General features: G+C 68.4%; 76 protein-coding genes. 49 read left to right on the forward strand and 27 right to left on the reverse strand.

Annotated elements, in window-relative coordinates; genetic code table 11:
• Window positions 1–62: 62 nt before the first annotated feature.
• The 3 genes from NUV38_RS00005 to NUV38_RS00015 all read right to left on the reverse strand — a co-directional run bounded on the left by NUV38_RS00005 (window position 63) and on the right by NUV38_RS00015 (window position 3,515).
• Entirely contained in the window at window positions 63–944 is an 882-nt protein-coding gene (locus NUV38_RS00005; RefSeq protein WP_257727164.1) for a glutamate ABC transporter substrate-binding protein, read from the reverse strand.
• Window positions 945–1,002: 58 nt separating this feature from the next.
• A complete protein-coding gene (locus tag NUV38_RS00010) occupies window positions 1,003–1,731 on the reverse strand; it encodes an amino acid ABC transporter ATP-binding protein (protein WP_257727443.1) in 729 nt (242 codons plus the stop codon).
• A gap of 224 nt (window positions 1,732–1,955) precedes the next feature.
• Window positions 1,956–3,515, reverse strand: a complete 1,560-nt coding sequence (locus NUV38_RS00015) for an LVIVD repeat-containing protein (protein WP_257727165.1) — start codon at window positions 3,513–3,515, stop codon at window positions 1,956–1,958.
• 122 nt (window positions 3,516–3,637) lie between these two features.
• On the opposite strand from NUV38_RS00015, the gene NUV38_RS00020 reads away from it, so the two are divergent.
• The 3 genes from NUV38_RS00020 (at window position 3,638) to miaB (ending at window position 6,410) form a co-directional block, all read left to right on the forward strand.
• Window positions 3,638–4,333 carry a DUF305 domain-containing protein gene (locus tag NUV38_RS00020; protein WP_257727166.1) on the forward strand — a complete coding sequence of 232 codons (696 nt, stop codon included), beginning with the start codon at window positions 3,638–3,640 and terminating at the stop codon, window positions 4,331–4,333.
• 76 nt (window positions 4,334–4,409) lie between these two features.
• Window positions 4,410–4,832, forward strand: a complete 423-nt coding sequence (locus tag NUV38_RS00025; protein WP_257727167.1) for a VOC family protein — start codon at window positions 4,410–4,412, stop codon at window positions 4,830–4,832.
• Window positions 4,833–4,901: 69 nt separating this feature from the next.
• A complete protein-coding gene (gene miaB / locus NUV38_RS00030) occupies window positions 4,902–6,410 on the forward strand; it encodes a tRNA (N6-isopentenyl adenosine(37)-C2)-methylthiotransferase MiaB (protein ID WP_257727168.1) in 1,509 nt (502 codons plus the stop codon).
• A gap of 127 nt (window positions 6,411–6,537) precedes the next feature.
• On the opposite strand, the gene NUV38_RS00035 is transcribed toward miaB, so the two are convergent.
• Together NUV38_RS00035 and NUV38_RS00040 are read right to left on the reverse strand one after the other, a co-directional pair.
• The gene (locus NUV38_RS00035; protein ID WP_257727169.1) at window positions 6,538–8,616 is read right to left on the reverse strand and encodes a YhgE/Pip domain-containing protein; all 2,079 of its coding nucleotides are present in this window, start codon (window positions 8,614–8,616) and stop codon (window positions 6,538–6,540) included.
• A complete protein-coding gene (locus NUV38_RS00040; protein WP_257727170.1) occupies window positions 8,616–11,510 on the reverse strand; it encodes an MMPL family transporter in 2,895 nt (964 codons plus the stop codon). Before NUV38_RS00040 ends, NUV38_RS00035 begins: the two co-directional genes overlap by 1 nt.
• A gap of 51 nt (window positions 11,511–11,561) precedes the next feature.
• On the opposite strand from NUV38_RS00040, the gene NUV38_RS00045 reads away from it, so the two are divergent.
• From NUV38_RS00045 to NUV38_RS00055, 3 genes are read left to right on the forward strand one after another with little or no spacing between them, the layout of a single operon-like run.
• A complete protein-coding gene (locus tag NUV38_RS00045; protein ID WP_257727171.1) occupies window positions 11,562–12,200 on the forward strand; it encodes a TetR/AcrR family transcriptional regulator in 639 nt (212 codons plus the stop codon).
• Window positions 12,201–12,237: 37 nt separating this feature from the next.
• On the forward strand, window positions 12,238–12,690 hold the full coding sequence (locus NUV38_RS00050) for a hypothetical protein (RefSeq protein ID WP_257727172.1): 453 nt from the start codon (window positions 12,238–12,240) through the stop codon (window positions 12,688–12,690).
• Window positions 12,691–12,694: 4 nt separating this feature from the next.
• On the forward strand, window positions 12,695–13,264 hold the full coding sequence (locus NUV38_RS00055; RefSeq protein WP_257727173.1) for an HhH-GPD-type base excision DNA repair protein: 570 nt from the start codon (window positions 12,695–12,697) through the stop codon (window positions 13,262–13,264).
• Window positions 13,265–13,291: 27 nt separating this feature from the next.
• On the opposite strand, the gene NUV38_RS00060 is transcribed toward NUV38_RS00055, so the two are convergent.
• Entirely contained in the window at window positions 13,292–13,861 is a 570-nt protein-coding gene (locus tag NUV38_RS00060; RefSeq protein ID WP_257727174.1) for a hypothetical protein, read from the reverse strand.
• A gap of 64 nt (window positions 13,862–13,925) precedes the next feature.
• Here NUV38_RS00060 and NUV38_RS00065 point away from each other — a divergent pair, with 64 nt between their 5' ends.
• Window positions 13,926–14,624 (forward strand): hypothetical protein, encoded by a 699-nt coding sequence (locus NUV38_RS00065; protein WP_257727175.1) that lies wholly within the window; start codon window positions 13,926–13,928, stop codon window positions 14,622–14,624.
• Window positions 14,625–14,628: 4 nt separating this feature from the next.
• Here the strand turns inward: NUV38_RS00065 and NUV38_RS00070 are convergent, their stop codons facing one another.
• A complete protein-coding gene (locus NUV38_RS00070) occupies window positions 14,629–14,850 on the reverse strand; it encodes an antitoxin (protein ID WP_257727176.1) in 222 nt (73 codons plus the stop codon).
• A 70-nt stretch (window positions 14,851–14,920) separates the two neighbouring features.
• On the opposite strand from NUV38_RS00070, the gene miaA reads away from it, so the two are divergent.
• The 6 genes from miaA (at window position 14,921) to NUV38_RS00100 (ending at window position 24,204) form a co-directional block, all read left to right on the forward strand.
• Window positions 14,921–15,877: a tRNA (adenosine(37)-N6)-dimethylallyltransferase MiaA gene (gene miaA / locus NUV38_RS00075; RefSeq protein WP_257727177.1), complete on the forward strand. Its 957-nt coding sequence runs from the start codon at window positions 14,921–14,923 to the stop codon at window positions 15,875–15,877.
• Between the two features lie 9 nt (window positions 15,878–15,886).
• Window positions 15,887–16,717 carry a diaminopimelate epimerase gene (dapF, locus tag NUV38_RS00080; RefSeq protein ID WP_257727178.1) on the forward strand — a complete coding sequence of 277 codons (831 nt, stop codon included), beginning with the start codon at window positions 15,887–15,889 and terminating at the stop codon, window positions 16,715–16,717.
• Window positions 16,714–18,135: a GTPase HflX gene (gene hflX, locus NUV38_RS00085; RefSeq protein WP_257727179.1), complete on the forward strand. Its 1,422-nt coding sequence runs from the start codon at window positions 16,714–16,716 to the stop codon at window positions 18,133–18,135. The genes dapF and hflX overlap by 4 nt, the downstream gene beginning before the upstream one ends.
• Window positions 18,136–18,299: 164 nt before the next feature.
• On the forward strand, window positions 18,300–20,252 hold the full coding sequence (locus tag NUV38_RS00090; RefSeq protein ID WP_257727180.1) for an ATP-dependent DNA helicase: 1,953 nt from the start codon (window positions 18,300–18,302) through the stop codon (window positions 20,250–20,252).
• Window positions 20,253–20,335: 83 nt separating this feature from the next.
• The gene (locus NUV38_RS00095) at window positions 20,336–22,189 is read left to right on the forward strand and encodes a carboxypeptidase-like regulatory domain-containing protein (RefSeq protein ID WP_257727181.1); all 1,854 of its coding nucleotides are present in this window, start codon (window positions 20,336–20,338) and stop codon (window positions 22,187–22,189) included.
• A gap of 215 nt (window positions 22,190–22,404) precedes the next feature.
• Entirely contained in the window at window positions 22,405–24,204 is a 1,800-nt protein-coding gene (locus NUV38_RS00100) for a carboxypeptidase-like regulatory domain-containing protein (RefSeq protein ID WP_257727182.1), read from the forward strand.
• Between the two features lie 79 nt (window positions 24,205–24,283).
• Here NUV38_RS00100 and lexA read toward each other — a convergent pair whose 3' ends face one another.
• Window positions 24,284–25,060, reverse strand: coding sequence for a transcriptional repressor LexA (lexA, locus tag NUV38_RS00105; RefSeq protein ID WP_257727183.1), 777 nt, complete (start codon window positions 25,058–25,060; stop codon window positions 24,284–24,286).
• A gap of 381 nt (window positions 25,061–25,441) precedes the next feature.
• On the opposite strand from lexA, the gene NUV38_RS00110 reads away from it, so the two are divergent.
• Together NUV38_RS00110 and NUV38_RS00115 are read left to right on the forward strand one after the other, a co-directional pair.
• Complete coding sequence (locus NUV38_RS00110) at window positions 25,442–25,831, forward strand: LysM domain-containing protein (RefSeq protein WP_257727184.1); 390 nt, start codon at window positions 25,442–25,444, stop codon at window positions 25,829–25,831.
• A gap of 25 nt (window positions 25,832–25,856) precedes the next feature.
• Window positions 25,857–26,603 carry a type 1 glutamine amidotransferase gene (locus NUV38_RS00115; protein ID WP_257727185.1) on the forward strand — a complete coding sequence of 249 codons (747 nt, stop codon included), beginning with the start codon at window positions 25,857–25,859 and terminating at the stop codon, window positions 26,601–26,603.
• 16 nt (window positions 26,604–26,619) lie between these two features.
• Here the strand turns inward: NUV38_RS00115 and NUV38_RS00120 are convergent, their stop codons facing one another.
• The gene (locus NUV38_RS00120; RefSeq protein WP_257727186.1) at window positions 26,620–27,033 is read right to left on the reverse strand and encodes a VOC family protein; all 414 of its coding nucleotides are present in this window, start codon (window positions 27,031–27,033) and stop codon (window positions 26,620–26,622) included.
• A 379-nt stretch (window positions 27,034–27,412) separates the two neighbouring features.
• Here NUV38_RS00120 and nrdR point away from each other — a divergent pair, with 379 nt between their 5' ends.
• From nrdR to NUV38_RS00145, 5 genes are all read left to right on the forward strand, one after another.
• A complete protein-coding gene (nrdR, locus tag NUV38_RS00125; RefSeq protein WP_257727187.1) occupies window positions 27,413–27,901 on the forward strand; it encodes a transcriptional regulator NrdR in 489 nt (162 codons plus the stop codon).
• A gap of 106 nt (window positions 27,902–28,007) precedes the next feature.
• Entirely contained in the window at window positions 28,008–30,944 is a 2,937-nt protein-coding gene (locus NUV38_RS00130) for a vitamin B12-dependent ribonucleotide reductase (RefSeq protein WP_257727188.1), read from the forward strand.
• A 361-nt stretch (window positions 30,945–31,305) separates the two neighbouring features.
• Window positions 31,306–31,440: a hypothetical protein gene (locus NUV38_RS00135; RefSeq protein WP_257727189.1), complete on the forward strand. Its 135-nt coding sequence runs from the start codon at window positions 31,306–31,308 to the stop codon at window positions 31,438–31,440.
• Window positions 31,441–31,543: 103 nt separating this feature from the next.
• Window positions 31,544–33,418, forward strand: a complete 1,875-nt coding sequence (locus NUV38_RS00140) for a hypothetical protein (RefSeq protein WP_257727190.1) — start codon at window positions 31,544–31,546, stop codon at window positions 33,416–33,418.
• Between the two features lie 31 nt (window positions 33,419–33,449).
• Window positions 33,450–34,184 (forward strand): hypothetical protein, encoded by a 735-nt coding sequence (locus NUV38_RS00145; RefSeq protein ID WP_257727191.1) that lies wholly within the window; start codon window positions 33,450–33,452, stop codon window positions 34,182–34,184.
• Here the strand turns inward: NUV38_RS00145 and NUV38_RS00150 are convergent.
• From NUV38_RS00150 to NUV38_RS00170, 5 genes are read right to left on the reverse strand one after another with little or no spacing between them, the layout of a single operon-like run.
• Window positions 34,181–34,915 (reverse strand): helix-turn-helix transcriptional regulator, encoded by a 735-nt coding sequence (locus NUV38_RS00150; protein WP_257727192.1) that lies wholly within the window; start codon window positions 34,913–34,915, stop codon window positions 34,181–34,183. The two genes, NUV38_RS00145 and NUV38_RS00150, sit on opposite strands and share 4 nt — an antisense overlap.
• Entirely contained in the window at window positions 34,912–36,198 is a 1,287-nt protein-coding gene (locus tag NUV38_RS00155; RefSeq protein WP_257727193.1) for a hypothetical protein, read from the reverse strand. The genes NUV38_RS00150 and NUV38_RS00155 overlap by 4 nt, the downstream gene beginning before the upstream one ends.
• Window positions 36,195–36,950: an ATP-binding protein gene (locus tag NUV38_RS00160; protein ID WP_257727194.1), complete on the reverse strand. Its 756-nt coding sequence runs from the start codon at window positions 36,948–36,950 to the stop codon at window positions 36,195–36,197. Before NUV38_RS00160 ends, NUV38_RS00155 begins: the two co-directional genes overlap by 4 nt.
• Window positions 36,947–38,437: a Mu transposase C-terminal domain-containing protein gene (locus NUV38_RS00165; protein WP_257727195.1), complete on the reverse strand. Its 1,491-nt coding sequence runs from the start codon at window positions 38,435–38,437 to the stop codon at window positions 36,947–36,949. Before NUV38_RS00165 ends, NUV38_RS00160 begins: the two co-directional genes overlap by 4 nt.
• On the reverse strand, window positions 38,434–38,925 hold the full coding sequence (locus NUV38_RS00170; RefSeq protein WP_257727196.1) for a hypothetical protein: 492 nt from the start codon (window positions 38,923–38,925) through the stop codon (window positions 38,434–38,436). Before NUV38_RS00170 ends, NUV38_RS00165 begins: the two co-directional genes overlap by 4 nt.
• 175 nt (window positions 38,926–39,100) lie before the next feature.
• Between NUV38_RS00170 and NUV38_RS00175 the strand changes: the two genes are divergently transcribed.
• The 10 genes from NUV38_RS00175 to NUV38_RS00215 all read left to right on the forward strand — a co-directional run bounded on the left by NUV38_RS00175 (window position 39,101) and on the right by NUV38_RS00215 (window position 45,190).
• Window positions 39,101–39,406, forward strand: coding sequence for a helix-turn-helix transcriptional regulator (locus NUV38_RS00175; protein ID WP_257727197.1), 306 nt, complete (start codon window positions 39,101–39,103; stop codon window positions 39,404–39,406).
• 208 nt (window positions 39,407–39,614) lie between these two features.
• Window positions 39,615–40,019: a hypothetical protein gene (locus tag NUV38_RS00180; protein ID WP_257727198.1), complete on the forward strand. Its 405-nt coding sequence runs from the start codon at window positions 39,615–39,617 to the stop codon at window positions 40,017–40,019.
• Between the two features lie 129 nt (window positions 40,020–40,148).
• The gene (locus NUV38_RS00185; RefSeq protein WP_257727199.1) at window positions 40,149–40,814 is read left to right on the forward strand and encodes a hypothetical protein; all 666 of its coding nucleotides are present in this window, start codon (window positions 40,149–40,151) and stop codon (window positions 40,812–40,814) included.
• Window positions 40,815–41,002: 188 nt separating this feature from the next.
• Window positions 41,003–41,938 (forward strand): hypothetical protein, encoded by a 936-nt coding sequence (locus NUV38_RS00190; RefSeq protein WP_257727200.1) that lies wholly within the window; start codon window positions 41,003–41,005, stop codon window positions 41,936–41,938.
• A 5-nt stretch (window positions 41,939–41,943) separates the two neighbouring features.
• The gene (locus NUV38_RS00195) at window positions 41,944–42,084 is read left to right on the forward strand and encodes a hypothetical protein (RefSeq protein ID WP_257727201.1); all 141 of its coding nucleotides are present in this window, start codon (window positions 41,944–41,946) and stop codon (window positions 42,082–42,084) included.
• A 19-nt stretch (window positions 42,085–42,103) separates the two neighbouring features.
• Window positions 42,104–42,469 (forward strand): copper resistance protein CopC, encoded by a 366-nt coding sequence (locus NUV38_RS17135; protein WP_374625708.1) that lies wholly within the window; start codon window positions 42,104–42,106, stop codon window positions 42,467–42,469.
• Between the two features lie 41 nt (window positions 42,470–42,510).
• A complete protein-coding gene (locus NUV38_RS00200) occupies window positions 42,511–42,876 on the forward strand; it encodes an ArsR/SmtB family transcription factor (protein ID WP_374625539.1) in 366 nt (121 codons plus the stop codon).
• Window positions 42,869–43,591: a cation diffusion facilitator family transporter gene (locus tag NUV38_RS00205; RefSeq protein WP_257727202.1), complete on the forward strand. Its 723-nt coding sequence runs from the start codon at window positions 42,869–42,871 to the stop codon at window positions 43,589–43,591. The genes NUV38_RS00200 and NUV38_RS00205 overlap by 8 nt, the downstream gene beginning before the upstream one ends.
• On the forward strand, window positions 43,591–44,505 hold the full coding sequence (locus tag NUV38_RS00210; RefSeq protein WP_257727203.1) for a cation diffusion facilitator family transporter: 915 nt from the start codon (window positions 43,591–43,593) through the stop codon (window positions 44,503–44,505). The genes NUV38_RS00205 and NUV38_RS00210 overlap by 1 nt, the downstream gene beginning before the upstream one ends.
• A 34-nt stretch (window positions 44,506–44,539) precedes the next feature.
• Entirely contained in the window at window positions 44,540–45,190 is a 651-nt protein-coding gene (locus tag NUV38_RS00215; protein ID WP_257727445.1) for a DsbA family protein, read from the forward strand.
• Window position 45,191: 1 nt separating this feature from the next.
• Here the strand turns inward: NUV38_RS00215 and NUV38_RS00220 are convergent, their stop codons facing one another.
• The gene (locus NUV38_RS00220) at window positions 45,192–45,536 is read right to left on the reverse strand and encodes a helix-turn-helix domain-containing protein (protein WP_257727204.1); all 345 of its coding nucleotides are present in this window, start codon (window positions 45,534–45,536) and stop codon (window positions 45,192–45,194) included.
• 302 nt (window positions 45,537–45,838) lie between these two features.
• Here NUV38_RS00220 and NUV38_RS00225 point away from each other — a divergent pair, with 302 nt between their 5' ends.
• The 5 genes from NUV38_RS00225 (at window position 45,839) to NUV38_RS00245 (ending at window position 55,041) form a co-directional block, all read left to right on the forward strand.
• Window positions 45,839–46,978, forward strand: coding sequence for a GTPase family protein (locus tag NUV38_RS00225; protein WP_257727205.1), 1,140 nt, complete (start codon window positions 45,839–45,841; stop codon window positions 46,976–46,978).
• 67 nt (window positions 46,979–47,045) lie between these two features.
• Window positions 47,046–49,940: an SNF2-related protein gene (locus NUV38_RS00230; RefSeq protein ID WP_257727206.1), complete on the forward strand. Its 2,895-nt coding sequence runs from the start codon at window positions 47,046–47,048 to the stop codon at window positions 49,938–49,940.
• A gap of 76 nt (window positions 49,941–50,016) precedes the next feature.
• Entirely contained in the window at window positions 50,017–51,888 is a 1,872-nt protein-coding gene (locus NUV38_RS00235) for a site-specific DNA-methyltransferase (protein WP_257727207.1), read from the forward strand.
• Window positions 51,885–54,851, forward strand: a complete 2,967-nt coding sequence (locus NUV38_RS00240) for a DEAD/DEAH box helicase family protein (protein ID WP_257727208.1) — start codon at window positions 51,885–51,887, stop codon at window positions 54,849–54,851. The genes NUV38_RS00235 and NUV38_RS00240 overlap by 4 nt, the downstream gene beginning before the upstream one ends.
• Before the next feature lie 28 nt (window positions 54,852–54,879).
• On the forward strand, window positions 54,880–55,041 hold the full coding sequence (locus NUV38_RS00245; RefSeq protein ID WP_257727209.1) for a hypothetical protein: 162 nt from the start codon (window positions 54,880–54,882) through the stop codon (window positions 55,039–55,041).
• 430 nt (window positions 55,042–55,471) lie between these two features.
• On the opposite strand, the gene NUV38_RS00250 is transcribed toward NUV38_RS00245, so the two are convergent.
• The 8 genes from NUV38_RS00250 to NUV38_RS00285 form a co-directional block, all read right to left on the reverse strand.
• Entirely contained in the window at window positions 55,472–57,262 is a 1,791-nt protein-coding gene (locus NUV38_RS00250) for a DUF262 domain-containing protein (RefSeq protein WP_257727210.1), read from the reverse strand.
• Between the two features lie 51 nt (window positions 57,263–57,313).
• Window positions 57,314–63,220: a DUF4011 domain-containing protein gene (locus NUV38_RS00255; RefSeq protein ID WP_257727211.1), complete on the reverse strand. Its 5,907-nt coding sequence runs from the start codon at window positions 63,218–63,220 to the stop codon at window positions 57,314–57,316.
• A 101-nt stretch (window positions 63,221–63,321) separates the two neighbouring features.
• Window positions 63,322–63,858 carry a hypothetical protein gene (locus NUV38_RS00260; protein ID WP_257727212.1) on the reverse strand — a complete coding sequence of 179 codons (537 nt, stop codon included), beginning with the start codon at window positions 63,856–63,858 and terminating at the stop codon, window positions 63,322–63,324.
• An 11-nt stretch (window positions 63,859–63,869) separates the two neighbouring features.
• Window positions 63,870–67,340: a bifunctional RecB family nuclease/DEAD/DEAH box helicase gene (locus tag NUV38_RS00265; RefSeq protein ID WP_257727213.1), complete on the reverse strand. Its 3,471-nt coding sequence runs from the start codon at window positions 67,338–67,340 to the stop codon at window positions 63,870–63,872.
• 43 nt (window positions 67,341–67,383) lie between these two features.
• Window positions 67,384–67,908, reverse strand: a complete 525-nt coding sequence (locus tag NUV38_RS00270) for a hypothetical protein (RefSeq protein WP_257727214.1) — start codon at window positions 67,906–67,908, stop codon at window positions 67,384–67,386.
• A 1-nt stretch (window position 67,909) separates the two neighbouring features.
• Window positions 67,910–68,872 (reverse strand): RNA polymerase sigma factor RpoD/SigA, encoded by a 963-nt coding sequence (locus NUV38_RS00275; protein ID WP_257727215.1) that lies wholly within the window; start codon window positions 68,870–68,872, stop codon window positions 67,910–67,912.
• A gap of 265 nt (window positions 68,873–69,137) precedes the next feature.
• Window positions 69,138–69,677 carry a hypothetical protein gene (locus NUV38_RS00280; RefSeq protein WP_257727216.1) on the reverse strand — a complete coding sequence of 180 codons (540 nt, stop codon included), beginning with the start codon at window positions 69,675–69,677 and terminating at the stop codon, window positions 69,138–69,140.
• A 41-nt stretch (window positions 69,678–69,718) separates the two neighbouring features.
• Window positions 69,719–71,008: a VWA domain-containing protein gene (locus tag NUV38_RS00285; protein WP_257727217.1), complete on the reverse strand. Its 1,290-nt coding sequence runs from the start codon at window positions 71,006–71,008 to the stop codon at window positions 69,719–69,721.
• 74 nt (window positions 71,009–71,082) lie between these two features.
• Here NUV38_RS00285 and NUV38_RS17095 point away from each other — a divergent pair, with 74 nt between their 5' ends.
• The 8 genes from NUV38_RS17095 (at window position 71,083) to NUV38_RS00325 (ending at window position 77,986) form a co-directional block, all read left to right on the forward strand.
• Complete coding sequence (locus NUV38_RS17095) at window positions 71,083–71,580, forward strand: helix-turn-helix transcriptional regulator (RefSeq protein WP_308219625.1); 498 nt, start codon at window positions 71,083–71,085, stop codon at window positions 71,578–71,580.
• 35 nt (window positions 71,581–71,615) lie between these two features.
• Complete coding sequence (locus tag NUV38_RS00295; protein WP_257727218.1) at window positions 71,616–72,932, forward strand: hypothetical protein; 1,317 nt, start codon at window positions 71,616–71,618, stop codon at window positions 72,930–72,932.
• The gene (locus NUV38_RS00300) at window positions 72,929–73,414 is read left to right on the forward strand and encodes a hypothetical protein (RefSeq protein WP_257727219.1); all 486 of its coding nucleotides are present in this window, start codon (window positions 72,929–72,931) and stop codon (window positions 73,412–73,414) included. The genes NUV38_RS00295 and NUV38_RS00300 overlap by 4 nt, the downstream gene beginning before the upstream one ends.
• A gap of 13 nt (window positions 73,415–73,427) precedes the next feature.
• Window positions 73,428–75,086: a nuclease-related domain-containing DEAD/DEAH box helicase gene (locus NUV38_RS00305; protein ID WP_257727220.1), complete on the forward strand. Its 1,659-nt coding sequence runs from the start codon at window positions 73,428–73,430 to the stop codon at window positions 75,084–75,086.
• Window positions 75,083–75,742 carry a hypothetical protein gene (locus NUV38_RS00310; protein ID WP_257727221.1) on the forward strand — a complete coding sequence of 220 codons (660 nt, stop codon included), beginning with the start codon at window positions 75,083–75,085 and terminating at the stop codon, window positions 75,740–75,742. Before NUV38_RS00305 ends, NUV38_RS00310 begins: the two co-directional genes overlap by 4 nt.
• Window positions 75,743–75,819: 77 nt before the next feature.
• A complete protein-coding gene (locus tag NUV38_RS00315) occupies window positions 75,820–76,410 on the forward strand; it encodes a hypothetical protein (protein WP_257727222.1) in 591 nt (196 codons plus the stop codon).
• A gap of 196 nt (window positions 76,411–76,606) precedes the next feature.
• Complete coding sequence (locus NUV38_RS00320; protein ID WP_257727223.1) at window positions 76,607–77,242, forward strand: DUF4352 domain-containing protein; 636 nt, start codon at window positions 76,607–76,609, stop codon at window positions 77,240–77,242.
• Between the two features lie 96 nt (window positions 77,243–77,338).
• Complete coding sequence (locus tag NUV38_RS00325) at window positions 77,339–77,986, forward strand: dihydrofolate reductase family protein (RefSeq protein WP_257727224.1); 648 nt, start codon at window positions 77,339–77,341, stop codon at window positions 77,984–77,986.
• A gap of 1 nt (window position 77,987) precedes the next feature.
• Here NUV38_RS00325 and NUV38_RS00330 read toward each other — a convergent pair whose 3' ends face one another.
• The gene (locus tag NUV38_RS00330; RefSeq protein WP_257727225.1) at window positions 77,988–78,527 is read right to left on the reverse strand and encodes a hypothetical protein; all 540 of its coding nucleotides are present in this window, start codon (window positions 78,525–78,527) and stop codon (window positions 77,988–77,990) included.
• Between the two features lie 58 nt (window positions 78,528–78,585).
• Complete coding sequence (locus NUV38_RS00335; RefSeq protein WP_257727226.1) at window positions 78,586–78,957, reverse strand: DUF2256 and DUF3253 domain-containing protein; 372 nt, start codon at window positions 78,955–78,957, stop codon at window positions 78,586–78,588.
• Window positions 78,958–79,070: 113 nt separating this feature from the next.
• Between NUV38_RS00335 and NUV38_RS00340 the strand changes: the two genes are divergently transcribed.
• Complete coding sequence (locus NUV38_RS00340) at window positions 79,071–80,021, forward strand: DUF4262 domain-containing protein (RefSeq protein ID WP_257727227.1); 951 nt, start codon at window positions 79,071–79,073, stop codon at window positions 80,019–80,021.
• Between the two features lie 11 nt (window positions 80,022–80,032).
• Here NUV38_RS00340 and NUV38_RS00345 read toward each other — a convergent pair whose 3' ends face one another.
• Together NUV38_RS00345 and NUV38_RS00350 are read right to left on the reverse strand one after the other, a co-directional pair.
• Window positions 80,033–80,785 (reverse strand): hypothetical protein, encoded by a 753-nt coding sequence (locus tag NUV38_RS00345; protein ID WP_257727228.1) that lies wholly within the window; start codon window positions 80,783–80,785, stop codon window positions 80,033–80,035.
• On the reverse strand, window positions 80,782–81,267 hold the full coding sequence (locus NUV38_RS00350; protein WP_257727229.1) for a DUF6318 family protein: 486 nt from the start codon (window positions 81,265–81,267) through the stop codon (window positions 80,782–80,784). The genes NUV38_RS00345 and NUV38_RS00350 overlap by 4 nt, the downstream gene beginning before the upstream one ends.
• Before the next feature lie 289 nt (window positions 81,268–81,556).
• On the opposite strand from NUV38_RS00350, the gene recC reads away from it, so the two are divergent.
• From recC to NUV38_RS00375, 5 genes are all read left to right on the forward strand, one after another.
• On the forward strand, window positions 81,557–84,931 hold the full coding sequence (gene recC, locus NUV38_RS00355; protein ID WP_257727230.1) for an exodeoxyribonuclease V subunit gamma: 3,375 nt from the start codon (window positions 81,557–81,559) through the stop codon (window positions 84,929–84,931).
• The gene (locus NUV38_RS00360; RefSeq protein ID WP_257727231.1) at window positions 84,931–88,290 is read left to right on the forward strand and encodes a UvrD-helicase domain-containing protein; all 3,360 of its coding nucleotides are present in this window, start codon (window positions 84,931–84,933) and stop codon (window positions 88,288–88,290) included. The genes recC and NUV38_RS00360 overlap by 1 nt, the downstream gene beginning before the upstream one ends.
• Entirely contained in the window at window positions 88,287–90,092 is a 1,806-nt protein-coding gene (gene recD, locus NUV38_RS00365; protein ID WP_257727232.1) for an exodeoxyribonuclease V subunit alpha, read from the forward strand. Before NUV38_RS00360 ends, recD begins: the two co-directional genes overlap by 4 nt.
• 75 nt (window positions 90,093–90,167) lie before the next feature.
• Window positions 90,168–90,980, forward strand: coding sequence for a nuclease-related domain-containing protein (locus tag NUV38_RS00370; RefSeq protein WP_257727233.1), 813 nt, complete (start codon window positions 90,168–90,170; stop codon window positions 90,978–90,980).
• A 76-nt stretch (window positions 90,981–91,056) separates the two neighbouring features.
• Window positions 91,057–91,740 carry a hypothetical protein gene (locus tag NUV38_RS00375; RefSeq protein ID WP_257727234.1) on the forward strand — a complete coding sequence of 228 codons (684 nt, stop codon included), beginning with the start codon at window positions 91,057–91,059 and terminating at the stop codon, window positions 91,738–91,740.
• Window positions 91,741–91,816: the final 76 nt, after the last annotated feature.

Here is a 91,816-nt window from a genome sequence, read left to right on the forward strand (position 1 = left end):
CCCCCCCCCCCCCCCCCCCCCCCCCCCCCCCCCCCCCCCCCCCCCCCCCCCCGCGGGTCGGGTCAGGCGTCGCAGGCGTCCAGCTCGGGCGGGGAGGGCACGTCGTTGCCCGACTTGCCCAGCGTCGCGTCGAAGGCCTTCTCGAAGTCACCGTCGCTGAACGCCTTCTCGAGGGAGTCGTCCAGGAACTGGCACATCTCCGGGGCGTCGGGGCTGTAGCCGATGCCGTAGCGCTCCTCGGAGAACGGCTCGCCGACGACCTTGAGCCGGTCGGGGTTCTCGGCGGCGTAGCCGAGCAGGATCGCGCCGTCGGTGGTGACGGCGTCGACCGACCCGTTCAGCAGCTGGTCGACGCACTCGGAGTAGGTGTCGAAGCCGGCAGGCTGGGCGCCGTACTCCTCCTCGACCGTCTTGATCGAGGTCGAGCCCTTCACCGAGCAGACCTTCTTGCCGTCCAGGTCGTCGGGGCCGTTGATCGAGTCGTCGTCCTTGGCGACGAGCAGGCTCTGGCCGGTGACGTAGTACGGGCCGGCCTGGCCGACGATCTGGCGGCGCTCATCGGTGATGGAGTAGGACGCGATGACCAGGTCGACCGTGCCGTTCTGCAGGAACGGCTCGCGGTTGTCGGAGATGGTCTCGACCCACTCGATGTCGTCGGGACTGAGACCGAGCTGGCCGGCGATGATCTTGCCGACCTCCGGGTCGATGCCGGTCGGGTTCTCCTGACCGGCGCCCTTGAAGCCGATGCCGGGCTGGTCGAACTTCACGCCGATCTTGATCGACCCGTCGTCCGCGATCTCGGCCATCCGCGAGCCCTCGGGGAACTCGGGGTTGTCGACGACCTCGTACTCGTTGCCGGACGCCGCCGTGCCGTCGTCCTCGCCTGCGTTGCCGCAGGCCGAGGCGGCCAGGACGACCGCTGCGGCGACTGCCGCGAGCTTCATGCTGCGCACCTTCATGGGAGCTTCCCCTCGATCGGTTGGTTGGGTTCGAACAGGTGGATCAGTGGTTGAGGATCTTGCCCAGGAAGTCCTTCGCGCGGTCCGACGACGGAGCGTTGAAGAACTCGTGGGGGGTGTTCTGCTCGACGATGCGTCCGTCGGCCATGAAGACGACGCGATCGGCGGCGGTGCGAGCGAAGCCCATCTCGTGGGTGACGACGATCATCGTCATGCCGCCCTTGGCGAGGTCGATCATGGTGTCGAGGACCTCCTTGATCATCTCCGGGTCGAGCGCCGACGTCGGCTCGTCGAAGAGCATGACCTTGGGCTCCATCGCGAGCGAGCGTGCGATGGCCACCCGCTGCTGCTGGCCGCCGGAGAGCTGGGCGGGGAGCTTGCTGGCCTGCGACTCGACACCGACCCGCTCGAGCAGCTCCATGGCGCGCTTCTCGGCGTCGGCCTTGGCCTGGCCGCGGACCTTGATCGGGCCGAGCGTCACGTTCTCGAGCACGGTCTTGTGCGCGAAGAGGTTGAACGACTGGAAGACCATGCCGACGTCGGCGCGGAGCTGCGCGAGGGCCTTGCCCTCGGCGGGGAGCGGCCGGCCGTCCACGTGGATCTGGCCCTCGTCGATCGTCTCGAGGCGGTTGATCGTGCGGCACAGCGTCGACTTGCCCGAGCCCGACGGTCCGATCACGACGACGACCTCGCCCCGGGCGACGTCCAGCTCGATGTCCTGCAGCACATGCAAGGAGCCGAAGTGCTTCTGGACCCCGTGCATGGCCACCATGGGTGTGTCAGCCATGCGGGACAACCTATCGGCGTCCTCGGTCGTCCTTGCAAGTCCGCAACCGAATCGTCACCTGCGTCGAGGACGCGGCAACGCCGCGGACACACGCCCGGGACACGCGCAGGGCGACACACGTCGGCCGCCGACGCAGGGAGTTGCATCGACGGCCGACGCCTCGTTACCGCGAGGGTGGGAGTGCCGGCTCGCGGTCGTGCGGTCGAGCCCTACTCGCGGTAGCGCGGCTGGCTCTGCGGGTTCAGCTCGTCGAAGCGGACCCGCTCGGCGCCCTTGATCCGACGGTCGTCGACCTTGAACACGTCGAAGCCGCGCTGGATCTCGTTGGAGTAGACGTAGCCGTTGTAGTAGTACGTCGACCAGGGGCCGCCGACCACGAGTCGCTGGGCGTCGTTGGGGCCGCGGTCGTGCCAGGCGATCTCCTTGGGGTTGGCGGAGTCGGTGAAGTCGAACATCGACCAGCCACCCTGGTACCAGGCCTGGACCATGATGTCCTTGCCCTTCACCGGGACGAGCGAGCCGTTGTGGGCCACGCAGTTCTCGGTGTTCGCCTGGGTGCGGGGGATCTTGTAGTAGCTCTTGAACTCCAGGGCGCCCTTGCGGGTGATGTCGTAGATCCCGTTCGCTCCCTTGGTGTCGCCCACGGTCGGGTTGCAGGTGGGCGCGCCGCCGCCGCCGAGCTCGTCGGTGAAGACGACCTTGGTGCCGTCGTTGTTGAACGTGGCGGAGTGCCAGAACGCGAAGTTCTCGGTGTCGCGCACGTTCTCGGTGACCTTCGGCTTCTCACGGTCACGGATGTCGAGCAGGATGCCGTCGCCCATGCAGGCGCCGGCCATGATGTCCTTGCTCGGGTAGGCCGTGAGGTCGTGGCAGCCGCTGGTCTCGCGCGAGTAGCCGCCGGCCGGGTTGCCCCCGCCGGGGAACAGCACGGGCTGGGCGATCATCGCCGCCGCCGAGGGCTTCTTCAGCGGCACCTTGACGATGCTGATGGAGTCCAGCGGAGGCTGGCAGTCCGGGAACGCGGCGTCGGGCGCGTACGACGAGACGTAGACGTAGAGGTCGTTCTTCGAGCCCTTGCCGGGCTTGCCGCCCTTCCCCTTGCCCGGCTTGCGGTTGCCGGGGGCCAGGGTGTGGGTGTGCGAGCCGCAGGGTGTCTCGACGGCCGACACGTACTTCGGCCTGCGCGGGTCGGAGATGTCGAAGACCTTGACGCCCTCCCACGAGTCCTTGATGGTGGCCGACTGCGCGGTGCTCTGGCACGAGGCGTCGCTGCGCGAGGAGTCGGTGCTGAGGATCAGCACGTCGTCGTACACGGAGATGTCGTTCTGCGAACCCGCGCACACGACCTGCGTGACGACCTTGGGCTTCGCGGGCTTCGAGATGTCGTAGACCATGAAGCCGTTGTAGTTGCCCGCGAAGGCGTACTTGCCCTGGAACGCGAGGTCGCTGTTGAGGGCGTCCTCGGAGGCGAACGCGCCCTGCTTGGCGATGGTGGCGATGCGCTCGACGTTCGTGCTGCTCGCCTCCTCGCCGGGTGCGAGGTCGGCGCCGCTGGCGTTCATCCGAGCGGTGTCGTTGCCCGGAAGGCAGTTGCCGGCCAGGCGGTCCGCCTCGGACAGCACGACCTCGCCGTCGCACTCGTCGGACGTGGTGTCGCGGGCCTGCACCTCGGCCGTGGCGGCCATGGGTGAGAGCAGTGCCGCGGTGAGCGCGCCGGTGGCGGCGGCTCCGAGCAGGGCCGTGGTGGCCCGTCTGCGCGAGATACGCATAGGTGTGTCCTTCCCCCGAAGTGTGGCTATCCTCGCTGAAAGCCGTCATGACGACAAGGGCGACGCGCGGACTCGTCCGTGACGTTCCCGCGACGGCGACACTTCGGGGGAAGGAACCACGTATGCGTCGTCCGAGTCCCACGTTCGGCCGCGGAGCAGCCGCCGTTCTCGTCGCCGTGGCCGTGCTCGCAACCGGGTGCTCCGGGGACGATCCGTCGCGGAAGGTCGACGGCACGATCATCCAGCCCGGCATGCCGGGAGAGGACTCCGAGGAGCTCGACGAGGCACCGGAGATCGAGCGTGCCCGGGCCAACGACGCCGACATCGAGTTCGTGCAGATGATGATCCCGCACCACGCCCAGGCGCTCGAGATGGCGCAGCTCGCCCCGAAGGCCGGCGGCAGCAAGGCGGTGCGCACGATGGCCGACCGCATCGACGGCGCCCAACGTCCCGAGATCGTCTACATGGCGGGCTGGCTGACCGACCAGGGTCTCGACGCTCCCACCAAGGAGCAGATCGAGGGCGGCAACATCCCGATGGGCCGCCACGGCGGCCACGGGTCGCACGGGGGCGACGTGCACGAGATGGCCGGCATGGCCAGCGAGGCCCAGATGGCCGCCCTCGCGAAGGCGGAGGGTGCGCAGTTCGACCGGCAGTTCCTCGAGCTGATGATCATGCACCACCAGGGCGCGATCGAGATGGTCGGCGACGTCGTCCGCCAGGGTGCGGACCTGCAGGTCAACGAGCTGGCCACCAGCATCGCCGCCGACCAGACCGCCGAGATCGACCGGATGCGCCAGATGCTCGCCGACCTCTGAGCAGGTCGACCCGGCCTGCAGGCGAGCCGGGGTCGTGTGAGTGTGGAGGCACACCCACCGCACCCGAGGAGTCCCCGTGCCGATCGCCGCCACCGACTACGCCCACGTCCGTCTGACCGTCCGCGACATCGATGCCTCGCGTCGCTTCTACGACTCCGTCTTCGGCTTCGACGTGGCGTTCGAGCTGCCGGAGAACCCGGACGAGGAGACCCGCGAGCAGCTGGCGTTCCTCTTCGGCGGCGTGATCTACCAGTTCCCCGGCGGCCTCCTCGGCCTGCGCCCTGTGGCTCCCGGCCACGACTCCTTCGACGAGGACCGGACGGGGCTGGACCACCTCTGCTTCGCGGTGGCCGATCGTTCGGCCCTGGACGACGCCGTCGCGGTGCTCGACGACCTCGGCATCGACCACGAGGACGTCAAGGACCTCGGCGGTCAGCTGATCCTGGAGTTCCGCGACCCCGACGGCATCGCCCTGGAGATCACCGCCCCGGCCGTGTGACGACCGGTACCGTGGCGGCCTGTGGCCGTAGCCGGTGGTGGCGGGATCGCCGCGTAGACTCGTGCGGTCATGACTGCAGCGACGTCGCCAGGGGCGAAGACCTACGAGGTGCGCACCTATGGGTGCCAGATGAACGTGCACGACAGCGAGCGGCTGTCGGGCCTGCTGGAGACCGCGGGCTACGAGAAGGCCGGTGACGGTGCGGGCATCCCGGACCTCCTGGTCTTCAACACCTGCGCCGTGCGCGAGAACGCCGACAACAAGCTCTACGGGAACCTCGGGCACGCCGCGAGCCTCAAGGCCAAGAACCCCGGCATGCAGGTGGCGGTCGGAGGCTGCCTGGCGCAGAAGGACCGCACCACCATCACCGACAAGGCGCCGTGGGTCGACGTCGTGTTCGGCACCCACAACATCGGGTCGCTCCCAGTACTGCTCGAGCGCGCCCGCGTGCAGGAGGAGTCGCAGGTCGAGATCCTCGAGTCGCTCGAGGTCTTCCCGTCCACGCTGCCGACCAAGCGCGACTCCGTGTTCGCCGCCTGGGTCTCGATCAGCGTCGGCTGCAACAACACGTGCACGTTCTGCATCGTCCCCGCCCTGCGCGGCAAAGAGAAGGACCGTCGGCCCGGCGACATCCTCGCCGAGGTGCAGGCGCTGGTCGACGACGGCGTGGTCGAGGTGACGCTGCTCGGCCAGAACGTCAACGCCTACGGCGTCGAGTTCGGCGACCGTCAGGCGTTCGCCAAGCTGCTGCGCGCGTGCGGCGAGATCGAGGGTCTCGAGCGCGTGCGGTTCACCAGCCCGCACCCGAAGGACTTCACCGACGACGTCATCGCCGCCATGGCCGAGACGCCGAACGTCATGCCGCAGCTGCACATGCCGTTGCAGTCCGGCTCCGACCGCGTCCTCAAGGCGATGCGTCGCTCCTACCGCCAGGAGAAGTACCTCGGCATCCTCGACCGGGTCCGTGAGGCGATGCCCGAGGCCGCGATCACGACCGACATCATCGTCGGCTTCCCCGGCGAGACGGAGGAGGACTTCCAGCACACGCTCGACGTCGTCCGCAAGGCCCGGTTCTCCAGCGCCTTCACGTTCCAGTACTCCCAGCGCCCCGGCACCCCGGCGGCGACGCTGCCCGACCAGCTGCCGAAGGAGGTCGTGCAGGAGCGGTACATGCGCCTGGCGGCCCTCGTCGAGGAGTCGTCGTGGGTGGAGAACCAGCGGCTCGAGGGTCGGACCGTCGAGCTGCTCGTCTCCGACCACAGCGCCGCCGGCGGCCGCAAGGACCACGAGACCAAGCGCCTGACCGGCCGCGCGCGCGACAACCGCCTCGTGCACTTCGTCCCCGGCGACCACGACGTGCGTCCCGGCGACTTGGTCGAGGTCACGGTCACGCACGCCGCCCCGCACCACCTCGTCAGCGACGCCGAGCCGGTCTCGTACCGGCGCACCCGCGCGGGCGACGCGTGGGAGGCCCGCCAGGGTCGCACCGAGGTGCGCCCCGCCGTCTCCCTCGGCATGCCCGCCGTCGGGGTCCCGGCCCCGCTTCCGGTCGCCGACGCTCCCGCCTGCGCCCGCTGACCCTTCCCGGCGCTCCTGCACCGAGATTCCCAGGTCGACCTGGAAATCTCCCACGACGCACGACGACCTCAGCCGTGCACGGGTAGCAACCCGTGCACGGCTGAGGTCTCCGTGCGTGGCGGCTGGGTCAGACCTGCAGGGTCGGGTGCAGCCGCGTGATCGAGACCCGCTGGCGCCGCTTGGCCGCCAACGCCGTGGCGCCCAGGGCCAGCAGCGCGAAGACGACGAGGACGAACGCGTCGAACGCGACGCCCTCCGTGCCGCCGGCGGTGGCCGCCCGGAACCCGTGGACCGCGTAGGTCATCGGCAGCAGCGAGTGCAGGAACCCGAAGAACGACGGTGACGTCTCGATCGGGTACGTACCGCCGGCGGCCGTCAGCTGCAGGCAGACGAAGACGATCGCGAGGAAGCGTCCAGCCCCGCCGAACCAGGCGATGAACGTCTGGTTGATGGCCGTGAAGACCAGCCCGGTGAGCACGGCGAGACCGAGAAGCAGCCACGGCTGCGAGGCCCCGACGCCGACGACCCCCAGCAGCACGCCCACCAGTAGCACCGCCTGCACGAGTGACAGCGCGGCACCCGGGACGAACCCGGCCAGGGCCGTGCGCACGCTGCCGGCGGCCGAGGCGACGGCGCGCGCCGAGAGCGGCCGCAGGAGCAGGTAGATCGACATCGCACCGACCCACAGCGCCAGGGCCATGAAGTAGGGCGCGAGTCCCTCGCCGTAGGAGGAGACCTTGTTCAGCCGGTCGGCGGCGTCGGTCACCGGCGTGGCCGCCGTCTTGGCCAGCTGGTCGCGCTCGTCCTCGGTGTAGTCCGGAACCTGCTCGCTGCCGTCGCTGAGCCCCGACTGCAGCTCCAGTGCGCCGTCGCGCAACGCGCCCGCGCCGTCGGCCAGCTGGTTCGCCCCGTCGGTGAGCTGGCCGGCTCCGTCGGCCAGGCGGTCGGCACCGGTGGCGGCGTCGTCGGCACCGTCGGCCAGCTGGGAGGTGCCGGAGCGAAGGCGGTCGGCGCCGTCGGCGGCGTCGCCGATCGCCCCGACGAGGGCCGGCACGTTGTCGGCGAGCTCGCGGTTGCCGTCGGCCACCCGTCGGGCGCCCTCGTTGAGTGCGGCCGACTGCTCGCCGATCGTTCCCGCCTGCCCGACGAGCCCGTCGATCTGGGTGCGAGCCGTGGCGGCGGAGTCGGCCGCCGCGTCGAGGTCCGCGCACTGCGCGGCGGGTGCGCCGCTCTCGCGACACGCGGTGGCAGCGTCACGCAGGCTCTGCTCCAGCGTCCCGAGGCGCTCGTCGATCTCGTCGGTGCTGCCGGTGATGGCCCCCACGACCTGCTGCACGATCCGGTCGAAACCGGCGACGCCGGTGGCCACCTGCTCGGCACCGTCAGCGAGCTGCTCGGTCTGCCCGGGCAGGGGAGCCGTGCGGTCCTCGAGCTGTCCGAGACCGCCCGCCAGCTGTCCGACGCCGTCGTCCAGCTGGTTCGCCCCGGTGGCGAGCCGACGCGTGCCGTCGGCGAGCGTCGTGGCCCCGTCGGCCAGCTGCGCCGTGCCGTCGCTGAGCTGGTTCGCGCCGTCGCCCAGCTCTCCGGCACCGTCGGCCAGCTGCCCGGCGCCGTCGGCCGCCTCCTCGAGGGACGCCTTGATGTCGGTGAACCCGAGGTAGAGGTTGCCGAGGTACGTCTCGGTGACCTGGGCGTTGAGCGAGGACTTGGCGGCGTCGAGGATGCGGTCGGCGATCTGGCCGTTGACGAAGTTCACGGCGTCGTTGGTCTTGAGGTCGAGCCGACCCTGCACGGCCGCGGACGGGTCGCCGCTCGTCGACGTGGCCGCCTTCGAGAGGTCCTTGGGGATAGTCAGCACGGCCTTGTAGGTGCCGTCCGCCAGCCCGGCGCGGGCGTCGGCCGCGTCGGTGAGCAGCCAGTCGTAGTTGTTCCTCGAGTCGTCGCCGATGAGGTTCGCGGCCAGCTCGCGGCCGACGGCGACGGGCTGCTTCTCCCCGTCCTGGCCGGCCACCTCGATCATCTCGTCCTCGTTGACCACGGCGGCCTGGACGTTGTCGAGCCGTCCGGTGGGGTCGAGGTTGGCCCAGATGTAGAGGGCGCCGTAGAACAGCGGCACGATCGCCACGGCGAGCACGGCGGCACGAGTGATCCGGCTTCGGCGGAACCGCGCGAGCTCGAACCAGGGCAGGGACGGGGAGGGGAACATCAGATCATCAGCTCATCGAGGGTGCGACGGGTGTCGAGCTCCAGCAGGTGGAGCCGGGGCGAGGGTGTCGACTGGGCCGGGGCGGAGGACGCGGCCTGGACGCCCGCGACGAGCGCGGTCGACCGGTCCTCCAGGAGGTGGGCGAGCGTCGACCACAGCAGGTCGATGTGCTCGGTGGCGCGCAGGTCGTCGGCATCGTCGACGACCAGGACCTGCGGGTCGGACAGCAGGGCCAGTGCGACGCCGAGCGTCTTGCGCTCCAGTCGGGTCAGCTCGGAGACCAAGGTGGTGCCGGCGACCTCGTGGAAGGACAGGCCCGCCTCGTCATGGGCGGCCTCCAGTGCGCGGTTCATCGAGTTCCGCACGGGCGTCACCTTCGACCTCGACACCCACAGCCCGAAGGTGCGGATGGAGAGCCGCTCGGCGATGTGCTGGTCGACGGTCAGGTTGGGGTCGAGGTCGTTCACGTCGCGGAACTCGGCGAGGGCCACCGCCTCGCGGACGGCCGGCGACTCCTGCGGGAGCAGGTGCCCGGCGACGCGCAGCCGGCCCTCGTCGAAGGCCATGCGGCCCGCGATCGTGAGCAGCAGGGCCGTCTTGCCGCTGCCGCTGGGGCCGTGCACGACCAGCCAGTCGCCGGCCGGCACCTCGAGGGTGACGTCGTTGTAGACGAATCCCTCCTGCGTCTGGAGCGTCAGCCCGGCAGCGGAGACGGCCGCGGTGGAGTCGCGACGTGGCCAGGACTCCAGCTCGACCCTGCGGTGCAGCGCCTCGCCCTCGACGTCGACGTGGGGGAGGACCTTCGCGAGCCGCGCGGGCATCCACCATGCCCGGTCGCCGGCGTAGCGCATGACCGCCGGGGCGAAGAGCATGCGCACCAGGAAGGCGTCGGCGAACACGCCGATGGCCAGCGCGAACGCGATCGGCTTGATGTTCACGTCGCCCTCGGGCACGAACGCGGCGAACACGGCCAGCATGATCACCGCCGCGGCGGTGACCACCCGCGAGCTGCCGACGAAGCCGTCGATGATGGCCCGGTCGGCGTCGCCGGTGCGCACGTACTCCTCCTTCATCCGCGACATGAGGAAGACCTCGTAGTCCATGGACAGGCCGAACAGCACCGCCATCAGCAGGATCGGCAGGAAGGAGATGAGCGGACCCGTCTGGTCGAGGTGAACCAGGTCGGCGAACCAGCCCCACTGGAACACCGCGACCACGGCCCCGAACGCGGCACCGGTGGACAGGACGAAGCCCAGGGTCGCCTTGACCGGCACGAGGACCGAGCGGAACACCACCATGAGGAGCAGCACCGACAGGCCCACCACGAGGACGCCGAAGGGCAGCAGCGCACCCTGCAGCCGCTCGGAGACGTCGATGCCGACGGCGGTGAGACCGGTGACGGCGACGTCGACGCCGTGCTCCTTCTCCCAGCCCGGCGCCTCGGCGCGGATGCGGTCCACGAGGTCCGCCGTGGCGGCGTCGGCCGGTCCGGTCGACGGGATCACCTGCACGACGGCGGTGTCGGCGGTCCGGTTGGGCGTGGCCAGGCCGATCTGCTCGACGCCCGGCGTGGCGCGCAGGTCCTTCTCGACGTCGGCCACGACGCCGAGCGGGTCGCGCGAGGTGATGACGTCGAGCGTCACGAGCAGCGGCCCGTTGTACCCGGGCCCGAAGTACTCGTCGACCAGGTCGTAGGAGTCGCGCTGCGGCGTGCCGACCGGCTCGGTGCCGTTGTCGGGCAGAGCCAGCTGCAGGTCCTTCACGGGCAGGGTGGCGATGGCCAGGATGCCGACCACGAGCACCATGGCGACGGCCGGGAACTTCGTGGTGAGCAGGACCCAGCGTCGGGAGAACCCGCCCGGAGGACGCTCGCCCTCCTTCGCCTTGAGCCGGTCACCGGCGCGGCCGAGCAGTGCGGGAAGCAGGGTCAGCGCCACGGCGACCGCGACGGCCACGGCGAGCGCACCTCCGATTCCCATGACGGTGAGGAACGGGATGCGGGCCACGGCCAGGCCCACGAGCGCGATCATGACCGTCACGCCGGCGAAGACCACGGCCGAGCCGGCGGTGGCGACGGACCGGGCGGCGGCCTCCTCGGCCGGGACGCCCTCGCTCATCAGCTCGCGGTGCCGCGACAGGATGAACAGCGCGTAGTCGATGCCGACGGCGAGCCCGATCATGAGCGCCAGCAGGGGAGCGGTCGACGAGACCGACAGGAAGCCCGTGGCCGTCCAGATGAGCTCCATCGACACGACCACGCCCACGAGGGCGGTGATGATCGGCAGGAACGCCGCGCGCCACGACCGGAACATCCGGTACAGCACGAAGAGCGCGACGACGACGCCGATGATCTCGATGATCGAGAGCTTGGGCCCGGTGTTGGAGAAGGCGTCACCGCCGAAGGCCACGGTGTAGCCGGCGTCCTCCAGGCTCGAGCCGGTGTCCTGCAGGTCCGACTTCAGCTTCTCGGTCACGTTCTCGAAGCCGCCCGACAGCTGGACCTGCACCTGGGCCGCGCGGTCGTCCTTCGAGATCGAGGCGTCGCGGGCCATCTCGTCGTACGGCGAGGTCACGTCGGTGACGCCGTCCACGCGCTCGAGGTCGGAGACGGTCCGCTCCACGAGGGCACGTGACTTCTCGGAGTCGATGGAGGTGCCGTCGGGCGCCACCACCACAACGTAGGCGGACAGGCCGGCCAGCTCGGGGAAGGTGCGCCCGAGGTCGGCGAAGGCGTCGTTGGCCTCCGAACCGGGGATGTCGAACTCGTCCCGCGTGCCGTCGCCGAGGGAGAGGGCGGCGCCGGCGCCGATCATCACCACGAGGATCCACGCGAGCAGGACGCGCGTGTGGTGGACGAACGAGCGGCGCCCCAGCTCGTAGAGGTACGTGGACATGAGACTCACGATACGTTTCCGTATCCGATACAGCAATGTATCGTGAGTGTCGTGTCCACCACGTCCGCGTCCTCCCCGGATCACCTCTCCGCGCGCCGCGCCGCCACCCGTGAGCGACTGCTGGACGCCGCCCGCACGCTGCTCGTGCGCGAGGGTCTGCAGGGCGTCTCGGTCGAGCGCCTGTGCGACGAGGCCGGCTACACGCGGGGCGCGTTCTACTCCAACTTCGAGTCCAAGGACGAGCTCGTCGTCGCCCTCATCGAGCGTGAGCACGAACGCGTCCTGGGCACGCTCAAGGAGGCGGCCGACCCCGCGCGTCTCGCAGGATTGTCGGCCGAGGAGGCTGCCGGTGCGATCCTCGAACGCTTCGTGCTGCTCCAGCCACCCGACCACGACGACTTCCTGCTGCACCTCGAGCTCCAGCTGCGGGGGCTGCGCGGCGACGTCGGCGGTGAGGTGTTCGTGGGCTGGTGGAACGACGTGATCGCCGGCATCGCAGAGGTGGTGACCACGGCCCTCGACTCCTTCGGCCTCCGGCTGACCCTCGACGTGCGCGACGTGTGCACCATCCTCATCGGCACGTGGGACGCCATGGTCCTCGGAGCCCTGGTCGACGGCCGGCCGGTCGACATCGACACGCTGCGGGCCACGCTTCCGCGGATGCTGCTCGCCCTCACCGAGCCCGCCTGATCCGGGCCGGTCGGATGCTGACTGGCACGATGGGGGCGTGACCTCGGGCAAGCGACGTCCAGGGACTGCTCGGCTTCGTTCAGCGTTCCTTCTCCACGGCTGGCCCTTCCGCGAGCAACGGCGGGACGACGAGGTACGGCACGCCATGAAGGGCCTACCGAACATCCACGTGAGCGCTTCCGTCATGACCATCGCGGGCTGCCTCTGGGAGTTCGGAGAAGACGCTCTCGCCGATCGTGCGCTGTCGATGTCGCGTGAGGACCACGCCGCGATCCAGCGCATCTCTGCTTCGTGGAGCAGCTCGAGTCATCAGCTTCCGGTCTCCGGCCAGAAGATCTCCCGCGGGCACGTCCTGGCGCTGGCTGCGGTGGGATACTTCGAAGGTTCACTCCGCCCGCTGGCACGAGATCGTCGCCGACCGGGGAAGCAGCGACCGGTTCGGTTCACCCCGCGCCGGCCCGATCTCGGGCCGCTCGGTGGGGGAGAATGAGCGCATGGCCATCCAGATCGCACAGGACCCCGCAGCCGACCGCGTGCTCAGCGACGACCCGTTCGCACTCCTCGTGGGCATGCTGCTCGACCAGCAGTACCCGATGGAGCACGCCTTCCGCGGCCCGGCCAAGATCCTCGAGCGGTTCGGCACCCTCGACCCCGCCGCCATCGCGCAGGCCGATCCCGATGCCTTCGCCGACCTCTGCGCCACTCCTCCCGCCATCCACCGGTACGGCCGCTCCATGGCCGGGCGCGTGCAGGCGCTCGCGACGGTCGTGGTCGACGAGTACGACGGCGACGCCTCGCGCATCTGGTCCGACGTCGGCAGCGCGCCGGTGCTCATGAAGCGGCTCACCGCCCTGCCGGGCTACGGCGAGCAGAAGGCGAAGATCTTCACGGCCCTCCTGGCCAAGCAGCTCGACGTGAAGCCGCGCGGCTGGACGAAGGCGTCCGGCGACTACGCCAAGAAGGGCTACCGCTCGGTCGCCGACGTCGTGGACGCCGACTCCCTGCAGAAGGTGCGTCAGTTCAAGAAGGCCAAGAAGGCCGAGGCGAAGGCCGCGCAGGGGTAGGTTCCGGCACGCTCGAGCGCTGCGGGCTCAGACCTCCTGGTCGCCGGCGGAGAACGGGTCGACCAGCACGTCGGGCACGCGGCAGACGCCGTCGGCGGCGCGGTCCATCCGTTCGACGACCGGTCGGTCGTCGGGTCCGGTGGGCACGCGGAAGGTGGCGTCGAAGCCGGTGCTCACCTGGCGGGCGTAGCGGTCCCGCGCGCGCAGGAGGCTGTCCCAGTCCGCGAGCCAGGCGTCAAGGGGACGGTCGGCCCGACGGGTGGGCGCGTCGATGCGGCGCACCGTGTCGATCATCCGCTCGACCGCGAGGTTCTGGTCGGCCAGCACGGCGGCCTGTCGTCGCGGCGGCCCGCCGACCCGGAGTCCGTCCACGGTCGAGGTCATGATCGCGCAGGCGATGGTGAGGACCCCGGTGACCTCGGGGTCGTCGAGGTGGCCGCGCTCGTCCTGCTCGAGTGAGTGGAGCAGGGAGAACGTGGCGGCCGCGGCCACCGCGAGCGCGACCAGCGGGGCCAGCAGGGCCATCCACCGCCACCCGGAGGAGACCGGCGGCGGGTCGTAGTGCCAGGCGTCCTCGTCGGGCAGGTAGGCGGGCACGAGGTCATGGTGCCACGGGGGCGCTCGTCCGGCGGGTCGAGCGCGCACCGCCTACGCTCGCCCCGTGCCCAGCGTCGCGTTCTGCCCCTGCTCGCCCCTGCTCGCCGCAGGTGCTCTGGTCGGTGACGTCATCGAGATGGAGGTGGTGCAGGCCGAGGCGCTCGCGGCCGTCCGCAGGCTCGTCGACGACGCCCCGGCCAGCGTGGTCGTGCTCGGCTCCGACGCACCGCAGGCCCCGGCGGACGAGCGCGCCGGAGGCTCGCTCGCGCCACACGGGATCGACGTGACCGCTGGCGGCCCCGACGGCGGGCTCGGGCTGGCCCACACCCTTGGTGCGTGGCTGCTCGACCAAGCAGGCTGGACGGGCTCGCGCGCCTACGTGCACGAGGTGCACGCGTCCGACCTCGACGACGCTGCCCTGCTCGTCGTGGCCGACGGCTCTGCCAGGCGATCCGAGCGCGCGCCAGGACACCTCGACGACCGGGCCGAGCCGTTCGACGCCACGATCGCCGCAGCCCTGGCCGACGGTGACGCCGACGCACTGGGCGGCATCGACCTCGAGCTCGCGGACTCCCTGCTGTGCGCAGGCGCACGGACCTTGCGCACGGTGGGCGACGCCGTGTCCGCTCGACTGCACGCCACCGAGGGTGCGTCGGTCGACGGCGCCGGGACGGCCGATCGTGCAGGGGTCGAGGCGCGTCTCGTCCTCGACGAGGCGCCGCTCGGTGTCGGCTGGTTCGTCGCGCAGTGGCGCGTGCCCTAGCGGCTCAGGGCTTCTTGCCGTCCTCGGCTAGCTTGTCAGCGGCGTCCTTGGCCTTGCCGGCCGCGCCGTCGATCTTGCCCGAGTACTTGCCCTTCGTGGCCTTGTCGGCCAGGTCGGCGGCCTTGTCGATGCCCTGGTCGATCTTGTCGTTCTGGGTCTTGGCCAGCTCGGAGGCCTTCGCCTTGAGCTCCGGTGCGTTCTTCTTCAGCTTGTCCAGGAAGCCCATCGCGTTCTCTCCTCGTCCGGGGGAGCCGGTGCGGTCCCCGTGGTGGCGAGCGTACTGAAAGACTCCGAGGGTGAGTAGTGCTCCACATCTCGTGGTCGTCGTCGGCCCGACGGCCTCGGGCAAGTCGACCCTGGCCGTCGACCTGGCGCTCGCCCTCGGTGGCGAGGTGGTCAACGCCGACGCCGTGCAGCTGTTCCGTGGCATGGACATCGGCAGTGCCAAGGTCACCGAGGCCGAGCGGCGCGGCGTCCCGCACCACCTGCTCGACGTGCTCGACGTGCACGAGGCGACGTCGGTGGCGACGTTCCAGCGCGACGCCCGCGCCACGATCGAGGACTGTCTACGTCGTGGTGCGACGCCGGTCCTCGTCGGCGGGTCGTCGCTGTACGTGAGGGCCGTGATCGACGACTTCGAGTTCCCCGGCACGGACTCCGAGGTGCGCGAGCGCTACCAGCGTCGGCTCGAGACCGAGGGGGCCGAGGCGTTGCACGCCGAGCTGCGGCGGGTGGCTCCCGAGGCTGCCGACCAGGTGCTCCCCACGAACGGTCGTCGGCTCGTGCGGGCGCTGGAGGTCACGGAGATGACCGGCCGTCCGTTCGTCGCGAGCCTCCCGGCTCACCACTCGATCTACCGTCGCGTGACCCTGCTCGGGCTCGACGTCCCGCGTCCGGTGCTCGACGAGCGCATCGTGCGCCGGGTCGACGCCATGTGGGAGCACGGTTTCGTCGAGGAGGTGCGCGGCCTGCTCGATGCCGGGATCGACGGCTCGCCTACGGCGTCGCGCTCCATCGGCTACCAGCAGGTGCTCGCGCTGCTGCGGGGGGAGGCGAGCGACGATGAGGCCCGCGCCGAGACGGTGCGGGGCACCCGGGCGTTCGCCCGGCGACAGGACCGGATGTTCCACCAGGACCCGCGGGTGCACTGGCTGCCCCACGACGAGCCCGACCTGCTGACCCGTGCGCTGGACCACGTGGCACGGGGTGGGGAGCCCGGCGACGGCACGGATCCGTCGGGCCCGCGGCCGTAGACTGGTGTCATGACTTTCCCCTGGCTCAAGGGGCACGGCACCGAGAACGACTTCGTCCTGCTCCCCGACCACGACGGCACGGTGCACGGCGACCTCGATCCCGCGTTCGTGGCGGCTCTGTGCGCGCGACGCAGGGGCATCGGTGCCGACGGCGTGCTGCGCGTGGTGCGTTCCGCCGTGCTCGACGAGCCCCAGGCCGCCGCCAGCGCAGGGGAGTGGTTCATGGACTACCGCAACGCCGACGGCACCGTCAGCGAGATGTGCGGCAACGGCGTCCGTGTGTTCGCCCGGCACCTGCTCGACGAGGGTCTCGTGCCCGAGGGCGAGCCGGTCGTGGTCGGCACCCGCGACGGCGACAAGATCGTCACCCGCGACGGCGACGACTACGTCGTCGACATGGGTGGCGCGACGTTCGTCGAGGGCAGCAAGGTCGTCGTCGACGGACGCGCCTGGGAGGCCGTCGGCGTCCGTACCGGCAACCCGCACGCGGTCGCCTTCGTCGACCGGCTCGACGACGCCGGCTCCCTGCTCACCGAGCCCGAGTACGACGCGCGGGTCTACCCCGACGGCGTGAACATCGAGTTCGTCGACGTCCGCGGTGACCACCACATCGCGATGCGGGTGCACGAGCGCGGCTCCGGCGAGACGCGGTCCTGCGGCACCGGTGCCTGCGCCGCAGCCGTCGCGACCGCCTCGGTGCAGGCCGACACCCTGCCCACGACCTATCGCGTGGACGTGCCCGGCGGCACGGTCCGCGTCACCTGGACCGCGGACGGCCGCGTGCTGCTGGCCGGTCCCGCCGAGATCGTCGCCCGTGGCGACATGGAATGGATGGCATGAGTCGACCTACCCCCACCTCCGGACCCGGCGTCGACGAGGAGTCGCAGCGGGCCACCGAGGGCGCACACGAGGGGCTCGAGCTGGCGGAGCGCCAGTCGCTGCGCCGCGTCGCCGGTCTGCGCACCGAGCTCGAGGACATCACCGAGGTCGAGTACCGCCAGCTGCGGCTCGAGCGCGTCGTCCTCGTGGGTGTGTGGACCGACGGGTCGGCCGAGGACGCCGAGAACTCCCTGGCCGAGCTCAAGCTGCTCGCCGAGACCGCAGGGTCGGAGGTGCTCGACGCGCTGCTCCAGCGTCGTCAGCGTCCCGACGCGGCCACGTTCATCGGCAGCGGCAAGGTCGAGGAGCTCACGGCCGCCGTGCAGGCCACTGGCGCCGACACGATCATCTGCGACGGCGAGCTCGCCCCCAGCCAGCTGCGCAACCTCGAGGACCGCACCAAGGTCAAGGTCGTCGACCGCACCGCCCTCATCCTCGACATCTTCGCCCAGCACGCGAAGTCGGCGGAGGGCAAGGCGCAGGTCGAGCTGGCCCAGCTGCAGTACCAGACCCAGCGTCTGCGCGGCTGGGGTGGCAACCTGTCGCGTCAGGCCGGTGGCCGTGCCGCCGGCGGTGAGGGCATCGGTGGCCGTGGTCCCGGTGAGACGAAGCTCGAGACCGACCGTCGTCGCATCCAGGCCAAGATGGCCAAGCTGCGCCGCGAGCTCAAGGCGCTGCGCACCACGCGCGACATCAAGAAGGCCCAGCGTCGGCGCAACGCCGTGCCGGCGGTCGTCATCGCCGGCTACACCAACGCCGGCAAGTCGAGCCTGCTCAACCGGCTCACCGGCGCCGGTGTGCTCGTCGAGGACGCCCTGTTCGCGACCCTCGACCCGACCACCCGCAAGACCCAGGCCAGCGACGGACGGGTGTACACGATGTCCGACACCGTCGGGTTCGTGCGCCACCTGCCGCACCAGCTCGTCGAGGCGTTCCGCTCCACGCTGGAGGAGGTGGCCGAGTCCGACCTGGTGCTGCACGTGGTCGACGCGTCCCATCCCGACCCGGAGGGGCAGATCGCCGCGGTCCGCGAGGTGTTCGCCGAGATCGACGCGACCGGGGTCCCGGAGATCATCGTGCTCAACAAGGCCGACGCCGCCGACCCGATGATGGTCAAGCAGCTGCTCGCCCGCGAGCCGCACGCGGTCCTGGTGAGTGCCCGCACGGGCGAGGGCATCGACGAGCTGCTCGCAGCGATCGAGGCGGACCTGCCCCGGCCCGAGGCCCGGGTGGACGTCGTGGTGCCCTACGACCGGGGCGACCTGCTCAGCCTGGTGCACCAGACCGGGGAGATCGAGACGCTCGACCACGCGTCCGACGGCACGCACCTCGTCGCCCGCGTCTCCGACGAGCTCGCGCACCAGCTCAACGAGCTCTGACCGTCTCGAGCGCGCCGAGACCACGCACGCCCCCGCTGGTCGAGTAGTCCGACCGGCGACGGAGGAGCTCGGTCGGACGTATCGAGACCATCCGGAGGTCGTCAGGGCACATCACTGTGGACGGGGGCCGGACCCCCGCGAGGCGTCCGTCTAGGCTCGCCACCATGCCCGACAGCCCCTCCGCCGAGCCCAGCGTCCGCGAGGTCCTGCACGCCGCGGTCCGCGCGCTCGGCGGCACGGAGCGCCCGGGTCAGGTGGCCATGGCGGAGGCCGTCGCGGAGTCGCTCGGCTCCGGTCGACACCTGCTGGTCCAGGCCGGGACCGGCACGGGCAAGTCCCTCGGCTACCTCGTGCCCAGCCTGCTCCACCAGGACCGCGTGGTGGTCTCCACCGCCACGCTCGGGCTGCAGCACCAGCTCGTCCAACGTGACCTCCCGGCCCTGGTGGCGGGCGCACGCGAGGCCATGGGCACCACGCCGTCGTACGCCGTGGTGAAGGGGCGGGCCAACTACGCGTGCCTGCACCGCGTGCGCGAGGGCGTGCCCGACGAGCAGGGTGCTCTCGTCGACCTGCCCGAGGGAAGCCTCGGTGCCGAGGTGCTGGCGCTGCGGGAGTGGGCCGAGGACCTGGCGGGCAAGCCGGGGACCGGCGACGGTGCGCACGGGGACCGCGAGTCCGCGCCTTCGCACACCGATCGCGCCTGGCGGCAGGTCAGCGTCAACCACCGCGAGTGCGTGGGTGCCACGCGCTGCCCGCACGCCGCCGAGTGCTTCGCCGAGCTGGCCCGCGAGTCCGCCCAGCACGCCGACGTCGTCGTCACCAACCACGCGCTGCTGGCCATCGACGCGATCGACGGCGTGCCGATGCTCCCCGAGTACGACGCGGTGGTGGTGGACGAGGCGCACGAGCTGGCCGCACGTGTCACCCAGGCCGCCACGTCGGACCTCGACCCGGCGGGCATCGAGCGCGCCGCCCGCCGCGCCCGGCCCCACACCGACGGCGAGACCGACGACCTCAACGAGGCTGCCGACGCCCTGGCGGCCGCGCTGGCTCGCGTCGACGTCGGACGCATCGACGTGCTCGACGACGAGCTGGCCGAGGCGCTCGCGCGGGTCCGCGACATGGCCCGTGCCTGCCTGTCCGCCTTCCCTCGCGAGAAGTCCGACGGCGAGGCCGACGCCTCCCGCCAGCAGGCGAAGGCCGGGCTCGAGGAGGTGCGCCTCGTCGCCGACCGCATGGCGAGCCTGCGCGAGCCGGAGGTGCTGTGGCTCTCCGACACCCGCGGTCCGGTGCTGCACGTGGCCCCGGTCGACGTCTCGGCCAGCCTGCGCGACAAGCTCTTCGAGGAGAAGACGGTGGTGCTCACCAGCGCCACGCTCACCGTCGGCGGTGGGTTCGACCCCGTCGCCGCAGCCGTCGGGCTCCGCCCGGGTGACAGCGAGGTGTGGACCGGTCTCGACGTCGGCTCACCGTTCGACTACCGCCGCCAGGGCATCCTCTACGTCGCCAAGCACCTGCCGCCGCCGGGTCGCGACGGCATCACCGACGCCCAGCTCGACGAGATCGCCGCCCTGCTGGAGTCCGCGGGCGGACGCACGCTGGGGCTGTTCTCGTCGCGGCGTGCGGCCGAGGCCGCAGCCGAGGGAGTGCGCACGCGCCTCCCCGACCACGAGATCCTCTGCCAGGGCGACGCGCAGCTGTCCGAGCTGACCCGACGCTTCGCCGAGGAGGAGCGCACCAGCCTGTTCGGCACGCTCAGCCTGTGGCAGGGCATCGACCTGCCGGGCGACACCTGCAGACTCGTGATCATCGACCGCGTCCCGTTCCCGCGGCCCGACGACCCGCTCATGAGCGCACGTCAGCGACTGGTCGAGAAGCGCGGCGGCAACGGGTTCATGACCGTGGCGGCCAGCCATGCCGCACTGCTGCTGGCGCAGGGGTCCGGGCGGCTGATCCGACGCACCACCGACCGGGGCGTCGTGGCCGTGCTCGACCCCCGGCTCGTCACGGCGCGCTACGGCTCGTTCCTCGCCGCCTCACTGCCTCCGCTGTGGCGCACGACCGACCGCGACGCCGTTCTGGGAGCCCTGGGACGACTCGACTTGAATGGCCACTGAAACCTCCACGGCTTGATATCCTGAGCCGTCATCCCACGCAATGAAGGGCTCGGGGGCCAATGCGTCGTCTCGTTCTCGTAGCAGTGTCCGGCCTCGTCGGGTCGCTGCTCGTCGCTGTACCCCTGCCGGCCTCGGCCGCCACAGGGGTCTCCATCTCGGCAGGCACCGTGGCGGTGCAGGCCTCGGGTTCCCAGCGCTTCGTGGAGGTGTTCGCGCGCTGCCTCGGCTCCAAGACGTGTTCAGGCAAGGCCACGTTCGAGGGTTCCGGAGCGGGCACGGCCCGCTACTCCATCAAGGGCGGCAAGTCGGCCTACATCACCGTGCCGTGGAGCAACGTGGAGCAGGACCAGCCCACGGGCGTCGAGTCCGGCGAGGTGCGCCGGGCTACGCTCGCCGTCGACCCCAGCGACAAGGCCGTCTTCCGACGCACGATGACGCTCGAGAAGCGCATCGCGAGCCGCAAGATCGTCGGCACCGTCAGCGGATCCACCGTCGGCGTCACCGACCGCGAGGTCACGCTCTGGACGGTCTCGGACCTGCGCACCACCCGTGTGAAGGCCGTCGAGGTCGAGTCCAACGGTTCCTTCGACCTCGGCTCGTTCGGCCTCGGTCGCAACAACGCCCCCGGCCAGGCGTACCGCCTGAGCCTCAGCGCCACGGTCGACGGCAGCGCTCGCGAGTGGTTCTGGCGAGGCGGCACCTTCGGCACCGGCGCGTTCACGGGCGGCGGGCGCACGATCCGCGAGTCCGGCGTCGTGCGCGTCCAGAAGGGTGACAACTTCACGGCGAACTTCGCCTACGGCACGGTCACGGGGTCGCTCACCGGCACCGGCGCCAACAAGGCCGAGGTCCGCATCGTGTCCCCGAGCGCCGTCAAGTACACGCGCGCCTCGGATCTCCGGAGCCTCGACGTCCCCTTCTGCGGCAACGAGTTCGGCGATGACCAGGTCTCCGGAGGCACGTACCAGGTGCGGTTCGTTCCGCGCCCCGATGGCGGCACCAAGAGCTTCATGGTGGCCTTCGAGCCCATCGGATCCAAGCGTGGCGCCGTGATCGTCGACGGCGGCGACGTCGTCGACAGTTGTCACAAGGCCACGGGTTATGTCGGCGGCTCATCTCGGCTCCTGGGCTTCGGCGACGCGTCCACGAAGACCGTCCCCGCCGTGACCATCGACCAGGATGAGACCGAGCTCGACGTCTCCCTGACGTCATCCTTCGGACTCAACGGCAATGATCGGTGGGTGACGCTGCGCGAGTACGCGCCGGGTCGCAAGGCCCTCGACTCGCCGATGGTTGCGGCCAAGCGGGCAGGCACCGACAAAAAAGTCACGTTCACCGGCTTGCGACCGGGCAAGTACGTCTTCGAGGCCGGCCGCCGCACCAGTTGCTCGGGCTGGTTCCAGAGCATCTATACCGACAACTACCTCTACCACAAGGGTCTGGAGCGCCAGTCCGAGCGCTGGAAGACCATCAAGGGCAAGTACGGCTCCCGCCCGTACAATGTGATCTCTCGGGAAAACGGCTATGTTCCGAAGAGCCCCGGCAAGGGCTACAAGGGCTGGATGTACCGTCCGGTGTGCACCACCGTCACGTCGGGTGCGCAGAAGGTCGTCGACGTCGGCAACTTGCCCGGGCGGGCCTCCATGAGCCTGTCCAAGGGTGCGACGATCTCCGGCCGCATCACCCGCGTGGGCGGCAAGTCGAACAAGGAGATCCTCGTGACGGCCTATGCCTCCGACGGCACACGCGTCCTCCGTTCGGCGTACTCCGACCGGTCCGGTCGCTTTACGATCCGCGGTCTGGCGTCCGGCAAGTACAAGATCGTCGTCAACGCTGACTCGTGGCGCGGCATCGGACGCACGCACAAGGGCGCTCAGAGCAAGACGGTCACTGCGGGTCGCAGCTACTCGGTGGGCACGCTGAACTTCCGCTCGTGAGCTCGACCATCGGGGCCGATACGCGCACTTCGCTTCGACCGCCTCATCCTTGTTAGGGTGAGGCGGTCGTGTCGTCATCTCTCGGGGGAACTCTCGTGCATCGAGTCGCGCTTGCCGTCCTGACCAGCCTGGTCCTGTCTTGTCTGGTGGCGGTGACCTTCGGCGCACCGGCCCAGGCGTCGTCTGGGCTCACGGTGACGGGAACGTATGCCGCAGTGGAATCGAGCACGGACTCCACCGGTCACTACCCCGTCTACGTGTCGGCCAAATGCAACGGGTCGCGCACCTGCAAGGGCTCCGCAGTGATCCTGGGGCAGCAGCCGAGCTTCCGGACGTGGTCCTACTCGATCCCCGCGGGCAAGACCGGTTATCTGAAGGTCTACTGGCTGAAGCACCCCGACAACCCGGCTCCGACCGGCTTGGGCGGCACTCCCGGATCGGACGGCACGACCTTCGACCGGACGATCAAGGTGTACCGGAGCGGCGCTTCTGCGCTTGAACGCCCGCTGCGGCTCGAGCGTCGACAGCGCACTCGGATGCTTCAGGGTGCGGTCACCGGTCCTGCCGACGGTGTCTCAGACCTTGCGGTCACGCGGTGGGTCAACAACGGACTGACCTGGCGCCGCGCGCAGACGGTGCGACCGGATGAGCAGCGGCGGTACTCGATGCCGATCGCGCTGGGCACGAACAACAAGTCGTCCGCCCCGTACCGGCTCAGCATCCGAGCTACCGTCGCCGGCGAGACGCGCGAGTGGTTCTGGCGGGGGGACGCTTCCGGCACTGGTCGCACCTATGGGGGCGGCGGCCGCGTCCGGGAAGGGTCAACCGCCACTGTCGGCAAGTACGGCGACTTCACGGCCAACTTCCGCTACGGATCCGTCACCGGCGTGCTCTCCGGCTCCGCGGCTGCCACGGCGCAGGTCCGGGTCATCGCGCCTCCGTCTTCGCGTCCGACTCGCGCGTCGGATCTGCGCGCCCTCGACGTGCCCTACTGCGCGAACGAGTTCGCCAGTACCCGCGCGTCAGGCGGCAGCTACACCGCTCGATTCGTGCCGCGCACCTCGGGCGGGTCGACCGGCTACCTAGTGGAGTACCTCCCCGGCGGGGGGCAGCGCAAGGGCGTGGTCGGCGCTTCGGGCCAGTACGCCAACTGCCATGCAGCCACCCGCTACACGGCAAGCTCGAAGGACGATGACCTCGTCGCCGGGCGCGACGCCGACCTGATGGCGACGGTCTCGGCGAACCTGGACCAGAACAAGAACACGCTGACCTTCGACACCGACCCGACCTACTCGGGCTTCAACGGATGGGACAAGTGGTCCACGGTGCGCGAGTACGTGCCCGGTACCAAGGTGCTGGACCAGCCGATCGTGGCCTCCGGCTTCGTGGACTCCAACGGTACGAAGGCCTTCGACGGGCTTCGCCCGGGTCGCTACGTCGTGGAGGTGGGACGGACCACCCAGTGCTCGTCGTGGTACCCGAGCATCTACAAGGACAACTACCTGTACCACAAGGGCCTCGAGCGGGGTCACGAGAAGTGGAAGACAGTCAACGGCGCGAAGGCCGAGTACGCGAAGTCCATCGAGAAGGGCTTCCCGCGCGCCGGGAAGAACCCTCCCTCGGGGTACAAGGGCTGGATGTACCGGGACGCGTGCCGCCACACCGGCACGGGCAGCGCCGTGACCGTGAATTTCCCCGACCGCTCGGTGACGTCGAACATCTCCAAGACGTCGAAGGGGGCCACGATCTCGGGCAAGGTCACCCGCGCCGGGGGCAAGAGCAACAAGGAGCTCCTTGTCTCGGTCTACTCGACCCAGGGCACACTTGTCATGCGGTCCGCATACACGGGCTCCTCCGGGAAGTTCGTCATCCGCGGTCTCGCGTCGGGGAACTACCGCATCGGCGTCAACCTCGATTCCTGGCGCGGCATCGGGCGCACCTTCGATGGGACCAAGACCAAGAGGGTCACCGCCGGCAAGAACTACAGCGTGGGCACTCTGAAGTTCAAGGGCTGATACATACGGCCACATCGAAGGGCCCCCTCCCGCCTGGGAGGGGGCCCTTCGAGTCGTATCCGTGAGCGGTCGACGGGAGTCAGAGGCGGCGCAGCACCGTGGTGACCTTGCCCAGGATCGTGGCGTGGTTGCCGTCGATGGGGGAGTAGTCGTCGTTGTGCGGCAGCAGCCAGATCTGGCCGTCCTTGCGCTGGAACGTCTTGACCGTGGCCTCGCCGTCGAGCATGGCCGCGACGATCTCACCGTTCTCGGCGACCGGCTGCTGGCGGACGACCACGTAGTCGCCGTCGCAGATCGCCGCGTCGACCATGGAGTCGCCGCGCACCTCGAGCAGGAACAGCGTGCCGTCACCGACGAGGGAGCGGGGGAGCGGGAAGATCTCCTCGACCTGCTCCTCGGCCAGGATCGGACCGCCTGCGGCGATGCGACCGAGCATGGGCACGTAGGTGGCCTCGGGGCGCTGGTCGCCGAAACCCGTCTCGTCGACCTCGGAGTCGTCGGCCGAGCTGAGCGTGCGCCGTGCCTTGACCACCTCGGGCAGGAAGATCTCGATCGCGCGCGGGCGGTTGGGGTCGCGCTTGACGTAGCCGAGACGCTCGAGGACCCGCAGCTGGTGGGCGACCGAGGAGGTGCTGGCCAGGCCGACCGCGCCACCGATCTCGCGCATGCTGGGCGGGTAGCCGCGCTGCTCGATCTGGTCGCGCATGAAGTGCAGGATCTTCTGCTGCCGGCCGGTGAGGCCGGTCATTTCGTCGACGGGACCGTCGGGCAGCTCACGCACGGAGTTGCGTGAACCCTTCGGGCGGCCCCGACGCGGCGCGTCGGAGGAGGGGTCGAGGGTGCTGTCGTCGCTCATGGTCACCACGCTAGACCTCTGCGAGGACGTTTACAAACACATGTTCGACAGCGTGTCGCGCGTTCGAACGCCGCGCTTGCTCGCCCCGTGACGGTGCCCAGGGCGCCGCCAGGCGAGTGCGACGCGTCACAGTCGAACACCGTGTCGAGGATTCTTTCGCTGGAATTGCAGGCGATCGAGCCGCCTGTTCGGATTCCTGTTCGAAAGGGGGCTGCTTTTGTCGGCACCTTCCCCTACTGTCGTACACGTGTTCGATCGAACATCTGTTCGTCGGATCCGCGGAGCACCACCGCCCCCGGAGCATCGACGTTCGAATGACATCGACAGGTGCTCGATCGACACACCAGACCACTCGACCCTCTCCCTTCCCCGGAGGTCACCATGAGCACCATCACCGTCTACGAGACCAGCCGCTTCGCCCCGTCGTTCTCCCGCGGGGTCACCTCGGCACCGCGCCGCACCGCCGAGCCTGCCGCCGTCCGGCTGACCCGCCGGGGCCGCCTCGTGCTCCTGCTCGCCGTCATCGCGGCGCTGGCGGTCACGGTCGTCGCGCTCGGCTCGTCCACCGTCGCCACGTCGGAGGCCGGCGCCGTCCCGGCCACCACGGTCGTCACCGTGCAGGAGGGGCAGACCCTCTGGCAGATCGCGGCCGACGCCAATCCCGAGGGCGACGTGCGCGACACGGTCGACGACATCATGCGCATGAACTCGCTGCCGAGCGCCGGCGCGCTGCAGCTCGGTTCCGACCTCGCGGTGCCCGTCTACGAGTGATGCGGCCGTCCGGCACCATGGAGGCATGAACGACGCCTCCACCGATCCGGGCTCGCCGCCGGCGGACCGCCCTCTGCAGGTCCATGTGCTGGCCGACGACACCGACCGCTCCGGCGGCTACGTCACCGAGCGGCTGCGTGAGCACGGCGCCGAGCTGACCTGGATCGACCGCGACACCATCGACGCCCCGTGGTCGGCGACCGGGGTCGACCTGGTCCTCAGCCTCGGGTCGGAGCGCTCGGCGCACGAGCCCCGCTGGGCCGGCGTCGTGGAGGCGGAGTCCGACGTCGTGCGGGTGGCGCTCGGGTCAGGCGTCCCCGTGATGGCCATCTGCTACGGAGCCCAGCTCGTGGCCCGCGCCCTCGGTGGCACGTCGTACCGCGGCGACGGCGCCGAGATCGGCTGGCGTCGCGTCGACACGCTCGACGAGGTCCTCTGCCCCGAGGGGCCATGGGGCCAGTTCCACCAGGACGTGCTGAGCCCGCCACCCACGTCGCGGGTGATCGGCAGCTCGTGGTTCGGCCCGCAGTGCTTCGTCGACGAGGCCTTCGGCGCTCGCCTGATCGCGTGGCAGTTCCACCCCGAGGTCACCCCGGAGACGTTCAGTCGCTGGGTCGACGAGAGCGCCGACCTCGTGCGGGTGAGCGGGTCCGAGCCCGGTGAGCTGAAGCGCCAGGCACTCGCCAACGCGACGCGCAGCCGGCTTGCGGCCTTCGCGCTCGTGGACGCCGCGCTGGACCACCTGGGCGTGGCGGTGCCGCGCCCCGTGTGAGGAACCGGGCCGGCTGCTACTGGCTCGCGGCGAGGTTGACCAGCCACGCCACGCCGAAGCGGTCGTTCAGGAGGCCAAACTCGTCGCCCCACGGCGCACGCTCGAGCGGCGCCACGATCTCGGCGCCCTCGCTGAGCCCGGCCCAGTAGTCGCGGATGCGGGGGTCGTCGCCGTTGAGGGTGACGTTGATGGCGGTGCCCATCGACGGCTGGTCGCCACCCGGGGGAGTGTCGGAGGCCATCAGGTCGAAGCCGGCGTCGGTGACGAGGTGGCCGTGCATCATCCGGTCGGCCACGGCCGGGTCGTCACTCATGCCGGCCTCGCCGAAGGTCATCGCGTCGATCGTCCCGCCGAAGACGGACTGGTAGAACTCGAGCGCCTCGCGGGACTCGTCGCGGAAGTTCAGGTAGGGGTTCAGTCGCATGGTCATGAGCGCATCCTCCTCCGATCTCTTCCGAAGTGGAAGAGGGCCGCAGCATTGCGCCGGCTGGGTGCAGATGGAAGGTGTCGACGCGGGTCTCCGGGACACGTGACACGCCGCGACAGGTGTGGCTGGTGTGACTCGTGAGCCTCTGACCTGCACAAACGCAGAGCTCTCAGATTTGTCGGACCAACTCGTCAGACTTGCTTGCATGACCTGGTGCGCAGGCGTACGGTAGCCACTACATCTAGTGATTACACCGATGTAGTTCTCCACATCTAGTCCCACAGGGACGGGGGACTTATTCACAGGAATCCCGGGTCATCCACCTCTGCATCCCCAGGTTGTCCCCAGATCCCGAGAAGAACCAGCCCGAGAGGAGAGCGTCGTGCACTGTCCGTTCTGCAAGAACCCCGACACCCGCGTGCTCGACTCCCGGGTGGCCGAGGAGGGCGGCGCCATCCGGCGTCGTCGGGTCTGCGGAGCGTGCGAGAAGCGCTTCACGACCATCGAGCAGATGCAGCTGACGGTCCTCAAGCGGTCGGGGGCCACCGAGCCCTTCAACCGCGACAAGGCCGTCTCCGGCGTTCGCAAGGCCTGCAAGGGCCGACCGGTCTCCGACGACGACCTCGCACGCCTCGGCCAGCAGGTCGAGGACGCACTGCGCGAGAGCGGTGCGGCCGAGATCGCGGCCCACGAGGTCGGCCTGGCCATCCTCGACCCGCTCAAGAGCCTCGACGAGGTCGCGTACCTGCGCTTCGCGAGCGTCTACAAGGCGTTCGACTCGGTGGACGACTTCGCCGCCGAGATCGCCGTCCTCATGGCCCGCGCCGCCGATGGCGAGCTGGCCGAGCACACCGCACGACAGCAGCCCTGACCACCCGCCGCCCACGGGCGGCACCGGCACCCTGAACGACCTCGTCCCGTGCCACGGGGCGGGACGCACGACCTTTCACACACCAGCAGCGACACAGGAGCACGACATGACGGAGACGGTCGACGGATCGACGGGCCGGGCACAGTCCGGCAAGACGCGTGGGAGCAAGGCCGGCAAGGGCCTGAGCATCCAGCGCGTGTACACGACCGAGGGCGTGCACCCGTACGACGCCGTGACGTGGGAGCGTCGCGACGTCGTGCAGACCAACTGGAAGACCGGCGAGACCGTCTTCGAGCAGCGCGGTGTGGAGTTCCCCGACTTCTGGAGCGTCAACGCCTCCACGATCGTCACCACCAAGTACTTCCGCGGCGCCGTGGGCTCGCCCGAGCGTGAGCAGAGCCTGCGCCAGCTGCTCGACCGCGTGGTGCTCACCTACACCGCGGCCGGCAAGGAGCACGGCTACTTCGCCACCGACGCCGACGCCGAGGTGTTCGAGCACGAGCTGACGCACATGCTGCTGCTCCAGGTGTTCAGCTTCAACAGCCCCGTGTGGTTCAACGTCGGCACGTCGAGCCCGCAGCAGGTCAGCGCCTGCTTCATCCTCGCCGTCGACGACTCGATGGACTCGATCCTCAACTGGTACCGCGAGGAGGGCCTGATCTTCAAGGGCGGCTCCGGTGCCGGCCTCAACCTGTCGCGCATCCGCTCGTCCAAGGAGCTGCTGCGCTCCTCCGGCGGCACCGCGTCGGGTCCCGTCTCCTTCATGCGCGGCGCCGACGCGTCCGCCGGCACCATCAAGTCCGGTGGCGCCACGCGTCGTGCGGCCAAGATGGTCGTGCTCGACATCGACCACCCCGACATCGTCGAGTTCGTCGAGACCAAGGAGCGCGAGGAGGAGAAGATCCGCGTCCTGCGCGACGCCGGCTTCGACATGGACCTCGGTGGCGACGACATCACCAGCGTCCAGTACCAGAACGCCAACAACTCGATCCGCGTCGACGACGCCTTCATGCGCGCCGTCGAGGAGAACACCTCCTACGGCCTGCGTGCCCGCACCAGCGGCGAGGTGATCGAGGAGATCGACGCCAACGAGCTGTGGGGCAAGGTCGCCAAGGCCGCCTGGGCCTGCGCCGACCCGGGCATCCAGTACGACTCGACGATCAACGACTGGCACACCACGCCGGAGACGGGCCGCATCACCGCGTCCAACCCGTGCTCGGAGTACATGCACCTGGACAACTCCAGCTGCAACCTGGCCAGCCTCAACCTGATGAAGTTCCTGTCCGAGGACGGCACGACGTTCGACGTCGAGAAGTTCGTCAAGAGCGTCGAGCTGATCATCACCGCGATGGACATCAGCATCTGCTTCGCCGACTTCCCGACCGAGGCGATCGGCGACACCACGCGCGCCTACCGTCAGCTCGGCATCGGCTACGCCAACCTCGGCGCGATGCTCATGGCCTCGGGCCTGGCGTACGACTCCGAGGGTGGCCGCGCGCTGGCCGCCTCGATCACGTCGCTCATGACGGGCACCTCCTACCGTCGCTCGGCCGAGCTGGCCGGCGTCGTCGGTGCGTACGACGGCTTCAAGCAGAACGCCACGCCGCACACGCGGGTCATGCGCAAGCACCTCGCGGCCAACGACGACATCCGCACGCTGCACTCGATGGACATCGCCGTGCAGCGCGAGGCCACCAAGCAGTGGGCCGACAACCTGAAGATCGGCGAGAAGAACGGCTGGCGCAACGCCCAGGCGTCCGTGCTCGCGCCCACCGGCACCATCGGCTTCATGATGGACTGCGACACCACCGGCATCGAGCCGGACTTCTCGCTGGTCAAGTTCAAGAAGCTGGTCGGCGGCGGCTCGATGCAGGTCGTCAACCAGACGGTCCCGATCGCGCTCAAGAAGCTCGGCTACACCGGCGAGACCATCGAGGCGATCATGGAGTTCATCGCCGAGAAGGGCCACGTCGTCGACGCTCCCGGCCTGAAGCCCGAGCACTACGAGGTCTTCGACTGCGCCGTGGGCGACCGCGCGATCAAGCCGATGGGCCACGTGCGGATGATGGCGGCGGCCCAGCCGTTCCTGTCCGGCGCCATCTCCAAGACGGTCAACATGCCCGAGACCTCCACGGTCGAGGAGATCGCCGACGTCTACTTCCAGGGCTGGAAGCTCGGCCTCAAGGCGCTCGCGGTCTACCGCGACAACTGCAAGGTCGGCCAGCCGCTGTCCAGCCAGAAGAGCCAGGACGACAAGACGTCGGCCAAGGCTGCCGAGGGTGCGGCCGAGGTCAAGACGGTCGTCGTCGAGAAGCCGATCCGTCGTCGTCTGCCGAAGTCGCGCCAGTCGATCACCACGTCGTTCAGCGTCGGCGGTGCCGAGGGCTACATGACCTCCGGTGCGCACGAGAACGGCGAGCTGGGCGAGCTGTTCCTCAAGCTGGGCAAGCAGGGCTCGACCCTGGCCGGCGTGATGGACGCCTTCTCGATCGCCGTGTCGATCGGCCTGCAGTACGGCGTGCCGCTCGAGACGTTCGTGCAGAAGTTCACGAACCTCAAGTTCGAGCCGGCGGGTCTGACCGACGACTCCGACGTCCGCATGGCGCAGTCGATCATGGACTACGTCTTCCGCCGCCTGGCGCTGGACTACATCGACTTCGACACGCGCTCGGCGATGGGCATCCACTCGGCCGAGGAGCGTCAGCGCTACCTCGACACGGGCAGCCACCAGCCGATCAGCAAGGGCACGACGGCCGCCGAGCTCGTCGAGACCGAGCCGGAGACGCTGAAGGAGGCCGCGACCGCCGAGGCCTCTTCGCTCGCCGAGCCTGTCGAGGTGTCCGACGACGTGACCGCCGAGCAGGCCCAGGCCGACACGGCCAAGCCCGCCCCCAAGCAGGCCCACACGTCGGCCGAGCTCCTCGAGGCCATCACCGGCTCCGCGGTCGACTCGCCCCTGTGCATGACCTGCGGCACCAAGATGCGCCCCGCCGGCTCCTGCCACGTCTGCGAGGGTTGCGGCAGCACCAGCGGCTGCAGCTAATGACGAGTTTCACGAGTTTGTCCAGGGGAGTTTCACGAAATGTCACCGAGTTTCACGACTGACAATCGCCATCATCATCACTCCGAAAGTGATAGTTCGATGATGGGTTCGCGAAGCAACCCTCTGACCCGGCCCGGGCGTTCCCTCGTGGGATGCCCGGGCCGGGCCCGTTCCTGGGCGCCGGCACCAGCCGCGCTCGCAGGTCGGTCGCCCACCCGGGTCGGCCGGAAAACACGAAACCCCGCCTTGCAGGGCGGGGTTCGCGTGGCACGGACAGGTGATGTCCGCATCGGTATTCCAACCGCATCACATCACCTCTTCGTGCGCCCTAGCAACTCGAGCACGAAGAGAGGAGGACACGATGCCGAAGAACTCCAAGCAGACCGGTAGCAAGGCTGCGAGCAACGCCAGCAAGGTCATGCGCGGCAACTACAGCAAGGCTGCGAAGTCTGCTGCTGCCAGCGCGTTGGCTCAGTCGCCCAAGCGCGGCAAGTGAGGTGGCGGGGGGCCCCTCGCCCCCCCGCCCCCAAAGAGCGGGGGCGCCCCCCCGCCAACCCGGCGGGCGGACCTTCGCAGGTCAGCCATCAGGAAGGAAGCCCATGACCACACAGCCGCCCAACATCCGCCACGCCATCGCCGCCCTCACCCACGCCGTCTCTAGCCAAGACCCCACAGGTCGCGACTACCTCAAGGTCGTCCGGCCCGGTGACGAGTTCGCGTACGGCACTGTCGCACCCAACTTGGGAGATGCGTGGGCCATGGATGCCTGTGGCATGTGGTTGCCGCGAGGCCATGCCCGCCCGCGCGGACCCATCGAGCGCGCGTTCGTGTTCATCACGCCCGAAGAGCTGTTCGGGTTCGCGATGCCGTTCCACCAGGTGCTGACCAGTCTGAAGAAGGTGTCGCGGATCAACGCGGTCACGTTCGCCGCCTCGCTGCTCGCTAAGCGCGCCGCACCCGGGTCCCGCATCCGCGGCGGCGACGTCGAGTTCATAGAGACGTTCCTCGCCGACCCCTGGAAGACCAAGTCGCTGAACCTCATGCGGGAACCCCACCGAGCCCTCGTCGTGCCGCAAGCCGTCCACTTCCTCACCAAGCTGGCACTGGTCGTCTGCCCGGAAGCGTCACCCGAAGACGACAACGCGCAGACCGAGGCGCTCTTGACGGCGCTGCTGCACCTGCCTGCCCACCTGGACTCAGGTGTCGAGGCCCTGGGCGAGGACGACGACCACGTCGTCACCGCGACCGCCGGCCCGCTCGAGTGCTACTTCATCGCCAACCACCTGTTCAACTCCCACATCGACGTCATGACCGCGTCGGCTGTGTTCCAGCGCTGCTGGGTCGAGATCCCCGCCGAGCGTCTCGAGGACCCACGGATGGCGGACCTGCCAGCTGAGTACGAGGCCGCGACCGGCGTTCCACTGAGCGACCTGACTGCCCTGTGCGTGATGCTCTGGGCCAGCGCGGTCAACGGCAGCCCGTCCCTCGAGCTAGACGTCGTCAACGCGTTCGGATGGGAGCAGGACCGCCTCGAGCGCGCACTCGCACTCATCAGTTGCGGCCCGGACGAGATGCGCACCAGCATCATCACGGCCGAACCGAGGTTCGGCCTGCTCTGGACCACCCGCGACTTCGCGTACCGGCCGGTCATCCGCTGGGACAGCCGCATCACGGTGCTCGACCCCGAGCTGCTGCTGCGCCGAGCGACCGGAATCTGGCCGCTCATGGACATCCAACGCTGCCTCGAAGCCCGGGGCCCGGAGGGTCGCGCCCGGGCCGAGACCGTCAGCAAGGCAGTACACCGGGCGCACGAGATGTTCGCTCTCGAGACCCTAGAAGACGTCGCCGGCAGCGGCCGCCTCTACGACGAGGACGCACTCATCGCCGCCTACGGGCGCAAGTCCAAGGTCGCCGACGTCGCAGTTGACTACGGCCACTCCTGGGTCGTCGCCGAGGTGACCACCACTGGCTTCCAAGACATGACCGCCGCCGGCACCAGCCCAGAAGCGGTCACGCAGGACCTCAACAAGGCCGTGCGCAAGGCCAAGCAACTACACGCGACCATCGACAACCTGCGACACGACACCAACCGACTCACCAAGGACGGCCGTACCAACCCTGTTCGTAGGTTCTATCCGGTGCTGGTCATCACGACCCGTTTCCCCGCCTCACCCATCACGATGACCATGCTGTGGGAACGCCTGCGCGAGGAGAACCTCCTCCAAGGTGACGACGTCGCCCCGCTGGAGGTCATGGAGCTCGAGGACCTCTGCGCCGCTGAGGGTGCCGTCGAGGTCGGGCACAGCCTCGTCTCCTTGTTGGAGGAGAAGCGCACCTCGACCATGGAGCGGATGTCCATGCGCGACTTCCTGCAGGACAAGCTGCGCGGCATCGTCCGGCAGCCGCGGAGAGTCCAGGACAGGTGGCACAAGATCTTCGACCCGGTCATCGACGCCGTCAGGGACGCAGCCTGACCTTGAGGGCCGCGGTGGCGACACTAACCGCATGTACCGGATGCCGCCGCTCCCGCCGCTCGTATGCTCAGACGTCGTGACCGTGCTCGTAGGCCTCATCCACCCCACTGACGGGGTCGCCATCCTGGCCGACCGTGCCTCCATCGAAGTCGGGACCGACACGGCTGCCGGGTACCCGATGCCGGCTCCGCCGCGGGTCAAGGTGCGGACGAACGGCCGCGGCTTGGTCGCCGGTGTCGCAGGCCTCGCCGAGAACGGCGGTGTCTCGGTTCTTCGGCTCGTCGAAGACGCCCTGGCGGCGACGTCCGATCTGCCGACGGCAGCGACGGACCTGAGACGGGCACTGAACACATCAGCCACGAACCTGCTGGCAGGAGTCGAACCAACTGGACCAGCTTCCGAAGTCGCCGTGCTCGTTCTTATGGGCGGACACGACCGCAGCGGCCCCGCGCTCGAGGTCATCGGGTTGAAGTGGGACGGGACCACGGAGCCGAGACGCTACGCCGGAAGCCGGGCGTTCACACCTGCTTCGGTCCAGACGCGCATGAACCAACGGCTCCAGGAGACATCCGCGGCAGGCAGCTCCCTGGAAGAGCAACTTCGCGACATCGGCGACCTACTGCCCGGCATGGCGCCGTCAGCCATCGTCAACGACGGCATGGACGTAAGCCCCGAGCACGACTACGCCCTCGCGAGTCGCCCAGGGCAGTCCCATGTTGTCGCCGTTGAACCGCCACCGGTGACGCTCCGCATCCCTCGGCACTAGGGCCCGGTCTGCCCGACCTCGTCGACCATGAGGGAAAACCGCGCGTCTGCGGTCAACTGCGTACCACCAGACACGTTCAGCTCGACAATGCCTGCGTTGACCAGTGACCGTTTCGCGACCTGGTCAGCCATCCCGACCCTCTCGTCCTGCAGGCCACGGACTGTCCGGGACAGAAGGGAGGTCTGCTTGATGCTCATGTCATCACGGGCCAGCTGCTTGCGTGACAGCTGTTTGACCGCCTCGGGCGGAGCCGCACCGACGGCTGCGGCTAGCCGGACGTTCCTGCCAGACACCTGAACTTCCAAGCCGCACGGCGCCAGAGCAGTACTGAGCCGCTCCAACGACGTCATCAGCGAGTCCAGGTCCGTGCCCAGCACCGCGGCCAGCTCATCGCGCCGAACAGCGGTCTCCAGCGACGCGAGCACTGCCCCGACACGCCGGTCCAGACCGGCGTCCCCGTCGTCGATGGGGCCTGGGGTTGGGGTGCTCGGCGTACCGCTCACGAGCAGCGAGCTGGCTGGCATACCCAGGAACCGGGCAAGACGGTCGATGTCGCCGAGGCTGATGGTCCACGAGACATCCCCCCGTTCGATGGCGAGGACGGTTTCGGGCGAGAAGTTCGTGCCGAGCTTGTCGGCAAAGGCTCGAGCCGACCACCCGAGCTCCAGCCGGCGTGCCCGCATGAGCTCGCCGTTGAGTGTGGGGTCACTGGCGTACGAGGCGCTGCTCATGCGACTTCCCGGATGGTCAGTCCCCAGCGTGTGTACCAACGGCTGCCGTCGGACCGGTCCCACAACTTCATCGGGGCGGTGACGACCATGTCAACCTCGCGGCGGGCGTCGCGCAGGTAGCGGCGGATGCGCACCTCGGGCATGGGACCTTCGGGTGTCGCGAAGAACAGGTCATCACCGTTGGCGCCGTCGAGGAGCCGAACCTCGCGGAACGCGCGGATGAAGACCTGGGCGTGCTCGAAGACGTTGACGGTGCCTTCGGGCATGCGCAGGGTTGAGCCGTCCGGTGCGACATCGGACATCCTGAGCCCGAGCAGTTCGTCCGGGTCGGCGCCGGTCGCAGCAACGGCGCACGTCGCACCTCGGGCCGGGTCGGCGTACGCGCGCAGTCGCTGCCACGGCTCTGGTTCACGCAGCGCCTCGTGCGGCATCGTTTCCGCGGTGCCGAGCAGCCGGTTCAGCACGACGCGCATGTACAGCTGGGACTTGAACAGCGCGACCTGGGTTGCCCTGATGACGACCATGAAGTGCGAGACGGACTCCACCTGGTGCCACTGGTGCTGCAGGTAGGCCGCGATGGCCTCCTCGCGTTCGGTCATCCCGTCCGGCAGCGTGGAGGCCAGCTTGATGCCAGCGCGGACGTAGCGGACGAAGAATTGGTCGACCTCGGCGAACGCCTCGGGTGTCAACAGGTCACGGCAAGCGGCCCTGAACGTTGGGAAGTCGTCGCTGGGCAGATGCTCGGGCCATGCGCTCGGTGGCTTGACCGCGTGCACGTCGTCGGGTGCCGTGGTTGCCGACGGTGGGTGGTCGAGGTGGAACGTGGACAGGAAGGTGCCGGCAGTGACCTCCAGGGGTGCCTCGAGATGGTTGTTGCGGCAGAAGTCCTCGATGGTCGCTTGGACGGTCGTGCGGTAGCCGGTGTCGCCGACCAACCAGATGTCCCAGCCGACACCGATGGCCGTGGTCAAGAACGCTGCGATGACGGGGTGTCGAGGCAAGAATGCGTTCTGGACGTAGACGTGCCTGGTGTGGTGCGCCCGGGCCCAGGCGACGACGTGCTCGAGCCGTGCCTGGGCGGGCCGTCCGTTGCCGTGGAAGCCGTCTTGGACTCCGTAGGCGCTCATCAGGTCCATGGACAGGACGTTCATGCGGGCGGTGTCGGGGCGGGCCCACACGCCGACACGGCCGGCGGGCAGGTCGGTGAAGGTGCTCGCGAAGATGTTTCTGGTCAGTCCGGCGTGGTCGTCAACGACATGGATGCGTCCGGGGCGTGTGCTCATCCCTGCACCACCGAGAGCGCAGCTGCGACGTGCTGGGCGGTGACGGGCGTGCCGTCGGGCAGCTTGGACATGAGGTCCAGCAGCGCAGACAGCAGCTGTCCCCAGCGTCGCCAGTTCCCGTACCCGTACGTTGCGTCTACCTGCAGGACGAGTTTGGGGTCCAGCGCGGCCGTTGCGGGGTGCCAGTCACGAACTGCTCGTAGCAGCGACTCGGCGTCCATGGCCTTGAACTCCACCCGCGCTGCGACCCTGCTGTGCAGTTCTGGGGCGCGACTCATGGCGGAGTCGATGGTTGAGCCGACCAGGATGAGCGCCCATGGCAGGGCCATCGCGCGTCCTTGGTCGTGGAAGTACCGGACCTGCTGCAGGGCATTCTGCTTGAGGTTCTGGGCCTCGTCGATGACCACGACCTGGCCGTCCAAGGCAGGGATGAGCAACTCGGTGAGCTCGTAGAGGGTGTCGCGGCTGTTGAACGGGATGGCGGTCGCGCTGAGCAGCCTCACAGTGACCTCCTTCGGGGCAGGGTTAGGTGGCATGTCTAGCCAGTGAACGGTTCGGCCTGTCACCACCGGGTGTGTTCTCAGGAACCGGTCCACGGTGAACGACTTGCCGTTGCCGGGGGCGCCGGACACCACGGCGATGCCGTGTCGGCTGACTGCGGAGCTGAGCTTGTGCTCGGCCGAGATGAACGCCTTGGTCTTGACGACGTTGGCGGCGTCCAGGCCGGGCAGGTGACGGGCTTCGGTGCTCATGCGTCACCGTCCCCGAGCAGGTTCAGCAGTGCGTCCTGGTCGGCGAAGATGCCGGTCGAGGTCGGCGCCGAGGGAGCTGGCTTGTCGGCCTTGGTCTTCCGTGACCCACGGGCCGTCTTGGGTGCAGTGGCCGCGTTGATGACCGCGACCTGCGCGCGACGGGTTGCGGCTCGTTCGTGCGCAGCCTTGATGGCCTGCCAGTCCGCGTGCCGTTGGCGGACGAGCTGGCGGCGCCCTTCAGGGTCCAGGAGCTCGGCCGGCGCGGCCTCGCAGATGAGGTCGTCGCCGTCGAAGACGAAGATGGTCTCGGTCTCCAGGGGCAGGTAGCGGACATCGACCTTGCGTCCGCGGTACTTGGCCATGGCGGGAGACAGGTACTTGCGTCCCTCGAACCGGATGCCGTCCTTGCTGACGGTGCGCTGCTTGGGCGCGCGCAACATGAGCGAGTGGAGCTGCTCGGGCTCGGCGTGGACGATGTTCTGTGCCTGGGTCTTCCATGCGTCTAGCGGGGTGCCGGACAGCTCGGAGTGTGGGCGTTCGGTGTTGTACGCGACGACCCAGTCCTGAAGCTTCAGCACGAGCGCGGAGAACGGCAGCAGGCCGGAGTCCGCGCCGCGCCAGTACTCCCTGCCGCCGAACGACCGGGGTCCGTCCGAGGCGCCGGGCAGCCCGGCGTACAGCTCGGACTGGATGGTCTGGTGCCAGCGCTCGACCTTGCCCTTCTGCCACGGCGAGTACGGAGCGGCCGGGTACGGGGCGATGGACAGGCGCATGCACGCCGCGCTGACGTCACGGTTGACGAACTCGGTCCCGTTGTCCCACTTCGCGGTCGCCGGGATGCCTCCGACGAAGGTGCCGTCGGCGGTGCGGAAGCCGCGGATGCCGGCGGCCAACGCGGCGAGCGCGTCCTCGGCTCCGGGAGGGCCGGGCAGCAAGATGGTGGCCATGACCATGCGGGTGGCCTCGTCGATGAACGTGACCTGCCACGGCTTGAACGGCGCCTGCCCGTTGTCCGGGCGCACCCAGACGGGCACCTCCTGGGAGTCTGCCTGCCACCGGGTGTTGGGGCGTGACGGGACGTCCACGCAGTAGATGGACGAGTTCAGGTAGTCCTCGCGGCCGTTGCCGCGCAGAGCTGCGGCAACTGCCGGTGGCACGTGCGTGTTGAAGTCCTTGGTGAACTGGACGTACCCGACGCTGATGGTCCCGTCCTGGCGTAGTCGAGCCCAGGCCTGCTTGGTGGTGTCGGTGCCTGCGACCGCGCCCAAGACCAGGGCGTTCTCCTGCCGGTCGTTCCACCACCCGCGACCGGGCTTGGCTGGGGCGGCGGGTGCGCGAAGGGCGGCCAGGTGGCGACGGACGGTGCGTGTGGAGATGCCGAACCCACCGGCGGCCTCAGCGATGACCTTGCCGGTCACCACGCCGCCGTTGGCGGTCATGGCCTGGTTTAGCATGGCGTTGAGCGCGGTCCGCTCCGAGGCTCTCATGCCGACTCCGTCACGGTCGCGACGCCAGCCATCGGCAGGTCTGCTGGAAGCCAGCCGACGTTGTCTGACGTGTACGCGACCGACTGGTCGGGGTTGGTCAGGTCGCAGACTCGCAGCAGGGTCCCGCTGGTCAGTGGGACGGACTTGGTGCCACCGAACGAGGTGACGCCGCGGCTACAGAGCCTGTCGATGATGAGCTCATCGGTGTCGAGCTTCTGCCACGCCATGAGGCCGGCGGTCACGTTGGCGCCGGCGAATGTCCACCCGGTAGCGAGGGTGAAGTTGCGGCGGTACGTGATGGCCGCGGCAGCGGTGCGCTGGAACGTGGCACCGGCTCCGCGGCCGCGCAGGTTGCCGTGCTCGGCGACGAGCTTCTCGATGGCCTCGAGCTTGAGGGCGGTCTCGGGGTTGGCGATGAGCACACGGACGGTGAGCTGGTCCAGAGCGTTCGCGGTGGCGAAGGGAGTTCGTATCTTGTCTGTCGTCATGGTCGGATCCTTGGATGATGCAGGTGTCGGGTGCCTGCTCGGGCTGCAGATTCCACTGACCGTGCGGCCCGTGCACATTGTTAGCAGCGGCATCTGACGCAATTGCGAACGCAGGAGGCGCATTCTTGGTGGCAGGTGTGGTTTGTCGGTCGTCGAACTGCCCTACGTTGCGCGTGTGTCTCCCACCCGCCCACCGAACGCGTACGGTCGCGCAGACCAGTGGCCGGAAGGCCCTTTCACGCGTCTGGAGAACGACGCGGCATTGCTGGCCGCGGTGAAGATGGCCGCCAGCATCGCGGTCGAGGTGCGCACGGCCAGGACGCGCCGGTACTGGTCGCAAGACGACCTGGCCAAGCACGCCGGGGTCAGCAAGTACACGATCTCTCGGCTCGAGTCAGGGGGCACGTGGTCCGACCTGCGAGTGGTGCTGCGGGTGTGCGCGGCATTGGACCTGCAGCTCTCGGTGGCACCCAGCACCTGACGCCACGACCTAGTTGTGGGTCGTCACGACAGGGTGCTGACCCTAGGGCGGATGGGCCGCGTCGGCGCTGCGAAGCGCAAAGGGCGCCAGAGGGACACCGCCTGACGCTGGCGGACAGTGTCCTTGACCAACCGGCTGAACGAGCGACCTGACTCGTCCTGTCGGTGTGCCCTGTCAGTGTGATCTGCGAGAGCAGAGGAGACGAGCGATGGAGCAGGCGGCGGGCCCAGAGACCAACCCCTTGACGGATCGCTTGCGCCCGTTCTGGTCCCTTCGTCGCACCGCGAAGGCGCTCGGGCTGAGTGAGGCGCAGGTACACGAACGGGTAGCCGCCGGCAACGTGCTCGGGCTGACAACCAGCGACCAGGTGCTGGTGTTCCCGGTCTGGCAGTTCACCTCCGACCCCGATGAGGTCGTGCGGGTGTACCCAGGGGTGCAGGCGTTTTGTCGGGAGCTGACGGACCAGGACCAGTGGTCGGTCGCGATCCTGCTCAAGTCCGACCGCCGAGTCGATGAGCTGGATGGGCGCGCGCCTATGGACGTGGTGCGCGCCGGAGATGAAGCTCAGCTGGCCGCGTACGGCCACCAGGTCTGGCGCGAATGGCGGCAGTAGCAGTCCCGCATGCACTGCTTAGGACCGTGTGAAGGCACCTATTCGGCTGGCCACCAGTGTCGCGCGAGCGGTTGGCGGCGCAGGGCAGGCCATGACGGTCACACCCGTCATGTACTGAAAGGAACCCAGATGACCAACACGGAATCGCCTGTCACCCTCGCCACCCGCGGCCTGCTCATCGGCCGTCGCGACGGGCACCTCACGCCCGAAGCCACCGACACGAACCTCGAAGCGCTCGCCGGCGAGACCCCGGACACTGACGCCAGAGACCTTGGCCTGCTGCTGGCCTGCATGGGCAAGCTGTCCGAGTCGTTCTCTGCCGAGAAGCCCGCTCAGGATGCCGCCGCACTCCTGCGTTCCAAAGTGGCCAACAACCAGCACGGCAGCCTGACCGAGCTCCTCGGCGACCACCTCGCACAGGTGCTCGTGCGGGTGGAGCCGCTGTCGGACTGGACCGGAATGTTGTACCCGGGTATCAACGCCCTGTACAACGACGGCACCGAGGCGCTGCTGGACCTTGACGAGGACCGCTTCGGCGCCGTCCTCGCCGACCTGACCGACCGTGTCCGACCTTTCACCCCGGATGGTCAGGCAGCAACGCAGATGCTGGCCAGCATCGTCCAGATGGCGACCGAGGTGTCGCCGTTCAACCCCAGGACCTGGCCGTCTACACCCAATGGCTCGCCGGTCAGGGCACCCCGCCGGTTCCGGTCGAGATCGAACCCGCCAACGAGGACTGGACCTGCCCGGCCGAAGCAGCATGGCTTCTGGCCGTCGCTCGGGACTACAACCTGACCTTGGACGAGGCACTCATCGTCCTGGCCCGAGTCGTCAACGTGATCTGGACGTTCGTCTGACCCAGCACCACCCAGAGCCCTGCGCACCCCACGGGTGCGGAGGGCTCTTTCGCGTCCAGGGCACGGCGCCAAGGCACGTCAAGCCAGTCATCGGGGTTGTCGGTGTGTCGCCCTAGGCTGCTGCTCATGAACTTCAAGTCCGCCACCACGTGGAGACGGCTGGTCCTCGCCATCTTTGTTGTTGGTGTGTTGGTCTGGTTCACCGGGTGGGGTCTGCCGCAGGTGTGTTCGCAGCAGTTGCCAGACGGCTCAGCGACGCCGGTGAAGGTCTGCGAGGCGATGTCGGCCACGGACCCGCGAGCGCTGCTGTTTCTGCTGGTCGTCGGTGCGCTCGTGCTGCCAGACCTTGCCGAGCTCGAAGTCGGGGGAGTGCTGAAGGTCCGTCGGCAGCTTGATGACGTCAAGGGTGAGGCGTCCGAGCTGAAGAACGAGCTGGCTCACGTCCGCACCCAGGTGATGACGGCAGCGGCCGCCGCAGCTAGCTCGCACTCGAAGGCATCAGTTGAGACCTACAACGTCTACCCGGGCCGTCGAGCCGATGTCGGCAGCGCGCTGGTGGAGGTTGCGGGTGCGGGGGACGGCGACTTCGACGACGGTGAGGAACTTGGCGCGTACGCAGCCATCGCGTTCGAGTCCGGGTTCTACGGGCTGCCCCGGTACTTGTCGGACGAGATGACACCGGCCGCTGTTGCCGGGTACGTCTTCGACGATGACGAGCTGACCCTGTACTCGGTCGCGACACGTGGCGGCGAGGCAGCAGATGCGCTCGAGCAGGCGCAACGGTCAGCAACAGCCCCGAACCTGACGGGGGTGTTCTTCGAGCTCGGGTCCCAGTTCTACGTGGTCACGGCGCCCGCGTGCGATGACCGGGGCCTGGTGGTCGGAGCCATCGCAGTGCGGATGCCGGCAACGGCGGGCACCCTCGACGATGATGACGACCAGGACACGGTAGGCACCGTCGAGCTCATGGCCAACACGTACGCCCGCCTTCTCATCGACGTCATGGGGGAGAAGCCTCGTGAGGTACCTGCTGGAAAAACGGGCCTTGAGGGGACACAATGAACAGCATGAGCAACCAGCAGCGCGTGACCGTCTCGAAGGCGGCGAGGAACCGGGCGATTCGTTCCGCGCTGTCCACCAAGACCGTACGGGTCGTTCCGATGACCAACTCGCAGCGTCGCGCCGCTGACGGCAAGGTCTCCAAGTAGCAGCGGACGGTGGGGATGGCTGGAATGGTGGTCAACATCGACCTGCCGGCAGGCCGCCCCCGCCGGCAGCTACCGGGTGACCTATCGCATCGTGTCAGCCGACGACCACACCGTTGCGGGCGCCATCGACTTCGAGGTCCGGTCCTCGAGCCCCGATCCGACACCGTCCCCGACGACGCCCCAACCGACGGAACCCGCGCCAAGCCCAACCCCCTCGCCAACAAGCGCAGCAAGGTCCCAGACCCAGGTTCTTCCCAGCTCAGGCGGCTCTACAACGGCGAAGGACGCGTTGACCATCGTCGGGTTCTCCGTGGTGACGATGACTGGGTTGGTGTTGTTGCTTCGCGCAGGTCTGAAGTCGGCAGGGTCCGAAGACGAGGACTGACCCGCTTGCCATCTAGCACGCAGTGCACATAACATCGCCCCATGACGATGACATTGGAAATAGCCGATCCGAGCGCGGAGGAGCCGCTGACCGCGGCCGCGTGCCTGTTCCACGGGTTCAGCGACCGCTCCCGCCTGGTCATCCTCCAGCACCTGCTGCTCGGTGAGCACCGGGTCGTGGAGCTGACCGAGCACCTCGGGCTAGCCCAGTCCACCGTCTCCAAGCACCTGGCCTGCTTGAAGGACTGCGGCCTGGTGACGTCCCGCCCGCAGGGGCGCGCCTCGGTGTTCAGCGTGACCCACCCGGAGGCGACGACGAAGCTGCTCGCCGCGGCCGAGACTCTGCTGGACCTGACCGGATTCGCCGTCACGCTCTGCCCCAACCACGGGGTGAGCGCCCATGACTGACCTCGACCTGGCGACCAAGCAGCGCCTGGGCCGGCGAGCCAAGATGCTCGCCGGCTTCTCGGTGACCTACAACGTCATCGAGGCCGTCATCGCCATCACCGCCGGGTTGGTCGCCGGGTCGGTCGCCTTGGTCGGGTTCGGCCTGGACTCCGTCGTCGAGGTGTCCAGCGGCCTCATCATCTTGTGGCAGTTCTCCCACCGCATCCCCGAGTCCCGCGAACGCCAGGCCCTGCGACTTCTGGCGTTCTCGTTCTTCGCCCTGGCCGCGTACGTCGGGTTCGAGTCCATTCGGTCACTGCTGATCGGCGCCGACCCTGACGCCTCGACCGTCGGCATCGTCCTGGCCGCCGTGTCGCTGGTCGTGATGCCGTTCATCTCCTACGCGCAACGTCGGACCGGCAAGGCGCTGGGCTCGAACGCGGTCTACGCCGACGGCACCCAGACCCTGCTGTGCACGTACCTGTCCGCGGTCCTGCTGGTCGGACTGGTGCTGAACGCCACCTTGGGCTGGTCCTGGGCCGACCCCGTCGCCGGGCTCATCATCTCCGCCGTGGCTGCCCGGGAGGGTCTGGAGGCGTGGCGAGGTGAAGGCTGCTGCGCGCCACTTTCTCGCAGCGCCGATGATGCCGAGTGCGGGTGCACCGACTGCCAGGACGACTGCTGCGCACCATCCGCCGGACCACAGCTCATCGAGCTCACCGACCGGACACGCTGATGGGCGCCGGGCACAGTCACCCGCCGGCTCCCGCGGGACACGCTGGCGGTCGCTATCGCCGCAAGCTGGCGATCGCGTTCGGTCTCATCGCGACCTTCTTCGTGGTCGAGCTCGTCTACGGCCTCATCGCCGACTCGTTGGCGCTCATCTCGGACGCAGGGCACATGGCAGCAGATGTCGTCGCGCTCGGCGCGGCCCTGGCCGCGACGAAGATCGCGACCCGCAAGGACACGACCGGGCGCCGGTCGTTCGGGTCCTACCGCGCCGAGGTCTTCGCGTCCGGCCTGACGGTCCTGCTGATGTTGGGCGTTTCCGCGTACGTGGTCGTCGAGGCCGTCAGCCGCATCGGTGACGACCCGGACGTCTCCTCCGGCCCGATGGTCATCGTCGGCGGCATTGGCTTGGTCATCAACGTCATCGTCATGCTCCTGCTGAGGGCAGGCTCGAAGGAGAGCCTGAATGTCAAGGGCGCCTACTTCGAGGTCGTTGCCGACACGGCCGGGTCGGTGGGTGTCGTCGTCGCGGGCATCCTCATCGCCACCACCGGCCAAGCATGGTGGGACACGGTCGTGGCTTTGGCCATCGGCGCATTCGTCGCGGTCCGTGCGGTAATCCTGGGTCGTCAGGTCCTCGCCGTACTCGGCCAGCATGTCCCCGAGGGCATGGCCATCGACGCAGTTGCGCAAGACCTCGCAGCGATCCCGGGGGTGTCCGACGTCCACGACCTGCACATCTGGGTGCTCACGTCCGGCATGAACGTGGCCACAGCCCACCTGGTCGCCGACGACACCGACCAGTTCCCGCGCATCCTCGAACAGGCCCGCGCCACCCTCAAGACCACCTACGCCATCGAGCACGCCACCCTCCAGGTCGAACGCTCCGCAGCACGCGAGTGCCACGAGATCGACTGGTGACCCACACCCAGAAACGAGACGACCAGTGAAGACCATGACCAAGCAGACCAAGATCGCCCTGCTCGTCGGGCTGGTCGCGATGACCTTGTTCGGTGGCGCGTTCGTCTACCAAGAGGTGGCCGCACCTGAACCGGCCGACGCCGCGGAGCGCAAGAACATCACGGTCCGCGCCGACAGCCACCGGCTCGACACCGCCGAGGACGGCAAGGTCACGCTGGTGGAGTTCCTCGACTTCGAGTGCGAAGCATGCGGCGCCGCCTACCCGTTCATCGAACAGCTGCGCGAGCAGTACGCCGGCAAGGTCACGTTCGTCCTGCGGTACTTCCCCATCCCCAGCCACGCCAACGCCAACAACGCCGCCTACGCCGTGGAGTCCGCTGCCCGACAGGGCAAGCTCGAGGACATGTACAAGCGGATGTACGACACTCAGGCGGAATGGGGCGAGTCCCAGGACTCCAAGGCCGACCTGTTTCGCAGTTTTGCCGAGGACCTTGGCCTCGACATGGCACAGTACGACGCCGACGTGGCCAGTCCCGAGGTCGCCGCACGCGTCCAGAAGGACGTGGACGACGGCACCCGGCTCGGCGTTTCGGGCACACCGTCGTTCTACCTGAACGGTCAGCGCCTCATCCCGTCCACCACTGAAGAGTTCATCCAGGCCATCGACGAGGCTTTGGCCGAATAGGTCAGTCTTCGGCCGGTGTCGGTGAGAGCGATCGCCAGACGACGGGGGTCTCGTCGCTACCGGAGACGAGGCCCCGGTCAGCGAGCGCCTTCAGGATGCGCGGTGTGTTCGTCGAAGCGATACCCGTGTTCTGAGCGACGTCGGCGGCAGTCAGGCCGGCGTCGCCTGCCTCGTGCAGGGCGGTGAGCACGCGCTGCTGGGACTTGCCTAGCTGCCGGCCGTGTGTCGCAGCTGAAGACGGCACTGGGGGAGACGTATCCTCTTCTCGGAGACGTTCGGCGAACGCCACAAGCGCACGCCCGACATCTTCAGCGAGAGACGCGATCGCGTCTTGTCGAGATGTCATAGGTACATGATAGTCGCGATGATAGTGATAGTGGCTGTCATAGCGATTTTGCCGGTGACGAGTCGATGAAACGCGACAGCTAAGCAGTGAAACGGGCGGGTGCCACAGCGATTCGCAGTGGCACCCGCCCGTGCGTGGTGCGCTGTAGTGCCCCGAAGGATGCAATCGAGGGATTTCCCTGGGCGGAAGGCGCGCCGAGCTAGCTCGATGGGGCTATCTCGAACTTCCTTCGCGAATGTTGTTCAAGACTCCCGAATCGCCCACTACGGTGAGAAGACTTTCGGTCCAGTAGGGGGATGGCGATGACGAAATCCGGCGACGTGATGGTCACCGATGCGTTTCAGAAGGCCTGGGATGACGTACGCGGCGAAGTCGGGCGGTTCAACTTGGCTATCTTCGGAAAGTCGGGGGTCGGCAAGAGCACGCTCATCAACGCCATCTTCGGCGCCGAGGTGGCCGAGACGGGCATTGGGCGACCGGTGACTCAGCACGATCATCTCTACGTGACTGAGACGGGTAGTCTCGGGATCTTCGACACCCGCGGGCTCGAGGTCGGTGCCGAGAACGACCGGATCCTCGCGGAGCTTCGTGAGTACATCGGTGCGATGAGGCGGAAGCCGGTCGAAGATCAGATCCATCTCGCGTGGTACTGCGTCCGCGCCGGCGACAACCGATTTGAGGACACTGAGGCTGAGTTTGTCCAAGCGCTCTCGGAACTCGGGCTTCCCGTGCTCGCGGTGATGACGCAGGTGGAGCAGCGCAACGGCGTGTATCACCCGTCAGCTGTCGAACTCATTCAGCACATCGAAGATCGGGCACTCCCGGTTGGGGACGATCGAGTGTTCCCGACGATGGCCCTCGCCGATGATTTCCGTGGCCTCCAGGAGCATGGGTTGAAAGAGCTCCTCGACGCCACCTTTCGTCATGCTCCGGATGCAGTGGCTGAAGCGTTGACTGCCGCTCAGGTCATCGACGAGGAGCGAAAGAAGGAAGCGGTCAAGGAGGCGATCAGCCTTGGTGTCGGTCTCGCAAGTGCTGCTGGGGCGAGTCCGATCCCGTTCTCCGACGCAGTCGTTCTTGTCCCGATCCAGATGTCGATGCTCGCTCGGATCGCGCACATTCGAGGCGTCGAATTCGATCAGGCGACGGCTGCAACACTCACGCTCACGGCGGCGTCGACCGCGGCGGGCCGAACCCTAGTGACTAACCTCCTCAAGATGGTTCCGGGTGGCGGGACACTCATCGGTGGCACAATCAGCTCCGCGGTGGCCGGAGCCATCACCTGGTCCATGGGGCAAGCCTGGGACCTCGTATGCAAGAAGCTCGTCGCCGGAGAGGTCCCCATCGTGGATGGCGCCCTCAAAAGTGACGTGGTGCGCGACCTTTTCGTGACAGAGTTCAAGTCTCAGATCGCGAAAGCTCGGCCGAAGGGCGGAAAGTGAACCGCAAGCCTTCCGGTTCTCCGCTTAGTGCTTCGGTGCAAACACCCGAGTGCCCGCGGATGCCCACGTGACCCATCTGACGGCATATCAGGCCAAGTACTACGCGTACGAGCTCCAGCGTTCCTACGCCAACGATCATGTCGGCAAGATCGCTGGCCTTCTCTTCGACGCCCAGGTCGAACCGAAGCCGCACCAGATCGATGCGGCTCTCTTCGCACTCCAGACTCCGTACCTCAACGGCGTGGTCCTCGCTGACGAGGTTGGTCTCGGCAAGACCATCGAAGCGGGCATCGTGATCACCCAGTACTGGGCTGAACGCAAGCGCCGGATCCTGATCATCGCGCCCTCGAGTCTGCGACAGCAGTGGCAGCAAGAACTACTCGAGAAGTTCCTAATCCCCAGCCAGCTCCTTGATCCGAAGCTCAAGGACGAGCAACTTGCCCGTACCGCCCAGCAAGGCATCGAGGTGCTGATCTGTTCGTATGAGTTCGCGCTGCGACACGAGACCAGCCTGATGCGGCAGTGGGACCTGGTGATCTGTGATGAGGCCCATAGGCTCCGCAACTTCTATACGGGCCGAAACAAGGCCCCTGAGGCGATCAGTCGAATTGTTCGCGGTTCTAGCAAGACGATTCTGCTGACCGCGACGCCGCTACAAAACCGCCTCGAGGAGTTGTACGGGCTCGTCAGCGTGTTCGATCCTGACTACTTCTATTCGCTCGATGCTTTTCGTGAGCGCTACATCAAGAACAAGGTTGCCGGTGACAACGACGACTTGGTCGAGCGTGTCGCAGCGATCAGCAAGCGCACTCTTCGGCGTGACGCGGAGAAGTACATCCACTTCACCAAGCGGATGCCGCTCACTGTCGAGTTTATGCCCAGCCCGGCCGAAGTCGAGCTCTACGACAGGGTCAACGACTACCTGCAACGTGATGAGGTCTACGCGTTCTCGAACTCGCAGCGCCACCTGATCGCTTTGATCCTGCGCAAGCGCCTCGGCTCCAGCACCTATGCCGTCTCGAGCACGCTTGAACGGATCGCTGACCGTCTCGCTGCTGAGGTTGGTGGTGGGATCCGTCGCGATAGCCGTGGCGGAGTGATCCTCGCCGATCTCGCTGAGGATGAACTTACGGATGAGGAACTCGAGTCCCTGGAAGAAGGCGCGGCGGCAGCGACCGAGTTCGGGCCAGGCGCCGGCCAGAAGCTTGACTCCGAGACCGTCGATGCGATGCGCGCTGAGGTTGATGAGCTTCGCAGTTACGCGGCGCTCGCTCGCTCCATCACCGTCAACCAGAAGGCGGTCAAGCTCAACGAAGCCCTCGACAAGGGCTTCGAACGCTTGAAGGAGATCGGTGCCCCGCAGAAGGCGATCATCTTCACCGACTCCACGAAGACCCAGGAGTACATCGCGCGCACCCTGACGGAAGCGGGCCGCGGTGAGGGTCTGGTGCTTTTCAACGGAACCAACAACTCGCCCGCGGCCAATGAGATCTACCGCGACTGGCTCGAGGCGAACAAGGACGGCGACGTCATCACAGGCATCCCGGCAGCTGACCGCCGCAAGGCGCTGGTCGACTACTTCCGAGATCTGGGCACCATCATGATTGCCACCGAGGCAGCAGCTGAAGGTATCAACCTCCAGTTCTGCTCGATGCTGGTCAACTACGACCTCCCGTGGAACCCCCAACGCGTCGAGCAGCGCATCGGCCGGGTTCACCGCTTCGGTCAGAAGTTCGACGTCGTCGTCGCCAACTTCGCCAACAAGGGCAACGCCGCCGAAGCCCGCATCCTTGAGTTGCTCGCCAATAAGTTCCACCTGTTCAAGGGTGTCTTCGGCGCCTCGGACGAGGTGCTCGGCTCGATCGAGGACGGCTTCGACTTCGAGAAGACCATCAACCGGATCCTCAGCGATTCCCGCAGCGACGCGGACATCGACAAGGCGTTCAAGGAGCTCGAGGAGCAGTACGCCACCGAGATCAGCTCGGAGATGGCGGCCGCCAAGGCCAAGGTCTTCGACAACCTCGACCCGAACGTTCAGGACCGTCTCAAGTCCTACGACGCCCAGTCCGGTGAAGTGCTCAACAAGTTCGAGCGGCTGCTGCTCGCCGTCACCAAGCGACAGCTCGCAGAAAGCGCCACCTTCGAAGGCGACGGACGCCACTTCGTCCTGAACAGCTCGCCGGTCAAGGACGCACCGACCGGGCGCTACTACTTCAAGTCCGAACCGCTCGACAACGCCCACCAGTACCGCTTCTCAGGGCCGCTCGCGGGCCATGTCGTGGAGTCTGCAAAGGCCGCCGACACCCCGGCCAGAGAGCTGACGTTTAGCCTCAGCCAGTCCGAACGTGCAAGTAGCGCGATCAGGGAATTGGCGGGCAAGTCCGGTGAGCTCACAGTCAAGCTCGTCACCTTCACCATGAAGGCGAAGAACGACGACATCAGCGAGTCCTACATGCTCGCTGGAGGTCTCACTGATGACGGCCAGTGGCTCGACCACGAGTACGCCGCCGACCTGCTCGACCTGGTCTGCACCGACGAGGGTCCAAAGGTCACGGTCGACGACGGGAAGTTCGAGCAGCATCTTGCCGAGCGCCGCGCTCACCTGGAGCGCGAGGTCCAGGGCCGCAACTCCCGCTACTACGACCAGCAAGAAGAACTTCTCTACCGGAATCAGCAGGACCGACGGGCCGAGTCCGAGGGCAAGATCCGCGAGTACAAGGCCAAGGAGAAAGAGGCCCGCAAGAACGCACGCGGCACCGACGACCCGATGCAGCAGCTCAAGTTCAAGAAGGAAGCCCGAAATTGGGCCGTGCGAGCTGAGGAAGAGGACGAGGACGCTCGCGTCGCCCGCAAGAAGATGCGCGAAGAAGCCGACCGCTACCTCGAGTTGATCGAGCAGGCGCTCAAGGGCACGCAGACCGTCGAGCACCTGTTCAGCATCCGCTGGAAGGTGGTCACCTGATGACAACCTCCGCCGCGACCAACCCGACTATTAACTCGACTGGGATCCCAGGGATCCAAACACGGAGAACCAAGCAATGAGCAACGACGAACACGGCACCAACCAGGACCCTCAGATTCAGGAGGTTCCAAGTACTACTCCTGACCTGCAGACCGACCTGGCGCGCCAGTTGCAGGAGTTGGTGCCCGATGCGATCTCGGACGGCAAGGTCGACGTCGCCAAGCTGACCGAGCTCCTCGCGGCGGACGTCGCCGACAGCAGCGAGCGCTTCGGCCTGTTCTGGCCGGGCAAGAAGCGCGCACTCCGTGCGGCCCAGGAGCCCACCACGGCCACACTGCGGCCAGTCAAGGATCAGAGCAAGGACTGGGACACGACGAAGAACGTGTTCATCGAGGGCGACAACCTCGAGGTGCTCAAGATCCTGCAGAAGCACTACCACGGCAAGATCAAGATGATCTACGTCGATCCTCCGTATAACACGGGCAAGGACTTCGTGTATCCCGACAATTACAAGGAGGGGCTGGAAACCTATCTGGAGTGGACCAAGCAGGTCAACGAAGATGGGAAGAAGGTCTCGACCAACAGCGAGTCCGAGGGGCGTTACCACTCGAACTGGCTGAACATGATGTACCCGCGCCTCAAGCTGGCCCGGAACCTGCTCACGCAGGACGGAGTCATCTTCATCTCGATCGATGACAATGAGATCGACAACCTCGTGAAGATCTGCAACGAGGTCTTCGGTGAGGGCAACCACGTCGCGTCTTTCATCTGGAAGAGCAAGAGCGGTGGCGCCAATGACAGTGGCGAGGTCGCCGTCGATCACGAATACATTGTGTGTTTCTCTCGTTCCAAGACGGACAACGCTCTGGGCCTCGATCCTGATGCAGTTGCGACGACCTCGTACAACAACGAGGATGAGCGCGGAAAGTACGCCCTCGAACGCCTGGACAAGCAGAACCTGCAGTACTCCAGCTCGATGGACTACGACCTCGTGGGTCCAGATGGGCAGGTCTACAAACTTTCGCACCGCGATCCCGCGCGCCCGAATGCCATCTGGCGCTGGTCCAAGGACAAGGTCCAGAACAACATGGACCAGCTTGTCTTCAAGGACGGGAACGTTTACACGAAGAACTACCAGAAGCCGGGCGGCAAGCCCCGTTCGCTGTTCGTCGACGATCGCTTTGGCCGTACACGGACTGGAAGTACCGAGGTACGAGAGTTGCTCGGTGGCAGTTACTTCGACAACCCGAAACCGACCAAGCTCTTGAAGACGCTGGTGGCGGTTGGCAGCACGCCTGACTCGATCGTGTTGGACTTCTTCGCCGGATCAGGTTCCACAGCGCACTCAGTCATGGCCGTGAACGCGAAGGACGGTGGCACGCGCCGGTTCATCGCAGTCCAGTTGCCTGAGCCGACTGACGACGACGACGCGAAGCGCGCTGGGTTCAACACTATCGCCGACATCTCGCGCAAGCGCATTGACGCAGCAGGCGAGCAGGTCAAGGCGGAACTGGCCGCTCAGACGGTCGATGTCGGATTCCGGGCCTTCACCTTGGTCGATACGAACTTCTCGAAGTGGCGAGTATCGAGCGATGTCGATGCCGACAAGCTTCAGCAGCACCTTCTCGAGCTTCGCGATAGTGCGGAGGATTACGCGACTGCTGACTCGCTGCTTACCGAACTGCTGCTGAAGCAGGGCTACTCCCTCACCGAGGAGTCGGTGGAGCAGGACATCGCGGGCCTGACAGTGCACGCGGTTGGAGGCGGCCTGCTTCTGGCGTACCTGGACGAACACACGAAGCCGATTCTTGACCAGCTCCGTGCGGTCGTCGACAAGGAGCCCGCGCGGCTCGTAATCCTTGAGGACGCGTTCCACGGCGACGACGAACTGAAGACCAACCTTGCTCAGCTCTGCAAGAGCAAGGGCGTGGAGCTCTGGACTGCATGATGGAATTCAAGTTCGACGCCAAGCAGCAGTATCAGCTTGACGCTATCGGGTCGCTGGTGCAGCTCTTCGATGGCCAGCCCAAGGACGCAGAAGCGGTCCTGACCACGCTGCGTGGTGAGGGGAAGCTGAGCGGGGCGCAGGACCAGAGCAGTTTCGATCTTGATCTCTCGCAGGAGGTCGGAGCTGTGGGCAACAACCTCGTCCTCGACGAGGCGACCATCCTCCAGAACCTGCAGGCCGTCCAGGACAAGAACGGCTTGGAGGTTCTCGGGGCTCTCGCTGGGGACGCGCTCGACTTCGACATTGAGATGGAGACCGGCACCGGGAAGACCTACGTCTACCTGCGCACGATCTTCGAGCTGGCCAAGGCGTACAACTTCACCAAGTTTGTGATTCTCGTGCCGAGCGTCGCGATCAAGGAAGGCGTCACGACCAGCATCAAGTTGATGCGCCAGCACTTCCGCGACCTGTACCCGGCGCAGCCGTTCGACTACTCGGTCTACTCGGGCCAGTCCGCCGAAGAGGTGCAGGGCTTCGCCACCAGCACCAACGTGCAGATCATGGTCATGACGATCGACTCGATCCGTGGCAACGCGAACTCGCGCATCATCCACCAGACCCGCGACAAGCTGAACGGTCTGCGCCCGATCGACTACCTCAAGGCCACCCGCCCGGTCGTCATCATGGACGAGCCGCAGAACATGGAGTCCCAGCTCTCGCAGTCGTCCATCGGGGAACTCGACCCGATTGCGACCCTCCGGTTCTCGGCCACGCACCGCAAGCAGCGCAACGTCGTCTACCGGCTCGACCCGGTCGACGCCCACGACCACGGTCTCGTCAAGCAGATCGTCGTCGCCGAGGTTGCTCAGCAGGGCTCGGACGCGACGCCGTACATCAAGGTCGTCGAGGTGAAGCGCGACCCGTGGGAGGCCAAGTTGGAGCTGGCCGTGCGCGGCGCCGATGGCTCCCTCACTCGCCGGGTCTTGAAGGCGAAGCAAGACCAGGAGCTGTCCAACCTCACGAACAACCCTGCCTACGAGGGTTGGTGGATCACCGAGCTCTCGATCGAGCCGCAGTTCGTGGAGATCAACAAGCACGGCATGCTCCAGCAGGGCGAGGAGATCGGCGGCAACTCCGACTCGATCTATCGCGAGATGATCCGCGAGACCATTAAGGAGCACTTCCGCAAACAGACGATGCTGGCGTCGAAGGGCATCAAGGTGCTCAGCCTGTTCTTCATCGACAGGGTCGAGAACTTCCTCGGCGGTGGCTTCAACAACATCGACGCCAACGGCCAGTTCGTCCAGTGGTTCGACGAGCTGTTCCGCGAGGAGCGAGCCAAGTCACCGCAGTGGCAGGGACTCTTCCCGCAGGAGCCTGCAGAGCTTCGGCGGGGCTACTTCTCCGTTCTCAAGGCCAAGCGCGGCGGTACTGACACCTTCCAGGACACGTCCGGTAGCACCAAGGCCGACGACGACGCCTACGACCTAATCATGCGCGACAAGGCTCGCCTGCTCGACCAGGCGGAGCCCGTCCGCTTCATCTTCAGCCACTCGGCGCTTCGCGAGGGCTGGGACAACCCGAACGTCTTCCAGATCTGCACCCTGCGCGAGATGGGTGCCGAGGTGGAGCGCCGCCAGACCATCGGCCGTGGCCTGCGTCTGCCCGTCGACCAGACTGGCGAGCGTGTGGCGGACCGCAGCATTGCGCAGCTGACCGTGATCGCCAACGAGTCATACGTCGCGTTCGCCAAGTCGCTGCAGACCGAATACGAGAAGTCGGGCGTCGAGATCGGTCGCGTGCGCCTGCAGGAATTCTCCAAGATCGCCCTCTACGAAGAGCACATCGAGCCGGACGGCCCGGAGGTTTTCGGATACGAGCGCTCCAAGACCCTCTACGAGGCACTGGAGTCCTCGGGGATGATCAAGGACGGCAAGGTTACTGCTGCCTACCAGCCGACCCAGCTCGGGTTCGACCTCAAGCAGCACATCCCGGACTTTTTCTGGCCGTACGAAGACACGATCATCGAGTACATCGGTCGATCCAGCATCGAGCGCTATGTGAAGCCCCAGTCGAAACGGAAGTCGCGCAAGCTCAACAAGGAGCTCTTCGCGAACCCCGAGTTCGAGGAGTTCTGGCGCGCCATCTCGGCCCGCACGACGTACCGCATTTCGGTCGAGCGTGACCGCCTGATCGATGCCACAGTGAAGGCGATCAAGGAGGCGCCGGCCATCCAGCCGCTCCGCATCCAAGTCACCCGAGCCGGAGTCAAGATCCTCCGGGGCGGCACGAAGGCCACCGAGACGGGCCAGCGGTCTGCATCCCTCCAGGGCGCCTACGACCTGCCGGACATCATCACCGAGCTGCAGGAAGCCACGTCGCTGACGCGGAAGACGATCATTGACATCCTCCTGAACAGCGGGCGCCTGCCCGAGTTCATCGGGAACCCCAACGACTTCATCCAGATGGTCAAGGGTCGCCTGCAAGCCGTGCTCGCCGAGATCGTCACTGAAGGCATCCAGTACGAGAAGATCGGCGGCTACGTCTACGAGCTGCGCGAGCTGCAGAAGGACGGTCAGGAGGAGAAGGACCGTTTCCTCGACCAGATGTACAAGCTGCAGAACCCGGAAAAGTCCGACTTCGATCACGTCGTCTACGACTCCGAGCCCGAGCGCCAGTTCGCCGAGCTGCTCGACGGCCGCGACGACATCAAGCTGTTCATGAAGCTCCCCGGCAAGTTCAAGATCGACACGCCGGTCGGTCCATACAACCCGGACTGGGCGATCATCAAGCACGAGGACGGCGCCGATCGGATTTTCATGATCCGGGAGACCAAGAGCACCGACGACGAGGTCAAGCGCCGCCCGACGGAGAACGCGAAGATCAAGGCCGCGACCAAGCACTTCAATGCCATTGGTGTCGGTGACTACGCGGTCTCCGTACCCGCTAACTGGAGGGTGTAATGGAGCCGCGACGTCTAGGGCCCGTCACATGACCCTGGAGCAAGACCTGGCGACTCGGCTGGCCGATCGCACGAAGCCAACCGTGAGGCCGAACACCACCTCAAGCATGGTGAACGAGCATATTGACGGGAAAGTGAAGTACGACGTTGCTGACAACTACTCGAAGCTCATGGGGCTGGTGACCAACTGATGGGTCTGTTTCGGCGCTTTACTGCTCAGTCAAGACCCAGGAAACCACGAGAGCCACGATCCGTCAGGCGTGCTCGGATCGGGTTTCCGCCCGCACGCCTCGTGCAAGATCTGGCGATGAACTGCGTCAAGTGCGGTAGGAGACTGACGAACCCCACAAGCCAACGGCATCGTGTCGGAACTGACTGCATCAAGCGATACGGGTCTCAGGCTCGAATGGTCCCTAATCCGAAGCGCGCCCTCTGGGAAGACAGGCGGATTGCTGCGGAGGCGGATCGCGTAGCGCGTCAGGTCGAGCAGGATGCGGACTTCGCGCGCTCGTACTCCAAGTACGAGTCCGAACTTGCCGAATGGCGGAGCTCGAGGAAGAACCGATCGCATGCAGCTAGGTAGCCGCAAGTTTCATCAGCTTTTGCTGGACAAGTACTCCATCACAAGCGCTCGTAATACCGTCGAATCGCGTCAGCCATCAGGGCTCGACGTTCCTCGAGAAACGATGGATACGTCGCCGACGTAAAACGCGCAAAGTCCGTCGGCAGGGCGTTCTCACGAAGGTTCGCAGCAAGATCGTCCGCGGACCTGATCTCCCCGAGCGTCGGAGTGGCGGCTTCCATCTGGGCCGCGACCTCCGCCATGTACTCAGCGGGGGGCCGGTTGCCGATGCGGATGTTGATGGGCGTCTCCGTGAGGGCGAAGTTGGCGACCTGGTTGTAGTCGCTCCGATCGGGCCATCCCGACTTTCGCAGGTAGTCGCGGGGGAGGATGTGGTGGATGTCGCCCATCGTTTCTAGCATCGTGCCGACGCGGATAGAGCGCGAGAGGAAGCCGCGGGCGTTCGCCGATACCTGAGAAGCAAGGAAGACCTGAAAGTAGGGGCTGGCCGTGCTCGAGGTGTTGAGATTGGTCGGCAGGGTGACCGTCCAGAACGACTCGGATAGTTCGCTAGCCTCGACTTGCTTGAGGTAATCCGCAGCCCCGACCTCGCGGATTCGGCGGAGGTCTTGGTCGAACTGGGACTCGAAGCTGCCGGAGTGACGGTTGGTCAGCAGTGACATGACGAACCAGCGACGAACGACGTTCTTTGTTGTTGCGTCGCTTTCGCCCTCGTCCTTCCGAAGGATGAGATAGAGCGCGTAAGCGAAATTGAGGGCGTTCTGCGCGTTGATCATTCCGGCGTTGACGAAGCCGGCCGACTTGATCGTCATCACGAACTGCTTGAAGGTGTGCTCGTTGACCATGCGACCGAGCACCTCCTCGAGCCGGTCGTACGCGGGATCGATGCGGGACTCGTCGAACGTGCGGGTCTCCGTGTCACGGCCGGACAGTGCAGCGACAAGGCTCGACGGCTTACCGCGACGGAACCCGGCGATGGTCGCCACCCGAATAACGTCCTTGAACGTCGGATCGTAGAGATCCTCGGAGTCCTTCCGAAGCCAGGCGATCTTCTCGAGTAACCCCGAAGACGCGAACTCGGGGTCGTTGTCCTTAATGTCCGTATACACGTGGGGCGCGACCGACAAGTGGCAGAAGTAGTCGATGAGCTTCCGCAGGTTGCGGCCGCGGTCGCCGTAGGTCGCAATCTTGCTCATCGCGAAGTCGGCCGCGTTCAGCGGGACGCCCTTGGAATTGATCCGAATGAAGATCTCCGAGACAGTCTCGACGTCGAGGTCTGCCGACAAAGCGATGATGCCGATCGGCGCGTTGCGGATGTCGACGAGGCGCTGCAGGTTCGTCTCAACCGTTCGGGGATCGACGCCAGGGTTCCGATCCAGGTAGTCGCGGATGAAGGTGAGCAGCATGGCGTCACCGAAGAGCTTCGATACGTCCGAGATCCATTCCGAGTTCTTCCGGATCACAGGGGTGAGTGTCGCGAACTCTGAAGTGACGGGGTTGAAGGCGATGACGATCCGCGATGCCTTGTAGTCCTTCGTGACCACTGGCTCACCCACGAGCGCCGCACGGAGCGCGGTCACTCGTTGTTGGCCATCGATGAGGATCTGCTGAAACGAGGCCTTGCTCCCATCTTTCAGTGCCGCCCCGACGGACTGCCAGGTGATCAGGTAGCCCACGGGGTACCCGTTGTAGAGCGAGTCGAGCAGATCGCGAACCTTCGTGCTGTTCCAGACGAAGGGCCGCTGAAGCTCGGGGATGGCGATTTGCCCGGCCTGCACTTGGGCCAAGAGATAGCTGACCGGGTGCTGGTTGACGACGTACTTCGACATGGGGATTCTCCGGTGGGTGTGAGAGTGGCGGTCCTCAGCAGGGTGGTCCGGTCAACGTGACACTTTGATCACCCCGTCGGGTCCTTGAACCATCTGCTCCGTTTCCAGTGCTCGGCGGAGAGCCGCGCGAACGGGTCCAGTGAGAGCATCCGTGCGACGTCGCCAACCGAACACGACCAGCGTCTCCTTGAGGGCTTCATCCTCCGTCATTCCATGGGCGTCCCGACACAGGGCGACGATGGCGTTGGCGATTTCGATCGGATGGACATCGGCGATCGGTCGGGGGTCGTCGAACGTCGCGGTCCTGAAGCCGGCCCACGAGTCGCGATTGACTCCTTCGGGCCACGCGAAGCGCTCTCCGTCTCGCAGCTCTCTCGGGATGCACCGCACGATCGATTCGATCCGGGAGGCGTTGAGGCGAGTCAGGTCGAAGGATCCCGCAGCCAGACGCGCAGCTCTCTCGAAGGAGATCGGGCCCTCCCGCTCGATGATCGCCCTCAGCTCCAGAGCGACGGCGTCGCCGGCCCAGCGCTCGGGGAGAGCATCCAGGTAGGACCGGCTCCCGATCACCCGGGGTATCCAGGGGAGAAAGGGGCTCGCCCCCGGGAGGGCGTGATCGAGCGCGGGACTCGGAGCTGCCGCCGAGGTGAATGCGGGCGGGCCGGCGCTGTCGGTGGGGGCTGGGGAGAGTTCAGGGCGCGACGAAGTGGAGCCGACATCGGGGACGTCCCCCTCCGTCGCTCGTGATGGTGCTGCCGGCGGGGCCGCGCGCACGGGTCGAGGGGTGGAACGTGCCTCCTCGACCTCGTGAGCCAGCCGCGCGACCACCGTGGCTCGATCCTCCAGCCACTCGGGCATCCACACACGCTGCACCGAAGGCCACCCCATCAGGCTCTCGAGGACCGAGACGGGGAGTCCGTCTCGATCGCCGACGGTGCGCCGCGCCGCCCAGCCCTCGCCATCGAGGAGCACGGCGACGAGGGGTGTGTCGGGCGTGGACGGGTGCGCCAGCGCGAGGTCGATCTTGAAGTCCGACAGGCCGAGGTCGGTGGAGACGACGAGACCCGCCTCGCGACACGCACTCGCGATCTCGTCGCGGTGGCGATCGATCACCGAACGAAGGGACACGGACTCGACGCCGGCCGTCCTGCGAGCCGCGGCCTGCATGTAGGCCGCGAGGTGCTTGATGCCGATGGAGCCTGTGGCCTCCACGCGCAGCTCGCTCGGGTCGAAGGAGGTGAAGATGACCACCTGGGTACGAGCACGGGTGATGGCGACGTTCAGCCGGCGCTCGCCGCCCCGGTTCGTGAGAGGACCGAAGTTCAGGGGCAGCACCCCCTTGTCGTTCCTGCTGAAGGCCGTGGAGAACAGGATCACGTCGCGCTCGTCGCCCTGCACGTTCTCCAGGTTCTTGACGAAGAGGCCCTCGCCATTCGTCCCGTCCATGGCCTTGAGGATGCGAGCGTCGTCGAGGTCGCGGAGCATCGACTCCACCAGGGTCCTTTGCGGCATGTTGAAGGTCACGACGCCGATGGACGGAGGGACTTCGGGCGAGGCGGTGAAGCGCCGTCGGATCTCGGAGACGATCGCTTCGGCCTCGACACGGTTGGTCCCCTTGTCCCGCCCCGGTGTCCGGACGAAGGTGCCGTCGAGCTTGACGAGGCTGACTCCAGCAATGGGGTGGCCCTCGTCGTCCACTCCGGGGTCGGGCGCTGGGAAGGACGAGAGTCGACTCTCGTAGTAGTGCTCGTTACTGAAGGCGATGAGGGACTCGTCCTTGCTCCGGTAGTGCCACGTGAGAGCTCGACGTGCGACGCCTGCCTGAGCGACCTCGGTGAGGATGCTCTCCTCGTCCGGCTGGACCAGCAGCTCGTCGGTCTGTCCGGAGTCATCGGCAGACGGTTCCGCGAAGGACGTGGGCGGCATCTGCTTGCTGTCACCGACCACCACGGCCGAGGTGGCGCGGCCCATCGCACCCACCGCGTCGGCCACCCGGATCTGGGAGGCCTCGTCGAAGACGACTAGGTCGAAGGTGATCGAGCCGACGGGGAAGAATCGTGCGATCGAGTCGGGACTGACGAGCACGCACGGCATCACCTGCGTGATCAAGTCACCGTAGGTCGCGAGCAGCTCGCGGACCTTCATGCCGCCGCGGCGTCGTTCGAGCTGACGTCGCAGCTCTCCCACCTGACCCCTCTCGGATCCAGACCGGAAGGGTCGGGCAGCGAGGACGTCTGCAGCAACGGAAGACTGGAGGTGAGCGCGCAGGTCGGACATGGATGTTGCGAAGCGCTGGACGACCTTGTCATGAGCCTCCGGATCGAAGGCGTCGAGGCCAGAGGCCAGCATTCGCTCCTCCATCGAGGCGAGCGCCAAGCCCTTCTCCATCGATGCCACGGCGGAGGTGCTTCCCACGCGGCCCTCGAGGACGGCGTCGAAGGCGGACTCGAGGTGGAGGTCGCGCAGCGCTCGTGCCGCGGAGACGAAGTCGAGCCATCGGTCGAGCGTCCGCTCCGCCTGGGCCGGGGCACCGCGCGCGGCCGTCCCAGACGCCCAGATGGGCACGAGGGGAGCCCCGTCGAGCCAGTCGCTGAGATCGCCAGGCCTAGCCCTGGACGCCGTCCAGAGTGCCTGCAAGGCCGTGTCTACCGCTCGCAGCGCCGTGCTCTCGCGCTCGCTCAGCACTAGGTCTGCATCGATCAGTGCTCGCAGCGCCTGGCCGAAGGCGTCGAAGGTTCCGTCCGCCCCCGGGGCGGTACGGGCCGCCTGGTTCTCCAGCCACTCGAGCTGGGATTCCGCAGCTTCCAGTGAGGCATCCGTGTAGGGGTTCCATCCCAGCACCGGGCGGGTCCCTGGGATGCCGGAGCGGTCGGGGGCGATCGCATCCGCGTTCGTGCGAAGCTCGACGAGCTGGTCGAGCACGGACACGGCCTCCTTCGGGCGCACCGGACCCGTCAGGTGCTCGTCCAGGGGCGAGAGCGCCGCGAGGACCCGCTTCTTGCGACCGAAGAACCCGGAGGTCGCAGCAGCGGAGACGGCCTCGCGGATGCTCGACACCGGCTGGTCGAGCGCCGATGGCTTCGCTCGCTCGAGCACGGCGGGGCTCGCGCTGCTGAGAGCGTTGAGGGAGTTGACGTAGGCGTCGCGCCGCTCGGTCCAGGAACGAGTTCGCACCTGGTCCAGCTCGGCAGTCGTGACGGCTGGACCGTGCGTCAGGGCCACCAGGGCCGACACGTCCTCCGGGGTCGTCGCCTGGTCGACGGCGTCCCTCAATGGCCCGGCCGGTGGCAGGTCAGCCACGGCTCGGTCCAGATCTGCTGCGGCCGCGAGGACGCCTCGACGGTCGTCGATGACGCCGCGGATGAAGCCCCAGGGATGATGGGGCTGAGGGCGGGCGAGGTCGGCGGGATCCTCGAGGTTCCTCAGCGACGTGCGAAGCCTCGACAGTGCTTCGGAATCGAGCGAGATGAGCTCCTCCGTGGTGATCGGCAGGGCAGGCAGCTCCTCCGGGTAGGCAAGAACCTGGGTTCGGGCCGAGTAGTAGGAGAGTCCTGCCGCGTTCGTCTCGTGGAGACGCGTCGCGTACCTCTGCAGGGACCGTCGCGAGCTGCTCACCGCCTCCTGTTCCGCCGTGAGTCCCTGCCGGTCGAACTCCAGGTGCAGGTCGAGCGCCTGCTTGATCTGGTCTCGGACCACCGCAGGCTTGCTGGACTTGTCGTGCAGGTCCAGCGAGAACGGCCCCATGCCCACCGACTCGAGGCGAGAGGAGACCACGTCGAGAGCGGCGCGCTTCTCCGCCACGAAGAGCACCCGCTTACCTGCCGCGATGGCCCGTGCCAACAGGTTCGTGATCGTCTGCGACTTGCCGGTGCCAGGCGGGCCCTCGAGCACGAAGGTGTGGCCGGCCACCGCGGCGGCCACCGCCTCGAGCTGCGATGCGTCGGCCGGGATCGGGCAGTGAGCGTCGAGGTCGTCGAGGTCGTCCATCGACTCGTCGATCAGGGGATCGCGGAACTCGCCCGTCGGGTCCTCGACCAGGTGCCGGACCAGGGGAGCGCTCATTAGACCTTGCCAGTCGTCGTCGAGGTCCTTCCAGAGCCTGAACTTGGCAAACTGCAGCACGGCGATGTCGGCGGACTCGTCGACCCGATAGGGGATCTGCTTCTCGGCGAGAGCGTCGCGCACCGCGGCGAAGGTGGCAGCGAGATCGATGCCGTGCTCGTCCTCTACTGGGTTCTCCAGACCAGGGATCGTGATCCCGTCTGCCTGCCGAAGCTTCTCGATCAAGCAGTAGTTCGGCGTGCTGGAGCCGGACTCGTCCAGCTGCAGGCGGTACAGACCGCGGCGTGACCCGGGCACGAGCGTGACCGGAAGCAGGATCAATGGTGACTTGAGCGCGCGGCCGTCGACCTCCCAGTGCAACGATCCCAGGGCGAGGTAGAGGTTGTTGGCACCGGTCTCCTCCTCGATGGTCCGCGCCTTGTAGGCGAAGTTGCGCATTTTCCGGAGGTAGGAGTCCAGGGTCTGACCGGTCCGGACGTCGGTGAAGATGCGCTTGGCGTCGAGGATCTCCTTGAGCTGGGACACGGGCAGATCCGCGCCGAAGCGCACACCCTGCGCCTCGCTGGTCGAGGGAATCTGGTCGCCCGGCAGCAGCGTGAGCGACTGCCCTGCGTTGAGCAGGTCCTCCACGTGGGCGATGCTTCCCGGCGGCACGGCGAGCTGGATGGCGGACCGCTCGGTGAAGTTGATGAGCTTGTTGCGCAGGCTCAGGTCCAGCAGCGAGTTCTTCCAGGACTGGACGCGCGGCGGGACGGATGGCGCGGCCTGACCAGAGCGACCGTCGACCTGCGGAGTCGTCGACACGACGGTGTGGCCGGAGTGCTCGGTCGGGACGTACTCGACGAGCGTGGTGTCACCAGTGCTGCTGACGCGCATGGCCGGGAGCGGGAGCACCTGGCTCTGGCGCCGAACGACTCGAACGTCCACGACGCCCTCGAAGCGCGAGAGAGTCCCCGTGAGGTAGCTGCCGCGCGTGCTCTCGTGCGCGTCGTCGTCGAAGGCGGCAGACGAGTCACCGCCGGCAACACGAGTCGTCTCCAAGACCCGAAGTCGACCGCCGTCGACGGCGTTGGCGGCGAGCTCCATCGACTCCACCGACGCGATGCCCAGATCCTCTTCTCGCCAGTAGCCGAGGAAGGCGTGCCCCTCGACGACGAACAGCACGGGGTGCAGGCCGGCGTGCTCGATCGCCGCCGCCAGGACGACCGTCGTGTCCAGGCAGGTGCCGACTCTTCCTTCGAGGACTTCGCTCGGTGTGCGGACCTTCTGCCCGGCTGCCCAGCTAGCGGGTGGGTTGCTGTAGGTGATGTTGCGTCCCCGTGCCTCGTCCCAGATCGCCTGCACGATGGCGTCGGCACGTTCCGGTCCGGCCTGGTACCCCTGGGTCGAACCGGAGCCAGTGGTCCTCTCGAGGCGCACCCGGACCGCGTCGAGGAACGATCCGATGCTGGGATCGTTCGGCTGGACGAAGGCCGCGAGTGTCTCGGTCGCGAGCGGGTTCAGCGCGGCGCGACCCGACCCATCGGTCGAGAAGATGGTCCTCCACGTCCGTGCCGAGCCGAGCAGGACGTCCTGGCGGAGGCTTGTGACCTCGTCGCTCTGGTGGACCTCGACGACGAGCTCGGCCGTGGTGTCCTCGCTCAGCTGGCTCATGGCTGCCAGGTCGACCTGGAGCGAGACGGGGTCGATCACCGCGCGGCCGTCGGCCTCCGGCTCGAGCTCGACCGCGAAGGGATGAGTCAGTGATGTCCCTCGATCGTCCAATCGGATCTTCAACACCGCCGGCGCCTCGTGCCCGATCCCGTCGACACGCACGGAGTGCACGAAGGGGATGCGGTTGTACACGAGGGCGTAGCTGGCCCAGTCGTTCGCCTGGACGGTGATGGACAACGTCATGAAGGTTCCTCCCGATCGTCGACTCGACGATGCTTGGTCCGATATCGCGGGTAGAGGGTTGCTGGCTAGATGTTGGTACTCGGATGGTCTCGGACTCGGTGTCACACGTGCTTCGATCTTTCCGAGTCAGGAGCTCGAGGGCCGTCCTGCGCCGCCGCTCGGAACGCGGCCGTCACGTCCCGCGCGCCCGGGGCGCTGAGTAGGTCGTCCGTCATGAAGGCCACGTCACCGTTGACGTGCGAGCGATGGGTGGCACGGCTGCGAATCTCCGATGCCGGAACGAGCGCCGCTCGCACGACTGAGTAGTCGGCGGACGACAGCTGCACCAGAGCACCGAGGCGGAAGTCCCAGGATCGGAACGGCGACATCTGTCGTTGGGACCTCGTGATCGGTTCACTGACCACTCGAGCCTTGACCTGGATCAGCGTCCCGTCCTCGAGCGTTAGGTCGTAGGACTTGACCGAGTTGGGGGCGAGCACGCCGCCGAGAGCACGCTGAGCGAGCCACTCGGCGTAGTCGCCTGCAGGCGCGTTGTTGGTCCGGACGATCTCGCGTGAGCGTAGCTCTCGAAGAACGGCCGCGTAGTCGGCGAGGAGTTCCTCGGGCGTGGCCGAGGTGAGCTGTTCGACTGTGAGCACGATGTCTTCCTTCAGTCGGCAATGAATCGGAGGTAGGAGCCGAGCTCGGCAAGGCCGGCAGGCGTGCTCGGCAGGTGGTCGGCCAGTTGGGGCGAGTGGAAGACGTAGGCCGCCCACTGACCTCGAGAAATGGCGACGTTGAGGCGGTTGCGGTTCAGGAGGAAGTCCATGCCGCGCGGTGCATCTGCAGGCGACGACGCAGTCATCGAGACCATCACGACGGGTGCCTCCTGACCCTGGAACTTGTCCACGGTGCCGACGCGAGTATCGAAGAGCTGCACTGAGTCGAGCCGCTGTCGGATGATCGCGACCTGGCTGTTGTAGGGCGCGACGACGATGACGTCCTGGGGGACCATCGGCCTGGCGCCCCACGATCGGCTTGGCTGCCACCGGAGTCGCATCAGCTCGCAGATGCTGGCCAGGATCGCGTCAGCCTCCTCGACCGCGTGAACGCTGTTGCCGACGTGTTCGACCTGGATCGGGTGGATGCCTGGGTGGAGTCCCGGCAGGTCGCGGTCGGTCGTGACCTCGGCGACCGACGTCAGACGACCCTCGTACGACAGGCGCGAGACGGCGGTCGTGAGGATCGGGTGCATCCGTCGCGTCTTGGCGAGGAAGAAGCCTCGTTCCGTCGGCATCGTCGCAGAGCCCTCCGTGAGCCAGGCGAGGGCAGAACCGTCGACCGGCTCGGGGTGCGTCCCCTGGCTCACCTGGGGGAGTTGCTGTGGGTCGCCCAGCAGCAGCAGACGTTTCGTGGCGCGGCCGACGACGATCGTGTTGGCGAGGGAAAACTGACCAGCCTCGTCGATGACGAGCAGGTCGAGTTCGGCGTCATGGAACGCCTTGTCGCTGGCGAAGGCCCAGGCAGTGCCTCCGACGAGGAAGCCGGCATCCTGCTCGGCGACGAAGGTCACGTGCGCCGGCTTGTCCTTCAGCACGGTCCAGGGCTTGTCGGTCTTGTCGCTGCCCTTGTTCTCCTTCGCAATGCTCGAGGGAACCAGTCCTGCATCGATGGTCTTCTGCAGGAAGGTCTCGACGGTGGTGTGTCCCTGCGCCACGACGCCGACCTTCCACCCAGTCTCGACGAGTCGACGCACGACGTGGGAGCCAAGGTAGGTCTTACCTGTCCCGGGAGGGCCCTGGACAGCGAGGTAGGAGTGATCGAGACGACGGATGGAGTCGAGCATGAGGTCGATGTCGCTGGACGTCGCCTGGCCACCGACGAAGGTCCCGTCGACGAGGCGAGGGGAGCGCCTGGCCAGCACGTCAAGTGCCGCCGTCGCCGGCAGGGGGACTGGATCGGACGGATCGATCGACGTCGCCAGTGCCTGGATCACCTTCTCCAGAGGTCCGTCGGGGACGAACCCCTGCTCCACGGCCGCCATCGGGAGCTGGGAGAACGTCGGTGCGTCCTGGCCGTGCTTGTGCATCAGGAGCACGTCGGCCACGCCGTCGTCGCCCTCCTCGACAGCGATGACCTCGGCCTTCCCGACGTAGGCGCGCACCTCGCCGTCGCCCAGCTCCACACCAGGCGGAAGGTCCTCGAAGAGCAAGGACACCGAGGCGTTCGTGTCGACTGTGCTTCCCGGCTCCAGCCGTCCGCGCATGCGCAGCACCCGCCCGACGCTGTTCTTGACCGGTGCCCAGTCCTCGACCAGCTCGACAGGTCCCTCGGCCACGAGCGTGCTCCGCAGGTCCATCCACTCGTCGACCGGTTCGGAGAGTCGGGAGTAGTACACCCACCAGGACGGCTTCTTCTCGCGGCGGTGATAGCCCAAGGCAGCAGCGAGCAGGGCGACGGCCTGCTGCTCGGCCGTGCGGTCGGCGTCGGGCAGGTTGGCCAGGAGCTCCGCCGCGACAACTGCGGCGTCGCCGAGAGTCGTCTGCCGTGCGGCGGACTCGTCGTCGGTCGTCCGGGAGGCCTGGTCGTGTGCTGCCGGCGACCACCCGCCGACGTCACGCAGCCACCCGAGCAGCCGCATCGTCGACGTGCAGTCGTAGGCGTTGTAGGCCTCGACGTTTGCGCGCACCTGCTGCGCCTTCTCGTCGTCGCCGTCAGCTCGCAGCACTCGGTAGTGCTCGTACTGCACGATCGAGTCCGTCGCGTTCGAGACCTCGCCTCGGAGTGACTCACCCATGTAGAGCGGCTCGAGGTACTTGATGCTGTACGACGGCTGGGAGACGCGCACCGACTGCCGGACGGTCGCGTAGAGGTCGATGAAGACTCCCGCCCGGAGCAGCTCGTCGAGGAAGTCCTCACCGACGGTGTGCCGCACGGTCAGCCGCTTCAGCGCGGTCACCTCGTACGGCGCGTAGTGATAGACGTGCAGGTCGGGGTGCTGCGTCCACCGGTCCTCGAGGAAGTCGAGGAACGCGATGAGCGCCGCCTTCTCCTCGGCGCGGTCGTCCGCCCACAGGCTCGTGAACGCACCGTCGGCGGTCCCGTCGTCCGCGACCCATCCGAAGAGGTACTCGAGCCCGGTTTCGTGGCTGGTGCCGTCGACCCACAGCGGGTCTCCCTCGAAGTCGAAGAAGATGTCCCCCGCGCTGGGGGCGGGTAGCTGGCGGATCGGCGTGGAGTCGAAGACCTGGTGCACCACGCCATCTGCAGAGGACGCCGCGACCTGTAGGGCGGCCTGCGACTGAAGCTTCTGCCAGGAGCGCTCGGCCAGTCCGGCGACCGTGGCATCCATGGCGGCGAGCTGATCGATGGTCTCGACGCCCGCTGCACGCAGGTACTCGCGCTGCGATCGACGCATCCCGGCGACCAGCAGCAGGTCGCGGTGGGCTTCGACCTCTGCGGTGCAGTGCTCGCAGGACCCGCACTGCCTGATGTCTGCTGCGTTCCATCTGGCCGGGTTCCCCGAGTCGAGGTGGCGTCGCAGGAGCGCCTCGAGGTTTCTGCGGCGGTGCCGGTACACGGCGACGACGTCGTCGAGGTCCTGGTCGTGAACCTCCCCGTTGCCGAGGATGAGGCGCCCGACGGGCGACCGGGGGATGCCGTGCTGGTCGAGCAGATCGGCGTAGCCGGCGATCTGCAGCAGAGCCGTCACCTTCGCGTGCCGGGCGAGCTTGGCATCCCAGACCTCGTACCGGCCGTCGGCGTCGCGGACGAGGAAGTCGGCCTGGCCTCCGAAGCCGCCGTCGGTCAGCACGGCCTGGGCAACGACCTCGACGCCCGCCCGCAGCGCGTCCAGCGTCTCCTCCATTGCTGCCGCAAGGGTGGTCGGGTTGTAAGGCTCAGGGTGTGCGATCTCGACCACGTTCCTGCCCTCGGACCGGAGCAGCTCGACGTAGCGACGTTCGTGCTCGTCCCCGAGCTCGGACAACCGGTCCATCATGAGATCGGCCTCGCTGCTCGGTGGAGTCACCAGGCCGCGACGCACGTCGACCGTGCGGAGCCATGCGAACTCGCAGCCGGCCGACGCCGTCAGGTCTGACGGACTCAGGACGAACGAGCCGTCAGCGACGAGCATCACCATGAGAGCCCCCTGGAACTGATCTTGGACGTTCTGCCCACGATGATCATGATGCCTGTCCCGAGGGTCGCACAGGTGCAAACCGGGAGAGGAAGTCGACGACGCTCCGGAGGTTCGAGGACGTGAGACCTAGGTCGGGGTCTGGAGCGACGAGGAGGTGGTCGACCCCGAGACGGTCGACCATCTCCGTCACGTCCTCGACAGCGAGGTCGTCGTCGGTCCAGACGAACGGTCGTCGTTCGGCGCCGATGACGTCAGCGACGACGTGGGCCTTCCACCAGCCGTGGTGCGAGCTGCCGCTCGGGATGTCGTACGACGGGAACGGGTCGAGGCCGACCGCTGGGGCGAGCGAGAGGTGGGCGTCCTGCTCCCACGTCGTCAGCCACCTCACATCGGCCAGACCGGCCCGGTGGCAGGTGTTGATCAGCTGGACCACCTCGCGCGACCAGTGGATCGGCCACGTCTCGTTTGCGGTCCGAGCCTTCGTGGCAGCGAGGCCGTCGCGAGGGCGCAGTGCGTTGACCACGCCGTCGATGTCGAGGAACCAGATCGGCTTCGCGGTGTCCGCCACGTCAGCCCGCCTGCCCGGCGAGCGCCTCGACGATCTTGCGCTTCGCCTTCGCCTCGATCTGGCGGATCCGTTCGCGCGTCACGCCGAACGACTGGCCGATCTCCTCGAGGGTCTCCTCGCGACCCGTGTCGTAACCGCACCGGCGGCGTAGGACCGCCGACTCGCGGTTGGTGAGGAGCGAGAGCACCTGGGCGCACAAGCGTTCGCGGTCCAGTGACTCCTCGACGTCGAGGTCCGGCCGGTGGGCCCGGCGGACGTCGTCGCCCATGAGCTCGGTGGCGGCGTCGAGGTCGATGACGTCGCGGTCGAACGCGAGGACCTGCTCCACCCGTGCGACGGGGCGGCTGGTCGCGTCGGAGATCTCCGCGAGGGTCGGGAGAGGGTCGAGGGACTCGCGCAGTGCCCGCCTCGCCGCCCGGACCGGTCGCAGGTCCTCGTGCACGTGGACCGGGAGCCGGACCAAGCGCGCCGTGTCGGCGATCGAGCGCTGCACGTGCTGGCGGATCCACCAGGTCGCATAGGTGGAGAACTTCGTGCCGAAGGAGGGATCGAACTTCTCGGCCGCCCGCATCACACCCATGAGGCCGGCCTGCATGCAGTCGTCGAACGGGAGCCCCTCCCGGTTCGTCACCCGCACGATCGAGATCACGAGGCGGACGTTGGCGAGGACGAACCGCTCGCGCGCCAGCGAGCCGAGCCGAACGGCGCGCGTGGCGTCAGGGCCGGTGTCACCTGCGGCGGCCAGGCCAGCGGCGACGTAGCCGGCCAGCTCGACCTCTTCCTCGGCGGAGAGCAGGGCGTAGGGGTGCGCCATGAACGCGGGGAGGCGGTCGTCGTCGAGCAGCACCTCCAGCAGGAGGCGGCGCTCGGTGTACTCGGCCGTGATGGCGGCGAGCGCGTCGAGACGGGCGAGGACGGCGGCGTACTCGTCGGACAGGGACGAGGGATCGGGGATGGCGTTCATGGTGGACCTCCGGGTCAGTCGGTGTGGGTCGTGGATCGGCTGTCGACGGGGAAGGGGCCGGGGCCTGCGAAGCCGTCGCAGGTCCGAATCACCTCGTCTTCGTCAGGTTTCCGTCGGGAACGAGGCGCCGTCGTCGTCGCCTCATCTCGGACGGGTCCGTCGAGGACCGCTGACGTGGTGGTGCGCTCGGGCATCGGGTCCGAGGAGACCTCAGCTGTGACGACGCCGGTAGGCGTCCTCTCGCCCGGGATGACCTCGTGGCCGGTCACGCCTCGTCACCGCCGGCACCCTCGACGAAGAGGGTCGCGGCGTCGACGAGCAGCGACGCGCCCTCCCAGTACTCGCCGCTGAGGTCGAGTCCGTCGACGTCGCACTCGGTGAAGATGTCGTCGTACAGGCAGTCGTTCCAGGTGGATGCCCCGTCGGTGTACAGGTCGAGCGCCGCGTCCAGTGGCTCGACCAGGCCGTCACGGCATCGTTCCTCGACCGGGCCGACGCGGCGTGCTGCTCGCGAGGCATCGCGCACGAGGTCGCCGTAGTCCTCCTCGTTCACGCCGACGTCGAGCACGGCGTCGATGTCCTGCACGGCAGCGAGGTAGTCGGCCGTCGCAGCGATACACTCCTCGTGGGCGGCCTTGGCAGCGGCGAGCTCGGCACGCCGTTCGCGCTCGGCCGCGCGCTCCTCGGCGGCCGCTGCCTCGACGCGCTCGACCTCAGCACGGTGCTGGACGAACATCACGGTCCCGGTGGCGCCGAGCGCCACCACCAGCGTCGTGACGAGCACGACGATAACCTTCCGCTTCATGCGGCTCTCCTTCTGCCCCTCGGGGCCGATCTGCTCGGCGCTCACGAGCGCCTCCGGGAACGGCGACCACCGTCAGCCGTCATGGTCTTGCTGATGAGCTGCCGGTCGTCCGGCGCCATCGCCAGGAACAGCTCGGGCTCGGCCATCCGCTCGGCCTCCTGGGCCTCGCGGAGCAGCTCGGCGCGGAACACCGCCGGCACCTTCGCCGCCGCCGAGTGCGCCAGCGTCGCCAGCTTCGCGAACTCGCGAGCCGCGCGGACGTCGTCGCCGCGCGTCAGGAGCGCGAGGGCCTTGCGCCGGCGTCGCAGCACCCGCTGCACGTACCACTCGCCGAGCACCTGGCGGTCCGAGCCCGCCTCGCGTTCGTCGGGCCGACTCACGTGCGTCCACACCGTGGTGGACGTGTGCTGGTCGCTCAGGTCGTCCGCGAGGACGTAGTCGACGCGCAGCTTCCCGATCTTGCGCCGTCCCGGCCGGGTGGCCGGGTGCGGGGCGCACTCGACCACGAGCGAGCGGGTCTCGTCGACGCGGAGGCTGCCGAGGTCGACCTGGATGCCGCCGGGCACCGGCACGACAGGGAGGTCGTTGACCACGTCGAGCCCGCGGATGCCGGACGCTGCAGCGATCGTGAGCCGGACCGAGAGGAACCGCTGAGCGGCGAGCTCGCCGCACTCCTCGCCGATCGCTGCCGCCGCTGCGTCTGCCTCGGCCGCGAAGTGCCCGTTGCCACTGCCCGCGCGGGCGATCGCGTTCAGCAGCAGCTCGTCGTACCCCAGGCCGACACCGAGCGTGGACGTGGCGATGCCCCGCTCGCGCATCGCCCCGACGCGCCCCCCGAGCGCCTCGGGGTCGGTGACGCCGACGTTGGCGTGGCCGTCGCTGACCAGCAGCACTCGCACGCCGGCCCCGACGTCGAGGCGACGTGCCTCCTCGAGGCCGCGCACGAGGCCGGCGCCGAGGTCGGTGCTGCCTCCGGTGCGGACCGACTCGATGCGTCGGACGATGGCAGCGGGGTCGGTGACGGGACCCGCGGGCACCACCACCTCGACAGACGAGTCGAAGGTGACGAGACCGAAGGAGTCATCGGGGGAGAGCCGTCGGACGACGTCGACCAGCGCGCGCTTGGCGTGCTCGAGACGCCCGCCGGACATGGAGCCGCTGCGGTCGAGCACCACCACCAGGTGCGACGCGGCGCGCTCGGTGGGGCGGACGGCGTATCCCTCGGGCAGGGTGCCGGCGACGCGGACGAGCATGACGGCGTGGTCGCGACGGCGCAGGGAGGCCTGCATCCAGTCGAAGCGATCGCGGCTCAGGTGTGTCGAGAGCTTCATGATCATCTCCTCTCAGGTAGGGTGTGCAATGAGCATAATGCAGACGGCAGACAGATTATGCAAGGAGCATCGAGATGTCGACCGATTCCTCGTTCGGACGAGTACTGGCGGAGTTCCGCAAGCGACAAGGGATGTCGCGGTCCCAGCTGGCCGAGAGGTCGGGGTTGTCCTACCCCTACGTGTCACAGCTGGAGACGGGCCTGCGCAAGCCGTCGCGCAAGGCGGCGGCCCAGCTGGCGGAGGCGCTCGGCGTGGAGCCGCTCGCGCTGGAGGCGGCTCTTCCGCCGGACGACGTCTCATCTCCGTCGTTCCAGCGTTCTCTTCAAGCGCAGGCGGCGCTGTTGTCGGGTGAGGGGCGCATCACCTCCTCGCTCGAACCGTCGACCGAGATGCCCATGGGTGTTCCGCCGTTGCCGCGGAGGAGCTCGGCACGGACGACCCGGGACGACATCGTCGGCCAAGCCGTCGACCTCATCGAGGAGCTGTCTCCGGAGGATCGTCTCGACGCCCTGGGCGAGGTGCAGAAGCTCGTCCTCAAGCGCATGCTCGAGGAGCATTCACGCGAAGCCTGATCAAAGGCCTATGCAGCATGCATTGCTTTCTGTCGGTGTCAGAGCCTACCGTCGAGGAGTCGGCGAGGGCCGACGCGACGGAGGTGGTGACGATGGACGAGCGCGACGGACGGTCGATCGAGCAGGGCGTCGACGCGTGGGTCGAGGGGTCCTGGCTCGACTTCCGCATGCGTCTGGCCGAGTGGATGCTTGCTGCGCCCGACCACAACACGCTGGTCCTCGACCCGGCTCCCCACGACCTCGAGGCGCCCACCGTGCAGGTGAGCACCACCGACGACGCACGGTTCGTCGCACTGTCGATGCCCGATGACGCCCAGGTGACGCTCGCCACGCCGTACGCACTGTCCTTGCGCACCGCGGCCCGACTGACCGACCTCGGCTTCGTCCCGGCGCGACCGTCGGGGGAGCCCGTCCTGGGACTCGACCGCGACGACGTCGACCGACTCGCCCACGCAGCGTCGACGGTGCTGCACGAGGTCTGGGGTGTCGTGTCGCCGGCGTTCCTCTCCGCGGAGGTGGTCTCGCCCCACGACGACGGCGAGATCCTCGAGTGGGAGGCGTCCGAGCACGTTCCGGCGGCGGAGACCGCCGACCCCGAGCCGAGCCCTGGGACCACCGAGATCGCCTGGAGCTCATCGCCCGAGGAGCAGCAGGCACTGCTCGAGGAGATGATGCAGGCCATGGTGTCGGCGCCGCTGAAGGTCGCGCCCGACGGCAGCATCCGCATGCGTGGCAAGGGCGGAGTGGTGACGGTGCGGGTCCGCGACAAGAGCCTCGTGGAGGTCGTCACCGTGCTCGCTCGCGAGGTCCGGTTCAAGCGCGCCCACCGTGAGGCCGACCGACTCAGCCGACGGTTCCGGCACGTCCGGTTCTTCCTCGAGCGCGACATGCTGCTCGCCACCGTGCCCGTCGAGGCCTCGCCGCTCGTGGCCGAGCACCTCCACGACGCCGTCAATCACCTGCTCCGCCTGCGGGTGCAGCTCGCCGACCTCGACACCCGTCTGAAGCGGCGCAGGGCGAAGACGCCGGAGCCGGCTCAGGAGCCGGTGCTCATCCCGGCGGTCGACCCGACGCTGTCGGTTCTCGCGGGAGATGCGGGGGACGCGTCGGCGGAGGAGCTCGTCGAGATGTTCCGCGAGGTGGCACCGAACCTCGAGACCGTCGAGCGGTGGATCGAGACGGCGCACCGCGAGAGTCGCGCGGCCCTGACCGCCGGGCGGCGCGCCGACGAAGGCCTGCGGGAGGCCTGCATCCGGCAGTGGCGTCACTGGCGCCGCGTGCGCTCGGCCCTTGGTCAGGTCCGCGACGACCTGCAGCACGGGTCGTCGACCGGCCACGAGGACGCCTCGTGAACGCGGTGCGCCGGAGCGACATGGCTTGGGCGTCGTTCGCGGCGTCGGTCGCCGAAATGGCCCGTCGGCTGCCCGACGACGGCACCTTCGTGCTCTATCGCGACGGGAACGGGGAGGACGACGTCGGGTCGACCTGGCCCAAGTACGTCCAGCTCTGCCGCTACGGCGACGCGATGCTGCGGTGCGAGGTCGTCTCCAACTCCTACCTGCCCACCGCGCACCGTTGGACGCCCGAGCAGGAGCTCGGCCTGGTCGCGATGGGCTGGCACCGACCCGACCTGGAGGACGAGACGGCTTCGCCGAACTGGTACCTCGACGTCTCGCTCGCCTGGGCCGAGACGGGCGTCGAGCGGATCGTGCGCGTGCTGCGCGACCTGTGGGGCGCGCGCGTGCTGAGCGACGTGGTGCTCGATGAGAGCGACCTGCGTCGGTTCCGGTGGATCGACACGACTGAGGACCTGGACGATGATCCAGGACGCTGAGAGGATCCGTCCCATGCCGTCGACTTCCCCCATGACCTGGCCGTCCGAGCCGTCGTTCGTCAACGCCTCCGAGCGGCGTGTGTGGGCGGCACTCGTGGCGCAGCTGGGGGAGCGCGACCTGATCATCGCGAACCAGCGCTTCACCGTCCGCGGAAACGACCACGAGCTCGACTTCGCCGTGGTGCTGGACGGCCACGGGGTCGTGGTGCTGGAGGTCAAGGGAAACAAGGTCTGGCACGACGGGGAGTCGTGGTGGCAGGACTGGAACCCCGAGCCGAAGCGGATCCGACCGGTCGACCAGGCCCTCAGCAACAAGTACGTGCTGCAGGACTGGGTCGAGGGTTCGCCGGCCTGGTTCGGTCGCACGAGGGTCCGGTGGGCGCACGCCATCGTGCTCCCGGCGAGCGAGGTCGACCCACGCTTCAGCCATCCCGAGTGCGAGCGGTCGATGATCGTGGACGCCAAGGATCTGTCCGACATCGGCAATCGGCTTCGCACGCTGCTCGACGTCCAGGCCAGCACCCGACGCCCGACTGACGCCGCCGACACCGTCGCCATCTTCGAGGCGCTCAGCGGTCGGTTCCTGCCCCAGCGTGACGGCCAGCTGTCGATCGAGGCGAGCATCGCCGAGCGGGACGACGTGGTGGAGCGGCTCAGTGCCGAGCAGGGTCGCATCCTCGACGTCACGAGCCTCATCACGCGTGTCGAGGTGCGCGGCGGCGCGGGCAGCGGCAAGACCTGGCTGGCCGTGGAGCAGGCGCGTCGTCTCGCGCGACAGGGCAAGCGCGTCGCCCTCATCTGCTACTCGCGAGGCCTCGCCCAGTGGATGAAGCGCCGGGTCTCGACCTTCCCGGCCGGTGAGCAGCCTGCGTACGTCGGGACGTTCCACGACATCGGTCGCGAGTGGGGTGCCCCCGAGGGCAGCGACGACGACTCGAACTTCTGGGAGGTCGAGCTGCCTGAGATCATGCTCGATCTGGCCGCCAAGCAGCCCCTCGCCGACCTGTACGACGCGATCGTCATCGACGAGGCGCAGGACTTCGCCGACCTCTGGTGGCCCGTGGTCATGGAGGCGCTGAAGTACGAGGACGACGGGCTCTACGTCTTCTCCGACGAGGGCCAGCGCGTGTTCTCGCGCTTCGGTGGCCCGCCGGCCGACCTCGTGACCCTCGTGCTCGACCAGAACCTGCGCAACACCAAGCAGATCTCGTCCACGTTCTCGTCCATGGCGCCCAACAAGATGCGCATCTCCCAGCACGACGGCCCCGAGGTCCGGTTCGTGCCCTGCGGGTGGGACCAGGCCATCGAGCACGCCGACGACGTCGTCGAGCAGCTGCTCGACGAGGGCTGGCAGCCGTCGGACCTGGCGCTCATCGCCACCGGTCCGCGACACCCCGAGCAGAAGGCTCGCCAGGAGGCCGGCTGGGAGTCCTACTGGGACTCCTTCTGGGACAAGGACCAGGTCTTCTACGGCCACGTCATGGGCTTCAAGGGACTCGAGCGTCCCGCCGTCGTGCTCGCGCTCAACGAGCAGCCCGACCGCGAGCGCGCCATGGAGCGCCTCTACGTCGGGCTGTCCCGCGCACGGGACCTGCTCGTGGTGTGTGGCGACCCGGAGCACATCGAGTCCGTCGGGGGACCGGCGGTGCTGAGGAAGATCAGAGGAGCATGACCGTGTCCGGATTCCGTGAAGACCTCAACGCGCTCAATGCTGCGATCCGAAAGGACTTCCCCACCAGGGAGGACCCGGGCTGGCCTGGCGGCTATCCGGAGGAGATCGAGTCAGCGCTCATCGATGCCGTGTTCTCGATCCGCGCGAGGTATGGCGCCACTCCCGACATAGGAGTTCGGCGTGTCGTCGCGAGTTGGCGCGAGGCGCGAGGTGTGGACCGGCCCGACGACCTGACGTTCCTGGCGACCCAGGCAAGCCCGAGCCTCGGAGCGGTGGCCTCGAACCACTCCACCACGGGTGGCCGATCGAAGGTCGAGGTGGTCGAGGAGGCTGCTGGTCGTTTGGTGGAGGAAGGAGTCAAGCACGCAGGTGAACTCGCAGATCCCCAGCTTCGTCTCGCCGCGAAGTGGGCCTACATCGGGACGAAGGGGTTGGGCCCGGTGACATGGTCGTACTTCTCGATGCTGCTCGGTCAGCCGGACGTGAAGGCCGACGTGCACGTCATCAGGTACGTAGGTCGAGCCGCCAGGAACGATGGGTCGGGGGATCGGTTCAGCAGTGAGTACGCCCGCGACCTGTTGCTCGCCTCGACGCACCCCTTCGACGACGTCACCGAGCTCGACCACGCGATCTGGAAGCTTCAGCGATCCTTGTGAGTACCGCACCGTCGGGTCTTCCGCCTTTTCGCCTCGCTGACGCCATGGGGGCGCGGGACTTCTACGAGAGTCGTTCCGTGAAGCTCGACGGGGTGATCGGCGAGCTGGCCGGCGAGCTCGGACTCGGCTGTGTGTGGGTCGTCTGCGGGCCTTTGATCGAACGAGGCGTCGTGGTGACGGACATCGCCGCCCAAGCGTCCGCTGCCGGCCGCACCATGCTCGTGGCGTCACGGCACGTCGATGGGTACACATTGGGGATCGCGGTGTGCGACGCCGGTGGCGTGGATGGCACGTTCCGGGTCATGGGGGCGGGAGACGGCCTCGGGGCGCTGCTGACGGCGCCGAGAGAATCGGGTCCCGGAGTCCTGGACCTCCTGGTGATCGACGGTGCGGAGGGTCTGGTGGACCACCAGGATGACTGGCTCGCGGCCGTCCGTCACCGTGCCCGTGCTCGCCGGACGGCCGTGGTCGTGGGCGTCCCGCACCTGGACCTCGCCGCCGCGGAGCCGGAGATGCTCCTTGGCGATCGCCTGGTGACCGTGGGCCCAGTCGATCCCACGACGAACCTGAGTGCGTTGAACGTATTTCGCCGGCACTCCGCGCCCGCCAGACTGAGCGCATTCCTGGGGACGGGACCTGGGCGGATCGTCGTTGGACAGCAGCGCTGACATTCCCTGGAGCGTCTATACAGGGTGCGACTTCGTGGTTCCGGGTCCGACGTCCAGGAGGTCACGGAGGAGAACAGGCGAAGCCATGCTCCCGAGTCAGGTCGAGTGGTCACATCGAGCCACGGGAATCGCTGAGTACGCGGGCCGATCCGGCCTACGGTGACGACTCCACATCACCGAAGACGGGGGATCGACCATGTCCGAGACTCAGCACGAGCAGCAGAACCCGAAGGCCGCAGCCAAGGCGGCGAAGGCCTACGCGAAGGCCTCGCGTCCCTGGTACAAGAAGAAGCGGTGGATCGCCGCGATCGTGGTCGGTGTCATCATCGTGGCCGCGGCGCTCGGTAGCGGCGGTGAGGACGGAGCCACCCGCGGTGGCGGGTCCGGCGGCTCGGACGACGGCGCCAAGGTGACGAAGGCCGACCCCGTGGCCATCGGCGAGTCGGTCGAGCTTGAGGGCACGACCTACACGGTCAACAGCGCGAAGACGCAGGGCGCCGTCGGCAGTGAGTTCTTCTCGGAGGAGGCCGGCGGCGTCTACGTGGTGATCGAGCTGACCATCGAGAACACCAAGGATGAGACCAAGACGTTCTCCGACACGGCCGCGAAGCTCGTCGGCTCCAACGACAAGAAGTACTCGACGGACAACGACGGCACCTTCGCCGCCATCGGCGACGACGGTGAGGCACTCATCTTCGAGGACATGCAGCCCGACGTCCCGAAGACGGGGATCCTCGTCTTCGACGTCCCGGAGGACGCGGTCAAGGGTGCGCAGCTCGAGGTCAGCGACCTCTTCGGTCGCGGAACGGCGTACGTCGACCTCGGCCTCTGACCACGCATGCGTCGCGGGCGTCCTTCACGACCGGTGGCGGGGCGCCTGCGACTCATGGCAACCGGACCGACCGAGGAGTGGAGTAGAACTGGCTTCATGACCCGTGTCCGCATCCACAACCTGTCCGTCTCCCTCGACGGGTTTGCCGCTGGGGAGCCGCAGTCGCTCGAGACGCCGATGGGCCACGCCGGTCAACGGCTGCACACGTGGATGTTCGCCACTCGGTTCGGTGCCGCGATGATGGGCGGCGATCCCGGCAACTCGGGGATGGATGACGCCTTCGCGCAGCAGCACGAGCACGGCATCGGTGCGGAGATCATGGGCGCCAACAAGTTCGGGCCGCCCGGGTGGCAGGACGACGCGGACTGGCGTGGCTGGTGGGGCGACAACCCGCCCTTCCACACGCCGGTCTACGTGCTGACGCACCAGCCTCGCGCCTCGATCGAGATGGACGGCGGGACGACGTTCCACTTCGTCGACGCATCTGCGGTCGAGGCACTCGCTCGTGCGAAGGAGTCGGCCGGCGACCTCGACGTCAGGATCGGCGGCGGTGCCGACGTGGTCCGTCAGTTCCTCGCCGCGCGACTCGTCGACCACATGCACGTGGTCCAGGTGCCGATCGTCCTCGACCGCGGGGCGCACCTGTGGAGCGGCCTCGAGGGACTCGAGGACGACTACGACGTACAGGTCGTGGCGTCGCCGAGCGGCGTCACGCACCTGACCTTCGAGAAGAAGACGCCCTGAGCTAGTCGCAGTTGTCGCAGATGCCCGTCGCGGGCAGCGCCATGAAGCAGGTGGGGCAGATCTTCGCGGGCCGGTCTTCCGGCTTCACGACACGCTTGACGGTGGTGGTCGATCCGGACGCTGCGCGCGTGGTGCGGACGCGGGCCGGTCGGGGAGTGCCGCCGTCAGCCGGCAGGTCGGTGGCAAGCGCCCGGTAGCAGAGCAGGCGATCCTCGGCAGCGCGCTGCTCGACGTCCTTCACGACGTCGCCGGTCGCGGCCAGCACGGCGCGCCCGTAGACGTCGCCCACGGTGCCGTCGCGCTGGACGGCGAGCGACGTGAGCGGCGGGTCGCCCGCGCGAGCTGCTGCGAGGGCGGTGATCTCCATGAGGTCACCGAGCCACGTGCGGCGCGACGTCGGGCTCTCGACGCGCGTGCGCTTGAGTACCTCGTCGGCGAGGTCGGAGACGGTGATCACGGCGCCGTAGCGCGACGCGGTCTCGCGCAGGACGTCGAGTGCTACGGGGGTCCACCGGGCGAACTGGGGGAGGATCTTGGCCACGTCTGCCGACGTTAGACGATCGGTCCACGCGGCCCGCGGGGCGGTGCTGCTCCAGGGGTCAGCTGCGTGCCTTGCGCACCCGGATCGGGCCCTTCGCGGTGGACGGGTCGACGACGTGTCCGCCCTGCGTGATCTCGACCCTGCCCTCGTCGACGAGTCGACGGGCCGCGCGTCGGGCGGGCTCCATAAGGTCGCGCCAACCGTCGGGGTCGACCTGCTTCGCGGCCTCGGACGGGCAGATCGTCGAGGTGGCGGCGCGCTGGTCGAGCAGCTCGATGATCGCGTCCTGCAATGCCTGGTCGGTCTTGGTCACTCCGCGCTTGCGGCAGGCGGTGGAGCAGTAGCGCACCTGGTCCCAGTCACGCTCCCACTTCTTGCGCCACTCGATCGTCCGTCCGCAGGAAGCGCAGGTCTTCGGTTCGGGTGGCACCGGTCCAGTCTGCGCCGGGCTGGTCCGGTTCGCACGCCCGGCCGTGGACGCGGGGAAGGCATGTCGGGACTCGAACATAGTGTCGAATCCATCGATCCAGGGGAAGACATCAGATGAATCACGACACGACGACTCGCACACCGTTCTGGCAGGTGCAAGCGGTCTTCGATCCCGACGGTGGCGGCTCGGACTTCGCCTACACCATTGGGTTGGGCGAACGGGGGATGCACGAGCTACATGCGTGGGCCAGGCCCACGCACGGCCTCGACGTCGGCGCCGACTACAAGCTGTCGTCGCAGGACCTCTGCCATCTCCTCAACGAATTCGCCTGGGAGTGGCTCGACGGTCGACTCCAGGTCGGTGACACACGCAGCGTCGACCTCGACGACGGTCTTGCCCGGATGCAGATCTCGGTGGGAGCCCCAGTCCCGAAGCGGGAGTGCGACGCGTTCGGCGCACAGGGACCGCTCGTCGTTCCGCTCCGCTGGTCGTTGCACCGGTCGGCCATCGAGTCAGACCCAGGCATCGTCGCCGGTTCGGAGTGCTTGTGGCGCGAACGGATCGCCACGTTGCGCGCCACGTCCCTCCGGGTGGCCGCGATCGGTGGCGACCGTGCACCGGTGACCTTCGAGACGACCCAGGTGTACGGCCCGCTCACGCCGTGGGTGCTTGCCGTGGCGAACGCGCTCGCCGGAGTGCCCGCAGCAGCACTCGCGTCCCGGCTGGCCGATGGCGAGGTCGGCCGGCCGTCACAGGCTCAAGTCGCAGTGCAGTCCGTCGCACGCAGTGTCGGGCGGGTCGGTGCGGTCGAGGCCGCGCACGACCTGTCGCACCAGGTCGAGCGAATCGTCACCCGTCGGGGGAGCTGGCGCACGAGCCTGGGGCGCGAGGCCCGGCGGTTGGGTATCTCACGACGAGAGCTCGAGCCTGTCGTCGCGTACGACCTTCACCTCGCACTCTTCGCGTGCCTCGGTGCGGCCGTCGTCGAGGACGTGATCGAACCATGGCGGATCAGCCAGGTTCGTCAGCTGTGGACTCCCTACGTGGACTTCGCGACTGGTTGACGCGACGGACGTCATGGGGTCACGAGAACGGGCGCGGCCTCCTCGACCTCGAGGGAGGTGGGTGCGCCCTGAGCGGTGAGCGTCTGGCCGAGGGGGGTCCAGGCGCCGCCGTCGACCCGGTACCGGACCGAGTAGGTGGTGTCGACGCGAGGCCGGACCTCGTCGGCCACACGGCGGTAGGTGTGGGTGACGTCCTTCGCCGGATAGGGGCGGCCGGGCTTGGTGGTGGACTTCGACGTCCCGTCGCCCGGGTGCCAGGTGTAGCGGGTGGGAGTGGCTTCGACGTCGATGTCGAAGCCCAGCAGCGTCACGCTCTCGCGCAGTGTCCGCGGGTCGGTGTGGAAGATCGTCGGGACGTTCACGAGGGTCCGCTCGCCCGGTTGCACCTGGATCTGCAACGACGGCATCGGGATCTCGCTGACCGCGCGGCGGATGTCGCCCTCGGTGACTTGAGGGGAGGAGGCGGGTTGGGCGTCGGTGGCGGTGGTGCCGCGGGCGCCGCAGCGGTAGGTGCGCTCAAACCGCCGTTCGCTAACTCGCGAAGTGTTGAAAAAGCAGGACGAATCCTTGCGTTGGCGAACCGCCCGAGCGGGGACACCGCCACTCGAGGCACGCTTGCGTCCGCCGGCCTCCCACTTCGTTGCTTTGAGGCCAAGGTTTGGATTGAGTCCGTCAGGCACGACGTCAACGTCTGCCTCTGCTGCTGTCGGGAACACAAGAGTACTTAGGAGGAAGACTGTCGCCGCAGCCGTGCGGGGGCTCACTTGCTCACCCTGTAGAGGTCGCTAACGGTGAATGGTGCAGAGGGAGAAAGCTCGAACGCGACGGTCGAGGTTTCCCCTCCGAGCAGATCAATCTCGAACTTCACGTCGGAGGCGATTTCATCCCTAGAGACCACCGTGGATTTGATCCTCCATACGTCACCGCTCGGACGGTCCGCTGCATCGAGATCAGCAGCTGAATCAGCGAACTCTAGACATGGCTTGCATCCAGCGCTGACTTCGCGTAGTTGAGAAGTGTCTCCCGTTCGGGACGCGAAGTTGAACAGGTCTATCCAGTAAGCAGCGAAAGATGCAGCGCCTTCCTCGCTGGATTCGGTTGCCTGATTTGGCAGTCGGGGTGGGGTCGCGGAAGGTGCGCTCGGCGCAGGAGCCGTTGGGTCGGGCTCGAGGATCTCCGGCTGGCCTGAGCAGGCGGAGGCGAGGAGAAGGGCCGCGATGGCGGCGGTTCTGGTGATGACTGACAACGTGGATCCCCCGATCTGACGGTCCGAACCTAGCGAAATCGCCCGGGGACGTGAAGACCGTCGTCCCCAGCTCCGGTGGAGCATCCGAGGTAGGTGGCGCGCGCAATTCCTGGAGGGGTGGTAGACCCGCCGCGGATACGCGGCCCGTAAGCGCGGCTTACCTACCTCCGGGGCTCGGGTTTCGCGGGCCACCTACCTCGACGACCCATTCCGCGGGCTACCTACCTCTTGGGGGAGCTGTGGGGACGGGTGGGAGCGGGGTGTCCGGGTGGGCGGCTAGGTTCGGGGCGTGGCCTTGACGATCCATCGTGCGGAGCGAGCCGACGTGCTTGCCGACGGGTTGGCGCGGCTGCTCGCGGAGCCGCCCGCGGACCCGTTCGAGCGCGACGTGGTCGTGGTCGCCGCCAATGGGGTGGAGCGGTGGCTCGCGCAGACCATCAGCCACTCGCTCGGGGTCAGTGACGGGCGCGACGACGGGATCTGCGCCGGCGTGGAGTTCGTCCGCCCGATGCACCTGCTGTCCGAGCTCACCGAGAAGGACCGCGACGACCCGTGGGCCAGCGGTCGGCTCGCGCGGACCGTGCTCGATGTCCTCGACACCCACCTTGACGAGCCGTGGCTCGAGATCGTCGCCCGCCACGTGGGGCGGGGGATGGCGCCCGCCGACGAAGCCTTGCGCCGCAGCCGGCGCTACCCGACCGCGCGTCGGGTCGCGTCGTTCCTGCACGGCTACGCCGTCCAACGCCCGTGGATGGTGCAGGCGTGGGGGGCAGGCGACCACGTCGACGGGCTCGGTGCTCCGCTGCGCCCCGAGAGCCGCTGGCAGGCCGAGGTGTGGCGACGCGTCGCCGCCCGGCTCGACGGTCATCCCTCACCCGACCGGCGGCTCGCCGACACCGCCGCGCGCCTGCGCAGTGGCGACCTCGACCCCGACCTGCCGCAGCGGCTCTCGTTCTTCGGCCACACCCGCATGCCGCACGCCGAGCTCGACGTCGTCGACGCGCTCGCCCAGGTGCGCGACGTGCACCTCTGGCTCCCGCACCCCTCGCGCGCCCGCTGGGACGCCGTCGCCGCCACCGCTGGGCGCACGCACGACGGCCACGCGCCACGGCGCGACGAGGTCGAGACGCTCGAGACCGGCAGCACCTTCCTCACCGCCTGCGCGCGCGACGTGAGCGAGCTGCAGCACGCCCTGCTCGCGCTGCCCGGCGAGGCGGACGTCGAGCACCTGCCCGCGCCCGACTGCCGCGCCACCCTGCTCGGCGCCCTCCAGCGCGACCTCGCCGCCGACCACGACGGACCCACCGACGAGCCCATCGACGGGGGAGCGCGCACCCTCGACCCGCTCGACCGCTCCGTGCAGGTGCACGCCTGCCACGGACCTGCCCGCCAGGTCGACGTGCTGCGCGAGGTGGTCGTCGGCCTGCTCGCCGACGACCCCACCCTCGAGCCGCGCGACGTACTCGTCATGTGCCCCGACGTCGAGACCTTCGCCCCGCTCGTCGAGGCCGCCTTCGGACTCGACGACGTGGCCGGCGTCGACCACCCCGGCCACCGCCTGCGGGTGCGGCTCGCCGACCGCGCCACCGGCGCCGTGAACCCCGTGGCCGAGGTGCTCCAGCGCGTGGTCGACATCGCCGCCGCCCGCCGCACCACCGCCACCGAGGTGCGCGACCTGCTCGGCCTCGCTCCCGTGCGACGACGCTTCGGCCTCAGCGACGACGACCTCGAGCAGGTCGACACCTGGACCGCCCAGACCGCCATCCGCTGGGGCGTCGACGCCGACGCCCGTGGCGCCTGGAACCTCGCCGGCCTCGCCCAGAACACTTGGCGCTCCGGGCTCGACCGGCTCGCGCTCGGCGTCGCCACCGACGGCCAGCGGCACGACGGCCAGCCCGGCAACCGCCTGGGCGGCGTGCTTCCGCTCGACGACCTCGGCAGCACCGCCGTCGACCTCGTCGGACGCCTCGACGAGGCCGTCGCCCGGCTCGGCTCCGTCCTCGCCGACGCCGAGCCGCAGCCGATCGCCGACTGGTCCGACCTGCTCGCCCGCGCCGTTCACATGCTCACCGACGTGCCACCGCGCGACGCCTGGCAGAAGGAGCAGGTGCTGCGCATCCTCGCCGAGCTCGCCGCACCGGCCGTCGGTGCCTCCGAGGTGGGAGGCGAGGACGGAACAGGGGGCACCCTCACCGTCGTCGAGGTCGGGGCCTTCCTGGCCGACGCCTTCGCCCCGCGCCCCACTCGCACCAGCTTCCGCACCGGCTCGCTGACCGTCTGCACGATGGTGCCGATGCGCTCGGTGCCGCACCGGGTCGTCTGCCTGCTGGGGGTCGACGCCGACGCGTTCCCGCGCACCCCCACGCCGCTCGGCGACGACGTGCTTGCCCGCACCCCGCTCGTCGGTGAGCGCGACGCCGCCGGTGAGGACCGCCAGCTGTTCCTCGACGCCGTGCTCTCGGCCACCGAGCACCTGGTCATCACCTACACCGGCGCCAGCGAGCACACCGGTCGCCCGCTGCCGCCCGCCACGCCCGTCGGCGAGCTGCTCGACCAGCTCGACCGGACCGTCCCGGGCGCAGACGTCCGCGACCACGTGACCGTCCACCACCCTCTGCAGTCGTTCGACGTGCGGTCCTTCACGCCCGACGCGCTGCTGCCCGGCACGGCGTTCAGCTTCGACGCCGCCGCCTACGCCGGGGCCCGTGCCACCACCCGCGAACCCGAGCCGGCAGCGCTCTTCCTGCCCGAGAGCCTGCCCGAGCAGCGCGCGGACGTGGTCACCCTCGACCAGCTGCGCGAGCTCGTGCGCCACCCCGTCAAGGCGTTCGTCACCGGGCGGCTCGACGTGCGCCTGCCCTACGAGGACGAGCCGGTCGACGACGCGATCCCGCTCGACGTCGGCCACCTCGAGCAGTGGGGCGTCAGTCGCCGGGTGCTCGAAGCCGTCCTGGCCGGCGCCCCGGGCGAGGAGGCCGAGGCCGACGAGCTGCGCAGGGGTCTCCTTCCGCCCGGACCGCTCGCCGCCTCCACCCTGCAGAAGAGCCGCAGGCTCGTGGGCGACATCTTCGCCTTCGCCGCACCGCTGCGCACCGAGGCCGCGCACAGCGTCGACGTCGATGTCGAGCTGGCCGACGGTCGTCGCGTGGTCGGCACCGTCGCCGACGTGCACCCCGCGCACGCGCTGAGGGTCACGCCGTCGACCGTGCAGGGACGCCAGCTGGTGGAGGCCTGGGTCGACGTGCTCGCGCTCGCCGCCGCAGGCCAGGGGCTGCCGATGCACCTCGTCGGTCGGGTGTCGGCCGGACGCGGCAAGGCACCCGGCGTCGCCACCATCGCGCCACCCACCGACGACGAGGCGCGCGCAATCCTCGCCGAGGTCCTCGACCTCCACGCCCTCGGCACGAAGCGCCCGCTGCCGCTCCCGGTCAAGACGTCGCAGGCCTACGCCTCCGGCATCCGACGTGGCAAGCCGCAGCTCGCCGAGGTCTTCGCCGAGCGGGAGTGGGTCGGCAGCCGCGACATCCCCGGTGAGGACGCCGACGCCTACCACCGGCTCGTCTACGGCCCCGGCCTGCCCTTCTCCGCGCTCGTCACGCGCGGGCTCGACCAGCACGCCGTCACCCTCTGGACGCCGCTGCTCGACCGGCTGGACGGTGCCTGATGAGCGAGCGCCACCCTTCCGTCGTCGACGTCGCCGAGTTCGACATCACCGACCCGCTGCCCACCGGCACCACGCTGCTCGAGGCCAGCGCCGGCACCGGCAAGACCTGGGCCATCGCCGCGCTCGTCACCCGCCTGGTCGCCGAGGGCCACGCCGAGCTCGACGACCTGCTGGTGGTCACCTTCGGTCGCGCCGCGAGCGCCGAGCTGAAGGACCGCGTGCGCGAGCGCCTGGTGGAGGCCGACACCACCCTCACCACGGGCAGCGCGCCCGAGTCCGACGCGCTCCTGACCCTCCTGCTCGACGCACCGGAGGCCGAGCGCGCCCAGCGCCGACGTCGGCTCCGGCGCGCCGTCGCCCGCTTCGACGAGGCCACCATCACCACCACCCACGGCTTCTGCCACGCCGTGCTGCGCAGCCTCGGCACCACCGGCGACGTCGAGCCCGGGTCGGCGCTCATCGAGGACGACACCGAGATCGTCGACCAGGTCGTCGCCGACCTCTACCTGCGCGCCGTCGGCATGGGCGCGACACCTCCTTTCGACCACGCCGAGGCGGGCCAGCTCGGTCGTCGCGCCGTGGAGGACCCGTCGGCCCACCTGCTGCCCACCGACGCCCCGCAGGGGTCACCGCCCGACCTGCGTCGGCGCTTCGCCGGGGCCGTCCGCGACGAGTCGGCCCGACGCCGGCTCGCCGCCCGCACCCTGTCCTACGACGACCTGCTGCAGCGACTCGCCGAGGCCCTGGAGCCCGAGGCGTCACCCGCCCGCACCGTCATGCGCGACCGGTGGCGGTTCGTGCTCGTCGACGAGTTCCAGGACACCGACCCGGTGCAGTGGCAGATCCTGGAGCGGGCCTTCCTCGGCCACGCCACGATGGTGCTCGTCGGCGACCCCAAGCAGGCCATCTACGGCTTCCGCGGCGGCGACGTCGACACCTACCTGCGCGCCGCCGCCCAGGCCGACACGCGCCGCACCCTCGTCGAGAACCACCGCAGCGACGAGCCGCTCGTGGCCGCCGTCGACACCGTGCTGCGCGGTGCGGCACTGGGCGACCCGGAGATCCTCGTGCGCCCCGCGCGCGCCGCCCTCACCGGCTCACGCCTGCACGACCCCACGCACGAGGCGCCGTTCAGGCTCCGTGCCCTGCTGCGCAGCGACGCCCAGCACGAGTCCGACGCGCCCCTCAAGATCGGCGACGTGCGCCCGCGGGTCGCCGCCGACGTGGCCGGCGACATCGCCGCCCTCCTGCGCAGCGGTGCTACCTACGACCACGGGGCGGGCCCGGTCCCGCTCACCGCCGGCGACGTCGCGATCCTCGTCGAGCGTCACCTCGAGGCCGACCTGCTGCACGAGGCTCTCGCCCGACTGGGTGTGCCCGCCGTCCGCAGCGGTGGCCCCGACGTTCTGCAGAGCGACGCCGGGCTGCAGTGGGTCACGCTGCTCACGGCGCTGGAGTCCCCGCACCGCAGCGGCTACGTGCGCGCTGCGGCCCTCGGACCGTTCCTCGGCCTCGCCGCCGCCGACCTCGCCACCGGGGGAGCGGACCCCGACGGCGATGGCCTCACCGACCGCGTCTCCGCCCAGCTGCGCGACCTCGCCGACCTGCAGCGCGAGCGTGGCACCGCCGGCATGGTCGAGGCACTCACCGGCGACCCGGCGGTCGTGGAGCGACTGCTGCGTCACGAGGGCGGCCGACGACAGCTCACCGACCTCGAGCACGTGGGCCACGTGCTCGCCGGCGCGTCTCGCGAGCATGGCCTCGGCCTCTCGGGGCTGCTGCGCTGGCTGCTCGACCGACGGTCCGAGAGCGCCCCGTCGGCCGACCGCACCCGTCGGCTCGACACCGACGCCGACGCCGTGCAGATCGTCACCACCTTCGTGAGCAAGGGGCTCCAGTACCCCGTCGTCTACGTGCCGTTCCTGTTCGACCGCTACGTCCCCACGCCCACGATGGTGCGCCTGCACGACGCCGACGGCCGCCGCTGCCTCGACGTCGGCGGTGACGGACCCTCGTGGCGCACCCATGCCGACCGCTCCGACGCCGAGCGGGCCGGCGAGGCCCTCCGGCTGCTCTACGTCGCCATGACCCGAGCCCAGTCCCGTCTGGTCATGCACTGGGCGCCCACGTTCAACGGCAAGCACGCCGCCCTGCATCGCGCCCTGTTCCGACGCGACCCCGACGACCCGGTCGTGCCCGACACCCAGCCGGTTCCGTCCGACCACGATGCCGTCGCGCGGTTGCGCGCCTGGCAGGACCGCGGCGGTCCGGTCGTGGAGCAGATGGTCACCCAGACGCTGCCGCTCGACCCCGCACCCGCCGACGGCACCGAGCTCGTGCTCCGCCGACTTGGGCGCGAGGTCGACACCACCTGGACGCGCACCTCCTACACGTCCCTCGTGCGCCGCGACGACGGACGCTCGGTGGCCAGCGAGCCCGAGACCGTCGGCCCCGACGACGAGGTCGACGTGGTCGCCGACGTCGGTGATGCGCCCACGCTCGGTCCGTCGCCCTGGGCCGACCTCGTCGGAGGCGCTGCGCTCGGCACCCTCGTCCACGGGGTGCTCGAGGACGTCGACGCCGACGTCATGGCCACCAGCACCGATGCGATGGAGCGCGAGGTGCGGCTGCGGGTGGAGGAGCAGCTGGCCCGCCGACCGATCGCGGTCGACGTCGAGGCGCTCGTGCCGGCCCTCGTCGGCGCGCTGCGCACACCCCTGGGCGTGCTCGCGGACGACCTGACCCTCGCCGAGGCGCTCGCTCGGCGACCCTTCCGCGAGATGGACTTCGAGCTGCCGCTCGCCGGCGGTGACCGTCGCGGCCGGGTGGATCGCCCTGGCACCCTCGCCGACGTCGCCGACCTGATGGACCAGCACCTCGCGGCGGCCGACCCGCTGCGACCCTTCGCGGCCGAGCTCCGCGACGCGTCCCTGCGCGGCCGCACCCTGCGCGGCTACCTCACCGGGTCCATCGACCTGCTGCTGCGGCTCGACGGCGACCGCTCGCTCGTCGTCGACCACAAGACCAACCGGCTCGAGGGCCCCGACCTCACCGACGCCGGGGGAGGACTGGAGGCCTACGCCCCGGACCGTCTCGCCGGCGCGATGCTGCACACCACCTACCCGCTGCAGGCCCTGCTCTACGCCGTCGCACAGCACCGGTTCCTGCGCTGGCGGCTGCGCGGGTACGACCCCGACGAGCACCTGGCGGGCGTCCTGTACCTCTTCGTGCGCGGGATGACCGGTCCCGACGTCCCACGTGGCGCCGACGGCGCGCCCTACGGCGTGTTCGCGTGGCGCCCGCCGACGTCGCTCGTGGTCGGGCTGAGCGACCTGCTCGACGGGAGGCTCGCGCGATGAGCGAACAGCCGATCGCCGTGGGCGACGACGCACTCGACCCGTTCGACCGCCAGGTCGTCCAGGCGCCCGACTCCGGCGTCCTGGCGGTGCTCAACCGTGCCGGGCTGCTCGCGGCGGCCGACGTGCACGTGGCCCGCACCGTCGGCCGTCTCGGCAGCGAGGACGACGAGGCGGTGCTGCTGGCCGTCGCCCTGGCCGTGCGCGGTGTGCGTCTGGGGTCGTCGTGCATCGAGCTCGCACCGGTGGTGGCCGACCTCCGGGTCGAGGCGCCCGACCTGCCGTGGCCGTCCTTCGCCGACGACGTCCCCGCCTGGTGGGCGCGCATCGTGGCCAGTCCGCTGGCGACCGGCCGCGACCGGGTGCTCGTCGCGGAGGAGCCGCTGCTGCACCTCGCCCGCTACCACGCCCTCGAGGTCTCGCTCTGCGACCGGCTCGCCACCCGACTGGCCCTGCCGGCTCCCGCCACCGACGACGTGGCTCTGGGCACCGACCTCGACCGGCTGTTCGGCGAGGCCGGCTTCGACGAGCAGCGAGCAGCGGCCGAGCGTGCCGCGCGCTCCTGGACGAGCATCCTCACCGGCGGGCCGGGCACCGGCAAGACCACCACGATCGCCCGCCTGCTGGCCGCGCTCGCGGCCCAGCACGCGTCGGCCGGTCACGCCCGACCGTTGAACGTCGGCCTCGCCGCGCCCACCGGCAAGGCTGCCGCCCGCATGCGCGAGGCCATCGTCGGCGCCGCTTCAGGCGCCGTGTTCACTGTCGACGAACGCACCTGGCTGGAGTCGTTGCGTGCCGTCACGCTGCACCGGCTCCTCGGCGCCCGACCCGACCACCGCACCGCGTTCCGGCACCACGCGGGCCAGAAGCTGCCCTACGACGTGGTCGTCGTCGACGAGACCTCCATGGTCTCGCTGCTCATGATGGAGCGGCTGGTCCAGGCCGTGCCTCCCACCTGCCGCCTGGTGCTCGTCGGCGACTCCGAGCAGCTCGCCTCCGTCGAGGCCGGCGCGGTGCTGCGCGACGTCGTCGACGGACTGGGGGGGCACGACCATCCGGCCGTCACCCACCTGACGCAGGGGCACCGGTTCGACGGGGGCATCGGCGACCTGGCCGCGGCCGTGGTCGAGGGTGACGCCGACGTCGCCCTCGGCGTGCTCACCGGGGGCGTCGAGGGACTGGCCCTGCGCGCTCCCGACGAGATCGACGCCGTGGTGGACGACCGCCCGGCCGAGCAGGCTCGCGTCGTCGCCCGGGCCGCGCTCGAGGGCGACGTCAGCGGTGCCCTCGAGGCCCTGGCCGAGCACCGGCTGCTGTGCGCCCACCGCGACGGCCCGTTCGGGGTGAGCCACTGGAACGAGCGGCTCGAGCGCGAGGTCCGCACGTTCCCGGATCCGTCGCGACCGTGGTTCGCCGGCCGTCCCGTCCTCGTCACGCGCAACGACCCCTCGCTGCGGGTCAACAACGGCGACGTCGGGGTGGTCGTCGACGACGGACACCGGCTCGTCGTCCACCTCGACACGCAGGTGGAGGTGTCGTCGTCGCGGCTGTCGTCGGTGCAGAGCGCCTACGCGAGCACCGTCCACCGCAGCCAGGGCAGCGAGTTCGACCACGTCACCCTCGTGCTTCCCGACGAGGACTCCCTCGTGCTCACCCGCGAGCTGCTCTACACCGCGGTCACCCGCGCCCGCACGAGCCTCACCGTCGTGGCCACGCCGGAGGTCGTGCGCGCGGCCGTCGAGCGCCGCACCGCGCGCGCCAGTGGCGTCGCCCGCCGGCTGGCCGCGCTCAGGAATTCTGGGTAGTTCGTCCGTTTCCGCCCGTCCGCGCCGGCGTTGGGGCACCCTCGTGCTGGGAGCACGAGGACGAGGGAGCGTTCGATGGGGAAGAAGGCGTCGTACCCGAGGAAGCAGTACCGCCAGCTCTTGCGTGGCTGGCTGCTGCGGCACAAGGCGATCGTGGCTGGGCTCGTCGCGATCTTCGCGGTGGTGACGGCGTACGAGATCGTCCTTCTGCGCTCGATGCCGCCGACCTCGGTGATGCGTGAGGTCATCGTGGCCGCGCTGGCAGCTTCTGCCGTGGCCCTGTGCTGGGGAATCCACACGCTCTTCCTGGCGCACGAGGATCACGCCATCCACCAGCTCCGCGGTGCGTGGGGCGAGGACAACACCGCCACCGAGCTGCAGGCCGCGAAGCGTCAGGGACTCATCTGGCGTTCCGTCGACAGCATCGCACTGGAGAACGGGGACATCGACCACCTCGTCGTCACCCGTCGCGGCGGGATCGTGGTCGTCGACTCGAAGTGGTGCAGCGTCATCGACGACGGCAAGCGGGTGGCCTTCGCCACCGCTGCGAAGCGTGCGGGTCAGCGCGGCAAGGGTCTCGTCAACACCGTCACCCAGCGCAGCCACGGTCGGCACAGCGCCCCGCGCAAGGCCCTGACGGTGACCCCGGTCGTGGTCGTGTGGGGTGCCGCGCAGTCGTCGGTGCGCGACGACGAGGTCGTCGATGGTGTGGCCATCGTTCGGGGATCGGGCTTCCGCACGTGGCTCGCCCGCCTCGAGGCCGAGACCATCTCTCAGAAGACCGCCACGGAGCTCGTGGCCCGCATCGAGGGGTTCGACGAGAACCGACGCGCGGTGGTCCGCGAGCGGGAGCGCGAGAGCCGGACCGTCACGCCGGTGCGCACCTAGACCGTCCTCGAAGATGCAGGGTGAGGGTGTCCCTGACAGGCTTGCCGGGACCGATCAACGACCCGGGAGGACCCCCATGAAGAAGCTCATCTACGCGACGGCCTTCGGCATCGGCTACGTGCTCGGCACCCGGGCCGGACGTGAGCGGTACGAGCAGATCCGCCAGGCCGCCGAGAAGGTCCAGAGCGACCCGCGCGTGCAGGACGCCGTCCGCAAGGCCGAAGGGATGGCTCAGGACGCGGTCACCCTGGCCCAGGACGACGAGCGCCTCGCCGACCTCGCGCACAGCGTGAAGGACTCGGCGCAGAAGGTGCGCGAGCAGGCCGTCGGCGTCGTCTCGTCGGTGCGCCAGAGCGTGGAGGACGACGACGTCGTGGGTGACGTCGTCGACACCGCCAAGGGTGCAGCGAAGGACGTCGCCGACAGCGCGAAGGACGCGGCCGACGGCGGCGGAGTGAAGGACGTCGTCGACACGGCCAAGCACGCGGCGAAGGACGTCGGTGAGAGCGTCAAGGACGCCGCCGACGAAGGTGCGATCGAGGACGCGGTCGGCAGGGTCGAGGATGCGGCCGGCGACGCGAAGAAGGTCGCCGAGGAGTCGGCCTCGGAGGCGACGCGGAAGATCAAGGCGGCGGCCGACGAGGCACGCGGCGAGGCCGGTGGCGCGGACGGCGAGACGTGGCCCCCGCACCCCGACGAGCACATCCCCGAGCCCGAGGACGAGGTCGTCTTCACCACGGGACCCGACGACAAGAGCTGAGGTAGCGGCTCGTCTCGTTCTGCGCGGGGTTCCTGGTCTCGATACGCCCCGTCCACGCTCGTTCCTCGCGGGACGT

Source organism: Aeromicrobium sp. 50.2.37 (assembly GCF_024655735.1).
In the GTDB taxonomy this organism is placed as follows: Bacteria; Actinomycetota; Actinomycetes; order Propionibacteriales; family Nocardioidaceae; genus Aeromicrobium.

Excerpts from the sequence above, each read along its gene's own strand:
- NUV38_RS00005 (WP_257727164.1), bottom strand. The coding sequence starts at position 944 with ATGAAGCTCGCGGCAGTCGCCGCAGCGGTCGTCCTGGCCGCCTCGGCC.
- NUV38_RS00010 (WP_257727443.1), bottom strand. The coding sequence starts at position 1,731 with ATGGTGGCCATGCACGGGGTCCAGAAGCACTTCGGCTCCTTGCATGTG.
- NUV38_RS00015 (WP_257727165.1), bottom strand. The coding sequence starts at position 3,515 with ATGCGTATCTCGCGCAGACGGGCCACCACGGCCCTGCTCGGAGCCGCC.
- NUV38_RS00020 (WP_257727166.1), top strand. The coding sequence starts at position 3,638 with ATGCGTCGTCCGAGTCCCACGTTCGGCCGCGGAGCAGCCGCCGTTCTC.
- miaB (WP_257727168.1), top strand. The coding sequence starts at position 4,902 with ATGACTGCAGCGACGTCGCCAGGGGCGAAGACCTACGAGGTGCGCACC.
- NUV38_RS00035 (WP_257727169.1), bottom strand. The coding sequence starts at position 8,616 with ATGTTCCCCTCCCCGTCCCTGCCCTGGTTCGAGCTCGCGCGGTTCCGC.
- NUV38_RS00040 (WP_257727170.1), bottom strand. The coding sequence starts at position 11,510 with ATGTCCACGTACCTCTACGAGCTGGGGCGCCGCTCGTTCGTCCACCAC.
- NUV38_RS00055 (WP_257727173.1), top strand. The coding sequence starts at position 12,695 with ATGGCCATCCAGATCGCACAGGACCCCGCAGCCGACCGCGTGCTCAGC.
- NUV38_RS00070 (WP_257727176.1), bottom strand. The coding sequence starts at position 14,850 with ATGGGCTTCCTGGACAAGCTGAAGAAGAACGCACCGGAGCTCAAGGCG.
- dapF (WP_257727178.1), top strand. The coding sequence starts at position 15,887 with ATGACTTTCCCCTGGCTCAAGGGGCACGGCACCGAGAACGACTTCGTC.
- hflX (WP_257727179.1), top strand. The coding sequence starts at position 16,714 with ATGAGTCGACCTACCCCCACCTCCGGACCCGGCGTCGACGAGGAGTCG.
- NUV38_RS00090 (WP_257727180.1), top strand. The coding sequence starts at position 18,300 with ATGCCCGACAGCCCCTCCGCCGAGCCCAGCGTCCGCGAGGTCCTGCAC.
- lexA (WP_257727183.1), bottom strand. The coding sequence starts at position 25,060 with ATGAGCGACGACAGCACCCTCGACCCCTCCTCCGACGCGCCGCGTCGG.
- NUV38_RS00110 (WP_257727184.1), top strand. The coding sequence starts at position 25,442 with ATGAGCACCATCACCGTCTACGAGACCAGCCGCTTCGCCCCGTCGTTC.
- NUV38_RS00115 (WP_257727185.1), top strand. The coding sequence starts at position 25,857 with ATGAACGACGCCTCCACCGATCCGGGCTCGCCGCCGGCGGACCGCCCT.
- NUV38_RS00120 (WP_257727186.1), bottom strand. The coding sequence starts at position 27,033 with ATGACCATGCGACTGAACCCCTACCTGAACTTCCGCGACGAGTCCCGC.
- NUV38_RS00130 (WP_257727188.1), top strand. The coding sequence starts at position 28,008 with ATGACGGAGACGGTCGACGGATCGACGGGCCGGGCACAGTCCGGCAAG.
- NUV38_RS00135 (WP_257727189.1), top strand. The coding sequence starts at position 31,306 with ATGCCGAAGAACTCCAAGCAGACCGGTAGCAAGGCTGCGAGCAACGCC.
- NUV38_RS00140 (WP_257727190.1), top strand. The coding sequence starts at position 31,544 with ATGACCACACAGCCGCCCAACATCCGCCACGCCATCGCCGCCCTCACC.
- NUV38_RS00145 (WP_257727191.1), top strand. The coding sequence starts at position 33,450 with ATGTACCGGATGCCGCCGCTCCCGCCGCTCGTATGCTCAGACGTCGTG.
- NUV38_RS00150 (WP_257727192.1), bottom strand. The coding sequence starts at position 34,915 with ATGAGCAGCGCCTCGTACGCCAGTGACCCCACACTCAACGGCGAGCTC.
- NUV38_RS00155 (WP_257727193.1), bottom strand. The coding sequence starts at position 36,198 with ATGAGCACACGCCCCGGACGCATCCATGTCGTTGACGACCACGCCGGA.
- NUV38_RS00160 (WP_257727194.1), bottom strand. The coding sequence starts at position 36,950 with ATGAGCACCGAAGCCCGTCACCTGCCCGGCCTGGACGCCGCCAACGTC.
- NUV38_RS00165 (WP_257727195.1), bottom strand. The coding sequence starts at position 38,437 with ATGAGAGCCTCGGAGCGGACCGCGCTCAACGCCATGCTAAACCAGGCC.
- NUV38_RS00170 (WP_257727196.1), bottom strand. The coding sequence starts at position 38,925 with ATGACGACAGACAAGATACGAACTCCCTTCGCCACCGCGAACGCTCTG.
- NUV38_RS00180 (WP_257727198.1), top strand. The coding sequence starts at position 39,615 with ATGGAGCAGGCGGCGGGCCCAGAGACCAACCCCTTGACGGATCGCTTG.
- NUV38_RS00185 (WP_257727199.1), top strand. The coding sequence starts at position 40,149 with ATGACCAACACGGAATCGCCTGTCACCCTCGCCACCCGCGGCCTGCTC.
- NUV38_RS00190 (WP_257727200.1), top strand. The coding sequence starts at position 41,003 with ATGAACTTCAAGTCCGCCACCACGTGGAGACGGCTGGTCCTCGCCATC.
- NUV38_RS00195 (WP_257727201.1), top strand. The coding sequence starts at position 41,944 with ATGAGCAACCAGCAGCGCGTGACCGTCTCGAAGGCGGCGAGGAACCGG.
- NUV38_RS00200 (WP_374625539.1), top strand. The coding sequence starts at position 42,511 with ATGACGATGACATTGGAAATAGCCGATCCGAGCGCGGAGGAGCCGCTG.
- NUV38_RS00205 (WP_257727202.1), top strand. The coding sequence starts at position 42,869 with ATGACTGACCTCGACCTGGCGACCAAGCAGCGCCTGGGCCGGCGAGCC.
- NUV38_RS00210 (WP_257727203.1), top strand. The coding sequence starts at position 43,591 with ATGGGCGCCGGGCACAGTCACCCGCCGGCTCCCGCGGGACACGCTGGC.
- NUV38_RS00215 (WP_257727445.1), top strand. The coding sequence starts at position 44,540 with ATGACCAAGCAGACCAAGATCGCCCTGCTCGTCGGGCTGGTCGCGATG.
- NUV38_RS00220 (WP_257727204.1), bottom strand. The coding sequence starts at position 45,536 with ATGACATCTCGACAAGACGCGATCGCGTCTCTCGCTGAAGATGTCGGG.
- NUV38_RS00225 (WP_257727205.1), top strand. The coding sequence starts at position 45,839 with ATGACGAAATCCGGCGACGTGATGGTCACCGATGCGTTTCAGAAGGCC.
- NUV38_RS00235 (WP_257727207.1), top strand. The coding sequence starts at position 50,017 with ATGAGCAACGACGAACACGGCACCAACCAGGACCCTCAGATTCAGGAG.
- NUV38_RS00240 (WP_257727208.1), top strand. The coding sequence starts at position 51,885 with ATGATGGAATTCAAGTTCGACGCCAAGCAGCAGTATCAGCTTGACGCT.
- NUV38_RS00245 (WP_257727209.1), top strand. The coding sequence starts at position 54,880 with ATGACCCTGGAGCAAGACCTGGCGACTCGGCTGGCCGATCGCACGAAG.
- NUV38_RS00250 (WP_257727210.1), bottom strand. The coding sequence starts at position 57,262 with ATGTCGAAGTACGTCGTCAACCAGCACCCGGTCAGCTATCTCTTGGCC.
- NUV38_RS00255 (WP_257727211.1), bottom strand. The coding sequence starts at position 63,220 with ATGACGTTGTCCATCACCGTCCAGGCGAACGACTGGGCCAGCTACGCC.
- NUV38_RS00265 (WP_257727213.1), bottom strand. The coding sequence starts at position 67,340 with ATGGTGATGCTCGTCGCTGACGGCTCGTTCGTCCTGAGTCCGTCAGAC.
- NUV38_RS00275 (WP_257727215.1), bottom strand. The coding sequence starts at position 68,872 with ATGAACGCCATCCCCGATCCCTCGTCCCTGTCCGACGAGTACGCCGCC.
- NUV38_RS00280 (WP_257727216.1), bottom strand. The coding sequence starts at position 69,677 with ATGAAGCGGAAGGTTATCGTCGTGCTCGTCACGACGCTGGTGGTGGCG.
- NUV38_RS00285 (WP_257727217.1), bottom strand. The coding sequence starts at position 71,008 with ATGAAGCTCTCGACACACCTGAGCCGCGATCGCTTCGACTGGATGCAG.
- NUV38_RS17095 (WP_308219625.1), top strand. The coding sequence starts at position 71,083 with ATGTCGACCGATTCCTCGTTCGGACGAGTACTGGCGGAGTTCCGCAAG.
- NUV38_RS00305 (WP_257727220.1), top strand. The coding sequence starts at position 73,428 with ATGCCGTCGACTTCCCCCATGACCTGGCCGTCCGAGCCGTCGTTCGTC.
- NUV38_RS00310 (WP_257727221.1), top strand. The coding sequence starts at position 75,083 with ATGACCGTGTCCGGATTCCGTGAAGACCTCAACGCGCTCAATGCTGCG.
- NUV38_RS00320 (WP_257727223.1), top strand. The coding sequence starts at position 76,607 with ATGTCCGAGACTCAGCACGAGCAGCAGAACCCGAAGGCCGCAGCCAAG.
- NUV38_RS00325 (WP_257727224.1), top strand. The coding sequence starts at position 77,339 with ATGACCCGTGTCCGCATCCACAACCTGTCCGTCTCCCTCGACGGGTTT.
- NUV38_RS00340 (WP_257727227.1), top strand. The coding sequence starts at position 79,071 with ATGAATCACGACACGACGACTCGCACACCGTTCTGGCAGGTGCAAGCG.
- NUV38_RS00360 (WP_257727231.1), top strand. The coding sequence starts at position 84,931 with ATGAGCGAGCGCCACCCTTCCGTCGTCGACGTCGCCGAGTTCGACATC.
- recD (WP_257727232.1), top strand. The coding sequence starts at position 88,287 with ATGAGCGAACAGCCGATCGCCGTGGGCGACGACGCACTCGACCCGTTC.
- NUV38_RS00370 (WP_257727233.1), top strand. The coding sequence starts at position 90,168 with ATGGGGAAGAAGGCGTCGTACCCGAGGAAGCAGTACCGCCAGCTCTTG.
- NUV38_RS00375 (WP_257727234.1), top strand. The coding sequence starts at position 91,057 with ATGAAGAAGCTCATCTACGCGACGGCCTTCGGCATCGGCTACGTGCTC.